Raw genomic sequence first — 113,118 nt, 5'->3', positions numbered from 1 at the left:
CGGTTTTTCCTGTTCCCCCTGCAAGGGGAAACGCTCTTGTACGCGGCGGTGCTTGCGCTGGCGAGCCCTGATTGTCTTCGTCGTCCTGCTGCCCTTCGTCGCCATTCTGGTGGAGATCGGCATCCTGCTGGCGGCGAGCCGCGATGCCTTCATGGTGATCCACTTCAACTCGCAAGGCTTCCTGCATGCGCGCGACTTTGGGGGTGACGGCCGGTGCGCGAATGATGCCGAACAAGCTGTCGAGTTGCCACGAGGCGCCGGCCCGCGACAATACGCGTCCGAGCGGCCCGCTGTCGCGGCCGCACCCCCCATTCAAGCCAGTCATTCCCATGGACAAAGAAGTCGACCCCGCGGTACTCGCGGTCATCAATGAAAAACGCCTGACGGGCGAGAAGCGCACGCCCGTGGACATCATCTCCAGGATGGGCGTGTTCGATGCGCGCGAGAAGGCCTCCGACCAGGCTTGGCTCGCATCGGGCGACAACGTCATCATCACCATCTGGGCCGAATTCGTGAGCGTCGGCACGGGTGGACGCTGGTTCTACCTGGAGTCGCTGGACACGCACCATCGGCTCGGCGGCGGCGGTGAACGCACCGCCTTGCAATCGCAACGCGCCAAGGACCGGATGCAACTGCTCAAGCGCTCACTGGACCTGGGCCTCAGCGTGCGGGCCGTGCTGCAGACCAACCGCGTTGCCATCGCCGGCCTGGAGACCGACAAGGCCGCCAAGGTGTCGGTGCGCGTGCAGGATGAGCAGGAATGGCATGTCGCTGCGTGGGATGCCGACGAGAAGGTCGCTGTGCTGGTGCGCGGTCCGCAAGGTTGGCTGCCGACCGAGGACGAGGTGAAAGTTGCGCGGGCACGGGGCAGTGTCCCGGCGGCACCGCTGCAGGCAGTCGCCGCCGGCGACATCACGCCGGAGTCGGTGCACGCGGCTGCGATCGACTACCTGACCAAGCATTTCGCCGGCTACGGCTACAAGCCCGAGAACGTGTCGAGCCAGAAGCTGGGCTACGACATCGAGGTGACCGACAAGAAGGGCAAGACCCTGCTCAAGCTCGCGGTGAAGGGCACCGCCCCGGGGGTGAAGACCTTCAAGCTCACGGACGAGGAACGTGCTGGCGCCGACAAGGGCGATCTCTGGCGGCTGGTGGTAGTGACGGATGCGATCGGGCCGGCGGCTCAGCACAAGATCTACAAGCCGGATGAGGTGGAGAAGGTGCCTGGGCTGGAGTCGTAGTTGTAGTTGTGGCTTGGCGTCCTTCTGGTGCTTTCGAAATGCCCGAATCGGTTTCTTCCCAACTGGCGTCCGAGGCACTTGCGGCGAAGAACTTGGCAAGACGAAATCAAACGCGCCGCAACATGGTGTTCTTGGGTGGCGTCGCGGTCGGTCTTGTGGGTGCCGCGGCTGCGTATGTCTTCCTGCCGGAGACACTGTCGCCCAATTGGAGAGATGTCTTCATTGGCGGAATTGCAGTTGGGGTCGCCATAGCCGGAATCGTTTGCTTCCAGTTTCTTGGAATGCGTTCGTCGCCGACCGCTGCTTGTCCACGGTGTCGGTATTCGTGGGAAATCAAGGAGGGGCGTTCGGTCCCAACATCGGAACAGATGCCAAGCTGGGACAAGTGCCCGGGATAATCACTGCCAATGCGCACTGAGTTGTTGAAAAGAATGAGTGAAAGTCCCGGTACTCCCCGAGACTCCTGACTCACCGCCCCGCCCCGGCATCGATCCACCGCGCGGGCCACGCGCCGGACTTCACCATCTGCTGGATCAGCTCCGTCGCCAGCGCGATCACCGCCGCGGCAGCTGGCGTTGAAGGGCGCGCGAAATTGGTCGCACACACCACGCGCCGCGCCATCCCTTCGTCGGTCACGATGGCAGCACGCAGCTTCCCCGCAGCCACTTCCTCGGCCACCGATGCCATCGAAAGAATGGTGCTGCCGATGCCTGCCTCGACCGCCTTCTTCACGCTGGTCAGCGAGTCGACCTCGGCGATCACGTCGAGTTCGATCGATGCCGCCGAGCAGGCCTGGTCGATGATGCGGCGCAGCCCGTGCTCTCGACCAGGCAACACCAGGGGATAGGCCGCCACCTTGGCCAGAGCGATGCGCGCGGCGATGCGCGGTCCGTTGGCATGGGTGACCAGCGCCAGCCGTTCTTCCAGCAGCGCGCGCTTGGCCAGCGCAGGCTCGGAGGCGTCACCGAAGAGGATCGCCAGATCGAGCCGGCCGGCGCGCAGCCATTCGCTCAGGAAGCCGCTGTAGGCCTCGACCACCTTCAGCCGCACGTGGGGCAGCCGTTCTCGGCAGGCCTTCAGCAACGGCACCGTAACCAGCAGCGCGATGGTCGTGGGCAGGCCGATGGCGACATCGCCGCGCGGCACGGCATTGGCATCGCGCACCGAGAGCCGCGCACGCTCCACGTCCGCCAGCACCACCCGCGCATGCTCCAGGAAGGCCCGCCCGGCCTCGGTCAGCGCCATGCCGCGGCTGGATCGCTCGAACAGCTTGCCGCCCACCTCGTGTTCCAACGCCGCGATCTGCTGGCCGAGCGCAGGCTGCGCCACATGCAGCCGGCTGGCCGCCTGCAACAGGCTGCCGGCCTCGCAGACCCCGACGAAGTAGCGCAGCTGGCGCAGTTCCATGGCTAGGTGTTTGTCATATAGCTCGTAGGCCGACAATGTATTTCACAAATAGCATGGCGCCAACCAGAATCGACCTCGACGAGAACAAGCAAGGAGACCCCGGATGACCCTCGACATCGAACACCTGCGCAACTGGATCGGCCGCACCGAATCGCGCAACGACATTGCCGCCGCCACGCCAGTGCAAGGCCTTTCGGCCACGCTGGACCGCGACGACGCCACTCCGCAGCCCGGCGATCCGGTCCCGCCGTGCTGGCACTGGCTGTACTTCCTGCCGATGGCGCGGCAATCGGAGATCGGTGCCGACGGCCATCCGCAACGCGGCGGCTTCCTTCCGCCGGTACCGCTGCCGCGCCGCATGTGGGCCGGCAGCCGCATCGACTTCCTGCGCCCGCTGGCCATCGGCAGCAGCATCCGCCGCGACTCGCGCATCGCCGATGTCAGTGGCAAGGAAGGGCGCAGTGGCTCGCTGGTGTTCGTGCGTGTGCACCACGAGATCTCCGACGAACACGGCGTGGCAATCCACGAAGAGCACGACATCGTCTACCGCGACAACCCCAAGCCAGGCGACCCGGTGCCGCCCGTGCAACTCGCGCCCACCGAACACGATTGGGTGCGCCCCATCCAGGCCGACGACGTCTTCCTTTTCCGCTACTCGGCCCTGACCTTCAACGGCCACCGCATCCACTACGACCGCCGCTATGTCACCGAGGTCGAGGGCTATCCCGGCCTCATCGTGCACGGCCCGCTGATCGCGACGCTGCTGCTGGACCTGTTGCGGCGCAACCTGCCGGATAGCACGGTCACGCGCTTCGCATTCCGTGCGATGAAGCCCACCTTCGACACCACGCCCTTCGAGGTCTGCGGCCGCCGCAGCGAAGACGGCCGCACCGTCCAGCTCTGGGCGAAACACACCGACGGCGCACTGGCGATGGAAGCCACCGCCACCCTCGCCTGAACATCCACTTCACCACACACAAAGAGACGACACCCATGTACAACGAATCCGACCAGCACCAGGAAATCCGCGATGCCGTGCGCCACCTGTGCTCGCAATTCCCCGACGAGTACTTCCGCAAGGTCGACGAGCAACGCGCCTACCCCGAGAAGTTCGTCGATGCCCTCATGGAAGCCGGCTGGCTCGCCGCGATGATCCCGGAGGAATACGGCGGCACCGGTCTCGGCCTGACCGCTGCGACCGTGATCATGGAAGAGATCAACCGCAGCGGCGGCAACTCCGGCGCGGTGCATGGCCAGATGTACAACATGGGCACGCTGCTGCGCAATGGCAGCAAGGCGCAGAAGGACAAGTACCTGCCGCCCATCGCCGCCGGCAAGCTGCGCATCCAGTCCATGGCCGTGACCGAGCCGACCACCGGCACCGACACCACCAAGATCAAGACCACCGCCGTGAAGAAGGACGGCCGCTACGTCGTCAACGGCCAGAAGGTCTGGATCTCGCGTGTGCAGCACTCCGACCTGATGATCCTGCTGGCGCGCACCACGCCGCTGGCGGACGTCAAGAAGAAGTCCGAAGGCATGTCGATCTTCATCGTCGACCTGAAGCACGCCATCGGCAATGGCATGACAGTGCGGCCCATTCCCAACCTGGTCAACCACGAGACCAACGAACTCTTCTTCGACAACCTCGAGATCCCCGAGGAGAACCTCATCGGCGAGGAAGGCAAGGGCTTCAAGTACATCCTCGACGGCCTCAACGCCGAGCGCACGCTGATCGCGGCCGAGTGCATCGGCGACGGCTACTGGTTCATCGACCGGGCCACGAAGTATGCGAACGAACGCATCGTGTTCGACCGGCCCATCGGCAAGAACCAGGGCGTGCAGTTCCCGATCGCGGACGCCTTCATCGAGATCGAGGCGGCCAACCTCATGCGCTTCAAGGCGGCCGAATTGTTCGACGCCAACCAGCCGTGCGGCGCGCAGGCCAACATGGCGAAGTACCTCGCGGCGAAGGCGTCGTGGGAAGCGGCCAACGTGTGCATGCAGACGCACGGCGGCTTCGGCTTTGCGAACGAATACGACATCGAGCGCAAGTTCCGCGAGACGCGGCTGTACCAGGTCGCGCCGATCTCGACCAACCTCATCTTCTCGTACGTGGCCGAGCATCTGCTGGGTCTCCCGCGCTCCTTCTAAGGCAACGACACCATGCGCCACGCCCACTTCATTCGCTGCCCCCTGTGGAGTCGATCATGAGACCCCTCGATGGCATCACCGTCGTCACCCTGGAGCACGCCATCGCGGCGCCGTTCTGCACACGGCAACTGGCCGACCTCGGCGCGCGCGTCATCAAGGTCGAGCGGCCCGGCAGCGGTGACTTCGCCCGCGCCTATGACGAACGCGTGCGCGGCATGGCCTCGCACTTCGTCTGGACCAACCGCTCGAAGGAAAGCCTCACGCTCGACGTCAAGCAGCCGCAGGCGCAGGACGTATTGGCGAAGCTGATCGAAGGCGCCGACGTGCTCGTGCAGAACCTCGCGCCGGGCGCTGCGGCGCGCCTCGGCCTGTCCTACGAAGCCTTGTGCGAGAAGCATCCGCGACTCATCGTCTGCGATATCTCGGGCTACGGCGACGACCCGCAGAACAAGGGCCCGTACCGCGACAAGAAGGCCTACGACTTGCTGATCCAGAGCGAGTCGGGCTTCCTCTCGATCACCGGTTCCCCCGATGAACCGGCGAAGGCCGGCTGTTCCATCGCCGACATCGCGGCGGGCATGTACGCCTACACCAACATCCTGTCGGCCCTCATCCAGCGCGGGCGCACCGGCAAGGGTTGCCGCATCGATGTGTCGATGCTGGAGAGCATGGTCGAGTGGATGGGCTATCCGCTGTACTACGCCTTCGACGGCGCCACGCCGCCGCCCCGCGCTGGCGCCGCGCACGCGACCATCTATCCGTACGGACCTTTCCCCGCCGGGGATGGCAAGACCGTGATGCTCGGGCTGCAGAACGAGCGCGAATGGGAAGCCTTCTGCCGCGTCGTGTTGCAGCGACCGGAACTCGCAACGGATGAACGCTTCGCATCGAACTCGAAGCGCACGGCCGCCAGGCAGGAAGTGCGGGCGCTCATCGTCGAGACCTTTGCCGCACTCAGCGCCGAACAGGTGATCGCACGTCTCGACGACGCACAGATTGCCAACGCGAGCATGAACGACATGCGAGACGTGTGGTCGCATGCCCAGTTGCAAGCACGCGGCCGCTGGACCCAGGTCGAGACGCCGACAGGCCCCGTTCCCGCGCTGCTGCCACCCGGCCAGAACGGAAACTTCGCGCCCCGCATGGACGCCGTGCCCGCACTCGGACAGCACACGGCATCGATCCTCGCGGAACTGGGCTACAGCCCGGATGCAATGGACGCGATGCGCAGCGCCAAAGCCATCTGAACAAATCACTGGAGACATCCATGAATCACACCTTTGCAAAGCGCCGTCGTATCGCCGCTGGCTGCGCGCTCGCCCTCGTGTCCGCGCTCTCGACGCCAGTCGCGCTGGCGCAGGCCTATCCCGACAAGCCCGTCACCCTCGTCGTACCCTTCTCGGCCGGTGGCCCGACCGACCTCGTTGCGCGAATCCTCGGCGCCGCCATGACCCGCACGCTCCATCAGCCTGTGCTCATCGAGAACAAGACCGGCGCCGGCGGCACCATCGCCGCCACCTACACCGCCAGGGCCAAGCCCGACGGCTACACCTTCCTGATCCACCACAACGGCATGGCGACCGCGCCCGCGCTGTACCGCAAGCTCTCATACAACCCGCTCACCGACTTCGAGTACGTGAGCCAGGTCATCGACGTGCCGATGACGCTCCTAGGCCGCAAGGACCTGCCCGCCAAGGACTTCAACGAACTGCGCGCCTACCTCAAGGCCAATGGCGACAAGGTCACGCTGGCGCATGCGGGGCTGGGCGCCGTGTCGCACCTCTGCGGGATGCTGTTCCGCCAGGCGACCGGTGCCAACCTCACCACCGTTCCCTACCAGGGCACCGGCCCGGCGATGAATGCGCTGCTGGCCGGCCAGGTCGACCTGCTGTGCGACCAGACGACGTCGACCACGCAGTACATCAAGGCCGGTTCGGTGAAGCTGTACGGCGTGACCACGCCGGCACGGATCAAGTCGATGCCCGATGCGCCGACACTGTCGGAGCAGGGCCTCAAGGGCGCCGAGATCGTCGTCTGGCACGGCATCTACGCACCCAAGGGCACGCCCAAGGAGGCCATCGACAAGTTCGGCGGTGCGCTGCGTACGGCCCTGGCCGATCCGGCTGTGGTCAAGCGCATGGACGAGTTGGGTGCGGTCATCGTGCCGGAGGCGAAGCAGACGCCGGCTGGCCTGCAGACATGGCTGACGCAGGAAACGGCGCGCTACGCCCCGGTCATCAAGGCCGCAGGCCAGTTCGCGGATTGACGCAAGCCATGCCACGAACGCACCTCGAAGCCGGCGCGATGCCGGTCCACGGCGCCGGCGCATCGAAGTCGGACGCCCAGACCCAGCGCTGCGCCCAGGCGCGCAGCCTGCTGTTCGTACCGGGCAACCGGCCGGAGCGCTTCCAGAAGGCCGCGCGCAGCGGCGCCGACGTCGTCATCCTGGACCTGGAAGACAGCGTGCCTGCCGCGGACAAGGGCTCGGCACGCACGGCCATCGCGCGCGAATGGGCCGCCCTCCAGGCCTGCGACGTGCCGCTGGTGGTGCGGATCAACGCATCCGACACTGCAGCCGGTGAAGACGACCTGGCCTGGCTGAAGGGCTTGAATCCGCGACCCGCCGCCGTCATGGTGCCCAAGGCCGAGTCGCGCGAGGCTCTCGCCGCCGTGCACGAGCGCCTGGATGGGATCGTCACCCTGCCGATCATCGAGAGCGCTGCGGGATATGCCGCGCTCCCTTCCTTGGCCGCAGCACCCGGCGTACTGCGCCTGGCGGTCGGGCACATCGATTTCATGGCCGACGTTGGCATCCAGTGCGACGAGCAGGAAAGCGAACTGGCGCCACTGCGCTTCGCCGTCGCGATCGCAACGCGCCTGAACCGGCTCGCACCCGCCGTCGATGGCGTGACGGTGCAGATCGATGACGAAGCGCGACTGCGCATCGATGCCCAGCGCGCGCTGCGCTTCGGCTATGGCGCCAAGCTGTGCATCCATCCGCGCCAGGTGGCCATGGTTCATCAGGCGCTGGCGCCGACCGAGCCCGAACTGGAATGGGCACGCCGCGTGATTGCCGCCGATGCCGCGGCGGAGGGCGCAGCGGTGCAACTGGATGGCCGCATGGTGGACCTGCCCGTCGTATTGCAGGCACGCCGCACGATGGCGCGAGCCGCGGACTCCAGCACCGTGCGGACCTGAGCCGCGGGGAACCCCGGCCGCTCTTGTGGAGGGCGGTGGCCGGTTCAGCCAGAGCCCTTGCCGAGTGCGCAGTCCGAGCCCGATACGATCGAGGCATGACAACCATCCAGTCCCGGCGCAAGCTGATCGTGATCGTCCTGCTGTGCCTGGCCGTGGGAGGCGCGCTGCTGCGGCAGTTCGCGGCCCAGGGTTCGATGCTGCGCGACATCGGCACCTTGTTGATGCTGCTGTGGCTGCCGATCGTCGGCAACATCATCGGGTGGCTCATCGGGCGGCTGCGGCGTCCACCTGCGCCCGAGCCGGAGACCTTCGGTGGGCCGGAGACTTTCAATCCGCATGTGTGGGTGGAACTCACCTTGCGCGCGACATCGGTGCCGAGCGAGGACGTGCCTGCCGCCATCGGCGAGCACCGTTGCGCGCTGGTCGTCGGCAACGATGGCTTCACCGCACGCTGGTTCGTGCGCCCCGGCGAACTCGTGCGGCGCGGCCAGCCGCATGCCGTGCAAATCGAGTTCCTGGCGCCAGCCCTCGCATTGCCGAAGTTCCAGCGCGACGCGGCCTTCCGCATGCTGGTCGGCGGCGCGTTCATCGCCGACGGAAGGGTGCGCGGGTTGCCTGGCTCGCCGGAGCCCTCGGCGCAAAACTGAGCTGAGCCGCGAATCGCGCCTATTGCATCTGCTTCAGGTTCCCGATGCGCACGAGCATCTCGGTGAACATCTGCATGTCGGCATCCAGGTCGGCCACTTCCTTGAATTCCTTCGCGTTGTGCGCCGTGTATTTCTTGCCCGGCATGGCCGGTCCGAAGTTGATGGCGTTGGGCATCAACTTGGCCGTGGTGCTGCCGGCCGTGGGCACGGGCTTGGCTTCGAGGCCGGTGGTGTCGCCGAAGATGTTGAGCAGCGTCGACAGCCACGCCCCCTTGGGATCGCGCGCCATCCACTCGCCCTGGTTGTAGTCGATGGTGATCTTCGCGGCATGGGACGCGGCCCAGGCGTCGACCTTGGCGGTGACGGCCTTCTGGAGTTCCTCGGGCGTGCGGCCGCGCGGCATGCGCACGTTGGTCGTGACTTCGAGCTTGCCGTCGCTCTCGCGGATGAGGTTGGGCGAGAAGGTCAGCGGGCCCATGAAGTCGTCCTTGTAGCCAAGACCCATCTTCTCGCCGAGGTAGCCGGTGCCGTAGAGGTCGACCAGGTACTTCGTCGCCTTCGCGTAGTGGTTGTCGGCGAGCGGCACGCCGGACCCCTGCAGGAACAACGCCAGGCGCGGCAGCGGGTTCACGCCCTCTTCGGGACGCGAGCCGTGGGCCGAAACGCCCGTCACCTTGACGTCCACGCCCTCGGCGCCCTGCGCCACATCGATCGCGAACTTGCCGCCCTGGCTTTCGTACTTCTGCATGAAAGCGGCCTTGGCAGCGTTCAGTTTCGCGGCGACGGTCGCCGGGTCGCCGCCCTTCAGTTTCGCGGTCGCGTTCTGCGGGACCGTGTTGGCGGCCGCGGCGCCCGCCATCGCGACGATCGCCGTTGTCGTGCCATCGGCGGGCTCGGCCGGGAAGAACACCTTCAGCGCACCCGTGCCCTTCTCCGCCACAACGGCTGGATACTTGCTGTCGAGCACGATGTTGTAGTCGGGCAGGGCGGTCTTGGCGCGGTAGTACTTCATCGCATCGCCGCCGGTTTCCTCGGTGGTCTCGATCATGAGTCGAATCGTGCGATCCAGCGGCAGGCCGCTTTCCTTCACCGTCTTCATCGCGAACAGCACGGCCGCGATCGAGCCCTTGTCGTCGATGGTGCCGCGGCCATAGAGGTAGTCGCCCACGCGCGTGAGCTTGAAGGGGTCGAGCTTCGTACCGTCGTCCAGCACCCATTCGTCGGCCACGACCGGCACCACGTCGGCGTGCGTGAGGATGCCGAATTCGCTGCCGGTCGTTGCAGTGTTGGCGGGCAGCTTGACCTCGAAGATGCGGTTGTCGACGTTGCGGAACTGCAGGCCGAAGTCCTTGGCCATGCCTTCGACCAGCGTGCCGAACGTGATGATGGCCTTGTTCTCGTGCGGCGGGATCTTGTCGTCGCGCACCGTCGGAATCGCCACCATGCGCGCCGTGGCGGCGATCACCGCGTCATGGTTGCGAAGGCGGTTGTAGAGGCCGAGCAGGCGGCTGATGTTGATGAGGTCGTCACCGGCGAGCGGGGCCTTCTTGCGATATGCATCGACGGCCGGCTGGAGCGCCGGGTCGGACTTGGCTGCCGCGTCGAGGAAGGTGTTGAAGTCGGTAGCAGGCGTGGCCTGCTGCGCGGCGACGAGCTTGTCGAGCCCGGGCTTCTTGATCGTGTCGGCCACGGTTGCCGAGGCCGCGAGGGCCAGCGCCAGCGCGATGCCGAGTGGGAGGAAGGAGGATTTCTTCATGGAGGGCTCCGCTGAACGTTCTTGTCTTGACGACGCGACCCGGGCAAGGTGCGTCGGACGCAAGCTTGTTTTAACCCAGAAAAAGCAGTTGGATGCGCCCGAGTGCGCCGTGATCGGCGTGCCAGGCAAGGCGGTAGAACGCGGCGGGCTCATGCCCGCAAGGCCGAGCAACGCCGCATGGCGCGTCGAGCGCGGTGCAATCGGGTGCATAGCGCTATCACCCCGGCGGTGAACGTGATCGAAGGCAGAAGTTTCAGGCTCCATGCTGCTTTTCCAAAGGTTGAGCGCGGTCAACTGCTTTTTCTAGGTTTAACTCAACTCCGTGCGCCATGACGCTGACGAAGCGGCTGCCGGTGTGCGCCAGGTGAGCGACAAAGGGCGGTTCCCAGGTGGGCAGCGGCGTGGAGAGGTACACGCGGTCGCGCTGCCGCGACGGCTGCACGACCAACTCACGCGCGAACCCGCGTCGGTTGCGCACGTCGTGGCAAGAGCCTTGCCTTCCGGGTGATGACCTGACCGGAGCCCGAACCGGTAAAGCTGTTGCCATCTTCGGAGAGCGTTCTTGTGACCTTGGCCTCTTGCGTGCCCGCCAGCGTCCCGTCGGGGTCGAAGCGCATGAGGATCAGGCCAGCTTTCTCCTGGGCGCCGGCGAATTCGAGGACGCCCGGATCCGCTTGAGCCGCTCGATGGCCATTGCGCCCGATCCTTGGCTGACCCACCTGGGATTCGGATTGCTGGAATTGGCAGAGCAACGCACGGCACAGGGCATCGCCGCACTGCGCCGCGCCGCGACGCTGCCCGATGCGACGCGGCCGCGCGCCGTGCCTGGCGTGGAGCTTGCGCGGCTGGGGCAGCAACACGAGGCCCGCAGCATCCATGGCCAATGGCTGAGCGATTCGAAGATCCGTTATGTCCTGCCGACTTCCTTCGCATCGCTCCACGCCGCGTTGGGGGAGCCGCGACAGCGCTGGCATCGCTGGAACTGGGACTTGCCCTTCGCGACGTCCGCATGGTCTACCTGAAGGACGACGATCACCGGGCGGCGCTGCGGTCGGAGCCGCGCTTCGTTGCGCTGCGCAAGGCACGCAAGCTGGACAGCTCCAAGCCGGGACGGGTGCCGCTTCAAGTTGAACCCGGCGTCCGCAGTGGAAGATTCACGCCTTCGTCAGCCGATCCGCACCGGCACGAAGATCTTGTCGTCCCCGCGCAGCACCAGCAGCGCCACCGAGGCGGGCGACTTGCTCATCACGTCCTTCACCTGGTCGACGCTGCGCACCGGCGTGCCATTGACCGCGAGCAACACGTCGCCGGCTTGCACACCCGCCATCGCCGCAGGACCACGCGCCGCCTCGACCACCAGGCCGCCGCTGTCGACACCGGCCTCGCGCCGCTCATCGGGTTGCAGCGGACGCAGCGCCAGGCCCAGCTTGCCCTGGCCGGCCGCGTCGTTCGCACTCGCGACCTTCTCGGCCTTGTCGGCGGCATTGCCGAGCTTGGCCGTGATCGTCTCGGCCGAGCCCTTGCGCCAGATGTCGAGCTGCACCTTCGAGCCCGGCGTGGCCATGCTGATCACCGATGGCAGGTCGCCCGACGAGACGATCGGCTTGCCGTCGACCTTGCGGATCACATCCCCGGTCTGCAGGCCGGCCTGGTCGGCCGGGCCACCCTTCTCGACGTTGGCGATCAGCGCGCCTTCCGGCTTGTCCAGCTTGAAGGAATCGGCCAGCGTCTGGTTCACCTCCTGCACCGACACGCCCAGCCGCGCATGCTCGACCTTGCCCGTCGCGACGATCTGCTTCTCGATCTTGGTGGCCAGGTCGATCGGGATCGCGAAGGACACGCCCTGGTAGCCGCCGGTGCGGCTGTAGATCTGCGAGTTGATGCCGACCACTTCGCCGCGCGAGTTGAACAGCGGGCCGCCCGAATTGCCGGGGTTCACCGCCGCGTCGGTCTGGATGAAGGGCACGGCGCTGTCGTCCGGCAGCGAGCGACCCTTGGCGCTCACCACGCCGGCCGTTACCGTGTTCTCGAAGCCGAAGGGCGAGCCGATCGCCAGCACCCATTCGCCGACCTGCAGGTTGTCGACACTGCCGAGCTTGACCACCGGCAGGTTCTTGGCCTCGACCTTGAGGACCGCGACATCGGTCTTGGGGTCGGCGCCCAGCACCTTGGCCTTGAGTTCGCGCCTATCGGTGAGCTTGACGATCACTTCCTTGGCGCCCTTCACCACGTGCGCGTTGGTCAGGATGATCCCGTCCGCGCTCACGATGAAGCCGGAGCCCTGGCCGCGCACGGTCTGGGCATCGGGTTGCGAAGGCGCGCCGCGCTGGCCACGCTTGCCGGGTTGCTGCATGCCCGGAGGCACACCGCCGAAGCGCTTGAAGAATTCGCCGAGCGGATCGCCGTCGGCAAAGGGGTTGCCGCCGTCGTTGCTGGCCGTTTCATCGGCCGAGCGCGTGCCGACCACGCTGATATTCACCACGGCCGGGCCGTTCTGCGCGGTGATCTGCGAAAAATCCGGCAACGCCACCGGAATGCCGGTGGTGGTGGTCGCCGTGGCGACCGGTGGCGTTGCCGCAAACGCGTGTGTCCCTTCCAGCGCCTGGACGCTGACGCCGCCAATGACGCCGGCGGTGACGAGTGCCAGCATCAGGCGGGTGGGGGTGAGGGATTGGAGACTCATGATTCGGTCCTTGTGAAGTGGATGACGGAATGATGAGGAGCGGGGCTTAGGAGGGGCTTAATCGGCGCGAGGCGCGGGCTCAAGCAGCCGAGGGCGCCGCTGCCGGAAAGGACACGCTGACCTTCAGGCCGCCCAGCCGATCCGATTTCCCGAGCCGAACCGTGGCGCCATGCCGCTGCGCGATCGCTTGCACGATCGCCAGGCCCAGCCCGCTGCCGCTGGCCCCTGCGTCGGCCGCGCGGTAGAAGCGGTCGAAGGCGCGCTCGCGGTCCGCTTCGGGAATGCCCGGGCCGCTGTCTTCGACGCGAAGCACCGGCGCATCGGCTTCCAGGGAAAGGGTCACATCAATGCGCCCATCCACCGGCGTGTACTTCACCGCGTTGTCGAGCAGGTTGCCCAGCAGGATGTGCAGCGCGGCAGGTTGGCCCTGCACGGTCGCGGGCACGGATTCTGCGAGACCCAGGTCGATCTGGCGCTGCTGCGCCTGCGGCAATACGGCCGCGATGGCCTCGGCGACCAGCGCCTCCAGGTCGACCGTCTGGCTCGGGTCGTCTGGCGGCATCGACGCCGACTCCTGCCGCGCCAGCGCGAGCAACTGGCCCACGAGCCGGATCGACCGGTCGATGCCCTGCTGCAGGCGCACCGTGGCCTGCTCCCGGCTGGCGTCGTCGGCGGCCCGGCGCAGTGATTCGGCCTGCAATTTCAGCGCGGTCAGCGGCGATCGCAATTCATGGGCCGCGTCTGCCACAAAGTTGCGCTGCGCGTCGAAGGCATTGTCCACGCGCTCGAACAGCAGGTTCAGTTCCTGTACCAGCGGGCGCACCTCGTCGGGCAGGCCCTGCATCGACAGGGGCGAGAGGTCGTCGTCGGCCCGGCCCGCGACCTCGCGCTGCATGCGCTGCACCGGCGCCAGCGAGCGCGTGATGATCCAGCCGACCGCCAGCATCAGCAGTGGCGCCATCAAGGCCAAAGGCAGCGTCGCGCGCAGGGCCAGGCCGCGTGCGCGGGCCTGGCGCGCGTCCATGTCCTGCGCGATCTGCACGGTCTGCAACGGCGTCTGCAGCGAATAGACGCGGTAGCGCGTGCCGCCCACGGTGGCATCGGAAAAACCCAGCACGGCTTGGGGCGGCAACTCGGCACGCGCGGAGCGGAACACCTGCGTGCCGTCCGGCCCCCAGATCTGCACGAAGACGTCGTAGCCTTCTTCGCCAAAATCGCCATCGGCGTTGCTGCCGAGCAGGGTGCTGCCGCGCAAGGTGTGCGCCATCTGCTGCAGGTGCATGTCGAACAGCGCATCGGCATCGCGCAACGCACCGCGATAGGTCGTGATGCCGAGGCCGAGGCCAGCCAGCAGGATCGATGCGAGCACGAATAGCAGCAAGCGCCCGCGCAGCGAGTGAAGCGGCCCGCGCGCTTTTGCGCTCATTCGCGCGGCACCATGTAGCCGAGGCCGCGCACCGTCTGGATGAGCCCGGCGCCGAGCTTCTTGCGCAGGCCGTGGATGTAGACCTCGACCGCATTGCTGCTGATGTCGTCCTTCCAGCTGTAGAGCTTCTCTTCCAATTGCGCACGCGACAGCAGCACGCCGGGCCGCGCGATCAGCGGCTCGATCACAGCCCATTCGCGCGCGGACAGCAGCACGGGCAGGTTGTTGAGCGTGGCTTCCTTCGTCGCGGGGTTGAGCGTCACGCCCATGTGCGAGAACACCGGCTCGCCGTGGCCGGCGCGGCGGCGGATCAGGGCGCGGATTCTGGCCAGCAGCTCGGTCATGTCGTAGGGTTTGACGACGTAGTCGTCGGCGCCTGCATCAAGGCCGGCCACGCGGTCGCCGACCGCATCGCGCGCGGTGGCGATCAGCACCGGCACGCTGTCGCGCCTTGCACGCAGGCTGCGCAGCACATCGAGCCCATCGCGGCGCGGCAGGCCCAGGTCGAGCAGCATCAGGTCGTAGTTCTGGGAGCGCAGCGCGGTGTCGGCCATTTCGCCGTCGCGCACCCAGTCGACCGCATAGTGCTCGCCGCGCAGCAGATCGAGCAGCGATTCGCCGATCATGGTGTCGTCTTCTACGAGCAGCAGGCGCATGGTGGTCCCGGAAGGTTGAGCTGGAGCCTGATTGTCGTTTCGCCGCTTAAGCCGGTCTGAACAGGTGCTTGAGGCGATGTGGGGGCGGGCCGGGCGCAGCTTGACCGTCGGGGCACTCCAAGCCTGTAGCATCGCCCGTCTTGCCTTTCGGCACCCTGCCTCTTTCACCCCTGCCATCACGATGAAGCGTCAATGGGAAATCGACGCCCTGCGCGGGCTCATGCTCGTGCTGATGACGCTCACGCACCTGCCTTCGCGCCTGACCGATCCGCTGGGGCAGCCCTTCGGTTTTGTCTCGGCAGCCGAGGGTTTCGTGTTGCTTTCGGCCTACGTGTCGGGCCTGGTCTACAGCCGACTTGCGCAACGACAGGGCATCACGGCGATGCGGTGGGCGTTCGGGCGGCGGGCGTTGAAGGTGTGGCTGGCGCAGGCGGCGACCTTGCTGCTGTTGTTCACCGTGATCGCCGGCCTGGGCGTGCGCTTCGAGCAGCCGGCCGTGACCGACCTGGTGTCGTACTACCTCGCGCAGCCACGCGACGCGTTCGTGAGCGGGCTGTTGCTGGTCTACGAACCGCCGCTGCTCGACATCCTGCCGATGTACATCTTCTTCATGCTGGTGAGCCCGTGGGTGCTGGGCTTCGCGTTGCGGCATGGGTGGGGGCTGGTGATGATCGCGAGCGTTGCGCTATGGGGGATGGCGCAGTTCGGGCTGAGCGAGTGGGCCTACGGCGTCGCCGTGAGGCAATTCGGGCTGTCGGTGCCCTACGAGGAAATGGGCTCGTTCAATACCTTTGCCTGGCAGTTCGTCTGGTTCACGGGCATGTGGATCGGCATGGGGCGGCAGGCGCAGGGCGCGAAGCCCTTGCACTTCCCGTGGTGGGTCGTGGTGTCGTCGATCGTGGTGGCGGCGTATTGCTTCGTGTGGCGCCACTTCGGCGACGACGGGCAGGCGCCGTACGGCGGTGACGTGGCCATGAACCTGCTGTTCGACAAGTGGCAGCTCGGGCCATTCCGGGTCATCAACTTCGCGGCGCTCGGCGTGCTGGCGGTGCGCTTCGGACCCAGCGTGATCGAGCGGCTGCCGCGAAGCCGGATGCGCCCGCTGGAGGCCATGGGTTCGGCCTCGTTGCCGGTGTTCTGTGCGCATCTCGTGGCGGTGCTGCTGACGCTTGCGTTCTACGGCAGCAACCAACTGGCCCGGCCCGCATGGGGGGATGCCTTGCTGCTCGCCGCGGTGTTCGCGTGGCTGTACGCGGTGGCGCGGATGACGCTGTGGTGGGAGCGTCGAGGTTCCCGGATACGGTAACGGTGAGCCGAACGGAGATCGCAGAGGTTCGGCTGTCCGCTCCGGCGTTCGACAACGATCAATGCCTGGCGCTGATCGTTTCGGGCGGCAACAGGTGGGGCGCCACCGCGGATTGCCAGATGCGGTACCCGGCATCGGTCATGTGGAGCATGTCGGGGAGGAACAGTTCCGTGCGCGGGCGGCCGTCGGTGCCGAGCATGGGGGTGTAGATGTCGATGAAATCGCTGTTGGCCTGGGTGCGCAGGTAGGCAGCCACGATGTCGTTGGTCTCGCGGATCTGCGAGAGCAGGGCGGCGCGCGAGGGGCTGGGCTTGATGGAGATGAAGCTGATGCGCGTGTTCGGCAGTTCGGCGCGAATGGCGGAGGAGAAACGGACGTAGCTGGTCAGCACCTTCAGTGGCGCGTGTCCTGCAGCCAGGTCGTTGTCGCCGGCGTAGACGACCACTTGGCGTGGCTTGTAGCGCAGCACCAACTCGCGCACCAGGAGGCTGCAATCGGCCAGCGTCGAGCCGCCGAAGCCGCGATTGAGAACGACGGACTGCCCGGGGAAGTCCGCCGCAAGATGCTTCCACAAGCGAATGCTCGAGCTTCCGACGAACACGATGCCCTCCGGTGCGGGTGGTGCCTCCTTGTCTGCCCGCGCAAAGGCGGCGAGGTCGCCGAGCCAACGTGCCTCGGCGGCGGCCTGTATGCCCGCAGGGGGTGGTGGAGGGGGAAAGTCTTGCGCGCGGACTGCGGGTGCGGCCAACGCTGCCAGCATCGCTGTGCAAAGCGCCAGCTCGCGAAAGTGTCTTCGGCAAGTGGAAATCCGTAGTGCGTCGGGCATTGGCAGGATCACAACGTCTTTTCGATGAGCGGGCCGTGGAACAGCACGGGGCCGGTCGGGCCGCGTTCGCTCGGCACGCCGCCGCGGGGCTCCAGGCTGATGGCCAGCGCGGGGATGGCGCGCAGGTTGGCCTCGGTGGCGGTCAGTTTCAAGGCGGGTGCATCGCCCAGCACGCCGAGCGAGCGCGGCGCCGCGCCGGGCGGCAAGGCCCAGAGCTGCAGCGACTTGTCGGCGCCCGGCTGGTAGTTGCCGATGCGTTGCAGCACGAGCTGGTTGTTCTTGGGATCGAAGGTGACGAGCATCGACGCGGTGGCCTTGTCGTCGGCCAGCACGGCGACGTATTGCACGGCGGGCGTGGTCTGCAATTGCCGCTGCAGGTCGAGGCCGGCGACCACGGCGATGACGGTGGCGAGCGCACCTGCCAGGCTGGCGCCGCGCCACAGCGCGAGGCTGCGCAGCCAGCCGGTGGCGGGCGCGGCAGGTGTTGCGGGCCCTGCGACAGGGGCGGAGGCGCGTTGGCGCGCCATGGCATCGCTGGCCTGTTCGGCGTCGATCAGGTTGCGGATGCGTGTCCACACGGCCGCGTCGGGCACCACCGAGGGCTGCAGTTCGGCCATGCTGGCGAGCCGGCCCTGCCACATCAGCGCCGCTGCGCGCACCGGCGCCTGCTCGCGTGCGATGGCCTCGAAGCGGCGCCGGGCGCCACCGCGCATGGTGCCCAGCGCATGGCTGGCGGCCAGCAGGTCCAGCAGTTCGGGGTGGGCGGCGAGGTTCATGGACGGCTTTTGTTCACGCGATGCGCGCCATGCAGTCGCGCAGCTTCTCGAGGCCGCGGCGGATCCAGGTCTTGACAGTGCCCAGCGGCAGCTTGAGCTGCTCCGCCAGTTCGCCATGCGACAGGTCGCGCAGGTAGGCCAGGCTGACCACCTCGCGCTGCCGCCCTTCGAGCTGGCCCAGGCACTGGTGCAGCGCAAAGGCCTGCTCGCTGGCATCGGCCAGGTCCTGCGGCGAGGGCGCATCCGAGGGCAGCGTCTGCGCCATGGCATCGTCGAATTCGTCGGTGATACGGCTCCGATCGGCGGTGCGCTTGCGCAGCAGGTCGAGCGCGCGACTGCGCACGATGAGGCCGAGCCAGGCCATCGGCGGGCTGAGTGTGGCGCGGTAGTCGACGGCCACGCGCCAGATCGTGAGGAAGGTCTCCTGCAGCACGTCCTCCGCCCATTCGCGCTGGCGCACGACGCGCATCGCCAGGCCGAACAGGCGCGGCGAAGTGCGCTCGTAGAGCAGGCGCAGCGCCGCCTCGTCGCGCTGGCCGACACGGTCGATCAGCGCCATCAGTTCGGCGTCCGGGCTCGCGGGAGTCATCGGCGGATTGTGGCGCAGGCAGGGGCATGAAGGGGGTACGCCTTGTAGGCGCGGGCAGATTCATGGAGAAGTTTGAATCCGATGTGCGAGTCGCCGCGTACCGGAAGTTGCAGGGGGCGGCCACAACGCACAAAACAGCCGCGCCTGCCCGTGGCGTTCCCGTTCATCCCTACTTTCAAAGGATCAGATCATGCAATTCCGAATCGTTCCCGCCGCGCTGGCCATCGCAAGTCTTGCCGGCCTCGCCGCCTGCTCGGGCATGGGCGCCAAGCCCATGATGTATTCGCAGGCCATGCTGCCCGACCCGGTGAAGGTGCCGGCCGGCCACGTCGTGGCCATGGAAACTGTCGGCACCGGCGACATCACGTACGAATGCCGCGTGAAGGCGAGCATGCCTGGCCAGCACGAATGGGTGTTCGTCGGCCCGGATGCGAAGCTGTGGGATCGCATGGGCGCGCAGGTCGGCAAGTACTACGGGCCGCCAGCGACGTGGGAGAGCATGGACGGCTCGAAGATCACGGCCACGCAGGTTGCGGTGGCGCCGAATGGGACGGACAACATCCCGTATCAGTTGGTCAAGGCCAATCCGGCGATGGGCGCCGGGAAGATGCAGGGCGTGAGCTACATCCAGCGGGTTGCCACGCGCGGCGGCATTGCGCCCGCCATGCCTTGCGCCGGGGGGAACATGGGTGCGAAGCAGGTTGTGAAGTACCAGGCGGATTACATCTTTTATCGGGCGATGTAGTTCAGTTCGTGCGCGCTTCGAAGTCCGCCCGGCATGCGGTGCGCGCCGGGCGCCTTCACTGTGCCGGCCCCTTCGTGGCTCCCCTGCAGTGCTCCCGTTTGGCGGGGTCCACATGAACTCGCTGCGCTCAAACAGCATGTGGCCCTGATCCGCCAAACGCTGCGCGCTTCGGCGGCACAGAGGCGGCACCCGGCGCGCACCGCATACCGGGCTCCGAGGTGTTCAACGGTCGGCTTTCCTTCGCCTCACCCCCGAACTCGGGTGCACTTCTGACCAACTGCAAACGCGAATGCTGTTGGTCGCGTTGCTTGTTCAAGTGTTCCAGCAGGCCGGGGCGTATTCGCGTCGAATGCTCGTGACAATGACGAGGACCTCCGCCTTGAGTCCGGCACAAGCCGCTGAGGGGGCGCGCGTTTCTGCGTCTGTACGAGAACAAGTCCGCCGAACAAACTCCGAGCCCGGTATGCCAAGCGCGCTGGGCGCCGCCTCTGTGCCGCCGAGGAGCGGAGCGTTTCGCGGATCAGGGCCACGTGCTGTTTGAGCGAAGCGAGTTCACGTGGACCCCGCGAAACGAGAGCACCGGAGGGAAGCCCCGAAGGGGCCGGCACAGTGAAGGCGACCAGCGCGCTTGGCATGCCGGGCGGCCCCCGCAGCGGGAACGACACGTCCCCTGAAACGAAGCAATTACGCCAGCCGCTTGCGATGCCGCGCAATCTGCGCCCGCACCTGCGCCGGCGCCGTCCCACCCAGCGTGTTCCGCGCATTCAGCGACCCGCGCAAGCTCAACACCTCGTACACGTCTTTCTCGATCTTCGGATTGAACTCCTGCAGCACCTTCAGCGGCAGTTCCGACAAATCGACGTTGTGCGAGATCGCCGCCTTCACCGCATGCGCAACCGCCTCGTGCGCGTCACGGAAGGGCAACCCCTTCTTCACCATGTAGTCGGCCAAGTCCGTCGCCGTGGCATAGCCGCGCAGTGCAGCTTGTTCCATCGCTTGCGGCTTCACCGTGATCCCGCCGACCATCTCGGCAAAGATGCGCAGCGTGTCCTTGAGCGTGTCGACAGTGTCGAACAGCGGTTCCTTGTCTTCCTGGTTGTCCTTGTTGTAGGCCAGCGGCTGGCCCTTCATCAACGTGATCAGGCCCATCAAATGGCCGACCACGCGGCCAGTCTTGCCGCGGGCGAGTTCGGGCACGTCAGGATTCTTCTTCTGCGGCATGATCGAACTGCCGGTCGTGAAGCGGTCGGCGATCTGGATGAAGCTGAAGTTCTGGCTCATCCACAGGATCAGCTCTTCGCTGAAACGGCTGATGTGGATCATCGCCAGCGAGGCGGCCGAGGTGAACTCGATCGCGAAGTCGCGGTCGCTCACCGCGTCCAGGCTGTTCTGGCACACGCCTTCCATGCCCAGCGTCTTCGCGACCATCTCGCGGTCCAGCGGGTAGCTGGTGCCGGCCAGCGCGGCGGCGCCCAGCGGCAGGCGGTTCAGGCGCTTGCGCACGTCGGCCATGCGCTCGGCGTCGCGCGAGAACATCTCGACGTAGGCCAGCATGTGGTGGCCGAAGCTCACCGGCTGCGCCACTTGCAAATGCGTGAAGCCCGGCAGGATCACCTCGACGTTCTTCTCGGCGATGTCCAGCAGCGCCTTCTGCAGGTCGCCCAGCAGATCGCTGATCAGGTCGATCTCGCCGCGCAGCCACAGGCGCACGTCGGTGGCGACCTGGTCGTTGCGGCTGCGGCCGGTGTGCAGGCGCTTGCCGGCGTCGCCGACGAGCTGGGTCAGGCGGGCTTCGATGTTCAGGTGCACGTCTTCCAGGTCCAGTTTCCACTCGAACTGGCCGGCTTCGATTTCTTCACGAATCTGCTTCATCCCGCTTTCGATTGCGGCGTGGTCCTGCGTGCTGATGATCTTTTTTGCGGCGAGCATGCAGGCATGCGCCAGCGAACCCTCGATATCCGCCTGCCACAGGCGTTGGTCAAATCCGACACTGGAGGTGTAGCGTTTGACCAGGTCGCTCATCGGTTCGGAGAACAGGGCGGACCAGGCTTCGGATTTCTTGTCGAGTTGGTTTTGGGTCATGGCGGGCAGGTGGAGGCAATAATGGTTGTCACGCCATGTATCAGTGATGCGCAACCTGTCGATTTTATCGGCCGCACCTTCGGCCAGCCCATCGGCCGCCCCATCGAGTGGCTCGCCGGCCTCCAAGCACGCGCCCGCCCATCCGCGGGTGGTGCTGTTCGACGCCTGCCAGGTGGGCACGGTGTTCCGGGCGGTGCTGTTCGTGGAGGCGGTGATCGCGGTGGGCGCGATGTTCGTGGCGGCAGGCCCGCAGGACTGGCTCGGGCTGCTGGCGACGATGACCGGCGGCGCCCTGCCGGGCACGCTGCTGTGGCTCATCCTGACCTGCGCCATCAGGAAGCCGTTGGCCCGGCTGCCGCGGCTGGCCCAATATTCGATCGGCGTGCTGCTGGGGGCGGTGTCGGCGCTGTATGGCTGTGGCCTGCTGCGCTTGACGGGGGTGCTGCCGGTGGCGCCCTGGCTGGCGAGCGGCCTGGCGGGCGCGTTGCTGGCGGGCGTTGCGATCACGGTGCTGGTGCTGCGTGCGCGCGGCCGCACCCCGGCGGCCACGACGGCGCGGCTGGAGGAACTGCAAGCCCGCATCCGGCCGCACTTCCTCTTCAACACGCTCAATTCCGCCATCGCCCTGGTGCGCGAGGAACCGGCCAAGGCCGAGACCATGTTGGAAGACCTGGCCGAGTTGTTTCGCCGTGCGCTGGCCGACCCGCACGAACCCGTGACGCTGGCCGACGAGATCGCCTTGGCCGAGCGCTACCTGGCCATCGAGCAGGTGCGCTTCGGCGAGCGGCTCCGCATCACGTGGCAACTGGACCCCGGTGCGAGCGGCGCGAAGCTGCCGCCGCTGCTGTTGCAGCCGCTGGTGGAGAACGCGGTCAAGCATGGCGTCGAGCCCAGCCCCGAAGGCGCGACACTGCGTATCCGCACCGAGCGGCGCGGCGGCATGGTGGTGATCGAGGTCATCAACAGCCTGCCGCCCTTGCGCTGGGCCGACGAGCCGTTGCCGCGCGGCCACGGCATTGCGCTCGCCAATGTGCGCGACAGGCTGCGGCTGTTGCACGATGTGCAGGCGCAGTTTCGTGCGGGCGTGGATCAGGGGAGCTACAGGGTGCGAATCGACATCCCGGCCAAGTCTTGAAGGCAATTGATTGATGAACTCGTTGCGTACCTTGATCGTCGATGATGAACCGCTGGCCCGTTCGCGCCTGCGCACGCTGCTGGCCGAATGCGACGCCCCGGCCGCCGATGTGGTCGGCGAGGCCGCGCAGGCCACCGAGGCGGAACAGCGCCTGGATGAAACCCCCACCGACGTGGTGCTGCTCGACATCCACATGCCCGGCATCGACGGCACCGAATTCGCCCGGCTGCTGCGCGGAAGGAACGACGCGCCGGCCATCGTCTTCGTCACGGCGCATGCGGGCCATGCCGTCACCGCTTTCGAGCTGGACGCGGTCGACTACCTCACCAAGCCCGTGCGCGCCGAACGGCTGCAGCAGGCGCTGCAGAAGGCCGAGCGCTACCTCAAGGAAAAGCGCGCCGCGCTGCCGGACCCGAACGAGGAAGTGTTCCTGATCCAGGACCGCGGCCGGGCCGAACGCGTGCCGGTCGCCGAGGTGGTGTACCTCAAGTCCGAGTTCAAGTACCTGACCGTGCGCACCTCGTCGCGCAGCCACATCTACGACGCCAGCCTGGCCGAGATCGAGGAGCGCTACCCCGACCGCTTCGTCCGCGTCCACCGCAACGCCCTGGTCGCCCGCTCGGCCATGCGCGCGCTGGAGAAGTACGACGACGGCGAGGACATCGACGGCTGGGCGCTGCGGCTGCGCGGCATCGCCGAGCCGGTGGTGGTGTCGCGCCGGCAGTTGTCGGTGGTGCGGGATGCGCTCAAGGATTCGAGATGAGCGCTGCGCCGGGCCGCCCCAAGCAAGCACGCACCCTCTCGGGGCAAGCGAGGACATGAAGTCATGAGCGCCTTGCCTGCCCCGCCACCGCCTCGGACGGCGGAGCCTGCGGTGCAGCCCCCGCCGCAGCTCACCGGGCCTGTCGAGCTCACGGAGCCCGTCGAGCCCGCGCAGGAGCGCGTGATGCTCCATATGCCGGTCGACGTTCGCAGCCTGTCGCTTGCCGTGCTCGCGGTGCTGGGTGCGATATTCGCATTGCGCTGGGCCGCGGCTGTCTTCATCCCGCTGATGCTGAGCCTTCTCCTCACCTATGCGCTGGCGCCAGTCGTCGAGCGCCTGGCGCGCTGGCATGTGCCGCGCGCCCTGGGGGCGGGACTGGTGTTGCTTTCCATCGGCGGCGCGTTCGGTACCACGGTCTACAAGCTGGCGGACAGCGCGGGTGCATTGATGGACTCGCTGCCCGTCGCTGCCCAGAAGCTGCGAATGGCAGTGCGTCCGCATGGCCCCGTGCGGCCCGGCACGCTCGACAACGTGCAGCAGGCTGCCGCGCAACTCGAACAGGCGGCCAGCGAGAGTTCGGCCAAGGTCGCTGCCCAGAAGGGCGTGGCCCGCGTCGTGGTCGAGAAGCCGGCATTCAACGTGCGCGACTACCTGTGGACTGGCACGCTCGGCCTGCTTGGCGCAGCCGGGCAGCTCACGCTGGTGGCCTTCCTGACCTTCTTCGCCCTCGCTTCCGGCGACACCTTCCGGCGCAAGCTCGTGAAGATCACCGGCCCCAGCCTGCAGAAGAAGAAAATCACCGTGCAGGTGCTAGACGACATCACCGGCCATATCGAGCGTTACCTGCTGGTGCAGATCCTCACCAGCGCCATCGTCGGCGTGGCGACCGGGTTGTCGTTCTGGGCCCTGGGCATGGAGAACGCGGCCGTGTGGGGAATCATCGCGGCCGTCACCAACCTCATCCCGTACATCGGCGCGATCCTCATGATGGCGCTGTCGGCGCTGGTCGCCTTCATGCAGTTCAATTCGGTCGACATGACCTTGGTCGTGGGCGGCATCTCGCTGGTCATCCACACGCTGGTCGGCAACCTGCTCACGCCCTGGCTCACCAGCCGCACCAGCCGCATGAATGCGGTCGCCGTGTTCGTGGGCGTGATCTTCTGGGGCTGGCTGTGGGGTGTGTGGGGCCTGCTGCTGGGCATCCCGATCATGATGGTCGTGAAGGCGGTGTGCGACCGGGTCGAAGATTTGCGCCCACTCGGCGAAATACTTGGCGACTGACCGTCCGGCTATGCTTGTCGGTCGGTGGCGTGCGTACCAGATTGCGCAAACAATACCCAATTCCGAAAACCCTCGAACCAACTTCCGGTTGCCCCGGCCTTCTTTCCCGTGACCATTCTCGACGCCCGCCAATCGGGGCTCGCCAACGGCGGCCCGAGTTTTTCCCTCGGCAACCGGCTTGTGCGTGCGCTCTGGATTCCGATCTGGCGTATCGGTGCCGGCTGGACGCCGCGCCAACTGCATCCGTGGCGCCGTTTCCTGCTGCGTGCCTTCGGCGCGAAGATGGCGCCCGGCAGCGACGTGCGCGGCAGCGCCAAGGTCTGGTACCCGGCCCACCTCGAAATGCACGAAGGCGCGATCATCGGACCGGGCGTGAATGTCTATTCGATGGGCCGGATCACAATTGGTCGCAAGGCCCTGGTTTCGCAAGGCGTTCACCTCTGCGCCGGCACCCATGACTTCGACACCCCCCTGTTCCAGCTGGTGGCCAAGCCCATCACCATCGGCGCCCACGCCTGGGTCGCGGCCGAGTCCTTCGTGGGCCCGGGCACGCGCATCGGCGAAGGTGCGGTGGTCGGCGCGCGCGCCGTGGCCTTTGGCGAACTCCAGCCCTGGACTGTCTATTCGGGCAACCCCGCTCGGGTGATTCGCCAGCGGCGTCGCTTCGAGATCTGACGTCCGGAGCCCGGTCGTTCAGGGCCGCCACGCCTTCGCGACTTCCGCCGTTCGGTACCCGAACCCGTCTTCATCACCACCCGAAGAACCGCAACACCGCTTCCCGCTGCCGCAACGTATCCGCCCGCCCCAGCGCCATCAGTTCGCGCGTGAACCCAGGGTCGAACAGCAGGTAGCTGGCCAGCGCAGCGCCCTTCACGTGGTAGAAGCCGCCGTCGCCGTTCATGCCGCCGAAGATGTGGCGCACCGGCGCGGGCAGGGCGCCGACATGGCGCGCGGCAATCACATCGAGACGCTCGGACGGCGAAATCACCAGCAGCTCCAGCGGCCGAAGCGCGGCGGTGGTACGCAACTCGGCTGGAATCAGGGCCAGCGTGGCGTTGATCCGCTCCATGCGCTCGATGTCCACGCCCAGCGAGTCCAGGAAGATGCTGGACATGGCATGGCCGGCGATCTGCGCCAGCGTGGGATAGCCGGTGTGCGTGTTGGGCGCGGGTTGCGCCTGCGGCTGGGTCATGCGCCCGGCGCCGATCACGAGGATCCGCTCGGCACCGAGGTGGATGGTCGGTGAACTGGGCGCCGATTGCCGCATCGAGCCGTCGCCGAAGTATTCGACATGCCCACCCACCGTCAACGGCATCGCCGGAAACACGAATGGAATGGCCGACGATGCCATCAGGTGGTCGTGCGTGATGGGACAGCAAACGGCATGCCTTTGTGAGCGCACCCAAGGCTCGACAGGCGTTGCAGACTGGAAGAAGGTGACGTGCTCGCCCGAGCTGTAGCTCGATGCGGTCACGGCCAGCGCCTGCAAGTGGCCCGCGAGCATGAGTGATGGCAGGCGGGTCAGCGGAATCTTGCGCTTCAGGAATTCGGCCAGCGGCGTGTTGTCCAGCAGCGAGCGCGGCTGGATATGCAGGATGGAACCGACAAAGCGTCCGAGCCCGAGCATCTGGCCCCAGCGCGTGCCGCTTCCGAGCATGGCAATGGCGTCGTCCTGGTAGACCTGCTCGACATGGATGTTGTGCCAGAGGTCCGCGATGTGGCGCACCACGGCATCGAAATCGTCGGCGCCGCAGGCCAGGGCGGCGGCATTGATGGCGCCTGCCGAGGTGCCCGCAATGATCGGGAAGGGATTGGACTGGTGGCCCGCGCCCGCGCTGCGGCGCAGGTGGGCAATGGCCTCGAGCACGCCGACCTGGTAGGCGGCACGCGCGCCGCCGCCCGTCAGCAAGAGGCCGGTCGGCCGGGCCATCTGCGATGGAAGGGTCGGCGCGGAAGGCATGCCGCGGTCCACCTAGAGCCTGCGCGCACGCCCCGCGGAGAAGTCGCGAAGGCATGCTGAAGTGCGCGAATCGAGGCACACGCGCAGCGTGCAACGCAGAGTGGGTCGCCTGGTCATTCCTCCCTTTCGGATCGAGCAGCCGCATGGCTGGCCAATCCCGTCTCCGTATCCAATGTGTGACAGGCCCTAGACTACCTGCCCTTCAGGAGATTGAGCAATGGCACTATCGCAAGAGTCCCTGGCTGCGGCGCTGCAGTCGGTCCAGGACCCGAACACAGGCAAGGATTTCGTCAGCACGCGGGCACTCAGGAACGTGCAGATCGAGGGCAACGACGTGTCCTTCGACATTGAGCTGGGTTACCCCGCGCGCAGCCAGCATGCAGCCCTGCGCAAGGCGCTGGTCGACGCGGCGCGCAAGGTATCGGGCGTGGGCAATGTTTCGGTCAACATCCAGACGCGCGTGGTCTCGCATGCGGTCCAGCGCGGCGTGCAATTGCTGCCCAATGTGAAGAACATCATCGCCGTGGCCTCGGGCAAGGGTGGTGTCGGCAAAAGCACGACCGCGGCCAACCTGGCGCTGGCGCTGGCGGCCGAAGGTGCGAGCGTGGGCCTGCTCGACGCCGACATCTACGGACCGAGCCAGCCGATGATGCTCGGCATCGAGGGCCGTCCTTCCAGCGAGGACGGCAAGACGATGATGCCGATGGAAAACCACGGCGTGCAGGTCATGTCGATCGGCTTTCTGGTCGACCCCGACGAGGCCATGATCTGGCGCGGCCCGATGGCCACGCAGGCGCTGGAGCAACTGCTGCGCCAGACCAACTGGAAGGACCTCGACTACCTCATCATCGACCTGCCGCCCGGCACCGGCGACATCCAGCTCACCCTGTCGCAGCGCGTGCCGATGACCGGCGCGGTGATCGTCACCACGCCGCAGGACATCGCGCTGCTGGACGCGAAGAAGGGCATCAAGATGTTCGAGAAGGTCGGCGTGCCGATCCTGGGCATCGTCGAGAACATGGCGGTGCACGTGTGCTCGAACTGCGGCCATGTGGAGCACATCTTCGGCGCCGAGGGCGGCAAGAAGATGGCGGCGCAGTACAAGATGGACTACCTCGGCGCCTTGCCGCTGGACATCAACATCCGCCTGCAGGCCGACAGCGGCAAGCCCACGGTGGTGGCCGATCCGGACGGCACGGTGGCCGCCATCTACAAGGACATCGCGCGGCGCGTGGCGGTCGGGATCGCGGAGAAGGCCAAGGATTTCTCGGCCAAGTTCCCGACCATCACGATCAGCAAGAACACCTGATACGACTTTGCAATCAATCGCAGAACAAGGCGGAGCGCCGCAGACAGTGCTGTAGCACGGCAAGGCGCTCGAACGCAGTCATGCGGCTGATTTGCGAAATCGTATGAAGCGATTCGGGTGGGCATTCGCGCTGGGGCGGCCCCGCGGCCGCGTACATGTCCGCCCAGCGTGCGAAGCACTTGTGCATCGGGATGGGCCATGGGTTCGTTGGGTCCTGGCTGCCGCTGACCGGGGTGTTGACCGTGGTTCCGTTGTGAGCGGTGGCATCGGGCCGGGCATGCGCGACAGCCGCAGGTGAGCACGGCTGGCCGGTGAGCGACGGCGTCGGCGTGATGGGCACTGACTCCGCCATGCTGCATCAAGTGTCCAGCGGCAACCTTGTTAGATCGATAGACTGGTCAGTGAGACAAGCGCTGGCCGCGGTGGCCGGCGCCCGAGGCGAGGCACATGCAAAACCCAGCCACCCGATCAGAACCCAGGGCGATCCCGCTCGCCACACCCGACGAGTTGCGAGACCGCATCCGCCGCAAGAGCAAGCTCAAGGGCCGCCAGCCCGAGGAGGGCGCGCTGCAACGCGTGCGCGAACTCATCGGGCCACGGCCCGAGGGCGGGCACCGGCGCGACCTGTTGATCGAGTACCTGCACATCCTCAACGACGCCCACCGTGGCCTGCATGACACCCACCTGGTGGCGCTGGCCGCCGAGATGAAGATCCCGATGGCCGAGGTGTACGAGGTCGCGACCTTCTATCACCACTTCGAGGTGCTGCGCGGCGACGAGCAGGCGCCGCGTCTGACGGTGCGGGTGTGCGACAGCCTCTCCTGCGAACTCGCGGGCGCGGGTGATCTGCTGGAACGCCTGCCTGCGTTGCTCGGCGCCGCAGGGCAGGGCGACGTGCGCGTGGTGCCGGTGCCGTGCATCGGCCGCTGCGAGCAGGCGCCGGCTGCGCTGGTGCATCAGACCGCGGTGCCGTTGGCGACCGCCAGCAAGCTGGTGGAGACGGTGCGGCACATGCAGGATGGGGCACCGGCGGCGGCCCGGCCGGCGAACGCGGCGGCCATTCACTTCGAGCCAGCGACACTCGCGGAGCAAGGCGTTTCGCCGCCGTCGCAAGCGATCGAGGCCATCCCGGCCCACACGGACTACGCCACCTATCGCGCGCACGGCGGCTATGCCCTGGCCGCCGCACTGGCCGGTGGCCAGCAAGATGTCGAGAAAGTCATCAAGGTCATGGAAGACTCCGGCCTGCGCGGCTTGGGCGGCGCGGGCTTTCCGACCGGGCGCAAGTGGCGCATCGTGCGCGACCAGCCAGCGCCCAAGCTCATGGCAGTGAACCTGGACGAGGGCGAACCCGGCACCTTCAAGGACCGCGTCTACCTGGAGCGCGATCCGCATCGCTTCCTCGAAGGACTGCTGATCGCCGCGCAGGTGGTCGGCATCGACGCCTGCTACCTCTACCTGCGCGACGAATACCACGATTGCCGCCGCCTGCTCCAGGCCGAACTGGCGGCGCTGCAAGCCAATCCGCCGTGTGTCCTGCCGAAGATCGAACTGCGCCGCGGTGCCGGGGCCTACATCTGCGGCGAGGAGTCCGCGATGATCGAGAGCATCGAAGGCAAGCGGGGCGAGCCGCGCATGCGGCCGCCCTACATCGCGCAGGTCGGCCTGTTCGGCCGGCCCACGCTGGAACACAACTTCGAGACGCTCTACTGGGTGCGCGACATCGTGCAGAAGGGCCCGCAATGGTTTGCCGGCTTCGGCCGCCACGGCCGCAAGGGACTGCGCTCCTTCAGCGTCAGCGGGCGCGTGAAGCTGCCCGGCGTGAAGCTCGCGCCGGCCGGCATCACGGTGCAGGAACTGATCGACGAATACTGCGGCGGCATGCTGGATGGGCACACGCTCCATGCCTACCTGCCGGGTGGCGCATCGGGCGGCATCCTGCCGGCCAGCATGAACGACATACCGCTGGACTTCGACACGCTGCAAACTCACGGCTGCTTCATCGGCTCGGCCGCCGTGATGGTGTTGAGCCAGCATGACCGCGCACGCGATGCGGCCCTGAACGTGATGCGCTTCTTCGAACATGAAAGCTGCGGCCAGTGCACGCCCTGCCGCGTGGGCACGGCCAAGGCCGCCGCCTTGATGGACGCCCCGACGTGGGACAACGACACGCTGGAAGACCTTGCGCAGGTCATGGGGGATGCGTCGATTTGCGGACTCGGGCAAGCTGCGCCCAATCCGATTCGCTGTGTGCAGAAGTATTTTCCGCAGGAGATTGCATGACCCGCGCAGAACACGAAGTGCCAGGCTTGGAGGGCACACGCTCATGAACGCGCCGACCCATCTCGCGGAGCTGCTGCCGGAGGTCATCGAGTTCACGCTCGACGGACGTGCAGTGGAAGCCTTCGAAGGCGAAACGATCCTGGTCGCAGCGAAGCGCGCCGGCGTCGAGATTCCCCACCTTTGCTACAAGGAAGGGCTGCGGCCCGACGGCAACTGCCGGGCCTGCGTGGTCGAGCTGAAGGGCGAACGCACGCTGGCGCCTAGCTGCTGCCGCAACGTGACGGCGGGGATGGAAGTCCAGGCCAACAGTCCGCGAGCGTTGAAGAGCCAGAAGATGGTGGTGGAGATGCTGCTGTCGGATATGCCGGACAAGGGGTACAAGTGGAACGATGGGGGTGTCGGCCCTCACCCCGACCCTCTCCCGCAGGCGGGAGAGGGGGCAAGAGAAATTCCTCGCTCGCTGGCGGGCGATGGGGCGAGAGACCTTCCTCGTTCGCTGGTGGGCGGTAGGGCAACTGAACTCCCTCTCCCGCTCGCGGGAGAGGGCCGGGGTGAGGGCAAGCCGGTCGGCCAGCATGGTGAACTGAGCGACTGGGCGCAGCGCCTCGGCATCGAGGTCCGCCCCCAGCTCAAGGCCCTTCGCCGCGAGCAACCCAAGCGCGACGTCACCCACCCCGCCATGGCCGTCAACCTCGACGCCTGCATCCAGTGCAACCGCTGCGTGCGCGCCTGCCGCGAGGAGCAAGTCAACGACGTCATCGGCTATGCCATGCGCGGCGAGCACAGCAAGATCGTTTTCGACCTCGACGACCCGATGGGCGACAGCACCTGCGTGGCCTGCGGCGAATGCGTGCAGGCCTGCCCGACCGGCGCGCTCATGCCCAAGTCCCACATCGGCTCGCAGATCGTCGATCGCAAGGTGGATTCGGTCTGCCCCTTCTGCGGCGTCGGTTGCCTCATCACCTACAACGTGAAAGACGAGAAGATCGTCAGCGTCGAAGGCCGCGACGGCCCGGCCAACCACAGCCGCCTCTGCGTGAAAGGCCGCTTCGGCTTCGACTACGCGCACCATCCGCAGCGCCTCACCGTGCCGCTGATCCGCAAGGCCGGCGTGCCCAAGGCCTACGGCGACACGCCGCGCCCCGGCGACTGGCACGAGACCTTCCGCGAAGCCACCTGGGACGAGGCGCTGGCCCTGGCCGCCGGCAAGCTGCGCAGCCTGCGCGACACGCACGGCAAGAAGTCGCTGGCCGGCTTCGGCTCGGCCAAGGGCAGCAACGAGGAGGCCTACCTGTTCCAGAAGCTGGTCCGCACCGGCTTCGGCAGCAACAACGTCGACCACTGCACGCGGCTCTGCCATGCGTCCAGCGTGGCGGCCCTGCTCGAAGGCGTGGGATCCGGCGCGGTCAGCAACCAGGTCAACGACGTCGAGCACGCGGAAGTGATCCTGATCATCGGCTCCAACCCGACCGCCAACCATCCGGTGGCCGCCACCTGGATGAAGAACGCCGCCAAGCGCGGCGCCAAGATCGTACTGGCAGACCCGCGCATCACCGACCTCGGCAAGCATGCCTGGCGCACGCTGCAGTTCAAGGCCGACACCGACGTGGCGATGCTCAACGCGCTGATCCATGCGGTCATTGACGAAGGCCTGGTCGACGAGGAGTTCATCCGCAACCGCGCCAGCAACTACGAGGCCCTGCGCGACAACGTGAAGGGCTACAGCCCCGAGGCGATGGCCCCCATCTGCGGCATCCCGGCCGGGACGCTGCGCGAAGTGGCGCGCGCCTTTGCCACGGCCAAGGGCGCGATGATCCTGTGGGGCATGGGCATCAGCCAACACGTGCACGGCACCGACAACGCGCGCTGCCTGATCGCGCTGGTGACGGTCACCGGCCAGATCGGCAAGCCCGGCTCCGGCCTGCATCCGCTGCGCGGCCAGAACAACGTGCAGGGCGCCAGCGACGCGGGCCTGATCCCGATGATGTTCCCCAACTACCAGCGCGTCGACAACGCCAGCGCGCACGCGTGGTTCGAGGACTTCTGGCACACCAAGCTCGATGAGAAGCCCGGCTACACGGTGGTCGAGATCATGCACAAGGCGCTCGCGCCCGACAGCGACCCGCACAAGATCCGCGGCATGTACATCATGGGCGAGAACCCCGCGATGAGCGACCCCGACCTGAACCACGCACGCCACGCCCTGGCCAGCCTGGAGCACCTGGTCGTGCAGGACATCTTCATGACCGAGACCGCCTGGCTCGCCGACGTGGTGCTGCCCGCGAGCGCCTGGCCCGAGAAGACCGGCACCGTGAGCAACACCGACCGCATGGTGCAACTGGGCAAGCGCGCGCTCGACCCGCCGGGCCAGGCCAAGGCCGACCTCTGGATCATCCAGGAGATCGCCCATCGCATGGGCCTGCAGTGGAACTACGAGGGCGTCGAGTCCGGCGTCGCCGCGGTCTACGACGAAATGCGCCTGGCCATGCATGCGGCCATCAAGGGCATCACCTGGGAGCGGCTGCAGCGCGAATCCAGCGTGACCTACCCGTGCCTGGCCGAGGACGATCCCGGCCAGCCGACGGTCTTCATAGAGAACTTCCCGACCGCAACCGGCCGCGTGAAGCTGGTGCCGGCCGACATCATCCCGGCCGACGAGCGCCCCGACGCCGAGTACCCCTTCGTGCTCATCACCGGCCGGCAACTGGAGCACTGGCACACCGGCAGCATGACGCGCCGCGCGACCGTGCTCGATGCGCTGGAGCCGATGGCGACCGCCTCGATGTGCCAGGCCGACCTGGGAAAGCTGGGCCTGGAAGCAGGCGATGTGGTCACCATCGCGTCCCGCCGCGGCGAGGTGGCCATTCACCTTCGTCGCGACGACGGCACGCCGCAGGGTGCGGTTTTCGTGCCCTTCGCTTACTATGAGGCCGCGGCGAACCTCATGACCAACGCCGCGCTCGACCCCTTCGGAAAAATTCCGGAATTCAAGTACTGCGCAGTGTGCATCCAGCGCGGTGGCATGCCCATGGCGGCAGCGGGTTACGGAACAGGAACCGGGGAGACAAGAACCAACCTGGCGCAATGATCCGGCACACCGTTTTCTTCAGGCTGAAGCATCCACACGGCTCCATCGCCGAGGCCGATTTCCTCGCGCGCGCCATGAAGCTCGGCCCGGCGATTCCGGATGTGCGCAATTTCAAGTGCGTCAGGCAGGTCAGCAACAACAGCGAGTTCGACTGGGGTCTGCTCATGGACTTGGCCGACCAGGCCGCATATGACCGCTACGACGCGCATCCTGTGCACAGGATGTTCGTCGCCGAGCGCTGGCAGCGGGAAGTGGAGGCCTTCGTGGAGATCGACTACCTGGTGGGCGACGAGCCCGGGGAGGCCTGATGGCGGTCGCGCCCCGCGCCAGGCCCGAGGACTTCTTCACCGATGCGGAATGGGCCGCGCTGACGGCGCGTTCTTCCTGGCGCGGCCCGTGGCTGGTTGCGCATTGCTGGGGTGTCATCGGGCTGGCGATGGCCATGGGCGTGCTGTGGCCGGTGACCATTCCGCTGGCCGTGCTCATCATCGGCACGCGGCAACTGGGCCTGTTCATCCTGATGCACGACGGCGCGCACGCCGTGCTGCATCGCAATCGCAAGGTGAACGACTGGTTGGCCTACTGGCTGTGCTCGTCGACCTTGCGCGTCTACCGGCCGTACCACCTTCAGCATCATCGTTTCGTGCAGCAGGCCGAAGACCCGGACCTGGTGCTGTCCGCGCCGTTCCCGATCACGCGCGATTCGCTCTGGCGCAAGGTGGTGCGCGACCTGAGCGGCCAGACCTTCGTCAAGCAGCGCTTCGGTCACTGGCTTGCTGCGTTCAAGGCGCGCAAGCCCGGCGACTCCATGGTGGCGCTGGTCGCGCAGGAACTGGCGAAGGATGGCCGTTTCCTCATCGGCAACGGCCTCTTCTTCGCGCTGTTCGCCGCGGCGGGCTATGGGTGGGTGTGGCTCGCGATGTGGCTGCTGCCGATGATGACCTGGCTGCCGCTCATCAGCCGCATCCGCAACATCGCCGAGCATGCGCTGGTGCGGGAAGGCGAATCCGATCCGATGCGGCAGGCCCGCACCACGCATGCAAGCTGGCTCGAACGCATGCTGGTCGCGCCGTACTGGGTCAACTACCACTGCGAACACCACATGTTCACCAGCCTGCCGTGCTGGAGCCTGCCGAAGGCGCACCGGCTGCTGCAGCGCAAGGGCATTGCCGCGCGGATGGAGACGCAGTCGGGGTACGTGCGCTTGATGACGCTGGCCACTGCGGCCTGAAACTCCGCTGCGCGGCGCCAGTCGTGCGGCCTGGCTGTAACGCATGGTTGCGAATCTCCGGCCGCCGTGGGGCACGCGGCCCGCATGGCAGTCATCCAATGGCCGGTTCCGCGCGTATCAAGTCAGTGTTCCCTCCAAGGAGTTCGAGATGAAGATGCTTGCTCTTTCATTTGCCATCGCTTCCGCCCTGTTGCTGGCCACGGGCGCCCAGGCGCAGACCCCCAGCGACAAGGCCGCGGCCAAGGCCGAGCGCAGGATGGAGGGCAGCGAGGCGGCGAAGAACCCGCTGCCGGCCGAAGGCATCAATCCCATTCCTGCCGCGCGGCCGAAGGCGTCGCCCGGCGACAAGGCCGCTGCCAAGGCCGAGCGCAGGACCGAAGGAGCCGAGGCATCGAAGAACCCGCTGCCTGCGGAGGGCATCGAGGAAGTCCCGGTCTCGAAGCCCAAGGTGTCGAAGGCCGACCGCGATGCGGCCCGCCAGGCGCGCCGGGCCGCGGCGGCCAAGGCCAACAAGGCCGGCGAACTCAAGCCGCAGAACTACTGAACGCCTGCAGCGTCTCGAAGCCGGCGGATTCCGGCTCCGCGGAGCGCTGGAACACGACCGGTTCCCTGCGGCTCTTGTTCAGCAGCAGGCGTGTGACGTCGGGCCGTGAATAGTGGCCGCCCGGATCGCCGGCCGCCTTGGCCAGCGAGATCATCCCGAGGTCGATGTCGGCGATGACCAGCCCTTCCTGGTCTTCCGGCAGGTTGGTGCCCAGCGGTGAGCCGTCCGGGCCGTAGATGCGTGCGAAGCCGCCGCCCTTGAGCAGCATCTGCTGCTTGCCTGGGTCGGTGCACAGCAGTTCGCTCATGGCCGGGGAGACCGTGGCGCACGGCGCGATCACGAAGCACTGGCCTTCAGCGGCGTAGATCTGGCTGGCGGCGTTGTTGACCTCGGCGCCGAGCGCGTAGGCGCCGCCGCGGTACAGCGAGAAGCTGGGCCATGCGGCGCAATGGATCTGTTCGTTCTGCACGTACATCGCGTACTTGCTGAGCGGCTGCAGATGCTCCCAGCAGCACAGCGAGCCGATGTTGCCGATCGGCGTCTCGCACACCGTCAGGTCGGAGCCGTCACCTTCGCCGAAAACCGTGCGCTCCACGTGCGTGGGCTTGAGCTTGCGGCGCGTCTGCACCACGTCGCCCTGGTCGTCGATGAGCGCCTGCGCGATGTAGAGGCTGCCGCCGGCCTTCTCGCTGAAGCCGGTCGAGACCCAGATCTTGTGCCGGCGCGCCGCGTCGCGCAGGCGGTCGAACTCGGGCGAGCCGAGCACCAGCGAGTTGTCGTTGTAGCGCTGCACGAACTGCATGCCCCAGGCAGGCGAATCGAGCCAGATCCACCACGGATAGCCGGGGATCCAGGTCTCCGGGAAAGCGATGAGCTTGACGCCCTGCGCCGCCGCCTGGCCCATCAGGTCGATGGTCTTGCCGATGGTGGCGTCGAGGTCCAGGAACACGGGGGCCGCTTGAACTGCGGCGACGCGAAGCTTGGGATGGGTCTTGCTGGGCATGGTCTCGATCTCCAGGAATGGTGGAACGGGCGCCGCAGCCGCGGGTTGGCGCCGTGGCATGCGGGTTGCGTCAAGCGTAAATTGACGGCCCGGGAACGCCTTGTCCAAAACTGGCGGCGTTCTTGTCCGAGCGTGTCGTCGCAACCGCAACCCTGGAGCCTCTCCATGAATTACCTGCTCAGCACCGACGTGGTGCCGCGTTCGCAGCGGCTGGCCTATTGGACGGACATGATCTGCAACGTCTACGTCCAGCTGGGCTGCGACCCGGTGAAGCAGCCGGAGCGGGGCGCCTTCGACGGTCGCATCCTGCAGCACGAGCTGCCGGGGCTCAACGTGACGGTGGTGTCCTCCAGCGCGCAGCACGTGACGCGCACGCCCTCGCACATCGCGCGTTCGTCGGACGACTACTTCCTGGCCGCCTTCCAGTCGCGCGGCACCGGCATTGTGCGCCAGGATGGGCGCGACGCGCTGCTGCAGGTCGGCGACTTCGCCATCTACGACACCACGCGGCCCTACGAGTTGGTCTTCGATGCCGACTTCGAGCAGATCGTGCTCAAGGTGCCGGGCCAGCAATTGCGCAGTGCCTTGCGCGACACCGACAAGCTCACGGCGACGACGGTGTCGGGCCGCGAGGGCGCGGGCCACCTGATGATGAGCATGATCCGCACGCTGCGGGAGGACATCGACACCTTGCAGCCCGCGTCGGCCTGTGCGGTCGCGCATGGCGTGCAGAGCATCCTGGTGGCCGGCCTCCAGACCTTGCCTGCCGCGCGCACGCGCGGCGTGAGCCAGCTCACGGCGTACCAGCTGGCGCGCGTGAAGCGGTCCATCGACGAGCGACTGGCCGATCCGACGCTCTCGATCGGCAACCTGGCGGCGAGGCTCGGCATGTCGACGGGGCACATCCACCGGCTCTTTCGCAACGAGCCGGTGACGGCGGCGCAGTACCTCTGGGAGCGCCGGCTGGATGCTTGCAGCCGGGACTTGCTGGAGCCACGGCTGGCGGGCCGGCCGGTGGCGGAGATTGCCTATGACCGGGGCTTCAACGATGCGGCGCACTTCAGCCGCGCGTTCCGCGAGCGATTCGGCAGCTCGCCCAGGGAGTGGCGCCGGCAGAAGGTGTGAGTAATCCTGCTGTGGAAGCCGATCTCGGGTCTGCGGTGTTGGCTCCGGCTTGACAAGCGCCACCGCGCAGTTGTCAGCCTCTGCCGCAACGTCGTTGTCACCGCACGAGAGTGCGGTTCCGCTCCGCGAACCGGCCTCCCGGCTGACGCCCTCGCTACGGGATCTTCAAACCTTCTGCGCCGTGCCAAGCATCCAGTCTCGATCGCCAAGTCGTATCGACTTGAGGTACGTGGCGCAACCTCCGGTTTGTTAAAATTCTCACAAACCGAGAGGAATCCGACACATGGCATCGCCCGCACACGCCGCAAGACTTCAAAGCCTCAACGATGCGCTTTCACGCGACGGCGTGTTGCGGCTGCGCGAGGCGGCGCAGTTGCTGCAGGTGTCGGAGATGACGGTACGCCGTGCGGTGTCGGCACACCCGGAGATGTTCGCGTACCTCGGTGGCTACATCGTCAAGGCGAGCGATCTGGGCGCAGGGTCCGGCTACAACCTGCAGGAGGAAGAGCGCAGCCAGGCGCTGGCCAAGTCGGCCGCGTGTGCGCATGCGTGCAGCCTGATCGGGCCGGAGGACACCGTCTTCATCGATTGCGGCACGACGCTCGAGCACTTGGCGCTGCAGCTGCCGCCGGACCTGCCGGTCACGGTCATCTGCTATTCCCTCAACCTGGCGACGCGGCTGGCCTCCAAGTCTGCGGCCCGGCTGGTCATGCTCGGCGGCCTGTTCCACCAGGGATCGGCCGCTTTTGTCAGCGCCAACAGCTGCACCACGCTGGCGGGCTTCGGCATTACAAAGGCCTTCATTTCCGCGGGCGGGATCGATGCCCAGCGGGGCGTGAGCTGTTCGAACATGTACGAGGTGCCCATCAAGCAGCAGGCCATTCGTTCGGCGCACGAGAAGTACCTGGTCGCGGACTCCAGCAAGTTCAACCGGCTCAAGCCGGCCCTGTTCGCGAGCCTGTCGGAGTTCGACGCGATCATTTCGGAGAAGGGCATCCACCGCCAGCCCTGAGGCAAAGCTGAACAAGGCGCCGTGCTGGCAGGTGCACGAGTGCGCGACGCGACTTGTCCAACCTCGGGCAAAGCGCACGTGATCAGTCATGAATGGCTTGACTTGCCTTTCTTGCGGATGTTAGATTAATAACAAAATAGTGTTATTAAAATAACCTCCAGGAAACAGTGCCCGGCGCATGACAGACATGGACACCCAGACAGAAAGGATCGCCCTGCGATTGATGGACCTCACATCCCTCAACGACGAAGGCGCGCGACGTGCCGCGCAGATCCTGCTGGAACGCGGCGCGGGCTGCGTCGTCATCACGCTGGGGGCGCGCGGCGCCTTGCTGCACGACGCCCATCGATCGCTGCTGATCCCGACCTTCAACGCGGGCGCGGTGGTCGACACCTCCGGCGCCGGCGATGCCTTCAATGGCGGCTTCGTGGCCGCACTGGCCGAGGGCCTGGCCTTGCCCGAAGCTCTGCGCTTTGCCAGCGCCGTGGCCGGCATCTCGGTCACGCGGCCGGGCACCGCTTCTTCCATGCCATCGCGCGCCGAGGTCGAGGCGCTGCTGGCCGCTTCTCACTGACCCAAGCCTCGCTACAAGAACCATTCAAGGAGATGACCAATGAATTCGCCTGATCGCAACACCCCGCAACCCCGCGGCTTGTCCCGTCGCCAACTCGTCACCGCGGTGGCGGCGAGCGCCCTGACCGGGTTCGCCGGCAGTGCCAGCGCGGCGACCTTCCCTGACCGCGCCCTCAAGGTGATCCTGATGTTTCCGCCGGGCGGCGGCTCGGACAGCCAGGCGCGCCTGGTCTCCGAGAAGCTGAGCGGACTGCTCGGCCAGCCGGTGGTGGTCGAGAACCGGCCGGGCGGCGGCGGCACCATCGCGGCCAACGCGGTCAAGTCCTTGCCGGCCGACGGCTACACGCTGCTGCATTCGGCGATCGACCTGATGACGCTCACGCCGGCCTTCAATGCGGCGGCCACCTACTCGCCGCAGGACTTCCTGCCGCTCGCCTCCATCGCGACCGCGCCGCCCTTGCTGATCGCCCGCTCCGAGTTCCCCGCCAACAACGTCGCGGAACTGGTGGCGCTGGCCAAGAAGAAGCCCGGCGCACTCAGCTACGGCACCTGGGGACCGGGTAGCGTGCCGCATGTGGCCGGCGAGTGGCTGCAGCAGCAGACGGGCATCCAGCTCACGTCCATTCCGTACAAGGGCGAGGTCCCGCTCATCCAGGACATGCTGGGCGACCAACTGCCGCTGGGCTGGGCCACCTTGCCCGCGCTGCTGCCCCACTTGAAGGCCGGCAAGTTCAAGGTGCTGGGCGTTGCCGCGGCCAGGCGCGAGCCGCTGCTGCCCAACGTGCCCACCTTCATCGAGCAAGGCATGCCCGACTTCGCCATCTCCGGCTGGATGGGCCTGTTCGTGCGCAAGGGCACGCCGCCCGAACTGGTCACGCTGCTCAACGCAAAGATCAACGAGGTCCTGAAGATGCCGGACGTGCAGGAGCGCATCAAGGGCGTCGGCCAGACCCCGGTCATTTCCACCAGCGCGCAGTTCGGCGAGATCGTCGCCAAGGATGCGACGCGCCTCAAGCCCACGCTGGAAGCGTTGGCGCCGGCCATCCGCAACTGAGCGAGCGATGAAATGAACGCCAAGCGCAAGATCATCATCGACCAGGACGCCCACGGCCCTGCGTCGACCAACCTGCAGTCCATCCTGATGCTGCTGCAGGCGCCGGAGGTCGAGGTGCTGGGCATCTGCGTGGTCAGTGGCGATGGCTGGTGCGACGAGAACGTCGCCCACACCTTGCGCCTGCTGGAGATCGCCGGACGCACCGACGTGCCGGTACTTCGCGGCGCCGCCTTGCCCTTGCTCAATTCACAGCGCCGCATGCAGAGGTGGGAGGGCCTGCATGGCCTCTGTTCTGGAAGGGCGCATGGACCGAGCGCCTGTTCGATGGACCGCCGAGCGCCGGGGCGCATCCCGACCAGCCGCACTTCATCCTTGAGCTGGCGGAGGGCATGCCGATGACGCAGGCCGCCCCGGGAACGGCGGCCGAATTCCTGGTGCGCAGCGTGCGGGCGCATCCCGGCGAGATCAGCATCTGGGCCGAGGCCCGCTGACCAACCTGGCCCTCGCGTCGCGGCTCGACCCTGCCTTCGCATCGTTGGCGGCGGAACTGTTCTTCATGGGCGGCAGCTTCCGCCCGGTCGCGGCCGACAACCACTTCGCCGAGGAATACCGTCACAACCCGCGCCACGAGTTCAACCTGCGCTGGGACCCGGAGGCTGCCTCGCTGGTCCTGAAGGAGCCGTGGCGGCGCATCGCACAGATCCCCGTGGATGCCACCAGGCGCACACACTGTGGTCGGCCGACCTGCAGGGCAGGGCGGGCGCGGGCGGGGCGACATGGAGCGACTACCTGGGCCGGTTCGGCCGCTGCCTGCCGATGTGGGACGAAGTCGCTGCCGCCGTGTGGCTGGACCTGGCGCTGGGCACGCGCCGCGAGACCATGCTGGTGGACGTGGACACCGCCTTCACCGCCAACTACGGCGGTGTGCTGAGCTGGCCCCTCGGCCGGGGGCCGGGCCTCGGCGAGCAAGCTCTCGAGGTGGTGCTGGACGTCGACGTGGCGCGTGTCGAGGATTTGGCGCTGCGGCTTCTTTGCGGCGACCCTGACTTCGAAGCACCTGCTCACATGCCCGCGCTTGCCCATGTCGTCAGCCTTCCAAGATAATAAAAAAGGACACGCCAAAAGTCCGAATGTCGGTGGCTGAACATTCGGCGAATACAAAAGACAACGGGAGACAACACCATGAGTCCATCCGCACACCGTGCCACGCGCCCCTGCGACCCGGTGCCACGCGCCCGAAGGCATACCCCGAGGATCTCCGCGGCCCATCCCTGACCTGGGCTTGAGCCATGAATGCCGCTCGCTGGTTTTCAGCGTCCTACGGCGAGGCGCGCGCGCGCTTCCTCCGCGCTGCGGCGCGCAATGACATCGCGGTACAGAGCCATCTGCTGGCCACCCATCGCGGCCTGGAGGACGAGCAATTGGCGACCGATGTCGTGCGCCTCGGCCCCCCGAATGCGAAACGCCTGCTGGTCACAACGTCCGCCACCCATGGCGTCGAGGGCTTCTGCGGCTCCGCAGCGCAACTGGCCCTGCTGTATGACAAGCCCTTGCAAGCGCTGCTGCGCAAGCTCGACGTGGCGATCCTCATCGTCCACGCGATCAATCCCTACGGCTTCTCGCACCTGAGCCGGACGACCGAGGACAACATCGACCTGAATCGCAACAGTGTCGACTTCGGCCAGCCCCTGCCGCGCAATGAAGCCTACGACCTGCTCGACAATTTCCTGGTGCCCGAGGACTGGCCGCCGTCGCGCGCCAACGAACGCGCCATCGAGCGTTACATCGCCGATCGCGGCGAGATCGCCTACCAGCAGGCCGTGACGGCGGGGCAGTACACCCATGCCGAGGGCATGTGCTTCGGCGGACGCCGCAAGGCCTGGAGCACGCAGGTGCTGCAAAGCCTCTTCACGCAATTCGGCAGCAACTGCCAGCGCATCGGCTGGATCGACATCCATGCGGGGCTCGGCCCGTACGGGCATGGCGAGAAGATCTGCTTTGGCAAGGCCGGCACGGAAGAAGTGCAGCGCGCGCGTGACTGGTGGGGCGCCGACGTGATCTGTCCGGGCGAAGGAACCCCTGCCGAGTCGACCGCATGGGGGCGGGTGTGCGACACGCTGCGCACGGCATGCCCGCATGCGGAGACCGCCGCCATCGCGATCGAGTTCGGCACGGTGCCCCTGGTCGACATGCTGCACATGCTGCGCGCCGACACGTGGCTGCGCCGCCACCCCGACGCGCCTGAATCGCAGCAGCATGCGCTGCGCGACGAGATCCGCGCCGCCTTCTGCTGCGAGGAAGAGGGCTGGATGGGCCTGACCCTGGGCCAGTCGCGCGGGGCGATCCTGCAGGCGGTCTACGGGTTGTCACGCACGGGTGAAAGGTCGCATTAGGGCCTGTTGACTGGTGTCATGATGTGTGCCCTTCAATGAGGTACATGACATGGGCGCACAGTGGAAAGCAAAGGGCAAGGAAATTGCCGCCAACGCCAAGGGCCGGCTGTTCAGCCGCCTGGCCAAGGACATCATGGTCGCGGCACGCGCGGGAGCCGACCCGGCAGGCAATTCGAAGCTGCGGCTGGTGCTGGAACAGGCCCGCAAGGTGTCGATGCCCAAGGACACCATCGACCGGGCGATCAAGAAAGGCTCTGGCGTTGGCGGAGACGCGGTGCACTTCGACCATGTGATCTACGAAGGCTTTGCGCCGCACCGCGTGCCGGTGATGGTCGAATGCCTGACCGACAACGTGAACCGCACCGCGCCGGAGATGCGGGTGCTGTTCCGCAAGGGCCAGCTCGGCTCGTCCGGCTCCGTGTCCTGGGACTTCGACCATGTCGGGATGATCGAGGCCGAGCCCGCGCAGGCCGGCGCGGACCCGGAGGTGGCCGCCATCGAAGCGGGCGCGCAGGACTTCGAGCCGGCCAATGAAGACGGCGTCACGCTGTTCATCACCGAGCATGCGGATCTCGACATCGTGAGCCGCGCGCTGCCGGCGCAGGGCTTCACCGTGCTGACGGCCAAGCTGGGCTACAAGCCGAAGAACCCGATCGACCCCGCCAGCCTGAGCGCTGGAGACCTGGAAGAGGTCGAGAGCTTCCTGGCGGCGATCGATTCGAACGACGACGTGCAGAACGTGTTCGTCGGACTGCGGTCTTGATGCCGCCTGCTCCACGAAGGGCTGAGCAAGTCCCGCATAGCGTGCATCCTAGGGGCTAACCCCTAATTGGCGCGAATAGTGATCGAGTGTGTTCGATCATCGAACGCGCACGGAGTCGGAGAGATTGTGAACGGGGACGGCTGGTTTCACAGTCGCTCCCATGCACAAACAAGAGACAAATCGTGAAGCACACGTCACCGGCACCGCCGGTGAAATCGGCGCTGATGTTGGCGTGATCGTTGGCCGCGGCTTCCGCCGCGAGGGCTGAAATCATGCGCAGATCCGTCGCCACCGTATCGCTCAGCGGAACGCTGCGCCAGAAGCTCGAAGCCATCGCCGCCGCCGGATTCGACGGCATCGAATTGTTCGAGAACGACTTCATCAACTTCAACGGCAAAGCCGCCGACCTGCGCAAGATCACCCAGGACCTGGGCCTGGGCATCGACCTGTACCAGCCCTTCCGTGATTTCGAAGCCAGCCCGCCGGCGCAGCACCTGCGCAACCTGGAGCGTGCCGAGCGCAAGTTCGATGTGATGCAGGCGATGGGCGCGGAACTGGTGCTGTGCTGTTCCAACACCTCGCCGCTGGTTATCGACAGCCCGGAGCTCGCGGCCGAGCAACTGCACGAACTGGCCGAACGCGCGAAGCAACGCAACCTGCGCATCGGCTTCGAGGCGCTGGCCTGGGGCAAGAAGACCTCGCTCTACGGCCAGGCCTGGGACATCGTGAAGCGCGCCGATCATCCGAACCTCGGCCTGATCCTCGACAGCTTCCACACCTATTCGCTGCAGGACGACCCGGCCGGCATCGCCGACATCCCCGGCGACAAGATCTTCTTCCTGCAGATGGCCGACGCGCCGCTGCTGGCGATGGACGTGCTGCAGTGGGCCCGCCACCATCGGTCGTTCCCGGGCCAGGGCGAGTTCGACATGGTGAGCTTCCTGGAGAAGACGCTGCTGGCTGGCTACACCGGCCCGCTGTCGCTGGAGATCTTCAACGACGTGTTCCGCGAAACGCCGAACAAGCGCACCGCGGTTGACGCGATGCGTTCGCTGCTGTACCTCGAAAGCCAGGTGCGCGACCGCCTCGCCAAGGCACCGGCGACCGACGTCAAGGCGCAACGTGCGCTCAAGACCATCGACCTGTTCAACCCGCCGGCCGCGCCCAAGCTGTCGGGCTACTCGTTCCTCGAATTCGCCGCCGACGAAACATCGGCCGTGTCCCTGGGCACGATGCTGGAGCAACTGGGCTTCAAGCGCGTCGGGCGTCATCGCTCGAAGGCGGTTGTGCTTTACAGGCAGGGCGACATCCACATGATCGTCAACGCGCAACCGGACTCTTTTGCACGCGCCCGGTTCAACCTGCATGGCACATCGGTCTGCGCCCTCGGCCTGCGCACCGCCGATCCGGCCGCCGCCGTGGAGCGCGCCACCGCGATGATGTCGCAGCGCCATGACAGCCCGGTCGGCCCGAACGAACTGCATGTGCCCGCGATGATCGCGCCGGGCGGCAACCTGGTTCACTTCGTTTCGTCCGAACTGGGCGACTCCGGCCTGTACGAAGCCGATTTCATCCTTGAAGACACCGCCGCCGTACCCGGCGCCGGCCTGCACCGCATCGACCATGTCGCGCTGGGCCTGCAACTGGACCAGCTCGACACCTGGGTGCTGTTCTCGCGCGCCGTGCTCGGCCTGGAAACCGGCGAGAGCCTGGAGCTGGCCGACCCCTTCGGCCTGATCCGCAGCCGCGGCGTCGCCAATGCGGACCGCAGCGTGCGCCTGGTGCTCAACGTGTCGATGAGCCAGCGCACCCGCACCGCGCAGACGGTGAGCCGCACCGGCGGCGGCGCCGTGCATCACATCGCGCTCGACTGCGCGGACATCTTCGACACCGTTGCCAAGCTGCGCGCCAACGGCCTGCGCTTCGTGCCGATCTCCGACAACTACTACGACGACCTGCCCACGCGCATGGACATCGATCCCACGCTGCTCGCCAACATGCGCGCAGCAGGCGTCCTGTACGACCGCTCGGCCGCTGGCAGCTACCTCCACATCTATACCGAAAGCTTCGAGAACGGCCTGTTCTTCGAGGTGGTGCAGCGCATCGATGCCTATGACGCCTACGGCGCCAGCAACGCGCCCGCACGCATGGCATCACAGGCCCAGCAACAGTAGACCCTCCCACCGCAACCACCTCAAACCCTCGCCCGCAGAAAACACCCGGAGACACATCCCAATGACAACACCTGCCACCTCGCCTCACGGCAACCAGTCGAAGAAAGCCACCGCCAGTGGCTGGATCGGCTCGGCCCTCGAGTACTACGACTTCTTCATCTACGCCACCGCCGCGGCGCTGATCTTTCCGCAGATCTTCTTCCCCAAGGGCGATCCGCGCATGGCCATCATCGCGTCGCTCGCGACCTACGGCGTGGGTTACGTCGCGCGTCCCATCGGCGCCTTCGTGCTCGGCCACTGGGGCGACACGCACGGCCGCAAGAACGTGCTGGTCATGTGCATGTTCCTGATGGGCTTCTCGACCATCGCCGTCGGCCTGCTGCCGACCTACGACCAGGTCGGCCTCTGGGCGCCGGCGTTGCTGGTCGCGATGCGGCTGATCCAGGGCTTCGCGGTGGCCGGCGAGATCTCGGGCGCCAGCTCGATGATCCTGGAGCACGCACCCTTCGGGCGCCGCGGCTTCTTCGCCAGCTTCACGCTGCAGGGCGTGCAGGCCGGCCAGATCATGGCCGCCGCGGTGTTCCTGCCGCTGGCGCACTTCATGGACAAGGATGCCTTCAACAGCTGGGGCTGGCGCATTCCCTTCCTGCTGAGCTTCATCGTGATCGTGGCCGGCTACATCATCCGCCGTGAAGTCGATGAGACGCCGGCCTTCGTGGACGTCGACGCCAAGGGTGAAAAGCCGAAGGCCCCGATGATCCAGGCCGTCGTCGAAAGCTGGCGCGACATGCTGCGCGTGATGTGCTGCTCGCTGATGAACGTGATCCCGGTCGTGACCACCATCTTCGGCGCGGCCTACGCCGTGCAGCCCGGCTACGGCATCGGCTTCGACAAGGACGTGTACCTGTGGATCCCGGTGATGGGCAACATCGTGGCCGTGCTCGTGATCCCGCTCGTGGGCAACCTGTCGGACAAGATCGGCCGTCGCATCCCGATCATGGTTGGCGCAATCGGTGCGGGCCTGCTGTCCTTCGGCTACCTTTACGCCATCAGCATCCACAACGTCCCGTTGGCGATCGTGTTCTCGCTGCTGATGTGGGGCGTGGTGTACCAGGGCTACAACGCGATCTTCCCGAGCTTCTACCCGGAGATGTTCCCGACTCGCACCCGTGTCTCCGGCATGGCGATCTCGCAGAACCTCGGCACGCTGATCACCGCGCTGCTGCCGGCCCTGTTCGTCGCCGTGGCCCCTCCCGGCGCGACCAACATCCCGGTCCTGATCGGCACCATCACGCTGTCCATCTGCGTCGTCGCAGCCATCGCGGCCTTCACCGCCCGTGAAACCTACCGGGTGCGCATGAAGGACCTGGGCAACCCGAACGCGGTGCCCGTGCCCAAGGCCGAGTACGACCGGCTGCGCGAACAGGCTGTGGCCGACGGCAAGCTGCAAGTTGCTTCGGCTTGACAAAGGTAGTCGATAGTCATTTCAGGCAAATCGAGGCAATCCCGCCCGAAACGCCTGTAGACGTGTAGACGCTGTCCGGGCCGATGCGCAAGCATTGGCCCATGTCTGAAGAAAAAATCGAGTTTTACAAGGGGCCGGCAGCGGGATGGGGCGCGCTTCGCGCCGTGACCAATGCGCTGTTGCAGCAAGAGGCGACGCTCAAGGGCGGGAAGCTGCTCCTGTCAGCCAACCAGCCGGACGGTTTCGACTGTCCGGGTTGCGCCTGGCCCGACCGGGACCACCACTCCAGCTTCCAGTTTTGCGAGAACGGGGCCAAGGCCGTGGCCGCCGAAGCCACCTCGCGACGCGCAGGCCCCGAGCTCTTCGCGCAGTACACGGTGACCGACATGATGGGGCAGAGCGACTTCTGGCTGGAAGACCAGGGCCGCCTCACCCACCCCATGGTCTACGACGCGTCCACCGACAAGTACGAGCCGATCGCATGGGACGACGCCTTCGCCCTGATCGCCAGGCACCTCAACGCCTTGCCCGACCCGAACCAGGCGCTGTTCTATACCTCGGGGCGTGCCAACAACGAGTCGGCGTTCCTCTACCAGGTGTTCGTGCGCGAGTACGGCACCAACAACTTCCCCGACTGTTCCAACATGTGCCACGAGCCGACCGGCACCGCCATGAACCGGCAGTTCGGCGTAGGCAAGGGCACGGTCACGCTCGACGACTTCAGCCTGGCCGAGGCGATCTTCGTGCTGGGCCAGAACCCGGGCACCAATCACCCGCGCATGCTGACCGAACTGCGCGCGGCCAACAAGCGCGGTGCACGGGTCGTCAGCTTCAACCCGCTGCGCGAGCGCGGCCTCGAGCGCTTTGCCGATCCGCAGGACAAGTTCGAGATGGCCACCTTCGGCTCGTCGCCGATCAGCACCAACTACTTCCAGTTGCGCGTGGGCGGGGACCTCGCAGCCATCAAGGGAATGATGAAGCACCTGCTCGAGCGCGAGGACGCGGGCGAAGCGGTGCTGGACCATGAATTCATCGCGACGCACTCCGTCGGTTTCGACGCGCTGGCGCAGGACCTGCGCAGCGAGTCCTGGGCCTTGCTGGCGCAGGAGTCGGGCCTGAGCGAGGCGCAGTTGCATGAGGCCGGCGAACTCTATCGCTGCGCCGGCAGCGCCATCATCTGCTGGGGCATGGGCATCACGCAGCACAAGCATGCGGTGGCGACGATCCAGATGATCGGCAACCTGCTGATGATGCGCGGCAACATCGGCCGTCCGGGCGCGGGTGCGTGCCCGGTGCGCGGCCACAGCAACGTGCAGGGCGATCGCACGGTGGGCATCTGCGAGAAGCCCTCGGCTGCGTTCCTCGACCGCATGCGGGACGTGTTCGGCTTCGAGCCGCCGCGCAAGCACGGCCATGACGTGGTCGACTCGATCCGGGCCATGCTCGACGGCAAGGCCAAGGTCCTCTTTGCACTCGGCGGCAACTTTGCCGCGGCCACGCCGGACACCTTCGAAGTCTGGAAGGCGCTGCGCCAGTGCGACCTGACGGTGCACGTCACCACCAAGCTCAACCGGAGCCACATCGTGCACGGGCGCGAGGCGCTGATCCTGCCCTGCCTCGGCCGCACCGAGATCGACGTGCAGGCGGGCGGCCTGCAGGGCGTGACGGTGGAAGACTCGATGAGCATGGTGCACATCTCGGCGGGCATCAACGCGCCGGCGTCGGAGCACCTGCTGTCGGAGCCGGCCATCATCGCGCGCATGGCCGCGGCCACGCTCGGCGATCGCAGCAAGACCGAGTGGCTCTGGATGATCGAGGACTACAACCGCATCCGCGACAAGATCGAAGCCGTGTTCGACGACTTCAAGGACTTCAACGCGCGCATCAAGGTGCCTGGCGGCTTCCGCCTGCGCGTGGCCGCAAGCGATCGCATCTGGGAGACGGCTTCTGGCAAGGCCAGCTTCCTCACGCATCCTGTGTTGCAGGACACGGCCTCGCACCGTGCCCGCGCGACGGTGCGCGACACGGTCGTCTTCACGCTGATGACCACGCGTTCGCACGACCAGTACAACACCACCATCTACGGCCAGGACGATCGCTACCGCGGCGTGTTCGGCCAGCGCCGCGTGGTGTTCATCAATGCCGAGGACATCCGTGCGCTGGGCATGAAGGATGGCGACTGGGTCGACATCAAGGCGGTCTGGGGCGATGGCGTCGAGCGCCGTGCGGACAAGTTCAGGCTCGTGAGCTACGACATTCCGCGCGGTGACATCGGGGCCTACTACCCGGAGACGAATCCGCTGGTGGCACTGGCATCGGTGGCCATCGATGCAGGCACGCCCACTTCCAAGTCGATACCCGTGGTGCTGGTGCCGCACGGGGCGTGACGGTGCACGAGGTCGAACCCGGCGCTGCCATGCTGCCGCCGGTGACTCGCCACGCCGTGCAGGTGGCGGGCGATGGTGGCCCCGCCGGATTTGCCTGCGATGAAATGCTCGCTGCCGAAGTGCCGGTGGCACTGGTGTTCAACGGCGTCTCGCATGCAGTGATGATGGCCACACCGCAAGACATCGAGGCCTTCGCACTCGGCTTCGCGCTGAGCGAAGGCATCCTCGACCATCCGCGCGATTGCCTCGACATCGAGGTGCGGACGCACAGCGCGGCGCAGGCGTCCTTGCCTGAAGGCGTGCAGGCCATCGAGGCCGGCATGACCATCTCCACGCGCAGCTTCGAAAGGCTCAAGAGCCGGCGCCGTAGCATGGCCGGGCGCACGGGTTGCGGCGTCTGCGGTGTCGAAAGTTTCGGCGGCCTGGACCTGGATCTGCAGCCGCTCGCGCCGCGCCGCTGGATCGACCAGGTCGACGCGCGGGCCGTGCTGCGCGCGATGGCAGCATTGCCGCCGCGCCAGTGGCTCAACGCGGAAGCCCATTCGCTCCATGCCGCCGGTTGGGCCACCGCCGAGGGAGTGCTCACCGACGTGCTCGAGGACGTGGGCCGCCACAACGCACTCGACAAACTGCTCGGCACGCTGGCGCGCAGCGGCCGGCTTGCTGAACCCGGCTTCGTCGTGCTGACCAGTCGCTGCAGCCATGAACTGGTGCGCAAGTGCGCGCGCCTCGGCATCGCGGCAATGGCGACGATCTCGGCGCCCACGGCGATGGGCGTGCGCATGGCCGAACTGGCCGGCGTGCGCCTGTGGGGCTCGTGCCGTGCGCCGCGGGCGGTGATGTATGCGCCGGGCCTGACGGAAAGACCTCCCACCCATTGCCGCGACTGCCGGACACACGGGTAATCGCAAAGGTCGGGGCGCGTTGAATTGGGCTATCGTCCATGCATGTCCGCCTTGCCATCCATCCCCGACGCCGACGACGCGCGCCCCACGCTCGACGTGGCCGTGGTGATGCGCCGCGAGCGGATCCACGGGCCGGCCAGCCGATGGCAGCAGTGGCGCTGGGTGCTCGACAGCGTGGTGCGCGACGAGCCGCGCTTCGGCCGCGAGGTGCAACTGCTGGCGCCAGGCGACGATGCGCAGCGCTGGCTGCATCCGGGCTTCCAGGTCCAGTTGTTCCGCGACGACCTGGAGGGCTACTACCTCAACGCCAGCACCTCCGCGCCCTGCTGGTTCGTGCTGTGGCGCATGGACGAACAGCAGACGCCGGCGCTGGCCGACGTGCCGATCGCCAGGCCGGTGGCGGTGAGCCTGAGCTATCACGATGCCGGCCGCTGGCTCGATGCGCAGGAGTACGTCGACCAAGTGCCCGCGCCGCTGGAGATCGTCGGTTGGCTCAGCGCATTCGTCGACGCCAACTACATCGTCGAGCCGAAGCGCCGCCATCGGCCACAGAGCTTCCAGCCGCTGGTGGACCGGAATGGCAATGCGGCGAGCGTCTCGACTGAAAAGCCCCGGGGCAGGGGAGCCGGTGATGTCTGAAGGGCCCCCGGGTCCGGGTCATGCCCAGCCCGCCCCCCGCGGGGGATTGAGTCGAGATGGCAAAGCCACATCGACTCAAGAGCATTCCAACCCCGTGGCCGGGGCAGGCGTTCGCAGAGAAACGGACTCAACGAGTTTTGTTTCTCAAGAGGGCTTCCTGAAACGCTGGTCGCGGCGCAAGCAGGAGGCGGCGGTGGTGCCTGCGCCCGTGCCCGCGCCGAAAGACGCAAGCCAGCAACCCGTCGTTGCTGCGCCGGCGGGAGGAGGTGAGGTGCTGGCGCAAGAGCCCGCGCCACTCACGCTCGCCGACACCGAATCGCTGACGCTGGCTTCCGACTTCAAGCCCTTCCTCGCCGCCAACGTCGCGCCTGCGGTCAAGAACGCAGCGTTCAAGAAACTCTTTGCCGATCCGCATTTCAACGTCATGGACCGGATGGACATCTACATCGATGACTATTCCAACTTGGCGCCCCTGCCTGCCAGTGCGTTGCGCCAGATGGCGAGCGCAAAGTTCATGAACCTGTTCGAAGAGGAAGAAGCAAACGAAGCGCCAGCGAGCGCCAGCCCGACCGATACCCCGGCCAGTCCCCCAGCCGCCATCCAGGCCGATACCCCGGCCGACAGCGCACCCGATTTCCCAGCCAGCCCGCCCGTTGTCGCTTCGGCCCAAGCCGAAGCGCAACCTGCCAGCCAACGACCCGATGACCCGCAAGACACTGATCTGCGACTGCAACCAGACCATGCCGCTGGAGCCGAAGACGCTCGGCGCGGCGCTGGCTGAGCCGCTCACTCTCCACACCGGCCTGTGCCGCCGCGAGGCCCCAGCGTTCCAGCGCGCGCTGGCCAGCGGCGATGAAATCGTGGTGGCCTGCACGCAGGAAAAACGCCTGTTCACCGAACTGGCCGAGCAGACCCCCGGCGCCGCCGAGGCCGGCACGGTGGTGCGCTTCGTCAACATCCGCGAGACGGGCGGCTGGAGCCGCGATGCCCGCAGCGCGATGCCCAAGATCGCCGCGCTGCTGGCCGCCGCCCATCTGCCTGAGCCGGAGCCAGTGCCCACCGTCACCTACGCGAGCCAAGGGCGGCTGCTGATCGTCGGCCCGCTGGACCAGGCCGAGGGCGTCGCAACCCTGCTCGGCGACACGCTGGCAGTAACGATCTTCTCGCAGCGCCCGGGCCGCACGGGCGGTGCGCAGGAGCGCCGCTATCCGGTGATGGCCGGGCGCATCGAATCGCTCACCGGATGGCTGGGCGCCTTCAAGCTCACCTGGTCCCGCACCAATGCCATCGACCTCGACCTGTGCACGCGCTGCAATGCCTGCGTGGTGGCCTGCCCAGAGCAGGCGATCGGCCTCGACTACCAGATCGACAACGACAAGTGCACCTCGCACCGCGACTGCGAACGTGCGTGTGGCGTGGCCGGCGCGATCCGCTTCGACCGGCCCGCGCAGTCGCTGGACGTCGCCTTCGACCTGGTGCTCGACCTGGGTGCCACGCCGCTGATCGACTGGCATGCGCCGCCGCAAGGCTATTTCCGGCTGCCGGGCGGAATGGCGAATGCCGATGGCCTGCAGACCCTGCTGCGCTTGCGCGAGCTGGTCGGCGAATTCGACAAGCCGAAATTCTTCGACTACAAGCAGAAGCTCTGCGCGCACAGCCGCAACGAAGTGGTCGGCTGCAACGCCTGTGTCGATGTCTGCTCCGCCCATGCGATCAGCAGCGACAAGGCGCGCCAGCGCATCGTCGTCAACCCCAACCTCTGCGTCGGTTGCGGCGCCTGCACCACCGTGTGTCCGACCGGTGCGCTTGGCTACATCTACCCCCGCGCCCCCGAGCAGGGCCTGCGCATGCGCACTTTGCTGTCGACCTACCGCCAGGCCGGCGGCAAGGATGCGACGCTGCTGTTGCACAGCGATGAGGGTGGCCAGCGCCTGATCGGCGAACTCGGCCGTGCGGCACAGCTGGGGCGTGCGCATGGCGTGCCGGCCAACGTCCTGCCGCTGGCGCTGACGCATGTGGCCAGCGTCGGCATCGACCTGTGGCTGAGCGCCATCGCCTTTGGCGCGTCGCAGGTCGTGGTGCTGGCCATTGGCGACGAAGCGCCGGACTACCTTGCGGCGCTGCGCCAGCAGATGGACATCGCACAGGCGTTGATGAACGGGCTCGGCTATCAGGGCAAGCACTTCACGCTGGTCGAGGCGAGCACTTCCGCTTCGCTCGACGCTGCGCTGGGTGGGTTGCGCGACACGCGCCGCACCTTGCCCGCGCAAGTCGCCCGCTTCGCTGTCGCGGCGGAAAAGCGCACCACGCTGGAATTGGTGCTCGACCACCTGATGGACCACGCGCTTGCCTTGGGTTCGGCATCGGGCGGCTCCGCGACCGCGCTGCGTTCGGCACCCGGCGGCCCCGCGAGCGCGTTGGCCATCCCGCTCCCCGCCGGCTCGCCGCTGGGCGCCATCACCGTCGACAAAGACGCCTGCACGCTGTGCCTGGCCTGCGTCGGCGCATGCCCCTCCGGCGCCTTGCTCGACAACCTGAACGCGCCGCAACTTCGCCTCATCGAGAAGAACTGCGTGCAATGCGGCCTGTGCGAAACCACCTGCCCGGAGAACGCCATCGCGCTGGTGCCACGCCTGCTCGCCGCGCCCGAGCGCAAGCAACAGGTCGTCCTCAACGAGGCCAAGCCCTGGGCCTGCGTGCGTTGCGGCAAGCCCTTCGGCACGCAGAAGGCGATCGAGGCGATGCTGGGCCGGCTGGTGGGCCATTCGATGTTCCAGGGCGAGGCCTTGGAGCGACTCAAGATGTGCAGCGACTGTCGCGTCATCGACCTGTTCAGCGCCCCGAACGAAATGAAGATCACCGACCTATGAGCGAGCCGCCCTTCGCAACGTCCGCACTGGACGAAGAGATAGCCCGCGCCGAGGTCTACGGCCTTCTGGCGCGCCTCTGGATCGCCGCGCCCGACGCCGAACTGCTGGATGCATTGGCCGTCGCCGTGACCGAGGCGCCGGCCCCGGGCGGCTTCCTCGAAGCGCCGTGGCGCGACCTGGTCGGCGTGGCGCGCGGCATGACGCCGGCAACTGCGCACGCGGAGTACGACGCGCTGTTCGGCGGCGTCGGCCGGCCGACGGTGCTGCTCTACGGATCGCACTACCTCAGTGGCTTCCTCAACGACAAGCCGCTGGCCGCCCTGCGCGCCGACCTGGCCCGCTACGGCCTGGCGCGCGACGAGTCCCTCGGCGAGACCGAGGACCACATCGCCTGCGTTTGCGAAGTGATGCGCTACCTCATCGCCGGCGATGACGCCGCCGTCGCCAACCTCAAGGAGCAACAGACCTTCTTCGCCAGGCACCTGCAGCCGTGGGCGGCTGCAATGTGCGATGCGGTGCTGCAGCAACCGGAGGCCAGGCTCTATGCGTCGCTGGCCCGGTTCACTCAAGCGTTCATCGAGGTCGAGGCGCAGGGGTTCGACATGCTCGACGGAACATAGAAACTCCAGGGCGGCGGAGCCTATCTGGCCGCCTGTGCCGCCTGAAGCAGCTTGATGGCTTCGGCGCGCTCCGGTATCGGGGCGCGACCCTGCAACTGCAGGGCCAGGTCCAGAGGGGTGAGTCCCTTGCCGTCCTTGATGTCGGTTCGGGCTCCGTGGTTTAGCAGCAGTGCGACATCCCAGGGGCTGCCAATGACTGCGCTGTGCAGCGCGGTCCATTTGACAGGGCTCAACGCGTGGGGCGCGTTGATGTCCAGACCGGCAGCGATCAGGTGCGATAGAAGGCGCTCCTGTTCTACTTTGTCTTTCATGTCAAAGATGATCATCGCCCCGGCCGTCTGATTCAATTCGGCGAGTTCGGCGTCGGTGGGATGAAGGTCATAGACGTTCTGTCGACACAGCCAACTGATGGGTGTGCGGCCGCTTTGCATGCACCACATGGCATCGAGCAAGTCATAAGACCGGATGTGAATTGCCAAGTATGCAGCGAATGCGGCAATGATGCCGCCGAGCGTCCACGCAACTCGCCTTGGCCATCGTGTGCTATGCCGCCTTGTCGGCACCGTGATCAGCATCTCCAGGCGTACCCGACGGCGCCACCGGACGCGAAGAAGGGGACACGGGGGAGGCGTGCGGATTCGCCGTTGATCAGCATGAGCAGCTGGATGCGGAAATTGGCCGCCACTTGTTTCCGAACAACTTCGTAGATGGTTGCGCTTGCCAGGTTTTCTTGTGTCGCATGCTTCCACCAATGCTTCACGTAGCGTCTTGCGAGTTTCTTGACTGCCTCTGAAACCGTTGTGCTCGGGCGTCTGGAGATGACTGTGCTGACGAGTATGTCGACATATCCAACCGCGTACGATGCGTCGACGGCGACGATCAGGTTTTGCTGTGCAAATCGCTTCGCTCCCGTCCCGATCGGTAAAGCGGCTATCGAGCCGGCCAGGTCCGGCCAGAAAAAATTCAGGATGCTTCGCGTTTCCTTCTCATCGAAGATCAAATCCGAGTCCGAAAGCTCCGGCACGGTAGCCAGGGTAATAGTCACAGGTCACTCCCTTGTTTGTTGTAGGCGGGAGTGTACCGATGCGGGTTGGGGGCGCAGTGGATCGCGTTGTCGGCTCGCCACCCGGCGACTCGCATGAGCGCCTTGATAGCCCCGTCGATTAGGGTCAGGACTAATATCCGAACAAGACCAAATCAGGTCATATCGACCACCAGCCAATTTCGGGGAGTTCGAAATGAGCCACAGCCTTTCCAGCGGTGACGACCGCATCGCGGTCCCCGCATCGCGTCGACGCTTCTTTGCCGGTGCCGCCGCGGTGGGCGCGGTGGCCACCGTCGCCGCGGTCTTGCCTCGCAGCAATGAATCCCCCGCCGAAGCCCAGGCTTCCCCTGTACTCCCGCCCGCACCCGACAAGGGCGGCGGCTATTCGCTGAGCGAGCACGTCAAGCACTACTACAAGACTGCCTCGATCTGAAGGAGGCATCCAGCCATGTTGTTGACACCTCGGAAGAGTGGCGCCAGCGCCGCTGCGCCTACATCCCCTTTCATCCACAGCCTGCGTCGCGGCCTGGCCAACGCGCTGCCCACGCTGGACCGGCGCACCTTCCTGCGCCGCTCCGGCATCGGCGTCGGCGTCGGCCTTGCGGCCAGCCAGCTCACTCTGATGCGCAAGGCCACCGCCGCTGATGGCGCGCAGCCGGCCATCGGCGCCGGCAAGGTGGAAGTCCGGCGCACGGTGTGCTCGCACTGCTCGGTCGGTTGTGCCTCCGACGCCGTGGTCGAGAACGGCGTGTGGGTGCGGCAGGAGCCGGTGTTCGATTCGCCGATCAACCTGGGCTCGCACTGTGCCAAGGGCGCCGCGTTGCGCGAACACGGCCACGGCGAGTTCCGCCTGCGCTATCCCATGAAGCTGGTCAACGGCAAGTACGAGCGCATCAGCTGGGACACCGCGCTGCAGGAAGTCACCGACCGCATCAAGGCGCTGCGCGATGCGAGCGGGCCGGACTCGGTGTACTGGATCGGCTCGTCCAAGCACAACAACGAGCAGGCCTATCTGCTGCGCAAGTTCGTGAGCTTCTTCGGCAGCAACAACTGCGATCACCAGGCGCGCATCTGCCACTCGACCACAGTCGCGGGCGTGGCGAACACATGGGGCTACGGCGCCATGACCAATTCGTACAACGACATGCGCAATGCCAAGGTGGCGCTGTACATCGGCTCCAACGCGGCCGAGGCGCATCCGGTTAGCATGCTGCACCTGCTGCATGCCAAGGAGCGCGGCTGCAAGGTCATCGTGGTCGACCCGCGCTTCACGCGAACCGCAGCCAAGTCGGATGAGTACGTCCGTATTCGCTCGGGCTCCGACATCGCCTTCCTGTTCGGCATCCTGCACCACATCTTCAAGAATGGCTGGGAAGACAAGAAGTACCTGAACGACCGCGTGTTCGGCATGGCCAAGGTGCGCGACGAGGTCATGGCCAAGTGGACGCCCGACAAGGTCGAGGAGGCCTGCGGCGTGCCCGAGGCGCAGGTGCTGAAGGTCGCAACCTGGCTCAACGAGAACCGCCCCGGCACCATCGTCTGGTGTATGGGCCAGACGCAGCACACCATCGGCAATGCGATCGTGCGTGCGTCCTGCATCCTGCAGCTTGCGCTCGGCAACGTCGGCAAGAGCGGCGGCGGCACCAACATCTTCCGCGGGCATGACAACGTGCAGGGCGCGACCGATGTCGGGCCCAACCCCGATTCGCTGCCCTCGTACTACGGCCTGGTCGAAGGCTCGTGGCGGCATTTTGCCAATGTCTGGGGCGTGGAGTACGACTGGATCAAGAGCAAGTTCGCCTCGCCGGCGATGATGACCAAGCCCGGCATCACGCTGTCGCGCTGGATCGATGGCGTGCTCGAGAAGAACGAGCTGATCGACCAGGACTCGAACCTGCGGGGCGTCGTCTACTGGGGCCATTCGCCGAACTCGCAGACGCGCGGGCTCGAGATGAAGAAGGCGATGGACAAGCTGGAACTGCTGGTCGTGGTCGATCCCTATCCCTCGGCAACGGCCGCAATGGCTGCGATGCCGGGGGCGGAGGTCAACCCGAACCGTGCGGTCTACCTGCTGCCGGCCTGCACGCAGTTCGAGACCAGCGGCTCGGTCACGGCATCCAACCGGTCCATCCAGTGGCGCGAAAAGGTCATCGAGCCGCTGTGGGAGAGCCGCCCGGACCACATGATCATGTACCAGTTCGCGCAGAAGCTCGGCTTCGGCTCGGAGCTGGTCAAGAACTACAAGATGCAGAAGGTCAAGGGCATGGACGAGCCCGTGCCGGAAGACATCCTGCGCGAGATCAACCGCAGTTGCTGGGCTGCCGGCTACACCGGCCAGAGCCCGGAGCGCCTGCAGGCCCACATGCGCAACATGGGCGCCTTCGACGTGAGGACGCTCAAGGCCAAAGGGCCGCTGAAGGACAAGATCAACGGCTACGACATCGGCGGTGACTACTTCGGCCTGCCCTGGCCCTGCTACGGCACGCCGGAACTCAAGCATCCCGGTTCGCCCAATCTGTACGACACCAGCAAGCACGTGATGGATGGCGGCGGCAACTTCCGCGCGAATTTCGGCGTGGAGCGCGATGGACAGAACCTGTTGGCGGAAGACGGCTCGCACTCCGTGGGTGCGGACATCACCACCGGCTATCCGGAACTCGACCACCTGCTGCTCAAGAAGCTGGGCTGGTGGGACGAACTCAACGACACCGAGAAGAAGGCGGCCGAAGGCAAGAACTGGAAGACCGATCCCTCGGGCGGCATGATCCGCGTGTTCATGAAGAACCACGGCTGCCACCCCTTCGGCAATGCCAAGGCGCGTGCCATCGTCTGGAACTTCCCGGACCCGATCCCGCAGCATCGCGAGCCGCTCTACGGCAACCGGCCCGACTTGGCGGCCAAGTATCCGACGCACAACGACGTGAAGACCTTCTGGCGCCTGCCCACCCTCTACAAGAGCGTGCAGGAGAAGAACATCGCGGACAAGGTGGCGGAGAAGTTCCCGTACATCCTGACCTCGGGGCGGCTCGTGGAATACGAAGGCGGCGGGGAAGAAACGCGATCGAATCCGTGGCTGGCGGAGTTGCAGCAGGAGATGTTCATCGAGATCAACCCCAAGGTCGCCGCAGGCAAGGGCATCCGCAATGGCGACCGCGCGTGGGTGCATACGCCGACCGGTGCCAAGCTCAATGTGCAGGCGCTGGTTACGGAGCGCGTGGGGCCCGACACGGTGTTCATGCCTTTCCACTTTTCCGGTCACTGGCAAGGCGTCGACATGCTGCCCTATTACCCGAAGGGTGCCGCGCCGATCGTGCGGGGCGAGGCCATCAACACGGCGACCACGTACGGATACGACATCGTCACGATGATGCAGGAAACCAAGTCGACGATCTGCAACGTCGAGAAGGCGTAGTCACATGAAATCCGATGGTCACCAATCCGCTCGGCGGGAGGCATAGATGGCAAGAATGAAATTCGTCTGCGACTCGGAACGTTGCATCGAGTGCAACGGCTGCGTCACGGCCTGCAAGAACGAGAACGAGGTGCCGTGGGGCGTGAACCGCCGTCGCGTGGTCACGCTCAACGATGGCGTGCCGGGCGAGAAGTCGATCTCGGTAGCCTGCATGCACTGCTCCGACGCGCCCTGCATGGCGGTCTGCCCGGTGCAATGCTTCTATCGCACCGAAGAGGGCGTGGTGCTGCACGACAAGGACGTGTGCATCGGCTGCGGGTATTGCTCGTATGCCTGCCCGTTCGGCGCGCCGCAGTTCCCGTCGCAAGGCACCTTCGGCATGCGCGGCAAGATGGACAAGTGCACCTTCTGCGCCGGCGGCCCGGAGGCCAATGGTTCGCAGGCGGAGTTCGAGAAGTACGGCCGCAATCGCCTCGCCGAAGGCAAGCTGCCGGCCTGTGCCGAGATGTGCTCCACCAAGGCTTTGATCGCCGGTGATGGCGACGTGGTGGCGGAGATCTTCCGCACGCGCGTCGTGCAGCGCGGCAAGGGCGCCGAGGTGTGGGGCTGGGGCACCGCCTACGGCTCGAAGCAGGCTGGCAATCCGCCGGCCAACGGGGTGACGAAGTGAGCCGCGCGCACGGCCGGCTCGCGGTCATGCTGGCTGTCGTGGTGCTGGCCGCGTGCTCCGAGAAGCCGCAGACCAATGCCGAAGGCGTGAAGCACGATGCCGTGCCTTGGTCGGGCACCGGCACGGCGGCCAACACGGGCACCGCGTTCTCCGCGCCCGGCTGGAAGGTCGGTGAGAAAGTGGCTTGGGAACAGCAGCTCAAGAACCGCGCGCAGAACGGTCAGAACGAATACAACAAGGATTAGGACGGAGGCCGCCCCATGCGCAAAGCGCTCCACGCCCTATGCCTGTCCCTTTCGCTGAGCCTGCTGGGCGTCGGCGCTGCCGTGGCACAGACCGCCGCCCAGCCGCCCGCCGCCGCGCCAGCGGGCGTGCAGAGCCAGAACATCTTCGAGGTCAAGCCCGAGGCCAGCGCCGAGCCCGGCTACCTCGACCAGACCAATGGCGAGCGCAACAAGGTCCAGCCAGGAAACAACGCCCCGATGTGGCGGCAGGTGAGCGGTGGCGTCACCGGCTACAGCAGCCTGCCCCTGAGCGAGGCGCCGGAGGCGGGCAACCTGATCCAGCGCTTCGTGCAATACCCCGGCTCGCGCTTCACCAACGCCGGCGAGGCCTGGCGCCAGGTGCGCAACGACTGGCTCATCCCCTACGGCGCCGCGCTGTTGTTCGTGACCTTGCTGGCGCTGGCCATCTTCTACTTCGCGAAGGGCCCGATCACGCTGCACAGCGCCGAGACAGGCCGCAAGATCCAGCGCTTCACGCCCTTCGAGCGCGCCACGCACTGGTCGAACGCCATTGCCTTCGTCACGCTCGCCCTGAGCGGCATCGTGATGGCCTTCGGCAAGTTCTTCATGTTGCCGGTGATGGGCAGCGCATTGTTCGGCTGGCTCACCTATGGGCTGAAGAACGTCCACAACTTCATGGGGCCGTTGTTCGTCGTGACCACGCTGTTCATGATCGCGACGTTCATCCGCAGCAACTGGCCAGGCAAGGACGACTGGCAATGGCTCAAGAAGGGCGGCGGTCTGTTCGGCGGCACGGAGCCGCCATCGCATCGCTTCAATGCCGGCGAGAAGATGGTGTTCTGGGGTGGCGTGCTGTTCCTCGGCAGCATCGTCATCGGATCGGGCCTGTACCTCGACAAGTTGCTGCCGGGCGTGGTCTACCTGCGCGAGAACATGCAGATCGCCCACATGATCCATGCGGCGTCCACGCTGCTGATGATGGCGATGATCATGGGCCACATCTACATCGGCACGCTGGGCATGAAGGGCGCGTACAGGGCGATGCGCAAGGGCGAGGTCGACGAGACCTGGGCGCGCGAGCATCACAAGCTCTGGTACGACGACATCGTGGCCGGCAAGATCCCGGCGCAACGCTCGGGTTCACAGCCAGCTGCGCGCGTGTCCGGCGCGAAAGGACTCAGCACATGAAGCATTCGGTTCCGATCCTCTGCGTCTCGCTGGCGCTGTTTGCCTCCACGGTTGCGGCCCGCTTGCCCGCGCCGGCCCCGACGCCGGAAGCGCAGGCCAAGGCGGCCGAGGCCGCGGCCCGCACAGCCTGGGTCGGCAAGACGGACAGCTACAAGCTCTGCGTTGCGCAGGACAACGTCGCCGCCAAGTACCGGGCCAGCGCCACGGCGGCGGGCAAGACCGTGCCCGCAGCGACCGCGACGCCGGCGTGCACCGACCCCGGCCCCTTCGTGTATGTCGCTGCCGAGCCGGCGAAGCCGCTGGAGGCCTCCGGCGCGCATTCGCCCGCGACCACCGCCGCATCGCCGCCGAGCACCGCGGCACCGGCCGCAACCACCAACCCGACGCCCAAGCCCTGACGCGACAGCCGTGCTGTCGCCATCGACCACCCGACGCGATTTGCTGCTCGCCGCCGCAGCCGCAGCGCTGACGGCCGGTTGCCGCTCCACGCGCATCGACATGCCGCCAGCGCAGAAGGTCGCGGGGGCCATTCCGTCCGACTGGCCATCCGCCTCGCCCGAAAGCCAGGGTATCGACGCCGCCGCGCTGGCCGATGCGCTGGACGCCGGTGCGCGCCTGCCCGCCATGCGCAGCCTGGTGGTGGTGCGCAACGGAATGCTGGTGGGCGAGCGCTACTACGGCGGTGCCACGGTCGACGAGTTACTGCCGATCAACTCCGTGACCAAGAGCGTCTCATCGATGCTGGTGGGGCAGGCTTTCCAGAGGGGGCAACTGCCGGGGTTGTCGGCCACGGTCGGCAGCCTGTTGCCGGAGGCCGCGGCACGGGCGCCGGGCTCGGTCGTCACGGGCGTTTCGTTGCAGCAGATCCTCAGCGGGCGCACCGGCCTGGACTATGACTGGCGCACGCAAACGCCTCTGTTCGCCAGTGCCGCGGACCCCGTGCAATTCGCCTTGGGCTTGACCGCCAGCAAGGCCGGGCCCGATGCGTGGAGCTACAACGACGCCGCCGTCGGCCTGCTGTCGCCCATCCTCCAGCGTGCACACGGGCTCGACATGGCCGACGTGGCGTCGCGCGACCTGTTCGCGCCGCTTGGCATCGAGCGATTAGCCTGGCGGCGCGACCGCACCGGCAATCCATTGGCCTACGGCGGCCTTGTGCTGCGCACGCGCGACCTGGCGAAGCTCGCGTGGACGATGGTCGATGGGGGCAAGTGGCGGGGCACGCAGGTGTTGCCTGCGTCTTGGGTGGCCGAGAGCACCAGGCCGCGCGGACCGGCGGACTGGCGTGTGACCCCGATTACCGACATCGGCTACGGCGATCTCTGGTTCACAGGCTCGATGCACGGTCGGCGTGTGGTGTGGGGCTGGGGCTACGGCGCACAGTTCGCGCTGCTGGTGCCGGAGCTTCGGATGGCCGTTGTCACGGCTGCCCTGGCGCCGCGCGTCGACGCGTACGCGCAGAACAACGCCGTCATGGCGTTGGTCGCGCAGGTGGTTCGGGCCACGGGGGCGGGTCCCTCCGCCTGACGCAGCGCATGGCGGTCGCGGCGGCCAGTGGCCCGGCCGTCCGGCGCATGCCGACCGCTTGATGACGCATATGAATACCAAAGTCGTAGTTTGCTTCATGTCGTCACTGCGCACATGAACCGGAAAGCCTGCCCATGCGCCCGCCAGCGCATCGCCTGCCGCTCCTTGCATTTGCATTCGCCTGGATGCTTGGCGCAACGCCCGCCATCGGGGCGGATCGGCAAACCGGCCTGTCGAGCATGAGCGACACCGAACTCGATGCCGGCATGAAAAAACGGCGTCCAGCGCGTGCTGCAGCAGGTGCCGATCCGCACGGAAGACCAGGCCACCTTGATCGGCGCCGAATACGAGTCGCGCTCGCGCGTCGCAACCTACCACTACATCCGTCCGGTCGGCATGGACGCGTCGGCGCTGCGCAGCCGCATCACCGCCAAGAACTGTGGCACGCCCAATGTGCGCGCGTTGCTGGCGCGTGGCGTGACGTTCCGGCACCTCTACATGGTGCGGGAGCAGCAGATCGACTTCTCCGTCACCCAGCGCGATTGCCCGAAGGTGAGTTGACCTGGGGCCGGCGCATCGCTTTTGGGCTATCGTGCCCGGCATGTCCCTGCCTGATGCTTCAACGCCTTCCGATACGGCGACGCTCCCCGGCCTCCACGCCCGTTCGCAGTCCTTGCCCCGCCTGACCAACGCCCGTGCGCCACTCACGCGCGAAGTCGCCGTCATCGACGAGCACGGCGAGCGCGGCACCGTCTCCATCCCCGCCGAGCGCGACCTCACCGTCTACGTCGACCGGCGCGAACTCGTCACGCTGATGACCCTCGGCGCGCAGCCGGAGCTGCTGGTGCTGGGCTACCTGCTCAACCAGCGGCTGATCGACTCAGCCTTCGATGTCGAATCGATCACGGTCGATTGGGAGGTGAACGCGGCGGCTGTCAGGACACACGCCGGCATCGACCGCATCGAGGAGCGCACTGCGAAGAAGGTCGTGACCACGGGCTGCGGGCAAGGCAGCGTGTTCGGCGACCTCATGGCCGGCATCGACGCACTGAAGCTGCCCGACACGCGCTTCACGCAGGCGCAACTCTACGCGCTGGTCAACGCCATCCGGCTCCAGGAGAGCACCTACAAATCGGCCGGCTCGGTGCATGGCTGCGCATTGTTCACGCTGGAAGCGGACGGTGGCGTGACGATGCAATGCTTCGTCGAGGACGTGGGCCGGCACAACGCCATCGACACCATCGCCGGCTGGATCGCGATGCAATCGCCCGCTACGCTCGCGAAGGGCCGGGTGTTCTACACGACCGGCCGGCTCACCAGCGAGATGGTCATCAAGTCGGCGCAGATGGGCGTGCCCATCGTGGTCTCGCGCAGCGGCATCACGCAGATGGGGCACGAAGTGGCGCAGCGTGTCGGGCTCTGCGCGATCGGGCGGGCGACCAACCGGCGCTTTCTTTGCTATGCGGGAGAAGGGCGGCTGGTGTTGCAGCCGGAACCTGTTGTGGGCGGCTGAGCCCGGCTTCGCGCGTGCCCCGGCTCACCGGACATCGACGTCCACCGGCTGAAGCGCACGCACTTCTGTCTCCCAGGGCCGCTTGAATTCGAAGCGCAATTGCCGGCGTCCGGGCGCAGTGCAGGTCAGGACGAAGCGCTGGCGCGCCGGGCCGCCGATGCCCGTGTCGCCGGGCACGCTGTCGGCTTCGCTGAGCTGACATCCCTCGGGCGCCGCCGGAAGCAGCCAGACGACGCCCGCGCCTGGGGCAGATTCCAGTTCGATCACCAGCGGGCTTCCGCGCGTGGCTTCAAGATGCATCGGCGGACGTTCGATGGCGGGCATTCAGGTCTCCTTCGGCAACGCCGGGCGCCACGATGATGCGGCGCCCGGGTGGGTGGGTCAACGTTTGGACGGGGGTCAATTCCAGCCGTTGCTCGGCGCCGTCTGCCAACGGTTCCACAAGCCAAGATCGCTGCCGCAGGCAAAGAGCTGCATCCGGCCGTCCTGGTTGCTGGCGACGGCCTGGTCGCCGCCGACGACGCCACCCAGCGAGTCCCATCCGCTCCAGCTTGGCGTCCCACCGGTTTGCCAGCAATGAAACACCGCGCCGTTGGTGCCCCGAACGAAGGCCTCCAGCCGACCGTCCTTGTTGCGACCGAGCGCCGGGGCACTCGTGATGCCGCCGCCCAGCGAGGCCCAGTTGCTCCAGGCGGCCATGGGCCGGGGTTGTTGCCAGATATGCCACATCGCGCCGTCGGTACCGCGGCCAAAGACCTCGAGCCGCCCATCCGCGTTGTTGATCACGCCGAGGCCGCTCGTCAACACGCCGCCGCGCGAAGCCCAGGGGCCGAACGCACCGTTGGGGACGACCTGCCAGACGTGGATCAAGGCGCCGCCCGCGCTGAGCATGAACACTTCAATGCGACCGTCGGCGTTGTTGGCCGCCACCGGGTTGCCCTTGAACTGGACACCCAGGCTGCTCCATGCCGTCCAACCCGCTTGTGGACCCCCTTGCCGGATCTGCCACAGCGCGCCATCGGAGCCGCGCGCGAAGACCGCGACCCGGCCATCCGCGTTGCGCACCGCCGTCGGGTCGCTGGTGATCACGCCGCCGAGCGGTGCCCAGCCGCTCCAGCCGCTGTTGGGTGCCACCTGCCAGATGTGGTGGAGCCCGCCATCGGTGCCGCGCACGAAGACTTCGAGGCGACCGTCGGCGTTGCTGACGACGGCCGGCGCACTGGTGAGGATGCCGCCCAGCGACGCCCAGCCCGAGAACGGCCCGCCCGGACTGGTCTGCCACATGTGGTACAGCGCGTTGTCGGTGCCGCGCGCGAACACTTCGATGCGGCCGTCCTTGTTGACGCCGGTGACAGGCTTGGTCGTGATCTTGCCGCCCAGCGGTTGCCAGCCCGATTGCGGCAGCTTCACGCCGGTCGCGCCGTACATCGGGAAGAACTGGCCGTTGAACTTGAGGTCGGCGTAGGCGATCTTGCCGAAGCCTCCGCTGCCCCAACTGACGTCCCACGAGTTCTTGATGATCCAGCACTGCTCCGCCTCGGAGTAACCGATCACCAGCACGCAGTGGCCCCCGACCTTGGCGCCGCTGACATGGTGATAGACGCCGCCGGAGTAGTTGAAGAAGTCCTGGTAGACGTCGAAGCAACCCGTGACCGGTCCGATGTTCGTGAGGTGGTTCTTGGCCGCGGTTTCGTTGGCCAGCGCATGGCGTGCGTTGATCTTCGTGATGCGGGTGGCGCGGTTGGGTGCCAGCCTGCAGACCGGCGGTCCCGCCCAGATGTTGTTGCCGGGAAACGCGCTCGCGTACGGGAAACCGGCTTCATCGCTGATGCCGCGCGCGATCACCTGGTCGAGGCATTGGTCGGGCCACCAGCCGCTGCAGTTGGCGCCGTGCGACGAGCAGAAATGCGAGTCGGCCTCCGACAGGTCGACCCAGCGTCCGGTCTCGATGTGCGCCATGGATTCGATCAGCGCCGAAGTGCCGAAGGACACGCAGGACCCGCAACCGCCCTGGTTCTTCACGGGGCTGACATGGTTGCCACCGCGATTGCGCCAGTCGACCTGCGCGGCGAAAGCCGGTGCGGCTGCGAGCATCGGCGGCGCGGCGAAGGCCGCGGCCATGAACTGCGCGGATTCCGGGCTTGGCACGGCGCCCAGCAATCGCGCCTGTTGTTCCGGGGTGAGTCGGGACACCGCTGTATCCGCAGCGCGCCATCGCGCGCTTCGTTCGGTCAGCAGTTGGGTGAGTTGTGTGACAGCAATAGGCGTAGTAGCCATTTTTTCCTCCTTGAATGTACGAATCGACTGGCCTGTACAAGGTCTTGTCAGGTCCGGTCGAGGGGCAGTCTGGGTGCGGGGCTCTCATGCGCCATCCTCAAAAGTAGGGGTCTATGCCTTATGGCCGTGGTGACCGCGCATGCCCGCATCGACGACCGGAAGGCCTTCGATTCGTGGGGTGCCGCAGGCATCGGCTATCGTTCGCCGCATGAATGCATCCCTACGCCTCGGTTGGCGCACGCTATGGCGCGACTTGCGCGCCGGCGAACTGCGCCTGCTCATCGTTGCCGTGCTGCTGGCCGTGGCCGCGCTCACGGCGGTCGGCTTCTTCGCGGACCGATTGAAGGGCGGGCTGCAGCGCGACGCGCGCCAGTTGCTGGGCGGCGATGCCGTGCTGGCCAGCGACAACCCGACGCCCCAGGCCTTCATCGATCGCGCGCGTGCGCTTGGCCTGCAGTCCACCGGCAGCTATGGCTTCCCGACCATGGCTCGCGCCGACGATGCGCAAGGTGGCGCGACCAAGCTCGTCGCGCTCAAGGCCGTGACCAACGGCTATCCACTGCGCGGCAGCGTGCAGACCGCGACCTCGCCTGACGTGCCCGGCGCAAACACGCGCGACGTGCCGGCGCCGGGCGAGGCATGGGTCGATGCATCGCTGCTCGAGTCGCTGGGCTTGAAGATCGGCGACCGCCTGCTGCTCGGGGATACCGACTTGAAGATCGCCCGCATCATCACGCTCGAGCCCGACCGTGGCGCAGGCTTCATGAGCTTTGCGCCGCGCGTGATGCTCAACCAGGCCGACGTCGCGCGCACCGGCCTCGTGCAGCCGGCCAGCCGCGTGAGCTATCGCTTTGCCGTGGCCGGTGAGGCGGGTCCGGTCAAGCAGTTCAGCAATGAAGTCGATGCCGGCATCAAGAAGGGCGAACTGCGCGGCATCCGGCTGGAGTCCTTCGAGAGCGGCCGGCCGGAGATGCGCCAGACGCTCGACCGGGCCGAGAAATTCCTGAACCTCGTGGCGCTGCTCGCGGCCTTGCTCAGCGCCGTCGCCGTTGCGCTGGCTGCGCGCGGTTTCGCGGCCAGCCACCTCGACGACTGCGCCATGCTGCGCGTGCTGGGCCAGAGCCAGCGCACCATCGCGGGTGCCTATGCCTTCGAGTTCGCGGTGGTCGGCCTCGTGGCCAGTTCACTGGGCGTGGCGGTCGGCTTCGGCATCCACTACGTGTTCGTCGTGCTGCTGGCCGGGTTGGTCGAGACGGCCTTGCCTGCGGCGACCTTGTGGCCGGTCGGGTTCGGTCTCGGCATGGGGTTGACCTTGCTCTTCGCCTTCGGGCTGCCGCCGGTGCTGCAACTGGCCCGGGTGCCGCCGCTGCGCGTGATCCGGCGCGACGTGGGCGGCCTCAAGCCGGCGTCGATCACGGTGCTGAGCGTCGGCGTGCTCGGCTTCGCGGCCTTGCTCATCGCGGCCAGCAGCGACATCAAGCTCGGTCTCATTGCGGTCGGCGGTTTTGCCGGCGCGGTGGCGGTGTTCGCGCTGTTGAGCTGGCTGGCGGTGAAGGTGCTGCGTCGCAGTGTCAATGAAACGACTGCGCCGCGCTGGCTGGTGCTGGCCACGCGCCAGATCTCTGCGCGGCCGGTGTATGCGGTGGTGCAGGTGAGCGCGCTGGCGGTGGGTCTGCTGGCGCTGGTGCTGCTGGTGCTGTTGCGGACCGACCTTGTCGCCAGTTGGCGGAAGGCCACGCCGCCCGATGCGCCCAACCGCTTCGTCATTAACGTGATGCCCGACCAGAGCGACGCCTTCCAGAAATCCCTGCGCGATGCAGGCATCAACAAGTTCGACTGGTACCCGATGATCCGCGGTCGCCTCGTGGCCATCAACGACAAGCCTGTCTCGCCGGACGACTACACCGAGGACCGTGCCAAGCGCCTGGTCGACCGCGAGTTCAACCTCAGTAACAGTGCCGAGGCACCGCCGCACAACAGCATCGTCGCGGGCAAATGGACGCCCGATGCGCAAGGCGAAGTCAGCGTGGAGGAAGGCCTGTCCGAGACGCTGGGCCTGAAGCTCGGCGACAAGCTGCGCTTCGACATCGGCGGCATCCCGAGCGAGGCGCGCGTCACCTCGCTGCGCAAGGTCGACTGGGGCTCGCTGCATGCCAACTTCTTCGTGATGTACACGGTGGCGACGCTCGCCGACGTGCCCATCACCTACATGGGCGCGTTCCGCGCGCCCGAGACCAAGGGCTTCGACAACGCGCTGGTGCGCGCCTATCCGAACGTCACCAACGTCGACATGAGCGCGACCATCGTGCAGGTGCAGCGCGTGCTTGACCAGGTGATCCGTGCGGTCGAGTTCCTGTTCGGCTTCACGCTCGCGGCCGGGCTGGTGGTGTTGTTCGCCGCGGTCACGGCCACGCGCGAGGAGCGGGCGCGCGAGTTCGCGGTGATGCGTGCCGTGGGTGCGCGCGGGACCTTGCTGCGGCAGGTGCAACGCGCCGAACTGGCGGGCGTCGGCTTGCTCGCCGGCTTCCTGGCCAGCATCGTCGCCTCGGCGATCGGCTGGGCGCTGGCCCGCTACGTGTTCGAGTTCACCTGGACCGCGTCACCGGTGGTGCCGATCTTCGGGTCGTTGGCGGGAGCTGTGCTGGCGCTGGCGGCGGGCTGGTGGGGCTTGCGCGAGGTGCTGCGGCGGCCGGTGGTGGATACCTTGCGGAGGGCGGCGGAGTAGACGCGCTCAGAGCACTTCAGCGCGCAACTGCGGGAACACCTTCGACACCTTGTCGAGCAGGTAGTCCCCATAGCGTCCATTGAACGCATGCACGTTCGCCCGGTCCCAGCGCTCCGTGCTGTCGTCGCGCGCGTCCGCGCCGGCCAAGCCTTCGATGCGCTGCACGCGCGCTTCGAAGTTCGGATCGAAGAACAGCGGGAACGAAAGCCGGTCGTGCCCGGAGGTGTTGCGCTTCACGCGGTGCGGCGTGGACTTGTAGAGCCCGCCGGTCATGCGGTCGAGCATGTCGCCGATATTGCAGACGAAGGAGCCCTTGATCGGTGGCGCGTCGATCCAGCCTGCCGGCGTGTTCACCGCAAGGCCGCCGATGTGGTCCTGGTGCAGGATCGTCAGCAGCCCGTAATCGGTGTGCTCGCCGACGCCCCATTGCACGTCCATGCCTTGCGGCACAGCTTGCGACGGATAGTTGAAGAGGCGGAACAGGATCAGCGGATCCGAGGTGTAGCGTTCGGCGAAGTACGAGGCCGGCAGGCCCAAGCTCAGCGCGATGCCTTCCATCAGCCGATGGCCCAGCGACGTGACCGCGGCCATGTAGTCGAGGATGGTCTCGCGGAAGCCCGGCACCTCGGGGAACAGGTTGGGACCGTGCACGGGCATCTTCGCCTGAACCAGCGGATGGGTGGCGGGTAATTCGGTGCCGAGGTAGAGGCCTTCCTTCCAGTCCGGCCGCCCGGATGTCAGCTCGCCGCCGAGCGGGAAGAAGCCGCGCCAGGCACGCCCACCGAGGGCCATGCGCCATTGCATCTTGGTCTCTTCCGGTAGCTCGAAGAACTGGTGACTCAGGTCTTCGAGCCGCCGCACCAGCGCCGCATCGACGCCGTGGCCCATGACATAGAAGAAGCCATGCGCGCGACAGGCCTGACCGATCTGAGCGGCGACGGCTTCGCGTCCAGGTGTGCCGGCCACGAGCGGCGCAACGTCGATCACGGGCAGCGAGAGGAGGTCGGGAGAGGTGGTCATCGTCGTGGAGAGCTTGTCATGCATCGCGCGCAAACGGCGAGCGGATGTCGGAGAGGAATTGTTGCGCACGCGGATGCTGCGGGCGGTTGAAGAAATCGTCGGGCGTGGCGCGTTCGAGCACGCGGCCTTCGTCCATGAACAGCACGCGGTCGGCCACTTCGCGCGCGAAGCCCATCTCATGCGTCACGCAGACCATGGTCATGCCGTCCCGCGTGAGGTCGCGCATCACGAGCAGCACCTCGCCGACCATCTCCGGGTCCAGTGCGCTGGTGGGTTCGTCGAACAGCATCAGCGGCGGTTGCATGGCCAGCGCACGTGCAATCGCCACGCGCTGCTGCTGGCCACCCGAGAGTTCGCTCGGCCAGGCGCTGGCCTTGTTCGCGAGTCCCACGCGCTTCAACAAGACCATCGCACGCTCCTCCGCCTCGTCGCGGCCGAGGCCGCGCAACTGCATCGGCGCCATGGTGCAGTTCTGCAGCACCGTGAGGTGCGGGAACAGGTTGAACTGCTGGAACACGAAGCCGATGCGCGAGCGAAACGCATTCACGTCGAGGCCGCGCGCATGGATGTCCTGGCCATCGAGCGTGATGCGGCCCGACTGGATCGGCTCCAGCCGGTTGAGCGTGCGGATCAGCGTCGACTTGCCCGAGCCCGAAGGCCCGCACACGACCACCACCTCGCCCTTGCGGATGGTCTCGGTGACGTCGGCGAGGGCGTGGTAGCTGCCGTACCACTTGTTGACTTTTTCAAGCTCGATCATGCGGGCACCTTGCGGGTGACGTTGGGTATGCCGCGGCGCGCGAGCCGGCGTTCCAGCCAGTAGGCGAAGCGCGACAAGCCGAAGCAGAGGATGAAGTAGGTGCCGCCCAGGATCAGGTAGATCTGCGCCGGCTTGGTGAACACCTGCGTGTTGATCTGCGTCGCGATGAAGGACACCTCGGCCAGGCCGATGATGTAGCCCAGCGAGGTCTCCTTGATGGTCGAGACGAACTGGTTCACCAGCGAGGGCAGCATGCTGCGCAACGCCTGCGGCAGCACCACCAGCCGCATCGCCTTGAAGTAGCTCAGGCCGAGCGCGCGGGCCGTCTCCATCTGCCCGCGCGGCAGACCCTGGATGCCGGCGCGCACGATCTCCGCAAGGTAGGCCGCATCGAACACCACCAGCGCGATCAGCATCGTGGTGAACTGGTCGGTCTTCACGCCGGTCACGCTGGGCAGGAAGAAGTAGGCCCAGAAGATCACCATCAAGAGCGGCAGCCCGCGCACCACGAACACCAGGCCCGTCACAGGCAGGCGCAGCCAGCGCCACGGGCTCACGCGCGCCAGCCCGAGCACGATGCCCAGCGGCAGCGCCAGCAGCAAACCGCAGGAGGCCAGCAGCAGCGTCAGCACCAGCCCGCCCAGCGGGCCGTTGGGGTATTGCCCGATGAGGAAGTACACCCAGTAGTCGTTGATGACTTGCAGCATCAGCGGTGGCCTCCGCGGCGGACCGCCCGAAGCGCGGACGCGCGAACCCCGGGGGGCTTGTTCAGCATCGGCCCGTTCATATCGTCCTCACCGGAAAGCGATGGTGGTACCAGGTCGCAAGCCCCGTGATGGCCAGCGACACCGTCAGGTAGGCCGCGCTCGCGAAGGCAAAAGACTCGGCGCTGCGAAAGCTCGCGCTCTCGACCTGCCCCGCCTGGTACATCAACTCGGCCACCCCGATCACGGTGGCGATGGACGTGTTCTTCCACAGGCTCAGCGTCTGCGAGATCAGCGGCGGCACGGTCACGCGCAGCGCCTGTGGCAGCACCACGCGCCGCATGGTCGCGAGGTAGCTGAAGCCCAGCGCACGCCCGGCCTCAAACTGCACGGAAGGAATCGCGCGGATGCCGCTGCGCATGTCCTCGGCCATGAAGGCCGCCGTGTACAGCGCCAGCGCAATCACGGCGCTGTAGGCCTCGATGTGGCCCGCATAGAGCGTCTGCTTGATACCTTCCGGTAGCAACTCGGGTGCGCCGAAGTACCAGAACAGCATGTGTGCCAGCAGCGGGATGTTGCGGATCGATTCCACGTATGCAAAGCCCAGCCAGCGCAGCGGCGCCATCGGCGACAAGCGCAGCAGTGCGACCACCAGCGCAATGGGCAGTGCCAGCGCCAGCGCGACCGCCAGCAGCTGCAGCGACAGCAGCAGGCCCGCGACCAGCATGTCGTGGTACTTGCCTGTCAGCAGAAGGGAGTAATCGAACAAGGGCATCGGAATTCCGGCGGCGTGTGGGAGGGCGCCTGCGCGGACATGATGTTACGCAGGCGCCGCTGCCTCCCGCGCGTCGAAGCCGTCCCATGCGCTCCGGCGACGTGTTCGCGAGGGCACCGCTTCGGGTGAAGATCGATCGTAGGCGCAGACCCACAGGCTGCGGCGACGAGCGCGTGCAGGCGGGCGCACGCATCGGGTGCGAAGGTGTTTTGCCAACATTGAAGGAGACACCATGACCAAAGTTACAGCAGCACTTTTCGCAATCTGCTTCGGGTTCACGTCCGCCTCCGCGATGGCACAAGCTGTCGCGCCACCCGCCGGCGGCAGCTCAGGCAAGGGCAGCGCCGTCGCACCCCCGAACCCCACGTCGGGCAGTTCCAAGGACACGAAGCCGATGTCTGATCACCCGGCCGTCAACAAGGATGGCACCGGCACCAGTGCCGACAACACCGCGCCGGAGCCGACGGCAAAGGATTCAATGGCCAAGGACAACATGCCCAAGCATCCAGCGGCGAAGGAAGGCACCAAGGCCTCGACTTCGAAGTAAGGCCGTACGGCACCGCCATGCCGGACACATGGCGAGTGCTTGAGCTTTATTCGATCTTGTCGGTGTTGAACTTGAAGTCGCGCGACTGGAAGCCCGACGCAGTGTCCGGCCCATACCACTTCACGAAGATCTTCTGCGCCTCGCCCGACTTCTCGAGATCGCGCAATGTCTCGTCCACCACCGCCTTGAGCGCGGCCTCGCCCTTCTTGATGCCAATGGCCAACGACTCGGTGCTCAGGTTCTGCTTGAGAACCACGTACTGCGCCTTTGCCGGGCCCAGCTTGGCATAGCTGCGCAGCAGCGCCGCCTCGTCGTCCACGTAGCCCACGCCCTTGCCCTGCTGCAGCGCCTGGAAGGCCTGCTGGCTGGTGTCGAAGGTCACGACCTCGACGTTGGGCACTGCCTTGCGGATGTTCGGCTCCTGCGTGCCGCCGCGGATGGTCAGCACCTTCTTGCCGGCGAGTTGCGGCACTTCGGTAATTCCACTGTCCTTCTTCACGATGGCCTTCTGGCCGGTGACGAAGGTGGTGAGCGAGAAGTCGATCTGCGCCTCGCGTTCCTTGTTGTGCGTGAGACCGGCGGCCACCAGGTCCACGTGACCCTGCTGCAGCTCCGGAATGCGCGCGGCCACGGCGATCTGCTTGAGCACCGGCTTCACGCCGATCTTCTTCGCGATGGCGTCGACCAGGTCGACTTCGTAGCCGACGATCTGGCGCGTCTTGGGATCGACGAAGGTCGCGGGTTCGTCGGTGCCGAGCACGCCGACGACGAGTTCGCCCTTTTTCTTGATGTCGGCCAGTTGGTCGGCATGGGCAAAGCTTGTGCCCATCAGGAAGGTGGAAGCGGCCAGGGCCGCGGCGATGAGGGTAGGGCGCATGTTGTTCTCTCCACTCGGGAAAATGAAATACGGGGGCGGAACCTTATCAACAAACCGCCGGGTCATGAAATCGCCTGTTCGCATATCCATATGCGCCGTATCCCCGCCTCCGCTCCGGCCCACGCGTGCGGAGGGATACTCCTGCCCATGCAGATTGAAGAAAAAGCCCCGTTCGCGACGCCCTTCGAATGGATCGGCGGCGAAGACAAGGTCCATGCGTTGGTCGAGCGCTTCTACGATCTGATGGACCTCGAACCCGCGTATGCACGGCTTCGCGCCGTGCACGGCACCTCGCTCGACAACGCGCGGCAGCGCCTGTATTGGTTCCTGTGCGGCTGGCTCGGCGGCCCGCAGCACTACACCGACCGCTTCGGCCATCCGATGCTGCGTGCGCGGCACCTGCCGCAGAGCATCGGTGGCCATAGCATCGGCATCCGGGAGCGTGACGAATGGCTGGCCTGCATGGACCAGGCAATGGGCGAGACCGGCGTGCCCGACGCTCTGCGTGAACGCCTTCGCAATTCCTTCTTCCAGACCGCGGACTGGATGCGCAACCGCGCTGGATAAACCAAGCAATCAACCCTCATGAACTCGATCATCATCATCGGCGGCGGCCACGCCGCTGCGCAACTTTGCGCCGGACTCGTTGAAGCGGGGCAGGGCGCGCGCGTGCACCTGGTCTGCGAGGAAGCCTGCGAGCCGTACCACCGGCCACCCCTGTCCAAGACATTCCTCAAGAGTGCAGAAGAAGCCACGCAACCGCACAAGGCCGCCGACTGGTACCGCGATGCGGGCATCACGCTGCATCTGGGCGACGCGGCGCAATCGATTGACCGCGCGGCCAAGACCGTGTCGCTCCGCTCCGGCGCGGTGCTGCCCTACGAACGCCTGGTGCTCGCCACCGGCACGCGTGCGCGACAACTCTCGGGCCTGTCGACCACCGCGCTCGACAACGTCGTGTCGCTGCGCGCCGCCGATGAGGCGCAGCGCCTGCGTACCCGCCTGCTGGAAGCGCAGGATGTGACGGTGCTCGGCGGCGGTTTCATCGGGCTGGAGGTCGCGTCCACGGCCAAAGGCCTTGGCAAGACCGTGCGCGTGATCGAGGTGGCGCCGCGCCTGCTCGGTCGGGCCGTGTCGCCGGACCTGTCGGCGCACGTGCTCGCCTCGCACCGCGCCGCGGGCATGGACATCGTGCTCGGGGCGAAGTTGGGCGCGTTCGATCTCGAGGGTCAACACCTCGCCTCGATCGAAGTCGATGGTGTGAAGCAGCCCGTCGACCTCCTGCTGCTCGGCATCGGCGCTGTCCCCGAGACCGCGCTCGCGCAAGCCGCCGGCATCGAATGCGCGGACGGTATCGTGGTCGACGCGCACATGCAGACAAGCGATCCCAACGTGCTTGCCGTCGGCGACTGCACCCGCTTCCCCGACCGCCGCGCCGGCCGTGCCTTGCGCCTGGAGTCCGTGCAAAACGCCAACGACCAGGCCCGCACCGCGGTCGCCACGCTCACCGGCGCGCCGAAACCGCACGACGCCTTGCCCTGGTTCTGGTCCGATCAACTGAACTTGCGCCTGCAGATGGCCGGCCTGATGCCCGCCGAAGGCACGCCGGGCCTGACCACCGTGCGCCGTCCCGGACCAGGCGCGAACCCGAATGCGTTCTCGCTGTTCCACTACGTCGGCGGACAACTCGCCTGCGTCGAGTCGGTCAACGCGCCGGTCGATCACATGATGAGCCGCAAGTTGCTGGAGGCCGGCAAGAATCCGGATGCCGCGGCGGTGGCGGATGTGGCCGTCGCGTTGAAGTCGTTGCTCGCGTAAGCGCGGCGCGAGGCTATTTCCCCACAGGCGCCAGCAACACCACCAGCGCGCCGGCCCCACCTTCGGCCGGCTTGGCCTGCACGAAGGCCAGCACCTCGTTCTTCTGGATCAACCAGCGCTGCGTCTTGGTCTTGAGCACCGGTTGCTTGCCGGGCGAGCCCAGCCCCTTCCCGTGCACCACGCGCACGCAGCGCACACCGGCCTTGTGCGCACCGCGGATGAAGGCGCCGAGGGCATCGCGCGCCTCGTCGCTGCGCAGCCCGTGCAGGTCCACTTCCCGCTGGATCGACCATTCGCCCGCACGCAGCTTGCGCGTCACGTCGGTACCGATGCCCGGCCGGCGAAAGCTCATCGCATCGTCGACGTCGAGCAGCGTCGTCACGTCGAAGTCGTCGCTGATCGATTCGCGCATCACGCGTTGCTCGTCGAGCTGGTGCTGGACTGGAATCGGCGCTGGCGGCTCGGGCGCCAGCGGCACGGCGGCCTTGCGGCGCAGGGGTTGCGTGGCGCCGATGGCGCGCGAGAACAAGTCGCTTTCGGCCAACCGCTTTTTCTCGGTGGCGGCGCGCACTGCGGCCTCGGCCGCTTCGCGCTCGCGCTGCTCGGCCAACGAACGCTGGATCGTCTTCAGGTCGGCGAGCGTCTTGAGGTTGCTGGAGGATTTGGAGGCCATTGCCTCCATCCTACGAGCTTCCTGCGACACGCCCCCTACACCAGTCCGCGCTCGGCCATCGACAGCGACACGCCCTTGCCGACGATCACATGGTCCAGCACCCGCACGTCGATCAGCGCCAGCGCGGCCTTGAGCGTCTGCGTCAGCAACTCGTCCGCGCGCGAAGGCTCCGCGCATCCGCTCGGATGGTTGTGCGCCAGCACCACGGCGGCAGCCTGCCGGTGCAGGGCGCGCGTCACGACCTCGCGCGGATAGACGCTGGTCTGCGTCAGCGTGCCGCGGAACAGTTCCTCCATCGCGATCAGCCGATGCTGCGCATCCAGGAAGATCACCGCAAAGACCTCGTGCGAGCGCGCCCCCAGGTGCAGTTGCAGATAGTGCTTGACGGCATCGGGCGAGTCGAACACGGCGCGCGCCTTGAGCTGTTCGGCCAGGCCGCGGCGCGCCAGTTCCAGCACCGCGCTGAGCTCGGCCCGCTTTGCGCTGCCGCCGAGTCCCTTGATGCCCTTCAGGTCATCCAGGCTGGCATTGAGCAGCCCGGCGATGCCTTCGAAGCGGTCCAGCAATTCCTGCGACAACTGCAGCACGTTCTTGCCGGCGATGCCGGTGCGCAGCAGCAGTGCGAGCAGTTCGGCGTCGCCCAGTGCGCCCGCGCCGCGCGCGATGAGTTTTTCTCGCGGGCGCATTTCGGCCGGCAAATCCTTGAATGTCATTTTTCCGGGGTCTCCACGACCCCACTCCCTTGAAAATCTCGCCCAGGCCCCGCGCCACTTCGTGCGCTCTCTCCGCCCCTGTCAAGGGCAACACAGCCAGTCCGGCGAAACCGTTTCTGCGGTGTTTCCCCGCATGGCAATCCGACTCTTTGGCGGCTGTTGGTGCGGGGGCGGTCAAAAAACTAAAATGCGGAGTTCAGTTTATCGGGACTTCCCACCTTGTCTGCGCCCACCCTTGCCGTCGTCACCCCCGGCTCCTTCCTCACGCTGCACTACCGGCTGGCCGGCCCTGCGGGCGACATCATCAACACCTTCGCCGACAAGGCTGCCACGCTGTCGCTTGGCACCGGCGAATTGTCGCCAGCAATGGAGAAGCGCCTGATCGGCCTGGAAGAGGGTACCCATGCCACCTTCGAACTCGCTGCCGGCGAAGCTTTCGGCGAGCGCAATCCCGAGATGCAGCAGTGGGTGGCCAAGAAGCTGCTCGCGCAGATGGGCGACCCCGACGAGCGCTATGCCATCGGCGACGTGGTCCAGTTCCCGACACCCGATGGCCTCGGCAGCTATGCCGGCGCCGTCATCGACTCAAACGATACCGCCGTGCATTTCGACTTCAACCATCCGCTCGCAGGTCAGCCCGTGACCTTCGAAGTGCAATTGATCGGTGTGTTGTGAGCGCAGGTACAAGAAAACTGGAAGAAGTCCTGCTCGCCGAGCCGCGCGGCTTCTGTGCGGGCGTGGACCGCGCCATCGAGATCGTCGAGCGCGCCCTCACCAAGTTCGGCGCGCCGATCTACGTGCGCCACGAGATCGTCCACAACACCTTCGTGGTCAACTCGCTCAAGAGCAAGGGCGCGATCTTCATCGAAGACCTGGCCGAAGTGCCGCCGGGCGCCACGCTCGTCTTCAGCGCGCACGGCGTGAGCAAGGCGGTGCAACAGGAGGCGCGCGATCGCGGCTTCGACATCTTCGATGCCACCTGCCCGCTCGTCACCAAGGTGCACGTCGAGGTCGCCAAGCTCGCGAAGGAAGGCTTCGAGTTCATCATGATCGGCCACAAGGGGCATCCCGAGGTCGAAGGCACGATGGGTCAGTTGTCCAGCGGCATTCACCTGGTGGAAGACGTCGCCGACGTGGCCCGTGTGCAGCCGGGCCAGACCGAGAAGCTGGCGGTGGTCACGCAGACCACGCTCAGCGTCGACGATGCCGCCGAGATCGCCGCGGCCGTGCGGGAACGCTTCCCCTCGGTGCGCGAGCCCAAGCAGCAGGACATCTGCTACGCCACGCAGAACCGGCAGGACGCGGTCAAGATCATGAGCCCGCAGGTCGACCTGGTGATCGTCGTCGGCAGTCCGACCAGTTCCAACAGCAACCGCCTGCGCGAATTGGCACAGCGCCTCGGCACCGAGAGCTACATGGTCGACGACGCGACCGAGCTGAAGCCCGAATGGTTCGAAGGCAAGTCACGCATCGGCCTGACCGCTGGCGCCTCGGCGCCCGAGGTGCTGGTGAGCGAGGTGATCGATCGGATCCGCAGCTTCGGCGCCGTGTCGGTGCGCAAGATGGGCGGCATCGAAGAGACCACCAAATTCCCCTTGCCCAAGGGCCTCAGGCTCGAGCCGCCACCGCCGGGACACCTCGGTTGAGCGCGCTCGCCGATATTCGCTGGCGCGACGAAGTCGACGCTGCAGCGCGGCGCCTGCGCGACGGGCGCGCCGCGCGCTTCCTGCGCGAGACGCCACTCTGGAAGCTGCAGCCGCCTGCGCTCGGCCTCGATGCTGCGGAAGGCGTCGAGCTTTGGCTCAAGCTGGAACACCAACAGGTCAGCGGCAGCTTCAAGGCGCGCGGCATGATGAACCGGCTGCTGGCCCATGACATCCCGGCCAGCGGCGTGGTAGTCGCCTCGGGCGGCAATGCCGGCATCGCGACGGCGGCGGCGGCCCGTGCGCTCGGCGTGCGATGCGAAGTCTTCCTGCCCGGCGTCTCGCCCGAAGCCAAGCGCGCCCGGCTGCGCGCCCTGGGCGCCGACGTGGTGGTCGTGGGCGAGCAATACGCCGACGCGCTCGCTGCCTGCCTCGCGCGCCAACGCGAGACCGGCGCACTGCTGACACATGCCTACGACCAGCCCGAAGTCGTCGCCGGCGCCGGCACGCTGGGCCGTGAGATCGAGCAGCAGGGCGGCCTGCCCGATTCGGTGCTCGTCAGCGTGGGCGGTGGCGGACTCATCGGTGGCCTGGCCGCCTGGTTCGAACAACGCAGCCGCGTCATTGCGCTGGAGCCCGAGCGAGCGCCGACCCTGTTCCGTGCGCGCGAAGCCGGCGAGCCGGTCGATGTGGAAGTGGGCGGCGTCGCAGCCGATTCGCTGGGCGCCCGACGCATCGGCACTATCGCGTGGGAGATCACGCAACGCCAGGTGCGCGATGCCTTGCTGCTGCCCGATGAGGCGATCCGCGCCGCGCAACTGTGGCTCTGGAAAGAACTGAAGCTGGCCGTCGAGCCGGCCGCCGCGCTGCCGCTGGCTGCGCTGCAGACGGGCGCCTACGTGCCGCGCGCCGGCGAGAAGGTGTGCCTGGTCATCTGCGGCGCCAACGTCGATCCGGCCAGCCTGGCTTGAGTCTCTCGCGGTGGTTCGTGGCCGCTCATCGAGGGCGAACAACGCTTTTTCGTGGGCACCCGCGGAACCGGCTTTGCCGGGCCGCTGGGTGCGCCCCCTTGAGGGGGAGTGCCGCAGGCGCATTCGGGGGTGGGTTCATTGACTCGCGTGCTGGACATTGACCATCCACGGCACGCCGAACTTGTCCACCAGCATGCCGAAGCCGGCGGCCCAAAAGGTTGGCGCGTAGGGCATCGTGACCTTGCCGCCTTCACCCAGCGCATCGAACAGCTTGCGGCCTTCTTCCACGTCGCTGCTTTGCACCGACAGCGTGAAACCCTTGTAGCCCTCGAAGGGCATGCCCGGCGGCATGTCGGACCCCATGATCTGCTTGCCGCGCGCCTCGAAGGTCGCATGCATGATCTTGCCCTTGTAGTCGTCGGGCGTCTGTGGACCCATCGGGCTGTCGCCGAAGGTCATGCTGAAGAGGGTCTTGCCGCCCAGGCACTTGCCGTAGAAATCGAAGGCCTCGGCACAGTTGCCGTTGAATGACAGATACGCTTCCATGTGGTGTCCCCTTGTGTGAGTTGGTAGGGCGCTGATGGTAAGTCCGCGGGCTCGAGTCGCGAGTACGCCTGATCCGACGCACGGAATACGGGGCCAATGCTCCCTAAAATCGATGCATGCTCGATATCACACTGTTACGCAAGGACCTGGCCTCGGCCGTCGCGCGCCTTGAGACCCGCAAGAAGAACCAGCCCTATCTCAACGTCGAGGCGTTCAGCGCGCTCGAAAGCGAGCGCAAGGTCCTGCAGACCCGCACTGAGGAAATCCAGGCCCGCCGCAACACGCTGAACAAGCAGATCGGGCCGCTCAAGGCCAAGGGCGAATCGGTCGATGCGCTGATGGCCGAGGTCAATGCGCTCAAGGCCGAGCAGGAGTCGGGGGCGACGCGCCTCGACGCGCTCCAGCCCGAACTGCAAGCCTTGCTGCTGGCCGTGCCCAACCTGCCGCATGCCAGCGTGCCGCTCGGCGAAGACGAGCATGCCAACGTCGAGATGCGTCGCTGGGCGCCGAAGGGCGGGGCCGGCGCCTCGGCCACGCCGCTCGGCTTCACGCCGAAGGACCACGTCGACCTCGGCGAACCGCTCGGCTTGGACTTCGCGATGGGCGTCAAGCTCTCGGGCTCGCGCTTCGCTGCGATGAAGGGGCCGATTGCGCGCCTGCACCGCGCGCTGGCCCAGTTCATGATCGACCTGCAGACGCAGCAGCACGGCTACACCGAGTGCTACGTGCCGTACATCGTCAACGCCGACACCCTGCGCGGCACCGGCCAGTTGCCCAAGTTCGAAGGCGATCTCTTCGCGGCGAAGAAGGGTGGCCAGGACGGTGAGCCGGCCCCGGACCATTCGGCGCTCTACCTGATCCCGACGGCCGAAGTGCCCCTGACCAACTTCATGCGCGACGAGGTGGTGGCGGAGTCGACGCTGCCGATCAAGCTCACGGCCCACACACCGTGCTTCCGCTCCGAAGCCGGCAGCGCCGGGCGCGACACGCGCGGCATGATCCGCCAGCACCAGTTCGACAAGGTCGAGATGGTGCAGATCGTGCACCCGGAGAAGAGCTACGAAGCGCTGGAGGAAATGACCACCCACGCCGAGGCGGTGCTGCAGGCGTTGGAGTTGCCTTACCGCGTGGTGCTCCTGTGCACTGGCGACATGGGCTTCGGCTCGACCAAGACCTACGATCTCGAAGTGTGGCTGCCCGCGCAGGACACCTACCGCGAGATCAGCTCGGTGTCCAACTGCGAAGCCTTCCAGGCGCGACGGCTGCAGGCGCGCTTCAAGAACGCGCAGGGCAAGAACGAACTGGTACACACGCTCAACGGTTCCGGCCTGGCTGTGGGCCGCACGCTGGTCGCCGTGCTGGAGAACCACCAGAACGAAGACGGCTCGGTCAACGTGCCGGCCGCGTTGCAGCCGTACATCGGCGGTTTGGCGGTTTTGCGCGCTTGAGCTGCAAGGCAGGCAAAAGTGCCTGCTATAATCGTCGGCTCGACAGACACTGGAGAGGTGGCAGAGTGGTCGAATGTACCTGACTCGAAATCAGGCGTACGTGCGAACGTACCGAGGGTTCGAATCCCTCCCTCTCCTCCAGAAATGCGATGCCACCGTCGCAATTCCCTAAAAGCCCGCCAGCTCACGCTGCAGCGGGCTTTTTTGTGCCTGTTTGCGCAGCACGAACTCAATCGCCCCAAGTGAATTCTTTCGCCTGACGGCCCCCTGGGCAATTCGCACATTGCGCGCCGAACATCTCGTTTTGCCTTTGTTGCACATGCTGTCCCAGCGTTAAACTTGATGAAATGCTCCGCGATTTGCACAAGAGAACCATGGTATTAGTGGGCTGTTTTTGTGCCGTTACCAAGGGCCCCCTCATCGGGGCTTTTTTGTGGGCCGTCGAATTGAACAGGGTTTCGTCATGAGAGGAGGATCAACCTTCGCCGGGCTTGGCAGTGCCTCCTTTGCCAGCCTGACGCCGGCACCTGCCACGGCAGATGAGGCCGAGCCGTGGGTTCGTGGCGAACTGATCCGCAGCCTGATGCGCTCGGCGCGCGGCTCGCACCTGTTCGGCGCTGCGTTGATGCCGGCGATGGTCAGCCTGTGCTGGGGCTATGTGCCGACCTGGCAACTCGTCGCCTGGTTGGCCATCGGCATCGCCGCGACAGGCTGCCGGGTCTGGGGCGAGCGGCTCTATGCGCTGCGCTTCGCCGAGACGGATGCCGCGTCGCAGGAGCGCTTCGTCTACCGCTATCGGTACCTGTGGAGCGCAAGTGCCTTTGCCTGGGGCCTTTCGGTATTGATCTTTTTCGAGCGCGTTCCAGTGGTCAGCCAGTTCATGTGCTGGCTCATGGTGGCGGGTGTCGCGACCTTTCCGTTGAACGGGCTGGCCTTGCATCCGCCGCTGCTGCAGCGCTACGTGAACACGCTGTTCATCACGATGATGGCGGCGCTGGTCTTGCGCGTGGTGCAGTTGCGCTTTGTCGAGCTGCATTTCAGCTACGGTTTCCTCTTGTTGCCGGTGCTGCACTGGTGGTTGCTGTTGCGCGCCGGCAAGCGCATTCACGAGACCTCGCGCAACAGCTTCGAGCTGCTGTTCCACAACCACATCCTCATCAATTCGTTGACGCAGCAACGGCAGGCCGCGGTGTCGGCCGTCGCGATGAAGAATCGCTTCCTGGCCAGCGCCGCGCACGACATGCGCCAGCCGGTGCTGGCCTTGTCGCTGTACGCGGACTGGCTGCGCAACGAGCCCGATCTGGTCGAGGAGATCGCGCCGAAGATCGTGCGGGCGACGCATGCGGTCAATGCCCTGTTCGACTCGCTGTTCGACCTGGCCCGCATCGACTCCGGCCAGGTGCGCCTGCACATCGAGCGGGTCGACATCACGCAACTGCTGCATGACCTCGAGTTGCAATACCGTCCGGTGGCCGAGTCCAAGGGCCTGCGCTTTCGGGTGCACTCCACCGGGGGGGCGGTGCTGACCGATCCAATTCGCGTGCGGCGGATGATCGGCAACCTGCTGGCCAATGCGATCAAGTACACGGCCGAGGGGGGTGTGCTGCTGGCGTCGCGTGCCACGCCCGAGGGCGTGCGGATCGAGGTGTGGGACACAGGTATCGGCATTGCGCGCGAGCACCTGCGCGACGTGTTCCTGGAGTTCTACAAGGTGGCCGATCACGCGGGCACATCGGATGGCTTCGGCCTGGGCCTGGCCATCGTCGCACGCCTGTCGCACGCGCTGGGGCATCCGATCAGCGTCCGCTCAAGACTGGGTCGTGGCAGCGTGTTCCGTGTCGCCCTTCACGACGCGGACGAATCGCAAGCGCAGACCCGGATCTCGGGCTCGGTGGGTTGAGAGGGCACGGGCCTTTCGGTCCTTCTGCGGCGGACACTGACCCTTGGCGTTGGCGCCGGCATCCATGGCGCCTTGCGCAATTGTTGAGCCTCTGCGGCCGCTTTCGCCGTCACAAGCGGGGTGAACGGTACCGCTTCATGGATCGACAAATCGACATCGTGGCTGCCGTACGCGTTGCGATGCCTTCACGCCTTCGGCGATGAACGTTGCCGCGGGCGGGCATCCGCTCGGCGTCGCGACCAGGGCAATGCGTGAGCTTGGAGTTGGGGGCTGCGCCATGAAGCCGGGCCTGGCCGGCCGCAGGCGCCCCCGGAAGGGGAGTCGCCGCAGGAAAGTGCGCGGCGACCGGGGTGAGTTCCAGTTAGATGGCGCCGGAAGAAAGCAGGCCGTGGCTGCGTGCGTGGTGCAGCGCCTGCGTGCGGCTTTTCACGCCAAGCCTGCGGAACAGGCGCCACAGGTGGACCTTGACCGTGTGCTCGCTGATGTCGAGTTCGTTGGCAATCTCGCGGTTGCTCATGCCTTTGTCGAGCATGGCAATCAGCTGGGTCTGGCGCTTGGACAGCTTGCCGGTGTTGGCGCTGGCAGCTGCGCTTTCTTCGGATTCCGTGTCGGCCATCAGCAGGCCGCGGAGTGCGGCGGCGAGTTCGCTGGAGCCGGCGGACTTCTCGATGTAGATGTCAGCGCCGGCCTCGATGCAGGCTTCTTCCATATCGGCCGCGGGCGAGGCGGAGTACACGGCGATCGGTACATCGGGGTACAGCTGCTTGACCGAAACCACGCCCGACACGCCCGTGATGTCAGGCAGTTTCAGGTCAAGGCAAAAGAGGTCGGGTTTGCCATGCTGCTTGACAGCATTTGCCAATTTGTCGAGCCGGTCGAGCTCCACAATGTTTTCGGCCGGGCGCAGGCGCCTTAGCACCATGACGATTGCGTCACGCATCAGGGGGTGGTCGTCTATTACGTAAATGCTCATGATGCGTCAAGTGTACGTGGGCATTGGTTTGAGCACTACCTCAATTACGGCGTTTAAGTGCGCCTAAAAAATAGCTATTTCTTCTTATCTTCGCCAGAATTGGCTAATACATTGAGTGCTTCGACTACAGCATTGGCGGTTTCGGTGGGCAATGGCGGCAGGTGGTCGACCAAGGCGGGCAGCGCCGCGCCGCGCTCACGCTGCAACAGGCCGATGGCCTTGCCGGCTTCCTGCGGCGTGGCGAAGGCCAGGCTCTGAAGCAGCAATTCGCCACGCGCATCCAGCAGCTTGAAATAGAACTGGCCGTCACTTTCGCGGTACTGCTTGAAGCTGGGCAAGGCGGTGGTCTTCGCGGACTTGGTCTTGCCCGCGGCCTGCTGCCCGGCCCCGAGGTTGCGCAGGCCCACGGCATGGCGGAGTCGCCCCATGAACGGTTGGGAGAGCGCGCGTGCCTTGGCTGCACCGGCGAGCAGCGTGGTCTCGATGCGCGCGGGGTCCTTCATCAGGGCTTCGTAGTGTTCGCGCAGCGGCGTGATCTCGCGATCGATGCGTTCGAACAGCACTTGCTTGGCATCGCCCCAGCCGATGCCGTCGGCATAGGCCTTGCGCAGGGCGTCGGTCTCGTGTTCGTCGGCGAAGGCCTGATAGATCTGGAACAGCGCGGAGCCTTCCGTGTCCTTGGGCTCGCCCGGTGCGCGCGAGTCGGTGACGATGCTGGCGATCTGCTTCTGCAATTGCGCGCGCGGCGCGAACAGCGGGATCGTGTTGCCGTAACTCTTGCTCATCTTGCGGCCGTCGAGGCCGGGCAAGGTGGCGACGGCGTCGTCGATGAGCGCCTCGGGCAACGTGAAGTGCTCGCCGTAGAGGTGGTTGAAGTGCTGGCCCATGTCGCGGGCCATCTCGATGTGCTGGATCTGGTCGCGGCCCACCGGCACCTGGTGCGCGTTGAACATCAGGATGTCCGCGCCCATCAGCACGGGGTACATGAACAGGCCTGCGCTCACGTCGGCATCGGGGTCGTCGCCCCTGGCCGTGTTCTTGTCGACCGAGGCCTTGTAGGCATGGGCGCGGTTGAGCAGGCCCTTGCCGGTGACGCAGGTGAGGAACCAGGTCAGCTCGGGGATCTCGGGGATGTCGGACTGGCGGTAGAAGGTGACGCGCTCGGGGTCGAGGCCGCAGGCCAGCCAGCTGGCGGCGATTTCCAGCGTGGAGCGCTGGATCAGGGCCGGGTCGTTGACCTTGATGAGGGCGTGGTAGTCGGCGAGGAAGAAGAAGGTCTCGACGCCGGGCGCGACGCTCTGGCGCACCGAATGGCGGATCGAGCCGACGTAGTTGCCGAGGTGCGGCGTGCCGGAGGTGGTGATGCCGGTGAGGACGCGCAGGGGGGAGGGAGTCGTCGCCATGGAAAGACTAGCTGAGCAATGAGACAAGGGGGCTGAACACGGCGCGAATGACGGTGTAGCCGACATCCATGAGCGGGCTCAGCCAATACTTGCTGACGATGCCCGCAAGCACCAGCCCCATCACGATGAAGAAGCCGAAGGGTTCGATGCGCGCGAGGAGTTCCTGCGCCCCGCCGCGCGGCAGCAGACCGGCCAGGACGCGTCCACCATCCAGCGGCGGGAGCGGGAACAGGTTGAAGGCCCACATCACCAGGTTGACCAATATGCCAGCCCGCGCCATGCCGATGAAGAATTCTTCCTGGATGCCGGTGGCGGCCATCGCGACCAGCACCAAGTACCAGAACAGCGCCTGCACGAAGTTCGAGGCGGGCCCCGCGAGCGCGACCCAGACCATGTCGCGCTTGGGATGGCGCAGAGCACCGAAATTCACCGGCACCGGCTTGGCGTAGCCGAAGAGGAAGGACCCGGAGGTAGCAAAGTACAACATCAGCGGCATCAGGATGGTGCCGATCGGGTCGATGTGCTTGAGCGGATTCAACGTGATGCGGCCCATCGCCCACGCCGTGTTGTCGCCGAAATAGCGCGCTGCATAACCATGCGCGGCCTCGTGAACCGTGATCGCGAACAACACCGGCAAGGCGTAGATCAGGACGGTTTGAATCAGGTTAGGTATATCCACCCGTGGGATTGTCTCAGAGGCCCAGCACGCCCAAGGGGCCGCGTCCGCGTCGCACCAGCACCGGGTCGTCGCCCGCGCCCATCGGCGTGAGGTCGACCACGGTGGTGGGTTCGGAAGGACAGGCGCCTGCATCGATGACGGCGCCGATCTGCTTTTCGAAACGGTCGCGGATTTCCTGCGCGTCGTTCATGGGCTCGGTCTCGCCGGGCGGGATGAGCGTGGTCGCCAGCAGCGGCTCGCCATGCAGGGCCAGCAGTTCGCACAGCACGGTGCAGTCGGGCACGCGCAGGCCGATGGTCTTGCGCTGCGGATGGCTCACGCGGCGCGGCACTTCCTTGGTGGCTTCGAGCAGGAAGGTGTAGGCGCCGGGCGTGGCGGCCTTCAGCAGGCGGTACTGCTTGTTGTCGACGCGCGCGTAGTTGGACAGCTCGCTGAGGTCGCGGCAGAGCAGGGTGAGGTGGTGCTTGTCGTCGACCTGGCGGATGCGGCGCAGCTTGTCGACCGCGTCCTTGTCGTCGAGGTGGCAGACGAGCGCGTAGCTGGAGTCGGTGGGCACGGCGACGATCTCGCCGCGCGAGAGCAGCGCGGCGGCCTGCTTCAGCAGGCGCGGCTGCGGGTTGTCGGGGTGGACTTCGAAATACTGGGCCATGGAAGATTCTTGCTCAGGCTAGCGTGTTGTCCCGCAAATAGCTGCGCATGAAATCGCGCCTTTGGTGCCATGGCGGCGTTGCAAATCCTCGTGATACCTGCTCGTATCGCTGTGGTTTGCGCCTTGTCCTGGCACGAATGGCATCGATTTCATCTCGCGCAGCTGTTTGCCGGACAGCACTCTAAGGCTGCGTCATGACTCCGCCGGCTCGATCGGAATGCGCCGCTCGCGCACCGTGAGCCAGGCGCCGGCCGCGCCACAGGCCGCGATCATGCCCATGCCGATCAGCGAGACGTTGTCGGGGATGTGCGAGAACATGACCCAGCCGCCGAGCATGGCGAAGGCGATCTGCGCGTAGAGGTAGGGCGTGAGCGTCGAAGCCGGTGCGCGTTGGTAGGCCAGGATCAGCAGGAAGTGGCCGACGGTGCCGCCGAGGCCCATCATCAGCAGCAGCGCCCACCACTGCCACGAGGGCAGCGCAGTCCAGACGAAAGGCAGCGGAATCGATGCGATCAGCGTGCCGACCCAGCCGGTGTAGAAGTGCATGGTCAGCGGGTTCTCGGTGCGCGCGAGCTTGCTGGTCAGCACCTGGAAGCAGGCATTTGTGAGCACCAGGCCGATCGGCAAGAGGATGGCCCAGCTGAAGGTGCCGCCGCCCGGGCGCAGGATGACCAGCGTGCCGGCAAAGCCGCCCGCGACCAGCGCCCAGCGCAGCGGCGACACATGCTCCTTGAGCGTGGTGGCGGCCAGCAGCGTGACGGCCAGCGGCGCGATCAGCACGATGGCGGTGAATTCCGCCAGCGGCATGTAGCGCAGGCTGAGGAAGGCAAGCACGCTGGTGACCAGCAGCAACGCGCCGCGCAGCACCTGGTAGCCGGGCTGGGCGGTGCGCAACAGCGTGGTGCCGTGCAGCGGCAGCAGCACGGCGGTGGTGGCGACGGCCTGAAAGGCATAGCGGAACCACACGCCCATCAGCACCGGAACGGCGGTGACGGAAATCTTGGTGGCGGTGTCGAGCGTGGCAAAGCAGGCGATGGCGAGCAGCACCAGGCCGATCGCGCCGAGGATGCGCTCCGACTCGCGGTCACGCTGCGGCTGCGGCTGCGGCACGCGTGGCGTGGCGGCGGACAGGTTGACGACTTCGCCCGTTGCCTGACCCCCTTCGAGCGGCTCCGTGCCCTTGACCGGCCGCGCTGTCGCGATTGCCGTGCGCTGGGGCGCGCTCACTGGATTCTGTCTTCCAGCAACTCCCAGACCGGCGTGAGCTTGCCGGGCAACAGGGGGAGCTTGCCGAGGTCGATGTGACTTTCGTCGGGGCTGTGGAAGTCGCTGCCGCGCGAGGCCGCGAAGCCGAATTCGAGTGCCTTGTCGGCGTACTCGACGTACTCGGCCGCGGAGTGGCTGCCAGTGACGACTTCGATCGCCTGGCCGCCATGGGCCTTGAATTCGAGGAACAGCGCGTATTCCTCGTTGGCGGTGAACTTGTAGCGGCCCGGGTGCGCGACCACGGCGATGCCCTTGGCGGCGGTGATCCAGTGCACCGCGTCCTTCAGCGTGGCCCAGCGGTGCGGCACGAAGCCGGGCTTGCCCTCGGTGAGGAACTTGCGGAAGACCTCGTGCGTGTCCTTGCAGTGGCCGTTCTCGACCAGGAAGCGTGCGAAGTGGGTGCGCGAGATCAATTCCGGGTTGCCGACGAACTTGAGCGCGCCTTCGTAAGCGCCATGGATGCCGACCTTGGCCAGGCCTTCTGACATTTCCTGCGCCCGTTCGCCACGGCCGCCGCGCGTCGCGATCAGGCCCTTCTTCATGCCTTCGTCGTCCGGGTCGAAGCCGAGGCCGACGATGTGCACGGTCTCGTTGGCGAAGGTGACGGAGATCTCGGTGCCGGTGAGGTACTTCATGCCGTTGGCATGGGCCGCGGCGCGGGCGCGGTGCTGGCCGCCGATCTCGTCATGGTCCGTCAGGGCCCAGAGTTCGACACCGTTGGCCGCGGCGCGCTCGGCGAGCGCTTCGGGGGTCAGGGTGCCGTCGGATACCACGGAGTGGCAATGAAGATCGGCGTTGAGGATGGAGGGCACGCTTCGATTCTATTTCGGATCGAATGAGCGTGCAGGGCGCATGGCCGCTATGCCATACGCTATGAAAAATATAGCAATGAAGGGCCGTGCACTGGCGATTTCAGCGCTTCTTGCGCAATGCGAGCCAAGCCGCGAGGCCGGTGAAGCTGGCGATGATGGCCACCACGATCCAGAAGCCGTGCTTGTGTTCGGCCAGCGGGATACCGCCGACGTTCATGCCGAAGAGGCCGGCCATGATGTTGATCGGCAGCGCCAGCACCGTGACCACGGTCAGCACGAACAAGCTGCGGTTGTTGTCCTCGTTGACGTTGGCCGCGATTTCCTCCTGCAGCAGCTTGATGCGTTCCTGCAGGGCCTGCATGTCGTGCAGCACGAGGGAGAACTCCTCGGTCGCGCTGCGCAGCTCGTCCGCGTCGTTGCTGGTCATCCAGGCGGGCGGACGCTGCAGCAGGCGGAACAGGGCGGCCGGCTCGGGCGCCAGAAGACGTTGCAAGCGCACCAGCAGTCGGCGTTGCGCGCCCAGGCGCACGCGCTTGTGGTCGAGGCGGCCGGCGAGTTGCTTGTCTTCGATCTCGTCGATGCGCGTGGTGACGTCGCGCACGATGTTCATCAGCACCTCGGCCTGCGTGCGCAGCAGGTGCTCGAGCAGTTCCGTGGTGGAGCGCGGCGCGTCGCCCGCTTTGACCGCCGTGCGCAATGCGTCGACCGAGCGCAAGGGCTTGGTGCGCGCGGTGACCACGAGGCGCGGGCCGACGCCGATCCACAAGGTCGAGATGTCGGAGGGTTCGAAGCCGAACTCGAAATGCAGGTCGTTGATGACGGCCACCAGCGCATCGTCGGCGCGCTCGATGCGGGTCGAATGCAGGCCGTCGCGCAGCGCTTCGTAGAAGGTGTCGGGCAGGGCGGCGTGGCGGATGAGCCAGCGCTCGGCCTGGGCATGGCTGAGGTTGAAGTGCAGCCAGAGGTAGGCGCCGGTTGGCGCTTGCGCCGCCGCGCCAAGCCATTGCGCGGCTCGCGCCGAATCGACTTCGAGCGACGGCTCGCCCGAGCTGGCGTCGAAGAGATAGCCGCAGATCAGGCCGGCTTCATCGCCGCCGTAGTTGGCGGCGGCGAGTTCATGGAACAGGGGCAAGGCGGGACGACATCAGAAACGTTGGGTGAAGAGCAAGTGCAGCGAGCCCGACGGACGCACGGACGGCGGCGGCGTTGGGACTCCAGCCATGTCCGGGGCTGCGCAACATGTTCCGGCAGGCTGCCCAATCCTCTCGCCGCAGCGTGACGGTACGGTGACAGTGGTGTGACGGCGGGCGTTTGCGGCCTTGTCTGTCATCAATCGGTCATGCGGCGCCATCAGGATGGTGCATCGGCGCGCCCTGTGCGCCTGCGACTTTCCGGAGAAACCGCCATGACGACGATGCCCGCCACCCTGCAAGACCACGATGCCCTCATGGACCGCATCGCGCGCGACCTGATCGACAGCTACGACGAAGAACTGGAACTGGAGATCGAGGACCGCGAGATCGACGAGGACGGCGCGCCCGTCGGCACCGACAAGGCCGCGCGCCAGCACTACTTCAAGGAACTGTTTCGCCTGCAGGGTGAACTGGTCAAGCTGCAGGACTGGGTTCAGCACACGCGGCAGAAGGTGGTGATCCTGTTCGAGGGGCGCGATGCGGCCGGCAAGGGCGGCGTGATCAAGCGCATCACCCAGCGGCTCAATCCGCGCGTGGCCCGTGTTGCCGCATTGCCGGCGCCGAACGATCGCGAGCGCACGCAGTGGTACTTCCAGCGTTATGTGTCGCATCTGCCGGCCGCGGGCGAGATGGTGCTGTTCGACCGCAGCTGGTACAACCGCGCCGGCGTCGAGCGCGTGATGGGCTTCTGCACCGACGAGGAGTACGAGGAGTTCTTCCGTTCGGTGCCGGAGTTCGAGCGCATGCTGGTGCGATCGGGCATCACGCTGATCAAGTACTGGTTCTCCATCACCGACGAGGAGCAGCACATGCGCTTCCTCGGCCGCATCCACGACCCGCTCAAGCAATGGAAGCTGAGCCCGATGGACCTGGAAAGCCGCCGCCGCTGGGAGGAATACACCAAGGCCAAGGAGATCATGCTGGAGCGCACGCACATCTCCGAGGCGCCGTGGTGGGTGGTGCAGGCCGTGGACAAGAAGTCCGCGCGGCTCAACTGCATCACGCACCTGCTTGGGCAGCTTCCGTATGAAGAGGTGCCGCATGCACCCGTGGTGCTGCCGCCGCGGGTGCGCAATGCGGACTACCTGCGCCAGCCGGTGCCGGCGGAGATGTACGTGCCGGACATCTATTGAGATTGAGCAAATCCTTCCGGTGCAATCCGGAGCAAACGCCCGTCGTTCGGGCGCGGCGTGCTATCCGAACCATAGCGGAACGCCGTTGAGGCGCGGAAGCTGCTACGGTGGGCATGTGGCGCGTCGATCTTCTTCCTCCGCCCTCACGCGGGCCTACCAGCGCAACCTCAAGGCGCTGACCAAGGCTGCGATGGGCACCAGCAAGCGCCTGGCGAAGCAGGTGGGCAAGGAAGTGGCGCGCGCCACCGAGCGGCAACTCAAGCCGCCACCCGGCGCCGGGGACTGGCTGACGGGCATGGCGATGGGGCCGGGCGGCACGCGCGGCTATCACCTGTTCAAGCCGCACATGGCGATGGCCCCCGGCGAAAAGATGCCGCTGATGGTGATGCTGCACGGCTGCGGCCAGACCGGCCGCGACTTCGCCGCGAGCACCCGCATGAACCGACTTGCCGCGCGCGAAGGCTTCATGGTGCTCTACCCGGAGCAGGACAGGCTGCACCATCCCCAAGGCTGCTGGAACTGGTACGACACGCGCTCCGGCCAGGCCGACCGCGAGGCCGCGACCTTGATGGCGGCGCTGGACCAGGTCAGCCTGCTGTACCCGGTCGATCGCGAGCGCGTGGCGGTGGCGGGGCTGTCAGCCGGAGCAGGGATGGCGGCGCTGTTGGCCACGCGCTATCCGACACGCTTCGCCGCCGTGGCCATGCACTCCGGCGTGGCGCCGGGTGCGGCGCGGTCGAGCGCAACGGCCATCGGCGCGATGAGCGGGCGGCGCGTGCCGTTGGTGCCGGCTGTGGCTGTTGGCAAGGCCTTCGGCGCGGCAGCGGTGGGCACGACGCTGCCGCCGATGCTGGTGCTGCATGGCGACCACGATGCGGTGGTCGCGGCCAGCAACGCGGCCAATGCGGCGGCGGTGTGGGCCACGGCCACCGGCGCGCGGCCGGGTGTCGAGCGGCTGTTGCAACGCGGGAAGCGCTATCCGGCGCGCGTGACGGACTTCAAGCGATCGGGGCGCATCTGCGTCACGCTGTACCAGGTCGAGTCGCTGGGGCATGCGTGGAGCGGTGGCGCGTCGCGGCTGGCGTTCAGCGATGCGGGTGGGCCGGATGCGTCGAAGCTGGTGTGGGCGTTTGCGGCGCGGGCCTTCAGGGGCGGTGCGCCGCGCACGCCGGTGCTGTAAAACATCCGCCGTGGATGCCACTCCAGACAACAACCCGCCGATCTGCATCGACCTTCACCTGCCGACGGATGCCCTGCATGGCGCGGTCCATTCGGCCATCGATTCCTTCCGTGCGGTGAACGGCATCGCGCGCAGCCGCGATGGCCGCAACTTCGAAGGCGCGGTGGCGTGGCGTCTGTTCGATGAGCACGGCGTGCAGCTTGCGCTGCAGGCGCCCGTCTACCGTTCCGACGAGGAGTTGCGCTGGTCGACCGACCCGATGCGCGTGCGCGGCACTTTCATACCGCCGCTGGAGATGATCACGCTGCCGCAGTTGATGCAATGCGTCGAAGCCAATGCGCCCACCGTGAAGCGGCTGCGCGCCGCGATGGCGGAAGGCCACTTCATCTGTGCCGTGGGCACGGGAGTCTGGCTGGTGGCCGCGGCGGGGCTGCTCGATAAATTGAGCGCGCCGGTGCAATGGGGCTATCAGTCGGGCTTTGCGCGCGCCTTTCCGGCCGTGGATATCTCCAATGACGAGATGCACCGTGCCGCCGATCGCATCCTCTTGGCCAGCACGCCGGCGTCGACACATGCCTGCGTGCTGGGGTTGCTGTCGATCATGGGCGCGGACCCGCTGGCGCAGGCCACGCGCGAGAAGCTCCTGTTCGACCCGGCCCGCCAGTTCGTGGCGTCGCGCATCCCGCTCGACAAGGTCAGCGGCATCACGCGCGACAGCCCGTTGTATCGCGCGGTGCAGTGGATGTCCGCGCATGCCGAGCTGTCCTTCACGATCAAGGACGCGGCCGTGCATGCGGCGGTCAGCGAACGGACCCTGGCCCGGCTGTTCCAGCAGCACTTGGGCATCTCGCCGCATGACTTCCTGACCGACATCCGGATGAAGCGCGCGCAGATGTGGCTGGAGGTGACGCTGCGCTCCGTCGAGGAGATCGCGCATGACTGCGGCTATGCCGACGTGTCGGCCTTCCGTCGCGTCTTCAAGGGCCGGTTCGGCCTGACGCCGATGGCGCACCGCACCCGCTACACGACGCGTGCGCCGCGTGCGCGCTGGAAGCTGGAGCAATTCGAAGACGACAAGCCGCCTGGCTGAGCGTCGCATCCGACTGCGCGAGCGCTGTCCGGATCTGCACCGACGTTGGCTGTTTTTCGCCCCCCTGCGAGCGGTCGGCTTCCTACAGTGGAGCCACCCCAAGCAACCCCGGAGCGAACCTCATGGCCTACGCTGATTCAGGCGGCATCAAGATCTATTACGAAGTCCACGGCGAAGGCCGTCCCATCGTTTTCGTGCACGGAGGCGGCGGCAATTCGCTCTCGTGGTTCCAGCAGGTGCCGCACTTCGCCAAGGACTACCGCGTCATCACGGTGGACTTGCGTGGCTTCAAGAATTCGAAGTGCCCGGACGCGCAGGTGCATCCGAAATACTTCCCCGACGACATGCGCGCCATCCTCGATGCGGAGGGCATCGACAAGGCGGCCTTCGTTTGCCAGTCGCTCGGTGCGTGGGCGGGCTTGCCGCTCGCGGCCAGGCACCCGGAACGCGTGGCCGCGCTGGTGCTGACCGGCTCGCCGACGCCGGCGTACTCCGAGGAGAACTGGAAGGTGCTCTACGAATCGGGCGAGCGCTTCATGAACCGCGCGGGCCGCGGCGTGGCGACCGGCTTCCTGGCGCCGCACTTCATCGAACGTCACCCCGAGATGAAGTTCCTCTACGACCAGATCCGCGTGCTCAATCAACCCTTCGACGCGCGCCGCATGCAGGACGACGTGGTCAAGGTGCATCCGCAGGACTTCGCCGGGTACCAGGTGCCGACGCTGATGATGGGCGGCGCGCTCGACTTCTTCCTCACGCCCGACAGCCACAAGCATGTGGCGACGCTCATCCCCGGCGCGGAGCTCTACGACTTTCCGCAATCGGCGCACTCGGCTTACTTCGAGGAACCCGAGCATTTCAATCGCGTCGTCGGCGAGTTCTTCGCGCGTCGCCATCCGGCTTGATCACACACCCAAGGAAATCATCATGTTGAATCGACGCAATTTCGTGGCTGCCGGCGCCTTGCCGCTGTCGATGGCACTGGGCATCAAGCCGTCCATGGCGCAGGCGCGCTATCCCACCAAGCCGATCCGCTGGCTGGTGCCGTCGCCGGCAGGCTCGCCGATCGATGCCATCGCGCGCAAGCTCTCCGAGTTGCTCGTGACGCGCCTGGGGCAGCCCATCGTCATCGACAACAAGCCGGGTGCGGTCGGCTCGATTGCTGCCGCTGAAGTGGCGCGTGCGTCAGCCGATGGCTACACCTTGCTGTTCACCACCGGCGACCCGTTGATCGGCGCGCTGGCGGTGCTAAGTTCGCTGCCTTATGACCCGCGCAAGGACTTCGCCTTCATCAGCAAGGTCGCGGCCAACGGGCCGGTGCTGGTGGCGCATCCCAGCGTCAAGGCCAACAACCTGGCCGAGTTGATCGCGGGCATCAAGGCAGGCGGCGCCATGCCCTACGGCTCATGGGGCCCGGGCACCTTGCCTGCGCAGGTCATGGAGTCGATGGCGCGCCAGGCCGGCGTGAAGCTCACGGAGGTGCCGTACCGCGGCTCCCCGCCTGCGCTGCAGGACGTGTTGGGCAACCAGATTGGCATGACCTTCACGGGGCCCAATCTCGCGGCGCCGCTGATTGCCGACGGCAAGCTGAAGGCACTCGCCGTGGTCGGTCCGCGCCGCTCGCCGTTGTTGCCCAACGTGCAGACCTTCGCCGAGGCGGGCTTCAAGGGCTTCGTGTTCACCAACGAGATCTGGGCCGGGCTGGTGGCGCCGGCAAAGCTCGACCCTGTGATTCGCGACCAGCTTTCGGAGGCGGTGCAGGCCGCGGTGCGCGAGCCCTCGTTGCAGAAGTACCTGGCGGAGGCCGGCTTCACGGCCATCGGGAATTCGCCATCGGAGTTCGCGCAACAGTACGCGGCGGAGGTCGCGGTGGTGCCGCCGCTGATCCGGGAGATGGGGGTGACGCCGCAGTAAACGAAACGCCCGCCCGTGGCGACAGCCAGGGGCGGGCGAAGCTGAGTTGCGGGAGGAGGGTCAGTCGACAGAGACTTTCACGCGCTTCAACACTTCGGCATAGCGGGCGCGGTCACCCTGCATCAGGTCCGTCACCTGCTGCGCGGGGCCGGGGCTGGCGATGAAGCCGAAGGTCGCGAAGCGCTCCTTCACGTCGGGCTGCACGAGCGCATCGTTGACGGCCTTGTTGATCTCGCCGACGGTGGCTGCGGGCGTTGCGCGCGGGGCCATCAGCGCGACCCATGTGAGTGCATCGATGCCCTTGGGGGCGCCGGCTTCGGCAAGCGTCGGCACGTCGGGCATGGCCGGAGAACGCGCGCTGTCGGCAATGGCCAGGAAGCGCAACTTGCTGGAACGCACGAGCGGGCCGGCGGTGGCGATGCTGCCGAAGGCCCAGTCCACCTCGCCGGTCGATACGGCCGCGTAGAGCTGCGACGTTTCCTTGTAGGGCACATGGGTCATCTCGACGCCCAGGGCGCCTTCCAGGCGCGCCGAGGCCAGGTGGATCGGGCCGCCCACCGCGTTCGAGCCGTAGGTGATCGGCTTGCCCTTGCCGGCCGTCGCGGCGAGCAGGTCCTTCAAGGTCTTGAACGGACCATCGGCACTCACCGTGATGAAGAAGGCGGTCTTGTAGAGCAGCGCGACCGGGGTCAGGTCCTTCTCCGGGTCATAGGCGAGCTTCTTGAAGATCAGCGGGTTGATCGACAGGTTGCCGACGTCCGTCACGACCAGGTCATTGCCCGTGGGCGGGGCGCTCTTCACGACGTTGATGGCGACGACACCCGCGCCGCCCGGCTTGGCATCGACCACGACGGCGCGGCCCCACTTGGCCTGCATCTTCTCGGCGATGACGCGGGCCACCGTGTCGGGGCCGCTGCCGGTGGGCAGCGTGCTGGTGATGCGCACCGGGCCAGGGCTCAGGCCCGCGGGGGCTTCTGCGCTGGCGGCCGAGGCCAGGGCGAGGAGGGCGATGGCGAGAAGGCTTTTGCCGGTCATGGCTTGTCTCCTTTTGTTCTTTGCTTCAGGCTTCGTCGACGATCGCATTGCGCAGCACGCCGAGGCCTTCGATCTCGACTTCGCACACGTCGCCCGGCTTCATCCAGACCTGCGGCTTGCGCGCCAGGCCCACGCCCGAGGGCGTGCCGGTGATGATGATGTCGCCAGGCTGCAGCGCCATCGCTTCGGAGCAGGCCGACACCAGCGTGGCCACGTCGAAGATCATGTCGCGCGTGTTGGCGTCCTGCAGCACCCTGCCGTTCAGGCGGCAGGTCAGTTGCAGGCCCGATGCGCCGGCGGGCACTTCGTCCGCGGTGACGAACTCCGGGCCGAAGGAGCCGCTGTTGTCGAAGTTCTTGCCCAGCGTCCACTGATTGGTGCGCAACTGGTAGTCGCGGATGGAGCCGTCGTTGAAGAGCGAGTAGCCGGCGACGTGATCGAGCGCCTCTTCCTTCGGGATGTAGCGCCCGCCCTTGCCGATCACGGCGACCAGTTCGGCCTCGTAGTCGAACTGTGTCGACACCTTGGGACGCTGCAGCGGGGACTCATGGCCGACCCACGAAGAGACGTAGCGCTGGAACACCACCGGGTGCTTCGGCGGGTCGAAGTTGTTTTCCGCGGCATGGTCGATGTAGTTCAGGCCGATGGCGAAGGCCTTGGCCGGATTGAGCACGGGCGGCAGGTACTGGAGGCCTGCGATCGGGCTGCGCGTGGTGGCGCTGGCGATGGCGTCGCGCGCGGCCTGCATGCCGGCCTCGCCCTGGCGCAGCAACTCGTCGAGCGATGCGGGCAGGCCGAGGGCGGTGAGGTCGACCAGCTCGTCGCCGATGCGGGCGCCCAGCGCCGGCTGGCCGTGGTCGTTGGTGAATGCGATGAATCTCATGGGGTGTCTCCGGTGGCGGTTTCGAATGGGGTGATGAAGTCGTTGGACATCGGCGTGGCTTTGCCGGTGCGCTTGTGTTGGGGCGCGCTGCTGGCAACGGGTTGGCCGGTGGCGGTCAGGAGCACATCGCCGACGGGCCATGCATCGCCGCGCCAAGCGACGTGCTGGTCAGGGCGGATCAACGTGTAGCGTGCTTCGTAGAGCTGCTTGATCACGCGTTCCTGCGGCTGCAGGACCTTGAGCGGGACGCCGGTCATGCGGGCGGCGGCCTCAGCTTGCGCGAGCACGGCAGCGTCCGCGTCGTGCGAGGCCAGCAGCGTGAAGCCGCGACCGAAGTGGTCGTAGAGCGACGAACCGTCGTGCAGCCAGGCATGCGGCGCCAGCGCACCGGGGCGCGCCGTCGGCACGTAGTTGAGGAAGTCGTGCGCGGGGGCCTCGGTGCCGTCCGGGACGATCACCGGCGAGCCGTCGTAGCGGTAGCCGAGCACCACGCCCAGCGTGTTGAACTCGCGCAGCTTGGCGACCGCGATGCGCTTGCCGACTTCGCTGCGCAGCCGTGTGCCGGCATCGGTCGCATCTTCCAGGCCTTCCTGCCAGAGCTGGTTGCCCAGCACCGAATGATTGGCCACCGCCTCGTCCATGACGAAGTCGTGCACGGGCCGGCGTTCCTGCTCGTAGCTGTCGAGCAGCGCCCGCCCGCCCCAGCCTTGCAGCACGGCCGCGATCTTCCAGCCCAGGTCGACGCCGTCGGCCACGCCCATGTTCATGCCGTAGCCGCCGAAGGGCGGGTGCAGGTGGCAGGCGTCGCCGATGAGGAAGGCGCGGCGGTCGCTGTACTTGTCGGCGATGAGGCGGCTGGCGACCCATTCGTCGGTGCTCAGCACCTCGATCGCCTGGTCGGCCAGGCCGGTGGCCTTGCGGATCAGCGCGGCGGCTTCGTCGTTGTTGAGCTTCTGGTCCGAGGCCATTTGCGTGGGCATGAAGAACCACTTGTCGCCGCTGTCCATCGGGCCGATGAGGCTCGGCGCGTCGCCGTTGATCTGCCAATACATGATGGCCGGGCCATGCGCGTGGGCCTGCGCCAGGCCCGGTGCGCGGAACACCACGTTGTAGTTGCGCGAGAGCCCGTAGGTGCCGTGCATCTTCGCGCCGATCGCGGTGCGCACCGTGCTGCGCGCGCCGTCGGCACCGACGAGGTAGTCGCAGGCGACTTCTAAGCTGGTTCCGTCCGCGAGGTTCTTCAACTGCGCGACCACGCCGCGGTCGTCCTGCGTGAAGCCCAGCAATTCGGTGCTGAAGCGCAGTTCCACGCAAGGCAGCGTCTGCACATGTGCGCGCATGACTTCTTCCACCGAATACTGCGGAATCCACTGCGCATGCTCGGAGTACAGGGGGTTCTTGCCCGGCGCGCAGTACATCGCGTTCTCGATGCGCGCGAGGGCCGGGCCATTCAGGCGGGTGCAGAAGACGATGTTCGACGGGTAGTCGACACCCAGCGGCGACGCGGCGCGCAGCTTGTCGGCAATGCCCCAGCGGCGAAGGTGTTCGCGGGTTCGCACATTGGTTGTCTTGGCGCGGGGCGCATAGCCGACGCGGTCGTTGCGCTCGATGAGCAGGCAGGGGATGTCACGCTGGCCGAGTTCGATGGCCAGCGCCAGGCCGGCCGGGCCGGCGCCGACGATCAGGATGCGAGGTGCTTGTCTTGTTTCCATGTCTTGTCTCCTTGGGGGTGAACGTGGGTCGTTCATCGGGCTGATGGACCGGATTGTGGAAACTGGAGCGAAATAACAAAAGATGGCAATATCGGTCGATCGATACCTGAAACGTATCGCAAGGCTCATCCGATGAAGTTGCACCACCTGCGCGACCTGCTGGCCGTGGCCGACCACGGCAGCCTGCGCGCCGCCTCCCGCGAGATCGGCATCGCCCAGCCCGCGATGACGCGCAGCATCCAGGAACTGGAGCGTGAACTCGGCGCGCCGCTGTTCGAGCGCAAGGCGCGCGGCATCGTGCCCACCGCCATCGGCGAGGCGTTCATTCGCCGAGCCCGCAGCGTCGACAACGAGCTGACGCGCGCGCGCGACGAGGTGGCGCAACTGCGCGGCCTGACCCACGGAAACCTGCGGGTCGCGATGTCGATGGTGCCGCACATGGCGTTGCTGCCGGATACGCTGCGGCCCTTCCGGCTGCGCTTCCCCGACGTGCGGCTGGACATCGTCGATGCGGTGTACCCGACCGTGGCCGCCGAGATGGCCGACGGCACCATCGAGTGCTACGTCGGCCCGGCGCCGGAGCTGCTGCCGGACGGCATGCGGGTCGAGAAGCTGTTCGACAACACGCGCGTGATCGTCGGGCGCAAGGGCCATCCGCTGGCGCAGGCGAAATCGCTGCGGGCGCTGGTCGACGCCGAATGGGTGACCACCTCGATCACCGAGCAGGCCGAGCACGAACTGGGGCCGCTGTTCGCGCAGCACGGCCTGCGCGAACCCACGCTGGTGCTGCAGGCGCATTCCGCGCTGACGCTGATCGTGGCGCTGCTGTACTCCGACATGCTCACGATGCTGCCGGTGCAGTGGATGCACTTTCCGCTGACGCGCGACGTGCTGCAGGTGATCGAGGTGGCCGAGCCATTGGCTGCACCGCCGATGTGCATCATCCAGCGCGCCGGGTTGCCGCTGACGCCTGCGGGCGAGTATCTGTGCGATCTGCTGCGGCGGGCTGCGGGGCATGTGGAGACAGGCGCGCCTGATCGGGGCGCATCTGCCTGATCGCGTCGTCAGTCGGGAGGTGGCGGTAGTGCCGCGAGCTTGGAGGCCACCTGCTTGCATGCAGAGATCAAGTCCCGGACGATGCGTTCGTCGATGTTGAGGTTGCCTTCGTACTCGCCAAGGTTGCGAATGTGATGGCACTTCGTCAGTACCCGCCAGGTATCGGGCCCGAGGCCGAGCGTATGGGGGAGGACTTGAAAGACGATGTAGCGATTGCCGGAGCGATAGCCGTTCCATCGCAGTGCAGCCAGGCACATGGCGTGCGCGGCGTTGTAGGCCAGATCGAAGCGGCTCTCCAATGACAGCTGCGCAACCTGTGCATCCTTGAGTCGTGCCAGGCCGGAGCGTTGCAGCCCGGCAAATTCCTTCGCATCTGGCGGTTCCGGATGGAGCGGCTTGCCCGGTCCGCTGAGGTTTTCAAGCGGGGAGGGCATGTTCGTCCCCGATCACCCAGATCTTGGGTTGGGCCAGTACGCGCTCGACGAATGACTCGCGGTCCTTGAGTTTTTTCGCGAGCTCCTTTCTTGTCAGGATCGTTGGATTAACGGTGCGTCCGAGCCTTGCCGAAACCGCATCGAGTGCGATGAAGAGGTCGCCGTACGACAACTCGTCGCTGATCAGCATCAAGTCGATGTCGCTGGCGGCGGTGTCGCTCTTCTTGGCGACGGAGCCATAGACAAAGGCGGCATCGATTTGTTGCCGCAGCGGGGCGAGTGCGCTTTGCAATGGCCCGGCCAAGCCGAAAGTCTTCTGGACGATTCCGCACAATTCCGCGTAGATCGGCGCCGCAGCATTGGCCTGATAGTGCTTCTGGTTGCCGACCTTGGAGGTGATGAGCAGGCCGCTGTCGGTAAGTTGCTTGAGTTCGCGTTGCACCGCACCTGATCCGGCGCCGGTGAGCTTGACCAACTCAGTGGCAAAGAAGCTCCGCTCGGGTTGGCCGAAGAGGTAGCCGAGGACGCGTTGTTGCGTTGTCGTGAACAGGGCGTCGGCCATGCCAGCCCCCTTGGGCTGCGCCGGCTTGATTTGCGTGGATCTACCCATATTGGGTATCTTAATACCCAATTTGGGCATTTTGAAGGTGTGCGCGATGGTTGTGCGTATATTCTTGCATCAGATGATGCTATATTTGATGCATTCATCGGGAGCCGCCATGCGCACGACAGTAACCCTCGACGACGACTTGCTGGCGCAAGCCCGCACCTACACGGGCATTCAGGAAAACTCGGCCTTGATCCAGCAGGCACTCAAGAGCCTGGTGCAACGCGAGGCGGCGCGGCGATTGGCGCTGCTCGGTGGTTCCGCCCCAGGTCTGGCGCCTGTGCCGCGTCGGCAATCAAGGCCTTCCAGTGATCCTCGTTGATACCTCGGTCTGGATCGATCATCTCGCGCGCGGAGATGCTCAACTTCAGGCGTTGCTCGAAGATGATCAGGTGCTCACGCATCCATACGTGATCGGAGAAATCGCTCTTGGCAGCTTGCCGCAACGAGACGAGACCGTTGGCGCACTCCAGGCCCTGCCAGCGATAGCCGTCGCCAGTACGGAAGAGGCGTTGGCGTTTCTCCGCAACGAGAAGCTGTTCGGCACGGGCATCGGCTATGTCGATCTGCATCTTCTGGCGGCGACACGGCTTGAACCCAGTGCGCGATTGTGGACGCGCGACAAGCGACTCCTGCAGGCGGCCATCAAGCTCGATCTGGCGGCCTTCGCCCCGCACTGACCAGCGCCCCCTCCGCTGGGCGCCCTGTACGCCACCCGGCGTATTTCTCGAAACGCCCCCCGTCCGCAGACTCCTCTCCATCGTCAGCAAGCGCTGGCGAAAAACTCAACCACCACCGGAGAAGGATGCTCATGCAACGTCGTTTCACACTCAAGGCGCTCACTGCCAGCGTCGCGCTTGCCGCCCTTGGCGCTGCGCCCGCATTCGCTGCCGACACCATCAAGGTCGGCGTGCTGCACTCGCTGTCGGGCACGATGGCGATCTCGGAAACCGTGTTGAAGGACACCGTGTTGATGGCGATCGACGACATCAACAAGAAGGGCGGCGTGCTGGGCAAGCAGCTCGAGCCCGTGGTCGTCGACCCGGCTTCGAACTGGCCCCTCTTCGCCGAGAAGACCAAGCAACTGTTGGGTCAGGACAAGGTCGCCGTGATCTTCGGCTGCTGGACTTCGGTGTCGCGCAAGTCGGTGCTGCCGGTCGTCGAGGAAATGAACGGCCTGCTGTTCTATCCGGTGCAGTACGAGGGTGAAGAACTCTCGAAGAACGTGTTCTACACGGGTGCGGCCCCCAACCAGCAAGCCATTCCGGCGGTCGACTACCTGATGAGCAAGGAGGGCGGCGGCGCCAAGCGCTGGGTGCTGCTGGGCACGGACTACGTGTACCCGCGCACCACCAACAAGATCCTGCGCGCCTACCTGAAGAGCAAGGGCGTGGCCGACAAGGACATCGACGAGAAGTACACCCCGTTCGGCCACAGCGACTACCAGACCATCGTGGCTGACATCAAGAAGTTCTCGGCCGGCGGCAAGACGGCCGTGGTGTCGACCATCAACGGCGACTCCAACGTGCCCTTCTACAAGGAACTGGGCAACGCCGGCCTGAAGGCCAAGGACGTGCCGGTCGTCGCCTTCTCGGTGGGCGAGGAAGAACTGCGCGGCGTGGACACCAAGCCGCTGGTGGGTCACCTGGCCGCATGGAACTACTTCATGTCGATCAAGAACCCGACCAACACCGCCTTCATCAAGCAGTGGAGCGACTATGCCAAGGCGAAGAACATCGCCGGCCACAAGGACAAGCCGCTGACCAACGACCCGATGGAAGCGACATACATCGGCATCCACATGTGGAAGCAGGCCGTCGAGAAGGCCAAGTCGACCGACACCGACAAGGTGATCGCCGCCATGGCCGGCCAGACCTTCACGGCGCCCTCGGGCATCGTGTCGAAGATGGACGAGAAGAACCATCACCTGCACAAGAGCGTGTTCATCGGCGAGATCAAGGCCGACGGGCAGTTCAATGTGGTCTGGAAGACGCCGGGCCCGGTCAAGGCCAAGCCGTGGAGCCCATACATCGAAGGCAACGACAAGAAGCCTGACTACCCCGCCGGCAAGTCGATGTAAGTGTCTCTTTCCCTCTCTCTTCGGGGAGGGGGCAGGGTGAGGTCGGACGGTGGTCGGATCGATCGCCGTTCTTGTTTGGCCCGTTGCTTGCTAGTGACTGGCAGGAGCCCTCGTCGCTGCCCTCCTCCGGGTGAGAGGGTGCAATCCAGGGGGATTTATTGCATGTCTTATCCAATGCTCAGACGCTCGATCCATGGCCTGCTGGTGACCGGTGCGCTCCTGCTCTGCGCCGGCGCCCATGCGCTGACGGCCCAGGAAGCGAAGGCCATCGCCTCGGGCGAGACCGAGGAGCGTGTCGCCGCGCTCAACAAGGCCGTTGCCACGGCCGATGAGAAGACCGCGGCCTTCATCCAGGCCATGTCCGACGATGCGGTGAAGTTCACCGCGGACAAGGTCTTCGTGATGAAGGACGACAAGGGCTACGACCCGGTCACTGGCGCCGAGCTCAAGGTGCCCGACGACGCGGAAGACGTGGTCAACAACAACATGATGCGCGGCGCCTTCGACGCCGCGCAGTCCGTGCTGAAGCTGCTCGGCAGCAAGGACGAGGCGGTGCGCCTCGAAGCAGCCAATGCGCTGCTGAAGAACCCTGACGAGTCGCGCATCCCGATGGTCGAGAAGGCCCTGGCGGCGGAGACCAACGAGGGCATCAAGGCCAAGCTGGAACTGGTGCGGGCGGCGTCGCTTCTCAACAGTGCAGACAAGGCCAAGCGCATCGCCGCCGCGGGCGCGCTCGCAGAAAGCAAGAGCCCCGACACCAAGCTGCTGCTCAATGAACGTCTGACTGACGAGTCCGATGCCGAGGTCAAGGCCGCGCTGAAGAAGGCCATCGCCGGCATCGACGATGCCCTAGTGTGGGGCGACCGCATCAACGCCATCTTCAGCGGCATCAGCCTGGGATCGGTGTTGCTGCTCGCAGCACTGGGCCTCGCGATCACCTATGGGCTGATGGGCGTCATCAACATGGCGCATGGCGAGCTGATGATGATCGGCGCCTATGCGACCTACGTGATGCAGGGCATCTTCCAGAAGTTCTTTCCCGAGTCGATGTTCGGTTGGTACCTCGTCGCGGCGATCCCGGTGTCGTTCATGGCATCGGCGCTGGTCGGTGCGGTGCTGGAGCGCGGCGTGATCCGCTTCCTTTATGGCCGACCGCTGGAGACGCTGCTGGCCACCTGGGGCATCAGCCTGATGCTGCAGCAATTGGTGCGCTCGGTGTTCGGTGCGCAGAACGTCGGCGTGGAGAACCCCGGCTGGATGAGCGGCGGCTTCACCATGCTGAGCAACGTCACGCTGCCCTGGAACCGCATCTGCATCATCATCTTCGCGGGGCTGGTGCTGCTGGCAATGGCCTGGCTCATCGGCAAGACGCGGCTCGGATTGTTCGTGCGCGGCGTGACGCAGAACCGGCCGATCGCCTCGTGCATGGGCGTGAACACGGCGCGCATCGACACGTATGCGTTCGCGCTGGGTTCGGGGATCGCCGGATTGGCGGGCTGTGCGCTGAGCCAGATCGGCAACGTGGGTCCGGACTTGGGTCAGAGCTACATCGTCGACTCGTTCATGGTGGTGGTGATGGGCGGCGTCGGCCAGCTCGCCGGCACCGTGTATGCGGCGCTGGGCCTGGGCATCCTCAACAAGTTCATCGAAGGCTGGGCCGGCGCGGTGCTGGCCAAGATCGCGGTGCTCATCTTCATCATCATCTTCATCCAGAAGAGACCCCAAGGGATATTCGCCATGAAGGGCCGGAGCGCAGAAGCATGAGCAACGTCGCACTACCCTCCAAAGGCCCGCTGCTGAGCCGCAAGGGCTGGACCGCTTTCATCGTGGCGCTGATCGTGATCTGCGCCATCGCGCCGATGCTGAACCTCTGGGTGCCGCGCGACAGCATGTTCTACATGAGCGACTACGCTGTGGCGTTGCTCGGCAAGATCATGTGCTACGCGATCTGCGCGCTGGCGATGGACCTGATCTGGGGCTACACCGGCATCCTGTCGCTGGGCCACGGCATGTTCTTCGCGCTCGGTGGCTACATGATGGGCATGTACCTGATGCGCCAGATCGGCCTGGACGGCAACTACAAGAGCGAGCTGCCGGACTTCATGGTGTTCCTCGACTGGAAGACGCTGCCCTGGCACTGGACCTTCAGCGGCAGTTTCATCATGACGCTGATCCTCATCGTCGCGGTGCCCGGATTGATCGCCTTCGTGTTCGGCTTCTTCGCCTTCCGTTCGCGCATCAAGGGCGTGTACTTCTCGATCATCACGCAGGCCATGACCTTCGCGGCGATGCTGCTGTTCTTCCGCAACGAGACGGGCTTTGGCGGCAACAACGGCTTCACGGACTTCAAGCGCATCCTGGACATCCCGATCGCGACGCAGAGCATGCGCATGACGCTGTTCGTGATGACGGGTTGCACCTTGCTGGGCTTCTTCCTGTTCGGCAAGTGGCTGATCGGCAGCAAGTTCGGCCGCGTGCTGCAGGCGATTCGCGATGCGGAGACGCGCGTGATGTTCTCGGGCTACAACCCGCTGCCCTACAAGCTGACGATCTGGGTGATCTCGGCCGTGATGTGCGGCGTGGCGGGTGCGTTGTATGTGCCGCAGGTGGGCATCATCAACCCCGGCGAAATGAGCGCGGCCAATTCGATCGAGATCGCGATCTGGGCTGCGGTGGGTGGACGTGCCACGCTGATCGGGCCGATCATCGGCGCCTTTGTGGTGAACGGGGCCAAGAGCTGGCTGACGGTGGTGGCGCCGGAGTACTGGTTGTACTTCCTGGGCGCCTTGTTCATTGCGGTGACGCTGTTCCTGCCGGATGGCATCGTCGGCCTGGTGAAGAAGTGGATCGCGCGCATGAGGGCGCCGAAGGATGCGGCCCCCGAACTGAGTGAAGGGCGGCTGGAAGCACAACGTTCGCTGGCTGCATCGGAAGGCGTGGAGCCTGCCGCGCTGCCGAAGAAGCCGCCTCCAGGCGCGGCCGTAAGCGAACCCGAAGGAGCACGCGCATGACCCCGGACTTGATGGAAGAGGGCGCACGGCGCATTGCCCGCCACTCGGGCATCGATATCGAAGGCATGACGGAATCGGGTGGCCGCGAGGCGGGCTTCGGACGGCATGTGGTCGATGGCGAAGTCGACATCACGCACGGCCGCATCCTGTATCTGGAAGACGTGAGCGTGAGCTTCGACGGCTTCAAGGCGATCAACAAGCTGTCGCTCGACATCGCGCCGGGTGAGCTGCGTTGCATCATCGGCCCCAATGGCGCCGGCAAGACGACGATGATGGACATCATCACGGGCAAGACGCGGCCGGATTCGGGCACGGTGTTCTTCGGCAGCACGATCGACCTGCTGCGGCATCGCGAGGCGGAGATCGCGCAACTGGGCATCGGGCGCAAGTTCCAGAAGCCGACGGTGTTCGAGCAGTTGACGGTGTTCGAGAACCTCGAACTGGCGTTGAAGACGAACAAGGGCGTGAAGCATTCGATGCTGTTCAAGCTGGATTCGGCGCAGAGCGACCGGTTGGCGGAAGTGCTGGAGACGATCCACCTGAGGGACAGCGTGTCGCGCATGGCGGGCAACCTGAGCCATGGCCAGAAGCAGTGGCTGGAGATCGGCATGCTGTTGATGCAGGACCCGAAGTTGCTGTTGCTGGACGAGCCTGTGGCGGGCATGACCGATGAAGAGACGGCGCGCACTGCCGAGCTGTTCCTCACGCTGAAGGGCAAGCATTCGCTGATGGTGGTGGAGCACGACATGAGCTTCATCAAGACGATTTCGGAGATCGTGACGGTGCTCTGCGATGGGTCTGTTCTTGCTCAAGGCACGCTGGACGAAGTGCAGTCGGATGAGCGGGTGATCGAGGTTTACCTTGGACGCTGACTTGTCGTTTGTGTTGTGCAGCGGTGCAAGGGTCCGGGGTGCGTCGGCGGGCGGCATGCGGTACGGGCCGGCCGACCCTACTGCGCAGGTCGCTTCGCGACTCCCCTGCAGTGCTCGCGCTCGGCGGGGTCCACATGAACTCGCTTCGCTCAAACAGCATGTGGCCCTGATCCGCCAAACGCTGCGCGCTTCGGCTGCGCAGAAGGGATCGACCAACCCGCACCGCATACCACCCGCCGACGTGGACAGGCTGGTGTCGTGCTCCCCGTCCGCTGCGGTACGCGCCCTGGTCTTCCTCCAGCCATCCGCCGCAGTGGACAGGCTGTCAGTCTTCCGCCACCCATGCGCCGCAACAGACGGGCTGTCTGTCTTTCTCCAACCACCCGCCGCAGTAGACGGGCCTTTGGTCTTGCTCCCTCTCCCTCTGGGAGAGGGCCGGGGTGAGGGCAGCCGCCCCCCAAAGAGGGCGTGTCGTTTGATCCGCCCCAAGCTCGGTATGCGGTACGGGTCGGGCGATCCCCTCTGTGCCGCTGAGGAGCGCAGCGTTTTGCGGATCAGGGCTGGCGATTGTCTGAGCGAAGCGAGTTCGAGCCAGACCCCGCGAAACGCGAGCACCGGAAGGGAGCCGCGAAGCGGCCGGCACAGTGGGGTCGCACGGCCCGTACCGCATGCCGGGCGCTCGTCGTAAGGGAATCGCATTCGCGACGACACAACAAGAGAGAACCAATGACATGCTCACAGTCAAGAACGTCCATCAGTACTACGGCGGCTCCCACATCCTGCGTGACGTGAGCTTCACCGCCACGCTCGGCAAGGTCACCGTGCTGCTCGGCCGCAACGGCGTCGGCAAGACCACGCTGCTGAAATCGCTCATGGGCCTGGTGCCCATCAAGAGCGGCAGCATCGAATTCGACGGCCATCCGATCCAGAAGAAGACGCCCTACGAGCGCGCGCGCGCCGGCATGGGCTTCGTGCCGCAGGGGCGCGAGATCTTCGCGCGGCTCACCGTCGAAGAGAACCTGCGCATGGGCCTCGCCTACAAGAGCGGTGGCACGCCCATCCCGTCGGAACTGTTCGACCTGTTCCCGGTGCTCAAGCAGATGATCAATCGCCGCGGCGGCGACCTCTCCGGCGGCCAGCAGCAACAGTTGGCGATCGCTCGCGCCCTCGCGCCCAAGCCCAAGCTGCTGATCCTCGACGAGCCTACCGAAGGCATCCAGCCCAGCATCATCAAGGACATCGGCCGCGTCATCCGCATGCTCGCCGACCGTGGCGACATGGCCATCGTGCTCTGCGAGCAGTACTACGACTTCGCGCAGGAACTGGCCGACGACTACATGGTGATGGAACGCGGCGAAGTCATTGCGCGCGGCCTCGGCAAGGACATGGAAGCGCAGGGCGTGCGGCAACTGGTGGCGATCTGATACGGCTTTGCATTCGAACGCATGACTGCGTTGGAGCGCCTTGTCCTGCGCGCGAATGCCAGGCCGTACGACGCAGCGCACGTGCCGCGCCGCTCCGCGCGATGCCAGAACGGTCGGCCACGTACTGCGAATATGGCTGGCGCCCGGCGGCGCAAGCCATCACACTGCGCCGGACCATTCGGTCGTCATTACTGGAGTCCCCCCATGAAGATCCGCTTCGTGCCATTCCTGGCACTGCTGGTTGCTGCACTCTGCACCGTCAGTGCAAGCGCCGAGCCTGCATTCCCCAACAGCTTCAAGAACCGGACCGTCGCCATGGCCGACGGCGCGACGATCTTCGTGCGCTCCGGTGGCAGCGGCCCGGCCGTCGTGCTCATCCATGGCTTCGGCGACACCGGCGACATGTGGGCGCCGCTGGCACGAGAACTCGCGAAGACGCACCTGGTCATCGTGCCTGACCTGCGCGGCATGGGCAAATCGTCGAAGGCGGCGAGCGGCTACGACAAGAAGTCGCAGGCCGTCGACATCCGCACCGTCGTGACCGCGTTCAAGCAGGACCACACCGACGTCGTCGGCCATGACATCGGCACGATGGTGGCGTATGCGTACGCGGCGAGCTACCCCGACAAGGTCGACAAGCTGGTCGTGATGGATGCGCCCGTGCCCGGCATCGCGCCGTGGGACCAGATCATCCTGTGGCCGGCGCTGTGGCACTTCAACTTCGGCGGTCCCAACGCCGAAAAGCTGGTGGCGGGCCGTGAGCGCATCTACCTCGACCGCTTCTGGAACGAGTTCGCCGGCAACCCCGCGAAGATCGACGAGGCGACGCGGCGGCACTACACGAAGCTGTATGCGCAACCCGGCGCGATGCGCGCCGCCTTCGCGCAGTTCAACACCATCTCCACCAAGGACGTCGCAGACAACATCGCGTTCTCGAAGGACAAGCTGCCGATGCCTGTGCTTGCCATCGGCGGCGAGAAGTCCTTCGGCGCCAACATGGCGACCGTCATGCGCAACGCGGCCACCAACGTGCAGCAGGAGGTCGTGGCGGGCGCGGGACACTGGCTGATGGAAGAGAGCACGGCGACGACTGTCGGGTTGGTCGGCAACTTCCTGGCGGGTGCGCGATAGCTGCAACGCCAGGTGCTCCCTTGGCCGAGGGGCTGTTGCGACCCATTGATCGCTGCGCTTGAGCGTCGCTCAGGTGCGAGGCGCCGACAGCGCCAGATAGCTTGCGTCGCTGTCGAGGCTGCAATCCAGCAGGCTCGGCGCCACGTCGCGCTCCAGCGTTTCGAACATCGTGTCGACGAAATCCATGAGGTGATCCGACGCGGCGATGGCATCGTCGACCTTGCCGTCCGCCACGGCATCGATGACGGCGATGTGGCCTTGCACCGTGCCCTGCAGGTCGGCGTGGCCGGGCGTCTGCATGTGATAGATCCAGCCGATGCGCCGGAAGATCGTGTGCAGCGGACGCAGCGTGCCCTCGACGAAGGGCTCCTGCGCGGCTGCCAGGAACAGTTGGTCGATGTGCCGGTCGATCACATTGAACTGCTCCACCGTCATGTCGACGCCGTGCTCGATCAACTGGCGCTTGATGTGCTGCATGCGGTTGCGCTGTGACGCACCGGAACGCTCGGTGGCCAACCGGATCACGAAGCGTTCCATGTCGCGGCGCAGGCGCAGCAGCACCCGGTCGCGGGTGAGGTCGATCGGCGCGATGCGCAGGCCGTGGCGCGGCGTGATCTGCACCAGTGTGTCGGCCGCCAACCGGCTCACAGCCTGGTGCACGGGCGTGCGGCCGTAGCCGACCATGGCCTGCAACTCATGCATGGCGAGGAAGCGTCCGGGCGCGAGCTGGCAAGTCACCAGCAACTCCTCGATGCGTTCGTAGGCCTGCCGGGAAAGATTGGCGTCGCTGCGCCGCGGTGCGGCCGGCGCGCCTGCGTCGACAGTGACGCGCTTGGGTCGCGAGGGCGGGGAACGGCTGGGCATGGGGTTCCTTTGGGATCCGATCTGTCGCTGAAATACCAATGAATATCGAGCGCATTTTCCTCTTTTCATTCGCAGATGCGTTGTAGAAGAGGCAAAGAAATCCCTAGGGTATCCACTTATTAATATCGTGAAATATCACGATATTCTTTGCCCGTCGCTCCGAATGGCCCTCGCAGGCCGCGGAGGTCCTGCTGAACTTCAATCGATCCACATGGCAACCCTCATCACCGACGTCAAGGTCATCCTCACAGCGCCCGAGGGCATCAACCTCGTGGTCGTCAAGGTGGAGACCAACCAGCCGGGCCTGCATGGCCTGGGCTGTGCCACCTTCGCCTATCGCCACCTCGTCGTGCAATGCCTCGTCGAGGAATACCTCAAGCCGCTGCTGGTCGGCCGCGACGTGGGCGCCATCGAGGAGCTGTGGCAACTGATGCACCAGAACGCCTACTGGCGCCACGGGCCGATCGAGAACAGCGCCATCTCCGGCGTCGACATGGCGCTGTGGGACATCAAGGGCAAGATGGCCGGCATGCCGCTGTACCAGCTCTTCGGCGGCAAGGTGCGCGAAGGCGTGCCGGTGTACCGACATGCGGACGGGCGCGACCTCGCCGAGCTCTGCGACAACATCCAGAAGTACCAGGCGCAGGGCATCACGCACATTCGCTGCCAGAACGGCGGCTACGGCGGCGGTGGTTTCGGCGCGGCCCCGTCAACGGCGCCGAAGGGCGCACCGGACGGCATCTACCTCGACAGCCGTGCCTACATGCGCGACACGGTGAAGCTCTTCGAAGGCATCCGCGCCAAGGTCGGCTTCGGGATCCAGTTGTGCCATGACGTGCATGAGCGCCTCAGCCCCATCGATGCGATCCGATTTGCCTGCGAGATGGAGAAGTTCGACCTGTTTTTCCTCGAGGATGCGATCTCGCTGGAGGAAGGCAAGTGGCTGCGCCAGCTGCGCGAGAAGACCAACATTCCGCTGGCGCAGGGCGAACTCTTCACCAATCCGTACGAGTGGAAGACGCTGATCGCCGAGCAGCTGATCGACTTCATCCGCGTGCACCTGAGCCAGATCGGCGGCATCACGCCGGGCCGCAAGTTGCAGCTCTTCGCCGAACAGTACGGCGTGCGCACCGCGTGGCACGGGCCGGGCGACATGTCGCCACTGGGCCATGCGGCCAACATCCACATCGACCTGGCCGCGCGCAACTTTGGCGTACAGGAATGGTCGGGCATCGAGCCGCCGAACTTCGTGATCCAGGAACTGAAGGGGCCGCACGGCGCGCTCCTCGACGTATTCCCGGGACTGCCGGAGTTCCGCGAAGGCTACGTGTATGCCAACGACAAGCCGGGCCTCGGCATCGAGATCGACGAGGCGCAGGCCCGCAAGTACCCCTGCGAGAAGACCGTGACCACCTGGACGCAGACACGCCTGGTCGACGGCACCCTGCAAACCCCCTGAACGAACGAAAACATGTCCACTTCACTCTTCAGCCTCGCGGGCAAGACCGCGCTCATCACCGGCTCCTCGCGTGGGCTCGGCTTTTCCATCGCAGAGGGCATGGCTGCGGCTGGCGCGCGGTTGTTGCTCAACGGCGTGGACGACACGCGCCTGCAGGCCTCGGCCACCACGCTGCGCGAGCGGGGTTACCACGTGGACGCATTTGCCTTCGACGTGTGCGACGAGGCGGCCGTCGTCAAGGCCTTCGAGACCTTCGATGCGCAGGGCATCGAGGTCGACATCCTGGTCAACAACGCGGGCGTGCAGTTCCGCAAGCCCATGGTCGAACTCGCTACCGAGGACTGGCGGCGCGTGATCGAGACCAACCTGACGAGCGCCTTCGTGGTCGGTCGTGAAGCGGCCAAACGCATGATCCCGCGCCAACGCGGCAAGGTCATCAACATCGGCTCGCTCACCAGCGAACTGGCGCGCGCCACCGTTGCGCCGTACACCGTGGCCAAGGGCGGCATCCGCATGCTGACACGCGCGATGACGGCCGAATGGGCCGCGCACAACATCCAGGCCAACGCCATCGGCCCCGGCTACATGCTGACCGACATGAACCAGGCGTTGATCGACAACCCGAGCTTCGACGCATGGGTCAAGGGCCGCACGCCGGCGGGTCGCTGGGGCAAGCCCGACGAGCTCATCGGCACGGCCATCTTCCTCGCATCCGAAGCGTCCAACTACGTGAGCGGCCAGATCATCTATGTCGACGGCGGCATGGTGTCGGTGCTCTGACATTCACCCCAGGAGACATGACATGAAGACCTTTCTGACCCTCTGCACGGTCGCGGCATCGATGACCGCGACGCTGCTGGCGCCTGTTGCATCGCATGCCGCCGACTACCCGACGCGCCCCATCGAAATTGTTGTGCCGTCTTCCGCCGGTGGCGGCACCGACATGATGGCGCGCCTGTTCGCCGAGACCGCGAAGAAGAGCGTTCCGCAGCCCTTCATCGTGACCAACAAGCCGGGCGCGGGCGGCGGCATCGGCATGACCGAGGCGCAGCGCGCCACGCCGGACGGCTACAAGATCGGCGTGCTGATCTCGGAGCTCGCGATCATCCCGTACCTCAACATGACCAAGGTGACGACGGCCGACTTCATCCCGATCGCGCGGCTCAACGGCGACCCCGGCCTGATCGCAGTG

General features: G+C 66.3%; 109 protein-coding genes and 1 tRNA gene (2 of these 110 only partly in view). 73 read left to right on the top strand and 37 right to left on the bottom strand.

Annotated elements, in window-relative coordinates; genetic code table 11:
• A protein-coding gene (locus WKW82_RS18810) for a hypothetical protein (protein WP_340343839.1) crosses the window boundary here: on the bottom strand, positions 1-235 show its 5' portion. Its footprint begins 26 nt before the window's first position; 235 of the gene's 261 nt are visible here — the first part of the coding sequence; it begins with the start codon at positions 233-235; its stop codon lies off the left edge, out of view.
• 94 nt (positions 236-329) lie between these two features.
• On the opposite strand from WKW82_RS18810, the gene WKW82_RS18805 reads away from it, so the two are divergent.
• Entirely contained in the window at positions 330-1,241 is a 912-nt protein-coding gene (locus WKW82_RS18805) for a protein NO VEIN domain-containing protein (protein WP_340343838.1), read from the top strand.
• Positions 1,242-1,709: 468 nt separating this feature from the next.
• Here WKW82_RS18805 and WKW82_RS18800 read toward each other — a convergent pair whose 3' ends face one another.
• Positions 1,710-2,648: a LysR substrate-binding domain-containing protein gene (locus tag WKW82_RS18800; protein ID WP_340343837.1), complete on the bottom strand. Its 939-nt coding sequence runs from the start codon at positions 2,646-2,648 to the stop codon at positions 1,710-1,712.
• 103 nt (positions 2,649-2,751) lie between these two features.
• On the opposite strand from WKW82_RS18800, the gene WKW82_RS18795 reads away from it, so the two are divergent.
• The 6 genes from WKW82_RS18795 to WKW82_RS18770 all read left to right on the top strand — a co-directional run bounded on the left by WKW82_RS18795 (position 2,752) and on the right by WKW82_RS18770 (position 8,647).
• A complete protein-coding gene (locus WKW82_RS18795) occupies positions 2,752-3,606 on the top strand; it encodes an HTD2 family dehydratase (protein ID WP_340343836.1) in 855 nt (284 codons plus the stop codon).
• A gap of 35 nt (positions 3,607-3,641) precedes the next feature.
• Positions 3,642-4,802 (top strand): acyl-CoA dehydrogenase family protein, encoded by a 1,161-nt coding sequence (locus tag WKW82_RS18790; RefSeq protein WP_340343835.1) that lies wholly within the window; start codon positions 3,642-3,644, stop codon positions 4,800-4,802.
• 56 nt (positions 4,803-4,858) lie between these two features.
• The gene (locus WKW82_RS18785; RefSeq protein WP_340343834.1) at positions 4,859-6,049 is read left to right on the top strand and encodes a CaiB/BaiF CoA transferase family protein; all 1,191 of its coding nucleotides are present in this window, start codon (positions 4,859-4,861) and stop codon (positions 6,047-6,049) included.
• A 20-nt stretch (positions 6,050-6,069) separates the two neighbouring features.
• On the top strand, positions 6,070-7,068 hold the full coding sequence (locus tag WKW82_RS18780; RefSeq protein WP_340343833.1) for a tripartite tricarboxylate transporter substrate-binding protein: 999 nt from the start codon (positions 6,070-6,072) through the stop codon (positions 7,066-7,068).
• A gap of 8 nt (positions 7,069-7,076) precedes the next feature.
• Positions 7,077-8,000: an HpcH/HpaI aldolase/citrate lyase family protein gene (locus tag WKW82_RS18775; RefSeq protein WP_340343832.1), complete on the top strand. Its 924-nt coding sequence runs from the start codon at positions 7,077-7,079 to the stop codon at positions 7,998-8,000.
• Positions 8,001-8,095: 95 nt separating this feature from the next.
• Positions 8,096-8,647, top strand: a complete 552-nt coding sequence (locus tag WKW82_RS18770; RefSeq protein WP_340343831.1) for a hypothetical protein — start codon at positions 8,096-8,098, stop codon at positions 8,645-8,647.
• Positions 8,648-8,666: 19 nt separating this feature from the next.
• Here the strand turns inward: WKW82_RS18770 and WKW82_RS18765 are convergent, their stop codons facing one another.
• Entirely contained in the window at positions 8,667-10,403 is a 1,737-nt protein-coding gene (locus tag WKW82_RS18765) for a dipeptidase (RefSeq protein ID WP_340343830.1), read from the bottom strand.
• 470 nt (positions 10,404-10,873) lie between these two features.
• Between WKW82_RS18765 and WKW82_RS18760 the strand changes: the two genes are divergently transcribed.
• Positions 10,874-11,425, top strand: a complete 552-nt coding sequence (locus tag WKW82_RS18760; protein ID WP_340343829.1) for a tetratricopeptide repeat protein — start codon at positions 10,874-10,876, stop codon at positions 11,423-11,425.
• Between the two features lie 143 nt (positions 11,426-11,568).
• Here the strand turns inward: WKW82_RS18760 and WKW82_RS18755 are convergent, their stop codons facing one another.
• From WKW82_RS18755 to WKW82_RS18745, 3 genes are all read right to left on the bottom strand, one after another.
• Positions 11,569-13,086: a DegQ family serine endoprotease gene (locus tag WKW82_RS18755; RefSeq protein ID WP_340343828.1), complete on the bottom strand. Its 1,518-nt coding sequence runs from the start codon at positions 13,084-13,086 to the stop codon at positions 11,569-11,571.
• Positions 13,087-13,165: 79 nt separating this feature from the next.
• Positions 13,166-14,512 carry a sensor histidine kinase gene (locus WKW82_RS18750; RefSeq protein ID WP_340343827.1) on the bottom strand — a complete coding sequence of 449 codons (1,347 nt, stop codon included), beginning with the start codon at positions 14,510-14,512 and terminating at the stop codon, positions 13,166-13,168.
• A complete protein-coding gene (locus WKW82_RS18745) occupies positions 14,509-15,168 on the bottom strand; it encodes a response regulator (RefSeq protein WP_340343826.1) in 660 nt (219 codons plus the stop codon). The genes WKW82_RS18750 and WKW82_RS18745 overlap by 4 nt, the downstream gene beginning before the upstream one ends.
• A 181-nt stretch (positions 15,169-15,349) precedes the next feature.
• On the opposite strand from WKW82_RS18745, the gene opgC reads away from it, so the two are divergent.
• Entirely contained in the window at positions 15,350-16,474 is a 1,125-nt protein-coding gene (gene opgC, locus WKW82_RS18740) for an OpgC domain-containing protein (RefSeq protein WP_340343825.1), read from the top strand.
• A gap of 58 nt (positions 16,475-16,532) precedes the next feature.
• Here opgC and WKW82_RS18735 read toward each other — a convergent pair whose 3' ends face one another.
• The 3 genes from WKW82_RS18735 to WKW82_RS18725 all read right to left on the bottom strand — a co-directional run bounded on the left by WKW82_RS18735 (position 16,533) and on the right by WKW82_RS18725 (position 18,665).
• Positions 16,533-17,234, bottom strand: coding sequence for an SGNH/GDSL hydrolase family protein (locus WKW82_RS18735; RefSeq protein WP_340343824.1), 702 nt, complete (start codon positions 17,232-17,234; stop codon positions 16,533-16,535).
• Between the two features lie 74 nt (positions 17,235-17,308).
• Complete coding sequence (locus tag WKW82_RS18730; protein WP_340343823.1) at positions 17,309-18,076, bottom strand: anti-sigma factor; 768 nt, start codon at positions 18,074-18,076, stop codon at positions 17,309-17,311.
• A 13-nt stretch (positions 18,077-18,089) separates the two neighbouring features.
• Positions 18,090-18,665 (bottom strand): RNA polymerase sigma factor, encoded by a 576-nt coding sequence (locus WKW82_RS18725; RefSeq protein WP_340343822.1) that lies wholly within the window; start codon positions 18,663-18,665, stop codon positions 18,090-18,092.
• Between the two features lie 190 nt (positions 18,666-18,855).
• Between WKW82_RS18725 and WKW82_RS18720 the strand changes: the two genes are divergently transcribed.
• Positions 18,856-19,410: a DUF3455 domain-containing protein gene (locus WKW82_RS18720; protein WP_340343821.1), complete on the top strand. Its 555-nt coding sequence runs from the start codon at positions 18,856-18,858 to the stop codon at positions 19,408-19,410.
• Between the two features lie 684 nt (positions 19,411-20,094).
• Here WKW82_RS18720 and argH read toward each other — a convergent pair.
• Positions 20,095-21,492, bottom strand: coding sequence for an argininosuccinate lyase (argH, locus tag WKW82_RS18715; protein ID WP_340343820.1), 1,398 nt, complete (start codon positions 21,490-21,492; stop codon positions 20,095-20,097).
• 46 nt (positions 21,493-21,538) lie between these two features.
• On the opposite strand from argH, the gene WKW82_RS18710 reads away from it, so the two are divergent.
• From WKW82_RS18710 to WKW82_RS18695, 4 genes are all read left to right on the top strand, one after another.
• Entirely contained in the window at positions 21,539-22,627 is a 1,089-nt protein-coding gene (locus tag WKW82_RS18710; RefSeq protein ID WP_340343819.1) for a sensor histidine kinase, read from the top strand.
• 13 nt (positions 22,628-22,640) lie between these two features.
• Positions 22,641-23,390, top strand: a complete 750-nt coding sequence (locus tag WKW82_RS18705) for a LytR/AlgR family response regulator transcription factor (RefSeq protein WP_340343818.1) — start codon at positions 22,641-22,643, stop codon at positions 23,388-23,390.
• Positions 23,391-23,453: 63 nt separating this feature from the next.
• Positions 23,454-24,671, top strand: a complete 1,218-nt coding sequence (locus tag WKW82_RS18700; RefSeq protein ID WP_340343817.1) for an AI-2E family transporter — start codon at positions 23,454-23,456, stop codon at positions 24,669-24,671.
• 108 nt (positions 24,672-24,779) lie between these two features.
• Entirely contained in the window at positions 24,780-25,346 is a 567-nt protein-coding gene (locus WKW82_RS18695; RefSeq protein ID WP_340343816.1) for an LbetaH domain-containing protein, read from the top strand.
• A gap of 73 nt (positions 25,347-25,419) precedes the next feature.
• On the opposite strand, the gene WKW82_RS18690 is transcribed toward WKW82_RS18695, so the two are convergent.
• Entirely contained in the window at positions 25,420-26,631 is a 1,212-nt protein-coding gene (locus WKW82_RS18690; RefSeq protein WP_340343815.1) for a patatin-like phospholipase family protein, read from the bottom strand.
• 217 nt (positions 26,632-26,848) lie between these two features.
• Between WKW82_RS18690 and apbC the strand changes: the two genes are divergently transcribed.
• From apbC to WKW82_RS18660, 6 genes are all read left to right on the top strand, one after another.
• The gene (gene apbC, locus WKW82_RS18685) at positions 26,849-27,940 is read left to right on the top strand and encodes an iron-sulfur cluster carrier protein ApbC (protein ID WP_340343814.1); all 1,092 of its coding nucleotides are present in this window, start codon (positions 26,849-26,851) and stop codon (positions 27,938-27,940) included.
• A gap of 447 nt (positions 27,941-28,387) precedes the next feature.
• Positions 28,388-30,223 carry an NADH-ubiquinone oxidoreductase-F iron-sulfur binding region domain-containing protein gene (locus WKW82_RS18680; protein ID WP_340343813.1) on the top strand — a complete coding sequence of 612 codons (1,836 nt, stop codon included), beginning with the start codon at positions 28,388-28,390 and terminating at the stop codon, positions 30,221-30,223.
• 43 nt (positions 30,224-30,266) lie between these two features.
• The gene (gene fdhF / locus WKW82_RS18675; protein WP_340343812.1) at positions 30,267-33,311 is read left to right on the top strand and encodes a formate dehydrogenase subunit alpha; all 3,045 of its coding nucleotides are present in this window, start codon (positions 30,267-30,269) and stop codon (positions 33,309-33,311) included.
• On the top strand, positions 33,308-33,619 hold the full coding sequence (locus tag WKW82_RS18670; protein WP_340343811.1) for a Dabb family protein: 312 nt from the start codon (positions 33,308-33,310) through the stop codon (positions 33,617-33,619). Before fdhF ends, WKW82_RS18670 begins: the two co-directional genes overlap by 4 nt.
• Entirely contained in the window at positions 33,619-34,542 is a 924-nt protein-coding gene (locus WKW82_RS18665) for a fatty acid desaturase family protein (protein ID WP_340343810.1), read from the top strand. The genes WKW82_RS18670 and WKW82_RS18665 overlap by 1 nt, the downstream gene beginning before the upstream one ends.
• Positions 34,543-34,690: 148 nt before the next feature.
• Positions 34,691-35,086, top strand: coding sequence for a hypothetical protein (locus WKW82_RS18660; protein ID WP_340343809.1), 396 nt, complete (start codon positions 34,691-34,693; stop codon positions 35,084-35,086).
• Here WKW82_RS18660 and WKW82_RS18655 read toward each other — a convergent pair.
• Complete coding sequence (locus WKW82_RS18655; RefSeq protein ID WP_340343808.1) at positions 35,067-36,089, bottom strand: carbon-nitrogen hydrolase family protein; 1,023 nt, start codon at positions 36,087-36,089, stop codon at positions 35,067-35,069. The two genes, WKW82_RS18660 and WKW82_RS18655, sit on opposite strands and share 20 nt — an antisense overlap.
• Before the next feature lie 165 nt (positions 36,090-36,254).
• Here WKW82_RS18655 and WKW82_RS18650 point away from each other — a divergent pair, with 165 nt between their 5' ends.
• The 17 genes from WKW82_RS18650 to WKW82_RS18575 all read left to right on the top strand — a co-directional run bounded on the left by WKW82_RS18650 (position 36,255) and on the right by WKW82_RS18575 (position 54,069).
• Entirely contained in the window at positions 36,255-37,214 is a 960-nt protein-coding gene (locus tag WKW82_RS18650; RefSeq protein WP_340343807.1) for an AraC-like ligand-binding domain-containing protein, read from the top strand.
• 283 nt (positions 37,215-37,497) lie between these two features.
• Positions 37,498-38,226 carry a DeoR family transcriptional regulator gene (locus tag WKW82_RS18645; RefSeq protein ID WP_340343806.1) on the top strand — a complete coding sequence of 243 codons (729 nt, stop codon included), beginning with the start codon at positions 37,498-37,500 and terminating at the stop codon, positions 38,224-38,226.
• Positions 38,227-38,413: 187 nt separating this feature from the next.
• Positions 38,414-38,800 carry a PfkB family carbohydrate kinase gene (locus WKW82_RS18640; protein WP_340343805.1) on the top strand — a complete coding sequence of 129 codons (387 nt, stop codon included), beginning with the start codon at positions 38,414-38,416 and terminating at the stop codon, positions 38,798-38,800.
• Between the two features lie 39 nt (positions 38,801-38,839).
• A complete protein-coding gene (locus tag WKW82_RS18635) occupies positions 38,840-39,853 on the top strand; it encodes a Bug family tripartite tricarboxylate transporter substrate binding protein (RefSeq protein ID WP_340343804.1) in 1,014 nt (337 codons plus the stop codon).
• A gap of 12 nt (positions 39,854-39,865) precedes the next feature.
• A complete protein-coding gene (locus WKW82_RS18630) occupies positions 39,866-40,252 on the top strand; it encodes a nucleoside hydrolase (protein ID WP_340343803.1) in 387 nt (128 codons plus the stop codon).
• Positions 40,253-40,388: 136 nt separating this feature from the next.
• Positions 40,389-40,784: a nucleoside hydrolase gene (locus WKW82_RS40640; protein ID WP_422823513.1), complete on the top strand. Its 396-nt coding sequence runs from the start codon at positions 40,389-40,391 to the stop codon at positions 40,782-40,784.
• Complete coding sequence (locus WKW82_RS18625; RefSeq protein ID WP_340343802.1) at positions 40,670-40,957, top strand: nucleoside hydrolase; 288 nt, start codon at positions 40,670-40,672, stop codon at positions 40,955-40,957. Before WKW82_RS40640 ends, WKW82_RS18625 begins: the two co-directional genes overlap by 115 nt.
• A 185-nt stretch (positions 40,958-41,142) precedes the next feature.
• Positions 41,143-42,246 carry a M14 family metallopeptidase gene (locus tag WKW82_RS18620; protein WP_340343801.1) on the top strand — a complete coding sequence of 368 codons (1,104 nt, stop codon included), beginning with the start codon at positions 41,143-41,145 and terminating at the stop codon, positions 42,244-42,246.
• Positions 42,247-42,295: 49 nt separating this feature from the next.
• Complete coding sequence (locus WKW82_RS18615; protein WP_340343800.1) at positions 42,296-43,009, top strand: YebC/PmpR family DNA-binding transcriptional regulator; 714 nt, start codon at positions 42,296-42,298, stop codon at positions 43,007-43,009.
• Between the two features lie 272 nt (positions 43,010-43,281).
• A complete protein-coding gene (locus WKW82_RS18610) occupies positions 43,282-45,183 on the top strand; it encodes a bifunctional sugar phosphate isomerase/epimerase/4-hydroxyphenylpyruvate dioxygenase family protein (RefSeq protein WP_340343799.1) in 1,902 nt (633 codons plus the stop codon).
• Positions 45,184-45,244: 61 nt separating this feature from the next.
• A complete protein-coding gene (locus tag WKW82_RS18605; protein WP_340343798.1) occupies positions 45,245-46,648 on the top strand; it encodes an MFS transporter in 1,404 nt (467 codons plus the stop codon).
• Between the two features lie 101 nt (positions 46,649-46,749).
• Entirely contained in the window at positions 46,750-49,035 is a 2,286-nt protein-coding gene (locus WKW82_RS18600) for an FdhF/YdeP family oxidoreductase (protein WP_340343797.1), read from the top strand.
• A 29-nt stretch (positions 49,036-49,064) separates the two neighbouring features.
• Positions 49,065-49,940, top strand: a complete 876-nt coding sequence (gene fdhD / locus WKW82_RS18595; RefSeq protein WP_422823526.1) for a formate dehydrogenase accessory sulfurtransferase FdhD — start codon at positions 49,065-49,067, stop codon at positions 49,938-49,940.
• Positions 49,941-49,982: 42 nt separating this feature from the next.
• Complete coding sequence (locus tag WKW82_RS18590) at positions 49,983-50,579, top strand: DUF3305 domain-containing protein (RefSeq protein WP_340343795.1); 597 nt, start codon at positions 49,983-49,985, stop codon at positions 50,577-50,579.
• Between the two features lie 94 nt (positions 50,580-50,673).
• Complete coding sequence (locus tag WKW82_RS18585; protein WP_340343984.1) at positions 50,674-51,360, top strand: DUF3306 domain-containing protein; 687 nt, start codon at positions 50,674-50,676, stop codon at positions 51,358-51,360.
• Positions 51,320-53,449 carry a 4Fe-4S dicluster domain-containing protein gene (locus tag WKW82_RS18580; RefSeq protein WP_340343983.1) on the top strand — a complete coding sequence of 710 codons (2,130 nt, stop codon included), beginning with the start codon at positions 51,320-51,322 and terminating at the stop codon, positions 53,447-53,449. The genes WKW82_RS18585 and WKW82_RS18580 overlap by 41 nt, the downstream gene beginning before the upstream one ends.
• On the top strand, positions 53,446-54,069 hold the full coding sequence (locus WKW82_RS18575; protein ID WP_340343794.1) for a TorD/DmsD family molecular chaperone: 624 nt from the start codon (positions 53,446-53,448) through the stop codon (positions 54,067-54,069). Before WKW82_RS18580 ends, WKW82_RS18575 begins: the two co-directional genes overlap by 4 nt.
• Before the next feature lie 20 nt (positions 54,070-54,089).
• Here the strand turns inward: WKW82_RS18575 and WKW82_RS18570 are convergent, their stop codons facing one another.
• Positions 54,090-54,521 carry an ankyrin repeat domain-containing protein gene (locus WKW82_RS18570; RefSeq protein ID WP_340343793.1) on the bottom strand — a complete coding sequence of 144 codons (432 nt, stop codon included), beginning with the start codon at positions 54,519-54,521 and terminating at the stop codon, positions 54,090-54,092.
• Positions 54,522-54,637: 116 nt separating this feature from the next.
• Positions 54,638-55,114, bottom strand: a complete 477-nt coding sequence (locus tag WKW82_RS18565; protein ID WP_340343792.1) for a hypothetical protein — start codon at positions 55,112-55,114, stop codon at positions 54,638-54,640.
• A 193-nt stretch (positions 55,115-55,307) separates the two neighbouring features.
• Between WKW82_RS18565 and WKW82_RS18560 the strand changes: the two genes are divergently transcribed.
• The 9 genes from WKW82_RS18560 (at position 55,308) to WKW82_RS18520 (ending at position 63,669) form a co-directional block, all read left to right on the top strand.
• Positions 55,308-55,547: a formate dehydrogenase gene (locus WKW82_RS18560; protein WP_340343791.1), complete on the top strand. Its 240-nt coding sequence runs from the start codon at positions 55,308-55,310 to the stop codon at positions 55,545-55,547.
• A gap of 15 nt (positions 55,548-55,562) precedes the next feature.
• Entirely contained in the window at positions 55,563-58,526 is a 2,964-nt protein-coding gene (locus WKW82_RS18555; protein ID WP_340343790.1) for a formate dehydrogenase subunit alpha, read from the top strand.
• Positions 58,527-58,572: 46 nt separating this feature from the next.
• Positions 58,573-59,196: a formate dehydrogenase FDH3 subunit beta gene (gene fdh3B, locus WKW82_RS18550; RefSeq protein WP_340343789.1), complete on the top strand. Its 624-nt coding sequence runs from the start codon at positions 58,573-58,575 to the stop codon at positions 59,194-59,196.
• Positions 59,193-59,441: a hypothetical protein gene (locus WKW82_RS18545; protein WP_422823512.1), complete on the top strand. Its 249-nt coding sequence runs from the start codon at positions 59,193-59,195 to the stop codon at positions 59,439-59,441. Before fdh3B ends, WKW82_RS18545 begins: the two co-directional genes overlap by 4 nt.
• 15 nt (positions 59,442-59,456) lie before the next feature.
• Entirely contained in the window at positions 59,457-60,629 is a 1,173-nt protein-coding gene (locus tag WKW82_RS18540) for a formate dehydrogenase subunit gamma (RefSeq protein WP_340343788.1), read from the top strand.
• Positions 60,626-61,027 (top strand): hypothetical protein, encoded by a 402-nt coding sequence (locus tag WKW82_RS18535; RefSeq protein ID WP_340343787.1) that lies wholly within the window; start codon positions 60,626-60,628, stop codon positions 61,025-61,027. The genes WKW82_RS18540 and WKW82_RS18535 overlap by 4 nt, the downstream gene beginning before the upstream one ends.
• Before the next feature lie 10 nt (positions 61,028-61,037).
• Positions 61,038-62,156 carry a serine hydrolase domain-containing protein gene (locus WKW82_RS18530; RefSeq protein WP_340343786.1) on the top strand — a complete coding sequence of 373 codons (1,119 nt, stop codon included), beginning with the start codon at positions 61,038-61,040 and terminating at the stop codon, positions 62,154-62,156.
• Between the two features lie 288 nt (positions 62,157-62,444).
• Positions 62,445-62,717, top strand: coding sequence for a hypothetical protein (locus tag WKW82_RS18525; protein WP_340343785.1), 273 nt, complete (start codon positions 62,445-62,447; stop codon positions 62,715-62,717).
• A 112-nt stretch (positions 62,718-62,829) separates the two neighbouring features.
• On the top strand, positions 62,830-63,669 hold the full coding sequence (locus WKW82_RS18520) for a formate dehydrogenase accessory sulfurtransferase FdhD (RefSeq protein WP_422823511.1): 840 nt from the start codon (positions 62,830-62,832) through the stop codon (positions 63,667-63,669).
• A 24-nt stretch (positions 63,670-63,693) separates the two neighbouring features.
• Here WKW82_RS18520 and WKW82_RS18515 read toward each other — a convergent pair whose 3' ends face one another.
• Positions 63,694-63,993, bottom strand: coding sequence for a protease inhibitor I42 family protein (locus WKW82_RS18515; RefSeq protein ID WP_340343783.1), 300 nt, complete (start codon positions 63,991-63,993; stop codon positions 63,694-63,696).
• Positions 63,994-64,068: 75 nt separating this feature from the next.
• Positions 64,069-65,862: a DUF8189 domain-containing protein gene (locus tag WKW82_RS18510; RefSeq protein ID WP_340343782.1), complete on the bottom strand. Its 1,794-nt coding sequence runs from the start codon at positions 65,860-65,862 to the stop codon at positions 64,069-64,071.
• Between the two features lie 292 nt (positions 65,863-66,154).
• Between WKW82_RS18510 and WKW82_RS18505 the strand changes: the two genes are divergently transcribed.
• The gene (locus WKW82_RS18505; protein WP_340343781.1) at positions 66,155-68,671 is read left to right on the top strand and encodes an ABC transporter permease; all 2,517 of its coding nucleotides are present in this window, start codon (positions 66,155-66,157) and stop codon (positions 68,669-68,671) included.
• 6 nt (positions 68,672-68,677) lie between these two features.
• Here WKW82_RS18505 and WKW82_RS18500 read toward each other — a convergent pair whose 3' ends face one another.
• The 4 genes from WKW82_RS18500 to WKW82_RS18485 form a co-directional block, all read right to left on the bottom strand.
• Positions 68,678-69,691 (bottom strand): isopenicillin N synthase family dioxygenase, encoded by a 1,014-nt coding sequence (locus WKW82_RS18500; protein WP_340343780.1) that lies wholly within the window; start codon positions 69,689-69,691, stop codon positions 68,678-68,680.
• A 16-nt stretch (positions 69,692-69,707) separates the two neighbouring features.
• Positions 69,708-70,451 carry an amino acid ABC transporter ATP-binding protein gene (locus WKW82_RS18495; protein WP_340343779.1) on the bottom strand — a complete coding sequence of 248 codons (744 nt, stop codon included), beginning with the start codon at positions 70,449-70,451 and terminating at the stop codon, positions 69,708-69,710.
• Positions 70,448-71,158: an amino acid ABC transporter permease gene (locus WKW82_RS18490; protein ID WP_340343778.1), complete on the bottom strand. Its 711-nt coding sequence runs from the start codon at positions 71,156-71,158 to the stop codon at positions 70,448-70,450. Before WKW82_RS18490 ends, WKW82_RS18495 begins: the two co-directional genes overlap by 4 nt.
• A gap of 76 nt (positions 71,159-71,234) precedes the next feature.
• Entirely contained in the window at positions 71,235-71,930 is a 696-nt protein-coding gene (locus tag WKW82_RS18485) for an amino acid ABC transporter permease (protein WP_340343777.1), read from the bottom strand.
• A gap of 232 nt (positions 71,931-72,162) precedes the next feature.
• Between WKW82_RS18485 and WKW82_RS18480 the strand changes: the two genes are divergently transcribed.
• The gene (locus WKW82_RS18480; RefSeq protein WP_340343776.1) at positions 72,163-72,477 is read left to right on the top strand and encodes a hypothetical protein; all 315 of its coding nucleotides are present in this window, start codon (positions 72,163-72,165) and stop codon (positions 72,475-72,477) included.
• A 46-nt stretch (positions 72,478-72,523) separates the two neighbouring features.
• Here WKW82_RS18480 and WKW82_RS18475 read toward each other — a convergent pair whose 3' ends face one another.
• Positions 72,524-73,354, bottom strand: coding sequence for an ABC transporter substrate-binding protein (locus tag WKW82_RS18475; RefSeq protein ID WP_340343775.1), 831 nt, complete (start codon positions 73,352-73,354; stop codon positions 72,524-72,526).
• 147 nt (positions 73,355-73,501) lie between these two features.
• On the opposite strand from WKW82_RS18475, the gene WKW82_RS18470 reads away from it, so the two are divergent.
• A complete protein-coding gene (locus tag WKW82_RS18470; protein WP_340343774.1) occupies positions 73,502-73,921 on the top strand; it encodes a group II truncated hemoglobin in 420 nt (139 codons plus the stop codon).
• An 18-nt stretch (positions 73,922-73,939) separates the two neighbouring features.
• A complete protein-coding gene (locus WKW82_RS18465; protein ID WP_340343773.1) occupies positions 73,940-75,172 on the top strand; it encodes an NAD(P)/FAD-dependent oxidoreductase in 1,233 nt (410 codons plus the stop codon).
• A 13-nt stretch (positions 75,173-75,185) separates the two neighbouring features.
• Here WKW82_RS18465 and WKW82_RS18460 read toward each other — a convergent pair whose 3' ends face one another.
• Both WKW82_RS18460 and radC read right to left on the bottom strand, forming a co-directional pair.
• Positions 75,186-75,845 carry a Smr/MutS family protein gene (locus WKW82_RS18460; RefSeq protein ID WP_340343772.1) on the bottom strand — a complete coding sequence of 220 codons (660 nt, stop codon included), beginning with the start codon at positions 75,843-75,845 and terminating at the stop codon, positions 75,186-75,188.
• Positions 75,846-75,880: 35 nt separating this feature from the next.
• On the bottom strand, positions 75,881-76,558 hold the full coding sequence (radC, locus tag WKW82_RS18455) for a RadC family protein (protein WP_340343771.1): 678 nt from the start codon (positions 76,556-76,558) through the stop codon (positions 75,881-75,883).
• Positions 76,559-76,777: 219 nt separating this feature from the next.
• Between radC and WKW82_RS18450 the strand changes: the two genes are divergently transcribed.
• The 3 genes from WKW82_RS18450 to WKW82_RS18440 are packed head-to-tail and all read left to right on the top strand — an operon-like array spanning position 76,778 to position 79,172.
• A complete protein-coding gene (locus tag WKW82_RS18450) occupies positions 76,778-77,233 on the top strand; it encodes an FKBP-type peptidyl-prolyl cis-trans isomerase (RefSeq protein WP_340343770.1) in 456 nt (151 codons plus the stop codon).
• Positions 77,230-78,204, top strand: a complete 975-nt coding sequence (ispH, locus tag WKW82_RS18445; protein ID WP_340343769.1) for a 4-hydroxy-3-methylbut-2-enyl diphosphate reductase — start codon at positions 77,230-77,232, stop codon at positions 78,202-78,204. Before WKW82_RS18450 ends, ispH begins: the two co-directional genes overlap by 4 nt.
• Positions 78,205-78,257: 53 nt before the next feature.
• Complete coding sequence (locus WKW82_RS18440; RefSeq protein WP_340343981.1) at positions 78,258-79,172, top strand: threonine/serine dehydratase; 915 nt, start codon at positions 78,258-78,260, stop codon at positions 79,170-79,172.
• A gap of 135 nt (positions 79,173-79,307) precedes the next feature.
• Here the strand turns inward: WKW82_RS18440 and WKW82_RS18435 are convergent, their stop codons facing one another.
• Complete coding sequence (locus WKW82_RS18435) at positions 79,308-79,718, bottom strand: VOC family protein (RefSeq protein ID WP_340343768.1); 411 nt, start codon at positions 79,716-79,718, stop codon at positions 79,308-79,310.
• A gap of 116 nt (positions 79,719-79,834) precedes the next feature.
• On the opposite strand from WKW82_RS18435, the gene serS reads away from it, so the two are divergent.
• The 3 genes from serS (at position 79,835) to shkS (ending at position 83,066) form a co-directional block, all read left to right on the top strand.
• Positions 79,835-81,166: a serine--tRNA ligase gene (gene serS, locus WKW82_RS18430; protein ID WP_340343767.1), complete on the top strand. Its 1,332-nt coding sequence runs from the start codon at positions 79,835-79,837 to the stop codon at positions 81,164-81,166.
• A 51-nt stretch (positions 81,167-81,217) separates the two neighbouring features.
• Positions 81,218-81,307, top strand: a tRNA-Ser gene (locus tag WKW82_RS18425).
• A 322-nt stretch (positions 81,308-81,629) separates the two neighbouring features.
• Positions 81,630-83,066 carry a surface-behavior sensor histidine kinase ShkS gene (gene shkS / locus WKW82_RS18420; RefSeq protein ID WP_340343766.1) on the top strand — a complete coding sequence of 479 codons (1,437 nt, stop codon included), beginning with the start codon at positions 81,630-81,632 and terminating at the stop codon, positions 83,064-83,066.
• 361 nt (positions 83,067-83,427) lie between these two features.
• Here shkS and WKW82_RS18415 read toward each other — a convergent pair whose 3' ends face one another.
• From WKW82_RS18415 to WKW82_RS18385, 7 genes are all read right to left on the bottom strand, one after another.
• Positions 83,428-84,039 (bottom strand): response regulator transcription factor, encoded by a 612-nt coding sequence (locus tag WKW82_RS18415; RefSeq protein WP_340343765.1) that lies wholly within the window; start codon positions 84,037-84,039, stop codon positions 83,428-83,430.
• 74 nt (positions 84,040-84,113) lie between these two features.
• Positions 84,114-85,442, bottom strand: coding sequence for a tryptophan--tRNA ligase (locus WKW82_RS18410; protein WP_340343764.1), 1,329 nt, complete (start codon positions 85,440-85,442; stop codon positions 84,114-84,116).
• Positions 85,443-85,449: 7 nt separating this feature from the next.
• Positions 85,450-86,121 carry a site-2 protease family protein gene (locus WKW82_RS18405; RefSeq protein ID WP_340343763.1) on the bottom strand — a complete coding sequence of 224 codons (672 nt, stop codon included), beginning with the start codon at positions 86,119-86,121 and terminating at the stop codon, positions 85,450-85,452.
• Between the two features lie 13 nt (positions 86,122-86,134).
• On the bottom strand, positions 86,135-86,770 hold the full coding sequence (locus WKW82_RS18400) for an L-threonylcarbamoyladenylate synthase (protein ID WP_340343762.1): 636 nt from the start codon (positions 86,768-86,770) through the stop codon (positions 86,135-86,137).
• A gap of 192 nt (positions 86,771-86,962) precedes the next feature.
• Positions 86,963-87,901 carry a DMT family transporter gene (locus tag WKW82_RS18395; protein WP_422823525.1) on the bottom strand — a complete coding sequence of 313 codons (939 nt, stop codon included), beginning with the start codon at positions 87,899-87,901 and terminating at the stop codon, positions 86,963-86,965.
• Positions 87,902-87,993: 92 nt separating this feature from the next.
• Complete coding sequence (locus WKW82_RS18390) at positions 87,994-88,848, bottom strand: 3',5'-nucleoside bisphosphate phosphatase (RefSeq protein ID WP_340343761.1); 855 nt, start codon at positions 88,846-88,848, stop codon at positions 87,994-87,996.
• A gap of 100 nt (positions 88,849-88,948) precedes the next feature.
• Complete coding sequence (locus WKW82_RS18385; protein WP_340343760.1) at positions 88,949-89,980, bottom strand: transporter; 1,032 nt, start codon at positions 89,978-89,980, stop codon at positions 88,949-88,951.
• Positions 89,981-90,262: 282 nt separating this feature from the next.
• Between WKW82_RS18385 and ppk2 the strand changes: the two genes are divergently transcribed.
• The 5 genes from ppk2 to WKW82_RS18360 all read left to right on the top strand — a co-directional run bounded on the left by ppk2 (position 90,263) and on the right by WKW82_RS18360 (position 95,358).
• Positions 90,263-91,174 (top strand): polyphosphate kinase 2, encoded by a 912-nt coding sequence (gene ppk2 / locus WKW82_RS18380; RefSeq protein WP_422823524.1) that lies wholly within the window; start codon positions 90,263-90,265, stop codon positions 91,172-91,174.
• A 115-nt stretch (positions 91,175-91,289) separates the two neighbouring features.
• Positions 91,290-92,354, top strand: a complete 1,065-nt coding sequence (locus tag WKW82_RS18375) for an extracellular catalytic domain type 1 short-chain-length polyhydroxyalkanoate depolymerase (RefSeq protein WP_340343979.1) — start codon at positions 91,290-91,292, stop codon at positions 92,352-92,354.
• A 10-nt stretch (positions 92,355-92,364) separates the two neighbouring features.
• A complete protein-coding gene (locus WKW82_RS18370; RefSeq protein ID WP_340343758.1) occupies positions 92,365-93,444 on the top strand; it encodes a GlxA family transcriptional regulator in 1,080 nt (359 codons plus the stop codon).
• 122 nt (positions 93,445-93,566) lie between these two features.
• On the top strand, positions 93,567-94,349 hold the full coding sequence (locus tag WKW82_RS18365) for an alpha/beta fold hydrolase (protein ID WP_340343757.1): 783 nt from the start codon (positions 93,567-93,569) through the stop codon (positions 94,347-94,349).
• A gap of 22 nt (positions 94,350-94,371) precedes the next feature.
• Positions 94,372-95,358: a Bug family tripartite tricarboxylate transporter substrate binding protein gene (locus WKW82_RS18360; protein WP_340343756.1), complete on the top strand. Its 987-nt coding sequence runs from the start codon at positions 94,372-94,374 to the stop codon at positions 95,356-95,358.
• A gap of 60 nt (positions 95,359-95,418) precedes the next feature.
• On the opposite strand, the gene WKW82_RS18355 is transcribed toward WKW82_RS18360, so the two are convergent.
• Genes WKW82_RS18355 through WKW82_RS18345 form a run of 3 tightly spaced genes read right to left on the bottom strand, consistent with a single transcriptional unit; the run spans position 95,419 to position 98,988 of the window.
• Positions 95,419-96,393: a Bug family tripartite tricarboxylate transporter substrate binding protein gene (locus WKW82_RS18355; protein WP_340343755.1), complete on the bottom strand. Its 975-nt coding sequence runs from the start codon at positions 96,391-96,393 to the stop codon at positions 95,419-95,421.
• A 25-nt stretch (positions 96,394-96,418) separates the two neighbouring features.
• Entirely contained in the window at positions 96,419-97,276 is an 858-nt protein-coding gene (locus WKW82_RS18350) for a fumarylacetoacetate hydrolase family protein (protein ID WP_340343754.1), read from the bottom strand.
• Entirely contained in the window at positions 97,273-98,988 is a 1,716-nt protein-coding gene (locus tag WKW82_RS18345) for an FAD-dependent monooxygenase (RefSeq protein ID WP_340343753.1), read from the bottom strand. Before WKW82_RS18345 ends, WKW82_RS18350 begins: the two co-directional genes overlap by 4 nt.
• Before the next feature lie 132 nt (positions 98,989-99,120).
• Here WKW82_RS18345 and WKW82_RS18340 point away from each other — a divergent pair, with 132 nt between their 5' ends.
• Positions 99,121-100,044, top strand: coding sequence for a LysR family transcriptional regulator (locus tag WKW82_RS18340; RefSeq protein ID WP_340343752.1), 924 nt, complete (start codon positions 99,121-99,123; stop codon positions 100,042-100,044).
• Positions 100,045-100,052: 8 nt separating this feature from the next.
• Here WKW82_RS18340 and WKW82_RS18335 read toward each other — a convergent pair whose 3' ends face one another.
• Complete coding sequence (locus tag WKW82_RS18335; RefSeq protein WP_340343751.1) at positions 100,053-100,478, bottom strand: hypothetical protein; 426 nt, start codon at positions 100,476-100,478, stop codon at positions 100,053-100,055.
• Complete coding sequence (locus WKW82_RS18330) at positions 100,462-101,040, bottom strand: transcriptional regulator (RefSeq protein WP_340343750.1); 579 nt, start codon at positions 101,038-101,040, stop codon at positions 100,462-100,464. Before WKW82_RS18330 ends, WKW82_RS18335 begins: the two co-directional genes overlap by 17 nt.
• A 157-nt stretch (positions 101,041-101,197) precedes the next feature.
• Between WKW82_RS18330 and WKW82_RS18325 the strand changes: the two genes are divergently transcribed.
• From WKW82_RS18325 to WKW82_RS18290, 8 genes are all read left to right on the top strand, one after another.
• Positions 101,198-101,407: a type II toxin-antitoxin system VapB family antitoxin gene (locus tag WKW82_RS18325; RefSeq protein WP_340343749.1), complete on the top strand. Its 210-nt coding sequence runs from the start codon at positions 101,198-101,200 to the stop codon at positions 101,405-101,407.
• Entirely contained in the window at positions 101,394-101,765 is a 372-nt protein-coding gene (locus WKW82_RS18320; RefSeq protein WP_340343748.1) for a type II toxin-antitoxin system VapC family toxin, read from the top strand. The genes WKW82_RS18325 and WKW82_RS18320 overlap by 14 nt, the downstream gene beginning before the upstream one ends.
• Positions 101,766-101,896: 131 nt before the next feature.
• Entirely contained in the window at positions 101,897-103,165 is a 1,269-nt protein-coding gene (gene urtA / locus WKW82_RS18315) for an urea ABC transporter substrate-binding protein (RefSeq protein ID WP_340343747.1), read from the top strand.
• Between the two features lie 174 nt (positions 103,166-103,339).
• Positions 103,340-104,929, top strand: a complete 1,590-nt coding sequence (gene urtB, locus WKW82_RS18310) for an urea ABC transporter permease subunit UrtB (RefSeq protein ID WP_340343746.1) — start codon at positions 103,340-103,342, stop codon at positions 104,927-104,929.
• On the top strand, positions 104,926-106,176 hold the full coding sequence (urtC, locus tag WKW82_RS18305) for an urea ABC transporter permease subunit UrtC (RefSeq protein ID WP_340343745.1): 1,251 nt from the start codon (positions 104,926-104,928) through the stop codon (positions 106,174-106,176). The genes urtB and urtC overlap by 4 nt, the downstream gene beginning before the upstream one ends.
• The gene (gene urtD, locus WKW82_RS18300) at positions 106,173-107,048 is read left to right on the top strand and encodes an urea ABC transporter ATP-binding protein UrtD (protein ID WP_340343744.1); all 876 of its coding nucleotides are present in this window, start codon (positions 106,173-106,175) and stop codon (positions 107,046-107,048) included. The genes urtC and urtD overlap by 4 nt, the downstream gene beginning before the upstream one ends.
• A gap of 731 nt (positions 107,049-107,779) precedes the next feature.
• Positions 107,780-108,472, top strand: coding sequence for an urea ABC transporter ATP-binding subunit UrtE (gene urtE / locus WKW82_RS18295; protein WP_218508209.1), 693 nt, complete (start codon positions 107,780-107,782; stop codon positions 108,470-108,472).
• Positions 108,473-108,676: 204 nt separating this feature from the next.
• A complete protein-coding gene (locus WKW82_RS18290; protein ID WP_340343743.1) occupies positions 108,677-109,603 on the top strand; it encodes an alpha/beta fold hydrolase in 927 nt (308 codons plus the stop codon).
• Between the two features lie 69 nt (positions 109,604-109,672).
• Here WKW82_RS18290 and WKW82_RS18285 read toward each other — a convergent pair whose 3' ends face one another.
• Complete coding sequence (locus WKW82_RS18285) at positions 109,673-110,467, bottom strand: GntR family transcriptional regulator (RefSeq protein WP_340343742.1); 795 nt, start codon at positions 110,465-110,467, stop codon at positions 109,673-109,675.
• Positions 110,468-110,678: 211 nt separating this feature from the next.
• On the opposite strand from WKW82_RS18285, the gene WKW82_RS18280 reads away from it, so the two are divergent.
• The 3 genes in view from WKW82_RS18280 to WKW82_RS18270 are tightly spaced (at most 22 nt apart) and all read left to right on the top strand, a layout consistent with a single transcriptional unit that may run on beyond the window.
• Entirely contained in the window at positions 110,679-111,926 is a 1,248-nt protein-coding gene (locus WKW82_RS18280) for an enolase C-terminal domain-like protein (protein ID WP_340343741.1), read from the top strand.
• 12 nt (positions 111,927-111,938) lie between these two features.
• A complete protein-coding gene (locus WKW82_RS18275; protein WP_340343740.1) occupies positions 111,939-112,706 on the top strand; it encodes an SDR family oxidoreductase in 768 nt (255 codons plus the stop codon).
• A 22-nt stretch (positions 112,707-112,728) separates the two neighbouring features.
• On the top strand, positions 112,729-113,118 hold the 5' end (the start) of the coding sequence (locus WKW82_RS18270) for a tripartite tricarboxylate transporter substrate binding protein (RefSeq protein ID WP_340343739.1). The gene runs 579 nt beyond the window's last position; the window shows 390 of its 969 coding nt (coding positions 1-390); it begins with the start codon at positions 112,729-112,731; its stop codon lies off the right edge, out of view.

The sequence above is a fragment of the Variovorax rhizosphaerae genome (assembly GCF_037889975.1).
GTDB lineage: Bacteria > Pseudomonadota > Gammaproteobacteria > Burkholderiales > Burkholderiaceae_C > Variovorax > Variovorax rhizosphaerae.
This window is presented reverse-complemented; position numbering and strand designations above follow the sequence as displayed.

Excerpts from the sequence above, each read along its gene's own strand:
- WKW82_RS18805 (WP_340343838.1), top strand. The coding sequence starts at position 330 with ATGGACAAAGAAGTCGACCCCGCGGTACTCGCGGTCATCAATGAAAAA.
- WKW82_RS18800 (WP_340343837.1), bottom strand. The coding sequence starts at position 2,648 with ATGGAACTGCGCCAGCTGCGCTACTTCGTCGGGGTCTGCGAGGCCGGC.
- WKW82_RS18795 (WP_340343836.1), top strand. The coding sequence starts at position 2,752 with ATGACCCTCGACATCGAACACCTGCGCAACTGGATCGGCCGCACCGAA.
- WKW82_RS18790 (WP_340343835.1), top strand. The coding sequence starts at position 3,642 with ATGTACAACGAATCCGACCAGCACCAGGAAATCCGCGATGCCGTGCGC.
- WKW82_RS18785 (WP_340343834.1), top strand. The coding sequence starts at position 4,859 with ATGAGACCCCTCGATGGCATCACCGTCGTCACCCTGGAGCACGCCATC.
- WKW82_RS18780 (WP_340343833.1), top strand. The coding sequence starts at position 6,070 with ATGAATCACACCTTTGCAAAGCGCCGTCGTATCGCCGCTGGCTGCGCG.
- WKW82_RS18775 (WP_340343832.1), top strand. The coding sequence starts at position 7,077 with ATGCCACGAACGCACCTCGAAGCCGGCGCGATGCCGGTCCACGGCGCC.
- WKW82_RS18770 (WP_340343831.1), top strand. The coding sequence starts at position 8,096 with ATGACAACCATCCAGTCCCGGCGCAAGCTGATCGTGATCGTCCTGCTG.
- WKW82_RS18765 (WP_340343830.1), bottom strand. The coding sequence starts at position 10,403 with ATGAAGAAATCCTCCTTCCTCCCACTCGGCATCGCGCTGGCGCTGGCC.
- WKW82_RS18755 (WP_340343828.1), bottom strand. The coding sequence starts at position 13,086 with ATGAGTCTCCAATCCCTCACCCCCACCCGCCTGATGCTGGCACTCGTC.
- WKW82_RS18750 (WP_340343827.1), bottom strand. The coding sequence starts at position 14,512 with ATGAGCGCAAAAGCGCGCGGGCCGCTTCACTCGCTGCGCGGGCGCTTG.
- WKW82_RS18745 (WP_340343826.1), bottom strand. The coding sequence starts at position 15,168 with ATGCGCCTGCTGCTCGTAGAAGACGACACCATGATCGGCGAATCGCTG.
- opgC (WP_340343825.1), top strand. The coding sequence starts at position 15,350 with ATGAAGCGTCAATGGGAAATCGACGCCCTGCGCGGGCTCATGCTCGTG.
- WKW82_RS18735 (WP_340343824.1), bottom strand. The coding sequence starts at position 17,234 with ATGCTGGCAGCGTTGGCCGCACCCGCAGTCCGCGCGCAAGACTTTCCC.
- WKW82_RS18730 (WP_340343823.1), bottom strand. The coding sequence starts at position 18,076 with ATGAACCTCGCCGCCCACCCCGAACTGCTGGACCTGCTGGCCGCCAGC.
- WKW82_RS18725 (WP_340343822.1), bottom strand. The coding sequence starts at position 18,665 with ATGACTCCCGCGAGCCCGGACGCCGAACTGATGGCGCTGATCGACCGT.
- WKW82_RS18720 (WP_340343821.1), top strand. The coding sequence starts at position 18,856 with ATGCAATTCCGAATCGTTCCCGCCGCGCTGGCCATCGCAAGTCTTGCC.
- argH (WP_340343820.1), bottom strand. The coding sequence starts at position 21,492 with ATGACCCAAAACCAACTCGACAAGAAATCCGAAGCCTGGTCCGCCCTG.
- WKW82_RS18710 (WP_340343819.1), top strand. The coding sequence starts at position 21,539 with ATGCGCAACCTGTCGATTTTATCGGCCGCACCTTCGGCCAGCCCATCG.
- WKW82_RS18705 (WP_340343818.1), top strand. The coding sequence starts at position 22,641 with ATGAACTCGTTGCGTACCTTGATCGTCGATGATGAACCGCTGGCCCGT.
- WKW82_RS18700 (WP_340343817.1), top strand. The coding sequence starts at position 23,454 with ATGAGCGCCTTGCCTGCCCCGCCACCGCCTCGGACGGCGGAGCCTGCG.
- WKW82_RS18690 (WP_340343815.1), bottom strand. The coding sequence starts at position 26,631 with ATGCCTTCCGCGCCGACCCTTCCATCGCAGATGGCCCGGCCGACCGGC.
- apbC (WP_340343814.1), top strand. The coding sequence starts at position 26,849 with ATGGCACTATCGCAAGAGTCCCTGGCTGCGGCGCTGCAGTCGGTCCAG.
- WKW82_RS18680 (WP_340343813.1), top strand. The coding sequence starts at position 28,388 with ATGCAAAACCCAGCCACCCGATCAGAACCCAGGGCGATCCCGCTCGCC.
- fdhF (WP_340343812.1), top strand. The coding sequence starts at position 30,267 with ATGAACGCGCCGACCCATCTCGCGGAGCTGCTGCCGGAGGTCATCGAG.
- WKW82_RS18670 (WP_340343811.1), top strand. The coding sequence starts at position 33,308 with ATGATCCGGCACACCGTTTTCTTCAGGCTGAAGCATCCACACGGCTCC.
- WKW82_RS18665 (WP_340343810.1), top strand. The coding sequence starts at position 33,619 with ATGGCGGTCGCGCCCCGCGCCAGGCCCGAGGACTTCTTCACCGATGCG.
- WKW82_RS18660 (WP_340343809.1), top strand. The coding sequence starts at position 34,691 with ATGAAGATGCTTGCTCTTTCATTTGCCATCGCTTCCGCCCTGTTGCTG.
- WKW82_RS18655 (WP_340343808.1), bottom strand. The coding sequence starts at position 36,089 with ATGCCCAGCAAGACCCATCCCAAGCTTCGCGTCGCCGCAGTTCAAGCG.
- WKW82_RS18650 (WP_340343807.1), top strand. The coding sequence starts at position 36,255 with ATGAATTACCTGCTCAGCACCGACGTGGTGCCGCGTTCGCAGCGGCTG.
- WKW82_RS18645 (WP_340343806.1), top strand. The coding sequence starts at position 37,498 with ATGGCATCGCCCGCACACGCCGCAAGACTTCAAAGCCTCAACGATGCG.
- WKW82_RS18640 (WP_340343805.1), top strand. The coding sequence starts at position 38,414 with ATGGACACCCAGACAGAAAGGATCGCCCTGCGATTGATGGACCTCACA.
- WKW82_RS18635 (WP_340343804.1), top strand. The coding sequence starts at position 38,840 with ATGAATTCGCCTGATCGCAACACCCCGCAACCCCGCGGCTTGTCCCGT.
- WKW82_RS18630 (WP_340343803.1), top strand. The coding sequence starts at position 39,866 with ATGAACGCCAAGCGCAAGATCATCATCGACCAGGACGCCCACGGCCCT.
- WKW82_RS18625 (WP_340343802.1), top strand. The coding sequence starts at position 40,670 with ATGTGGGACGAAGTCGCTGCCGCCGTGTGGCTGGACCTGGCGCTGGGC.
- WKW82_RS18620 (WP_340343801.1), top strand. The coding sequence starts at position 41,143 with ATGAATGCCGCTCGCTGGTTTTCAGCGTCCTACGGCGAGGCGCGCGCG.
- WKW82_RS18615 (WP_340343800.1), top strand. The coding sequence starts at position 42,296 with ATGGGCGCACAGTGGAAAGCAAAGGGCAAGGAAATTGCCGCCAACGCC.
- WKW82_RS18610 (WP_340343799.1), top strand. The coding sequence starts at position 43,282 with ATGCGCAGATCCGTCGCCACCGTATCGCTCAGCGGAACGCTGCGCCAG.
- WKW82_RS18605 (WP_340343798.1), top strand. The coding sequence starts at position 45,245 with ATGACAACACCTGCCACCTCGCCTCACGGCAACCAGTCGAAGAAAGCC.
- WKW82_RS18600 (WP_340343797.1), top strand. The coding sequence starts at position 46,750 with ATGTCTGAAGAAAAAATCGAGTTTTACAAGGGGCCGGCAGCGGGATGG.
- fdhD (WP_422823526.1), top strand. The coding sequence starts at position 49,065 with ATGCTGCCGCCGGTGACTCGCCACGCCGTGCAGGTGGCGGGCGATGGT.
- WKW82_RS18590 (WP_340343795.1), top strand. The coding sequence starts at position 49,983 with ATGTCCGCCTTGCCATCCATCCCCGACGCCGACGACGCGCGCCCCACG.
- WKW82_RS18580 (WP_340343983.1), top strand. The coding sequence starts at position 51,320 with ATGCCGCTGGAGCCGAAGACGCTCGGCGCGGCGCTGGCTGAGCCGCTC.
- WKW82_RS18575 (WP_340343794.1), top strand. The coding sequence starts at position 53,446 with ATGAGCGAGCCGCCCTTCGCAACGTCCGCACTGGACGAAGAGATAGCC.
- WKW82_RS18560 (WP_340343791.1), top strand. The coding sequence starts at position 55,308 with ATGAGCCACAGCCTTTCCAGCGGTGACGACCGCATCGCGGTCCCCGCA.
- WKW82_RS18555 (WP_340343790.1), top strand. The coding sequence starts at position 55,563 with ATGTTGTTGACACCTCGGAAGAGTGGCGCCAGCGCCGCTGCGCCTACA.
- fdh3B (WP_340343789.1), top strand. The coding sequence starts at position 58,573 with ATGGCAAGAATGAAATTCGTCTGCGACTCGGAACGTTGCATCGAGTGC.
- WKW82_RS18540 (WP_340343788.1), top strand. The coding sequence starts at position 59,457 with ATGCGCAAAGCGCTCCACGCCCTATGCCTGTCCCTTTCGCTGAGCCTG.
- WKW82_RS18535 (WP_340343787.1), top strand. The coding sequence starts at position 60,626 with ATGAAGCATTCGGTTCCGATCCTCTGCGTCTCGCTGGCGCTGTTTGCC.
- WKW82_RS18515 (WP_340343783.1), bottom strand. The coding sequence starts at position 63,993 with ATGCCCGCCATCGAACGTCCGCCGATGCATCTTGAAGCCACGCGCGGA.
- WKW82_RS18505 (WP_340343781.1), top strand. The coding sequence starts at position 66,155 with ATGAATGCATCCCTACGCCTCGGTTGGCGCACGCTATGGCGCGACTTG.
- WKW82_RS18500 (WP_340343780.1), bottom strand. The coding sequence starts at position 69,691 with ATGACCACCTCTCCCGACCTCCTCTCGCTGCCCGTGATCGACGTTGCG.
- WKW82_RS18495 (WP_340343779.1), bottom strand. The coding sequence starts at position 70,451 with ATGATCGAGCTTGAAAAAGTCAACAAGTGGTACGGCAGCTACCACGCC.
- WKW82_RS18490 (WP_340343778.1), bottom strand. The coding sequence starts at position 71,158 with ATGCTGCAAGTCATCAACGACTACTGGGTGTACTTCCTCATCGGGCAA.
- WKW82_RS18485 (WP_340343777.1), bottom strand. The coding sequence starts at position 71,930 with ATGCCCTTGTTCGATTACTCCCTTCTGCTGACAGGCAAGTACCACGAC.
- WKW82_RS18480 (WP_340343776.1), top strand. The coding sequence starts at position 72,163 with ATGACCAAAGTTACAGCAGCACTTTTCGCAATCTGCTTCGGGTTCACG.
- WKW82_RS18475 (WP_340343775.1), bottom strand. The coding sequence starts at position 73,354 with ATGCGCCCTACCCTCATCGCCGCGGCCCTGGCCGCTTCCACCTTCCTG.
- WKW82_RS18470 (WP_340343774.1), top strand. The coding sequence starts at position 73,502 with ATGCAGATTGAAGAAAAAGCCCCGTTCGCGACGCCCTTCGAATGGATC.
- WKW82_RS18465 (WP_340343773.1), top strand. The coding sequence starts at position 73,940 with ATGAACTCGATCATCATCATCGGCGGCGGCCACGCCGCTGCGCAACTT.
- WKW82_RS18460 (WP_340343772.1), bottom strand. The coding sequence starts at position 75,845 with ATGGCCTCCAAATCCTCCAGCAACCTCAAGACGCTCGCCGACCTGAAG.
- radC (WP_340343771.1), bottom strand. The coding sequence starts at position 76,558 with ATGACATTCAAGGATTTGCCGGCCGAAATGCGCCCGCGAGAAAAACTC.
- WKW82_RS18435 (WP_340343768.1), bottom strand. The coding sequence starts at position 79,718 with ATGGAAGCGTATCTGTCATTCAACGGCAACTGTGCCGAGGCCTTCGAT.
- serS (WP_340343767.1), top strand. The coding sequence starts at position 79,835 with ATGCTCGATATCACACTGTTACGCAAGGACCTGGCCTCGGCCGTCGCG.
- shkS (WP_340343766.1), top strand. The coding sequence starts at position 81,630 with ATGAGAGGAGGATCAACCTTCGCCGGGCTTGGCAGTGCCTCCTTTGCC.
- WKW82_RS18415 (WP_340343765.1), bottom strand. The coding sequence starts at position 84,039 with ATGAGCATTTACGTAATAGACGACCACCCCCTGATGCGTGACGCAATC.
- WKW82_RS18410 (WP_340343764.1), bottom strand. The coding sequence starts at position 85,442 with ATGGCGACGACTCCCTCCCCCCTGCGCGTCCTCACCGGCATCACCACC.
- WKW82_RS18400 (WP_340343762.1), bottom strand. The coding sequence starts at position 86,770 with ATGGCCCAGTATTTCGAAGTCCACCCCGACAACCCGCAGCCGCGCCTG.
- ppk2 (WP_422823524.1), top strand. The coding sequence starts at position 90,263 with ATGCCCGCCACCCTGCAAGACCACGATGCCCTCATGGACCGCATCGCG.
- WKW82_RS18365 (WP_340343757.1), top strand. The coding sequence starts at position 93,567 with ATGGCCTACGCTGATTCAGGCGGCATCAAGATCTATTACGAAGTCCAC.
- WKW82_RS18360 (WP_340343756.1), top strand. The coding sequence starts at position 94,372 with ATGTTGAATCGACGCAATTTCGTGGCTGCCGGCGCCTTGCCGCTGTCG.
- WKW82_RS18355 (WP_340343755.1), bottom strand. The coding sequence starts at position 96,393 with ATGACCGGCAAAAGCCTTCTCGCCATCGCCCTCCTCGCCCTGGCCTCG.
- WKW82_RS18350 (WP_340343754.1), bottom strand. The coding sequence starts at position 97,276 with ATGAGATTCATCGCATTCACCAACGACCACGGCCAGCCGGCGCTGGGC.
- WKW82_RS18345 (WP_340343753.1), bottom strand. The coding sequence starts at position 98,988 with ATGGAAACAAGACAAGCACCTCGCATCCTGATCGTCGGCGCCGGCCCG.
- WKW82_RS18340 (WP_340343752.1), top strand. The coding sequence starts at position 99,121 with ATGAAGTTGCACCACCTGCGCGACCTGCTGGCCGTGGCCGACCACGGC.
- WKW82_RS18335 (WP_340343751.1), bottom strand. The coding sequence starts at position 100,478 with ATGCCCTCCCCGCTTGAAAACCTCAGCGGACCGGGCAAGCCGCTCCAT.
- WKW82_RS18330 (WP_340343750.1), bottom strand. The coding sequence starts at position 101,040 with ATGGCCGACGCCCTGTTCACGACAACGCAACAACGCGTCCTCGGCTAC.
- WKW82_RS18325 (WP_340343749.1), top strand. The coding sequence starts at position 101,198 with ATGCGCACGACAGTAACCCTCGACGACGACTTGCTGGCGCAAGCCCGC.
- urtA (WP_340343747.1), top strand. The coding sequence starts at position 101,897 with ATGCAACGTCGTTTCACACTCAAGGCGCTCACTGCCAGCGTCGCGCTT.
- urtB (WP_340343746.1), top strand. The coding sequence starts at position 103,340 with ATGCTCAGACGCTCGATCCATGGCCTGCTGGTGACCGGTGCGCTCCTG.
- urtC (WP_340343745.1), top strand. The coding sequence starts at position 104,926 with ATGAGCAACGTCGCACTACCCTCCAAAGGCCCGCTGCTGAGCCGCAAG.
- urtD (WP_340343744.1), top strand. The coding sequence starts at position 106,173 with ATGACCCCGGACTTGATGGAAGAGGGCGCACGGCGCATTGCCCGCCAC.
- urtE (WP_218508209.1), top strand. The coding sequence starts at position 107,780 with ATGCTCACAGTCAAGAACGTCCATCAGTACTACGGCGGCTCCCACATC.
- WKW82_RS18290 (WP_340343743.1), top strand. The coding sequence starts at position 108,677 with ATGAAGATCCGCTTCGTGCCATTCCTGGCACTGCTGGTTGCTGCACTC.
- WKW82_RS18285 (WP_340343742.1), bottom strand. The coding sequence starts at position 110,467 with ATGCCCAGCCGTTCCCCGCCCTCGCGACCCAAGCGCGTCACTGTCGAC.
- WKW82_RS18280 (WP_340343741.1), top strand. The coding sequence starts at position 110,679 with ATGGCAACCCTCATCACCGACGTCAAGGTCATCCTCACAGCGCCCGAG.
- WKW82_RS18275 (WP_340343740.1), top strand. The coding sequence starts at position 111,939 with ATGTCCACTTCACTCTTCAGCCTCGCGGGCAAGACCGCGCTCATCACC.